The organism is Pseudomonas sp. SWRI99 (genome assembly GCF_014270125.1).
GTDB classification, from domain to species: Bacteria; Pseudomonadota; Gammaproteobacteria; order Pseudomonadales; family Pseudomonadaceae; genus Aquipseudomonas; species Aquipseudomonas hamedanensis.
This window is the reverse complement of the sequence record NZ_JABWQR010000013.1, coordinates 57,672-171,984: the sequence shown is the minus strand read 5'-3', so window position 1 is coordinate 171,984 and position 114,313 is coordinate 57,672. Positions and strand designations below refer to the sequence as shown.

Genomic DNA, 114,313 nt, shown 5'->3' with positions numbered 1-114,313 from the left:
GATACACCGCTTTCGCGAGCAGGCTCGCTCCCACACGGGTGTCGCGTTGGCAGGACTAGCGGGTTATTGGCCCGGCATATCCTTGCGCAGTTTCACCGGGTCCTGCTGCTTCTTTTTCCGGTCCATCGCGCCGCGCAACTTGATGTTGATCGCTTCCACCGCCAGCGAGAACGCCATGGCGAAGTAGACGTAGCCCTTCGGTACGTGCACGTCGAACGATTCGGCGATCAGCACGGTACCGACCACCAGCAGGAACGACAGCGCGAGCATTTTCAGCGACGGGTGCTTGTCGATGAATTCGCTGATCTTGCCCGACGCCAGCATCATCACCAGCACCGCAACGATAATCGCCGCAACCATGACCGGGACGTGGGACACCATGCCCACGGCGGTGATCACCGAGTCCAGCGAGAAGACGATGTCGATGATCGCGATCTGGATGATGGTGTAGAGGAAGTTGCCGCCCTTGCCCGAAGGCGCGTCGTCGCTTTCGTCTTCGCCTTCCAGCGCGTGGTACATCTCCTGCGAGCTTTTCCACAGCAGGAACAGGCCACCGAAGAACAGAATCAGGTCGCGGCCGGAGATGCCCTGGCCGAACACTTCGAACAGGTCGGCGGTGAGGCGCATGACCCACGTGATCGAGAGCAACAACAGGATCCGCGTGATCATTGCCAGGGCAAGACCGAAGATCCGGGTGCGCGCCTGCATGTGCTTGGGCATGCGGCTGACCAGGATCGAAATCATGATGATGTTATCGATACCGAGGACGATTTCCAGGGCGGTCAGGGTAAAGAAGGCAACCCAGATTTCGGGGTTGGTCAGCCATTCCATGTGTATTCCTTTGATGTGTTAAACCAAGACGCCAGCGGGCAGCTGGCGTGTTGGTGAGTTGATGCCGTTACAAAGTGCTGAACAGCGGGAAAGTTCCCAACAGCAGGGCGGCCACCAGTATGCACAGGCAGACCAGAACTGCCCACTTCAGGGTGAAACGTTGATGGTCACCGAACTCGATACCGGCCAGGGCCACCAGCAGGTACGTCGACGGAACCAGCGGGCTGAGCAAGTGGACGGGCTGACCGACGATCGAGGCACGTGCCATTTCCACAGCGGTGATGCCGTAGTGGCTGGCCGCTTCGGAAAGCACCGGCAACACGCCGTAGTAGAACGCGTCGTTCGACATGAAAAACGTGAACGGCATGCTCACCAGCGCCGTGATCACCGCCAGGTACGGGCCGAGGAAGTCCGGAATCACTGCCAGCAAACTTTTCGACATGGCGTCGACCATCCCGGTTCCCGACAGGATACCGGTGAAAATGCCCGCTGCGAAAATCAGACTGACCACCGACAGCACGCTGCCGGCGTGGGCCGCCACACGATCCTTCTGCATTTGCAGGCACGGGTAGTTGACGATCATCGCGATACTGAACGCCACCATGAACAGCACCGGCAACGGCAGCAGGCCGGCGATCAGGGTGCACATCAACACCAGGGTCAAGAGGCCGTTGAACCAGATCAACTTCGGACGGCGGGCGTCGGGAAACTGCGACACGCTGATTTCGCTGTGATCAAGGTCATCGCCGATCAGGTGCAGTTCGCCCAGGCGCGCACGTTCACGCTTGCCGTAGAAGTAGGCAATGATCAGGATCGCCACCACACCGGCGCACATTGCCGGAATCATCGGCACGAAAATATCCGAAGGGTCGACATGCAGCGCACTCGCCGCACGGGCAGTCGGGCCGCCCCATGGGGTCATGTTCATCACGCCGCCGGCGAGGATGATCAGACCGGCCATGATCCGCGGGCTCATGCCGATGCGGCTGTACAGCGGCAGCATGGCGGCCACGCAGATCATGTAAGTGGTCGCGCCGTCACCGTCCAGGGAAACGACGAGCGCCAGCACGGCGGTGCCGACCGACACTTTCAGCGGGTCGCCCTTGACCAGCTTGAGGATCTTGCGCACGGCCGGGTCGAACAGGCCGGAGTCGATCATCAGGGCGAAATAGAGGATGGCGAACATCAGCATCACGCCGGTCGGCGCGAGCTTGGTGATGCCTTCGAGCATCATCGGACCGATCTTCGGCGCGAAACCACCGAACAGGGCAAACAGGATCGGGATAATGATCAGAGCGATCAGCGCGGACAGGCGCTTGGTCATGATCAGGAACATGAACGTGATGACCATGGCAAAGCCAAGGAAAGTCAGCATGGGAATACTCCAGGCGTAGCGCGGCGAATGAAATGAGCGGATCGGGCGCGATCAGCGCAGAGCAGCAAGCACAAGGCGTACGGGCGGAGTGACAGCGAAGAGGCGGGTTGCAGAGAACATCAGAATCACCATTGTTGTTGTTAATTGGGCCGGGCGTGCAAGCCATCACACGCGTTGGGCCAACCGGTCTGTTGCCGGAGGTGGGGCGATCCTAATCGCGGAAGCTTTCAGCTACCTTTCGGTAGCTAAAGCGTCGAATGAATGGTCAACCGGCTGTCGGTTGCGGCCAAGGTCAATGAATACGGGAACGGGAGCTTTCGGGATGAGCCAATTGCACAGCGGTGGTTGCCATTGCGGACATATCCGCTATCAGTTCAGCGGGGCGTTGGAGGACATCGCTCATTGTCATTGCTCGATCTGCCGCAAGGTCAGTGGCGGGATCGTCACGACGTGGATCACCGTGCCCGCAGCAAATTTTCGTTGGCTGGCCGGTACGCCGGCGCGTTACGACTCGTCGTCCAGTTGCAGGCGGTTTTTCTGCCCGAACTGCGGCGCACATCTGGCGCTGGTGACATCGCTCAGCCCGGACAGCATTGATGTGACCATCGCCACCCTGGAACACGCGGAGCGGGCCGCCGCCGAGCGGCATATCTGGACCGACAGCCAATTGCCGTGGCTGCATCTGGATGAGCACCTGCCCGGCGAAGCCAAAGAAACGCTTGATTAGAAAACCGACAAATCCAACCGCCGGACCGCGCCCATCCAGATCGCATGCTCGGTGTGATCAAGCAAATCATTGCCCGTGTCCGGGTGCAGGAACACCACCAGGCCTTTGCGGTGGAGCGCAAGCCACGGCAATACCTCGCCAAGGAGCTCTGGACCGAAGGCCAGTTGGCAGCTCCAGTCGGGGTGCGGTCCCACCGGACGCTCATGCACACGGCCCATTTTAACGGCGAACAACTGCACAGCCTGTTCGCACAAGGCGCGCGCCTGCTCGATGGTTTGTGCATCGAAATAGACATGGGCGTGATAGCCCTTGATCGCTTGCATGTGTACCTCTTCTGAATCGGTTCGAACCCTTGGCGGTTTCCACCGTCACAGGCCATATAGGACAACGATAAGGAAAACAGCCATGAAAAATGCCGAAACCCCGGCGATGAAAGTGGCGCTCTATGGTGCCATGGCCAGCCTGGGCGGTGCGTTGATGGCTGAATTGCTGCGTCGCCAGCACGAAGTCATCGCCATTCTCGACGATCTCACCGCGCTCGCGCCGCGCCCTGGGCTGCGCACTAAAACCGGCGATCTGTTCAACGCCGAGCGGGTCAATCAGAGTGTCGCCGGCAGTTCGGCGGTGATCTGCCTGCTGGACGCGCCGGGTTTGCCCTTCAATAGCGACCACGTTGAGCGCTCGGTGACGCTCGGGCCGGTCGAACAAGTGCTGGCCGTCGACGCGTTGGTTGAAGGCTTGCAACTGGCCAGCGTGCCGCGCTTGTTTCTGGTCGGCAATTTCGGCGTACTCGACGAGCCGGACAGCGACGAGCGCCTGCAACGCCATGCTGCCGAAGAAATGCTCGAGGCCGTACAAAGCAGCTCACTGCGCTGGACTTTGGTCAATGCGCCGCATGGCGTGGCCGGATTGACGATTGAGCATTTCATCCAGGTCGGCGGCAATCTTGAGCCGGGTCTGGCCGAACCGCTGGAGCGCTTGAATCGCGTCGCGGTGGGTATCGCCGATGAGCTGCGGCTGAATCTGCATGTGGGGGAGCATGTGAATTTCGTGGCGGCTTCAGCGATTTGAAAGATCGTCCGAAGGCTCGGGCCGCGATCGGACGATCTTTTGCTCTTCACACCGCAATCGAGGGCAGGGCCAGACCGTTGAGCGATTCGGCGCTGCTGGCCTGCTCGGCCATCAACCAATCGACAAATTGCTGAATCAAAGCGCCCCGGCGTTTACGTTGCGGCAAAACCACGTAATACCCCAGGCGAGACAGGGTGGTTTCCGCCAAGGGACGGCACAGCAAACCCTGCGTCAGCAAGTTATCCACAAGGTGGCGCCAGCCGATCGCCACGCCCTGACCGCCAATCGCCGCTTGAATCAGCAAGGTGTAATTGTCGAAACGCAACTGCCCCGGTGCCGGCGGCGTGATGATGCCCAGTTCGCGAAACAGACCACTCCAGTCAAACCAGTTGCTGCTGTTTTCCCCGCGCAAGTGCAGCAGCGGAAACTCCAGCAGCGCCTGGGCGGGCAGGGGCAATGGACGATCCTTGAGCAACAGCGGACTGCACACCGGGAAGACCTCCTCGCTGAACAGCCAATGGCTTTCGCCCTGCTTGAATCGACCGTCGCCAAACAGGACGGCCACATCGATATCGGTGCGCAGCATGTTGTGGTTGCGCTCGCTGGTGACCAGGCTGACGTCGACCTGAGGATTGGCGGCATGGAAGCGGTGCAAACGCGGCATCAGCCAATACGCGGCGAAGGCAAAATCCGTGGCGACCTGCAGCACTTCATGCTGCTGCTGTGCGCTGATCGCGCTTAATCCGGCGTCGATATGGTGCAAACCGAGGACCACTTGCTCAAACAGCAGGGCGCCGACCTCGGTCACTTCGATCCCCCGATAAATCCGATCGAACAGCCGCGCGCCGAGCTGCTCTTCCAACCGCTTGATTTGCTGACTGATCGCCGGTTGCGTGGTGCCCAGCTCCACCGCTGCCGCCGTGAAGCTGCGATGGCGAGCAGCGGCCTCGAAGGCACGCAGCAGGTCGAGGGACAGGCTCCCCAAGGCTTCATACATAAGCTGTGCTTATCCTAGTCATTGCCCGGCGCGGGCTTTACCCGATCCAGCATGGACTCCATGCTGGATCGCAGCAATGTCGCATAAATATTCACTATGGAATGCCGCGATCAGATGAAGCGCAAGAATATCCTGTTCATCATGGCCGATCAGATGGCCGCGCCCCTGTTGCCTTTCTATGGCCCGTCGCCGATCAAATTGCCAAATCTTTCGCGCCTCGCTGCCCAAGGCGTGGTGTTCGACGCGGCGTATTGCAACAGCCCGTTGTGTGCGCCGTCGCGTTTCACCCTGGTCAGCGGCCAATTGCCGAGCAAAATCGGCGCCTATGACAACGCCGCCGATTTTCCCGCCGACATCCCGACCTATGCCCACTATCTGCGGCGTCTCGGCTATCGCACCGCGCTATCGGGCAAGATGCATTTCTGTGGCCCCGATCAACTGCACGGCTATGAAGAACGCCTGACCAGCGACATTTATCCGGCCGATTACGGTTGGGCTGTGAACTGGGACGAACCGGATGTGCGGCCGAGTTGGTATCACAACATGTCGTCGGTTTTGCAGGCAGGGCCGTGCGTGCGTACCAACCAGCTCGATTTCGATGAAGAGGTGGTGTTCAAGGCGCAGCAGTATCTGTTCGATCACATCCGCGAGGAGGGCGACCAGCCGTTCTGCCTGACCGTGTCGATGACGCACCCCCACGATCCGTACACGATTCCCAAGGCATTCTGGGATTTGTATGACGACAGCGATATTCCGCTGCCGACAACGCCGGATCAGCACGAACTCGATCCGCACTCGCAACGCCTGCTCAAGGTCTATGACCTGTGGGACAAGCCGCTGCCTGTGGATAAGATTCGCGACGCACGCCGGGCCTACTTCGGTGCCTGCAGCTACATCGACGCTAATGTCGGCAAACTTCTGCAGACCCTCGAAGAAACCGGGCTGATCAACGACACCATCATTGTTTTCTCCGGCGATCACGGCGACATGCTTGGCGAGAAAGGCCTCTGGTACAAAATGCACTGGTACGAAATGGCCGCGCGGGTACCGCTGCTGATCAGTGCGCCCGGGCAGTTTGGCGCCGGTCGCGTCAGCGCTGCGGTTTCCACCGCCGATTTGCTGCCGACCTTCGTCGAACTGGCCGGCGGCACGCTGCAGCCGGGCCTGCCACTGGACGGCCGTTCACTGGTGCCGCACCTGCGAGGGCAGGGCGGCCATGACGAGGTGTTCGGCGAATACATGGCCGAAGGCACCGTCAGTCCGCTGATGATGATCCGCCGCGGCGCCTACAAATTTATCTACAGCGAAAGCGACCCGTGCCTACTCTTCGATGTGCATAACGATCCGCACGAAAGGGAAGAGCTGAGCCAGTCGCCGCAACATCGTCAGCTGTTTGAAGACTTTCTCGCGCAAGCGCGGGCCAAATGGGACATCCCGGCGATCCATCGGGACGTACTTGCCAGCCAGCGCCGGCGCCGTTTCGTCGCCGACGCCTTGACCATCGGCAAGCTGAAGAGCTGGGACCACCAGCCGCTGGTCGACGCCAGTCAGCAATACATGCGCAACCACATCGACCTTGATGATCTGGAGCGCAAAGCCCGTTATCCACAACCCTGCCAAAACCAATAATCTCAAGGGGAAGTCATGCGCAAGTTATCCACAGCAGTGACCGTCGGCCTGATCGCGTTGAGCAGCGCCTCGGCCTTCGCCGAGCAAAGCTGCGAAACCGTGAAAATGGCCGATCCGGGCTGGAGCGACATCGCCGCGACCAATGCCATCACCGGGTTTCTGCTGGACGGCATGGGCTACAAGGCCAAGGTCGATACCCTCGCGGTGCCGATCACCTTCGGCGGCTTGAAGGACGGCCAGGTCGATGTGTTCCTCGGCAACTGGATGCCGGCGCAACAGGGTTTCTACGACAAATTCGTCGCCACCGGCGATGTCACGCAACTGGCGAAGAACCTCGAAGGCACCGAATTTACCCTCGCCGTACCCGATTATGTCTGGGAGGCGGGTGTGCATGATTTCGCCGATCTGAACAAGTTCGCCGACAAGTTCGACAAGAAGATCTATGGCATCGGTTCGGGCGCACCGGCGAACATCTCGTTGCAGGACATCATCAAGAAAAACGACTTCAACATGGGCCAGTGGAAACTGGTCGAATCCAGCGAGCAGGCGATGCTCGCCGAAGTATCGAGGGCGGTGAAAAAGCAGAAATTCGTCACCTTCCTCGGCTGGACGCCGCACCCGATGAACGTGCAACTGAAGATGCGTTACTTGAAGGGTGGCGAAAAGTACTTCGGTGACACCGGCAGCGTATTCACCCTGACCCGCAAGGGCTATGCGGAGGCTTGCCCGAATGTGGGTAAATTGCTGACCAATCTTTCGTTCACTCAGGAAATGGAGAACAGCATCATGGCCGAGGTGGTGAACAAGAAGATCAGCAATGCCGAAGCCGCCAAGGCGTGGATAAAGGCCAATCCCGCGGTGTTGGACAAGTGGCTGGATGGCGTGAAGACTGTGGATGGCAAGGATGCGTTGGCGGCGGTGAAAGCCAAACTGTAATTCACCACCTCACCCCTGTGGCGAGGGAGCTTGCTCCCGCTGGAGTGTGCAGCACTCCCGGTCTGGCCGAGGCGGTTTCGGCAGACAGACCGTGCTGTCTGCGTTTGCGACTGCTGCGCAGCCGAGCGGGAGCAAGCTCCCTCGCCACATACCGCGCTGTGTCCTGATAGGCTTGCCTGAAAACCCCAACCGCGAGGACCCATGGCCTTCCCCAGCCGTCACTCACTGTTCCCCTTCCTCGCCTGGCTGCCCCGGCAAACCCGTGCCAGCGTCGGACGGGATCTGGTCGTTGGCCTGAGCGGTGCGATTCTCGCCTTGCCCCAGTCGATCGCCTACGCGCTGATCGCCGGCCTGCCCCCCGAATACGGCCTGTACGCTGCGATTATTCCGGTACTGATCGCCTGCCTCTGGGGGTCGTCCTGGCACCTGATCTGTGGCCCGACGGCGGCCATTTCGATTGTGCTGTATGCCAGCATCAGTCCGCTTGCCATGCCGGCTTCCGAGGATTACACCACGCTGATTCTGCTGCTGACCTTGCTCGCCGGGGTTTTCCAGTGGCTGCTGGGTTTACTGCGCTTCGGCGCGCTGGTGAATTTCGTTTCGCATTCGGTGGTGCTCGGCTTCACCCTCGGCGCAGCAGTGGTGATTGCCATCGGGCAGTTGCCGAATCTGCTGGGACTTGAGTTGCCGGCCAGTGCCACGGCTCTTGCCAGTCTGATGGACCTGCTGCGCCACCTCGGCGCTGTGGATAACCCTTCGCTGATGCTTGGCGCGGCGACGGTGGTGCTCGGCGTGGTGTTGAAACGCCTGTTGCCACGCTGGCCGACCCTGCTGATCACCTTGGTGTTGGCCAGTCTGTGGGTGTGGTTGTGGCCGGCCATGTTCGCGCATGTGCATCTGGTCAGCGCCTTTGTCGGGCGCTTGCCGCCCTTCAGTGCGTTGCCGCTGGATCTGGATCTGGTCCTGCGGTTGCTGCCCAGCGCCGTGGCCGTCGGCATGCTCGGGCTGGTCACCAGTCTGTCGATTGCCCGTTCGATTTCGGCGCGCTCGCAGCAACTGCTCGATGCCAATCAGGAAGTGCGTGCCCAAGGCTTGTCGAATATGGTCGGTGCGTTTTTTTCCGGATCGTTGTCGGCGGGGTCATTTACCCGTTCCGGTCTGAGCTACGAAGCAGGCGCCTGCTCGCCGCTGGCCGGGGTGTTTTCAGCGCTCTGGGTGGCGCTGTTCGCGCTCTTCGGTGCAGGGTTGATCGCGCACATTCCGATCCCGGCCATGGCCGGCAGCATTTTGTTGATCGCCTGGGGCCTGGTGGACCATCGGGGCATTCGCGCCTTGTGGCGGGTCAGCCGCGCCGAATTCGTGGTGATGGGCCTGACGTGTCTGGCGACACTGCTGCTGGAATTGCAGACGGCCATTTACGCCGGGGTGCTGGCCTCGTTGTTCTTTTACCTCAAACGTACCTCGCAACCGCGGGTGCAGCATTGGCGCGACGGTGAAGACGATGTGCTGCGGGTCGGCGGTTCGATCTTTTTCGGCGCCAGCCATTACTTGCAGGTGCGCCTGCAACGCCTGCACGGCACGCGAGTAGTGATCGAGGCGCAGCAGATCAACTTCATCGACTATTCAGGGGTGGAAATGCTGCATCAGGAGGCACGGCGCCTGCTGCGCCAGAATCGCAGCCTGACCTTGCGCCGGGCGCGGCCGCAGGTGGTGGAGGAGTTGCGGAAACTGGAAGGGGCAGAGAAATGCCCGATCCGGTTTGAGGATTGAGCTGATATCGGTGGTGTCGCCATTCGCGAGCAGGCTCGCTCCCACATTGGAATGCATTTCAATGTGGGAGCGAGCCTGCTCGCGAAGCTTTTAAAGGGCCAACTGGCGGCGTAGCTCGGCCAGTACCGGCGCCGTATCCGGGCGCACCCCGCGCCACAGGAAAAACGCCTCGGCCGCCTGCTCCGCCAGCATTCCCAGGCCATCCATCGAGACCGCCGCGCCGTGCTCACTGGCCCAGCGGCAGAACGCGGTCGGCTCCTTGCCATACATCATGTCGTAGCACAGCGTCTGCCCCGGTTCGATCAGGCTCGCGACGATCGGCGGCACATCGCCGGTCAGGCTGGCGGACGTGGCGTTGATGATCACATCCACCGGCTCGCGCAGCCAGTCGAACCCACTGGCCGACACTGGCCCCAGATCGCCGAACAATTCGGCCAGCCGCTCAGCCTTGTCCACTGTACGGTTGGCGATGATCACCGAGGCCGGCCGTTCCGCCAGTAATGGCTCCAGCGCGCCCCGCACTGCGCCCCCGGCCCCGAGCAGCAGGATGCGTTTGCCCGTCAGGCTGAACCCGGCATTCACCGTCAGATCGCGCACCAGCCCGGCGCCGTCGGTGTTGTCGCCGAGCAATGAACCGTCGGCCAGTTTGCTCAATGTATTCACCGCTCCGGCCAGCCGAGCGCGGTCAGTCAGACGGTTGGCCAAACGATAGGCGTCTTCCTTGAAAGGCACGGTGACGTTGGCCCCACACCCCTCCTGGAAAAATACCGTGGCGCAGCCGACAAAATCATCCAGCGGCGCCAGCAGCGTGCTGTAGTCCAGCTGCTGGCCGGTCTGTTCGGCGAACAGCTTGTGAATCATCGGCGATTTGCTGTGGCCGATCGGGTTACCGAAAACGACGTAACGATCCATCGAAGGTCCTCAGGCCTGGGCCAGCCAATCGCGGTCTTGCAGGAAGTAGTCGGTCAGGCGCGCTTCTTCGCTGCCCGGTTCGGCCTTCCAGTCGTAGCCCCAGCGCACTTGGGGCGGCAGCGACATCAGGATCGACTCGGTACGCCCGCCCGATTGCAGGCCGAACAGCGTGCCACGGTCGTAAACCAGGTTGAATTCGACGTAACGGCCACGACGAAACTCCTGGAACTCGCGCTGCTGCGCAGTGAACGCAGCGTTCTTGCGGCGTTGCACGATGGGCAGATACGCCTCGATATAGGCGTCGCCGATGGCACGCATGAAGGCGAAGCTGGTGTCGAAGTCCCATTCGTTCAGGTCATCGAAAAACAGACCGCCGATACCACGCGGTTCATGCCGATGCTTGATGTGGAAGTAGGTATCGCACCAGGCCTTGTAGCGCGGATAGACGTCCGCGCCGAACGGTGCGCACGCTTGCGCGGCGACACGGTGCCAATGAATGCAGTCTTCTTCATTGCCATAGTAAGGGGTCAGGTCGAAGCCGCCGCCGAACCACCAGACCGGCTCTTCACCTTCTTTCTCGGCAATGAAAAAGCGCACGTTGGCGTGGGACGTCGGCACGTGCGGATTGTGCGGGTGAATCACCAGCGACACGCCGAGGGCTTCAAAACCGCGACCGGCCAATTCCGGGCGATGAGCGCTGGCCGAGGGCGGCAGACCGCTGCCGAAGACGTGAGAAAAGTTGACGCCGCCCTTTTCGATCAGCGTGCCGTTCTCGATCACGCGCGTGCGACCGCCACCACCGGCAGGCCGGGTCCAGGCGTCTTCGACGAAGCGCGTGCCGCCGTCCTCGGTTTCGAGCGCGGCGCAAATGCGGTCTTGCAGGTCGAGCAGATAGGCCTTTACGGCGTCGGTGCGGGTCGTCATGGCATCACCTTGGATCGAGCGGCGCCCCAGACAGGCGGGCAGCGCAAATGGGCGCGTAGCATACCATCGCAGACTGGCGCGCCGCAGTTGACGAAGATCAACCAGGGGAGTTGCATAGGGGCCTCGCAACAATCCCAAGGAGAGCAGGCAGATGGCAAAGCGTATCCAGTTCCGCGCCCATGGCGGTCCCGAAGTGCTCGAGTATGTTGACTACGAACCTGCCGCGCCCGGACCGAATCAGGTGCGCGTGGCCAACCAGGCGATTGGCCTGAATTTCATCGACACTTATTACCGCAGCGGGCTGTATGCGCCGCCCGCCTTGCCGTCCGGCCTGGGTGCCGAAGGCGCCGGTATTGTTGATGCGGTGGGCAGCGAGGTCACCCGGTTCAAGGTCGGTGACCGCGTGGCGTATGGCAGCGGCCCGTTGGGGGCTTACAGCACGCAACACGTTTTGCCCCAGGACAATCTGGTGCACCTGCCTGACGAAATCAGTTTCGAAACCGCTGCAGGGGTAATGCTCAAGGGCCTCACCGTGCAATACCTGCTGCGCCAGACCTACGAATTGAAGGGAGGCGAAACCATTCTGTTCCACGCCGCTGCCGGTGGCGTCGGGTCACTGGCCTGCCAATGGGCCAAGGCGCTGGGGGTGAAACTGATCGGCACGGTCAGTTCGAAAGAAAAGGCTGAACTGGCGAAGGCTAACGGCGCATGGGCAACCATCGATTACAGCCATGAAAACGTGGCCGAGCGCGTACTGGCGTTGACCGATGGCAAGAAAGTCCCGGTGGTGTACGACGGGGTCGGCAAGGATACCTGGCTGACGTCGCTGGACAGCGTCGCACCGCGCGGGCTGGTAGTGAGCTTCGGTAATGCGTCAGGTGCGGTGGACAGCGTGAACCTGGGCATTCTGGCGGCGAAAGGCTCGCTGTACGTCACCCGTCCGACCCTGGCGACGTACGCCAATAACGCCGACAACCTGCAACGCATGGCGGATGAGCTGTTCGAGATGATCATCAGCGGCAAACTCAAGGTGGACATCAGCCAGCGCTACTCGCTGGCTGATGCGGCAAAAGCACAAACCGAACTGTCGGCACGGCGCACCACCGGTTCCACCATTCTGCTGCCCTGAACCAGTTGCTGACCCGCCCCGTCACGCCAGGCGGGTCGGCGCCTGTTGCAACTCGACAAAGAACGGCGTCTTGCCGGCCGTGGTGGTCGCGAAGGCTCCACGGGGCAGCCGCCGCACCTGCAACCCAAGCACGCCGGGCAATTTGAGCAAGGCACTGGCCTGCGCCTCGGCGTGCAAAGCCTGCTCAAGGCCACCCTGCGCAGCAGCGGGCAGTCTGTCCTCGGCGATGACCAGACGCATGCACGCGCCGTTCACCTGTCGATCAATCTGCACTTGAATATCCGCCGCATGCAGATCAGGAATTGCTTGTGCGAGCACACTCAGAATCTGCCGCTGGGTAATGATCGCGCCGCCCAGCTTGATCGTCGTCTCTACTCGCCCCACAAGCTCCAGCACTGGCAGGGCACTGCCACAGGCGCACTGGGGCAAGTTGGGCACGATTCGCCCGCAGTCACCAATGCGGTAACGCAGCAATGGCACGTGGTCCGGCAGCAATGGCGTCAGCAGAAACTCGCCGCATTCGCCCTTGGGCAGCGCTTGCAGAGTCAACGGATTGACCACTTCGACCAGCATCGCGTCGGCATGCAGATGATAGAAACCCGGCTCCAGATGGGCGCACTGAAAACCGATCGGGCCGGTCTCCGTCGCGCTGTAGCCCAGTGATCGCAAGGTCAGGCCCGGCCAGTCTCGGGTCAGTTGCTCACGCAGCAGCGCGCTGCACGGTTCCCCAATGTAGTAGAGCCACTTCAGGCTACCCAACTGTCTTCTGTCGACAGCGACATCATTGAACAGCGCCGCCGCGAAGGAGGGCGTGCAGATCAGGGCATCGGCCTTTTGTGACTGGACCAATTCGGCAATGCGTTGAAGGCCCATCAGTGAGCCGGCGGGTAACAAGCGCGCGCCGAGGCGCTGAACGATGGCCGCCGCGTATTGAAACGCGCCCTGCATTTCGCCGGCAGTGAGGCAATTGACCACCACAGAGGGGGTCTGGCCCGTCGCAAACATCCGTACGCCCAAGCGCACGATGCTGTCGTTGAAGGCCCAGGAGTGGGTGATGTGTTTGCGGTTGCCGGTGCTACCGCCCGATGTCAGGGTCAACCCACCGCCCGGCGCCAGGTGCGATGCCTCGCCCAGCAGAGAACAGCAATCCGCCCTGTTCGTCCTCTACGGCCTGAACCGGCAGCAGGTGCAGATCCTCCGCGCTCTGCACGCGCCGTATCGGCGGACACACCGTACAGAACCAGGACAACGAACGCGCATGGGCGAACTTGCGCGCAAGGGCTTCGGTCGCTGCCGCGTAAACCGTGGCAGCGCTGGCAAACAGCAGCGGATCATCGGTCATGGGTGCGTTCTCCCTGACGGATGCACAACTCGTCGAAGCCAGTGCTCACGGCTGTCGCCAGGTGTTCGAGCTGGGCCTGGCTGTGATTCGCGCTGATTGCCAGACGCAGCATCGCCTCGCCTTTGGCCACCACCGGAAACAGCGCAGTGGTGACCGCAATGGCATGCCGGCGCAGATGCAGCGCCAGACTGACTGCATCACGCTCGGCGCCGACCCGGACGAAGCGTATGGGCGACGCGATCCGGTGATTGCCCAGTCGCGCCCCCAGCAAGTCATCGATCAGCGCGACATTGCGCCACAACGCGGCCTGAAGCAGACCCAACTGCGGTGAAAGATGAATATTTGCAGAGGCGACCGCGGCACCGACACCGCCCATGGACAGAGGGCCGCCGAAGGTATAGGTCGAGGCGTGGCGCCGTATCAGTTCGGCATCGGCCACCGTCCGCACGGTAATTGCCCCACCGGTTGCGCCAAACGCCTTGGACAGGGAAGACAGCACAATCATGCGATCGCGCAGTGACTCCGTGGCGGCGACAAGCGCATATCCGCCGCCTGCCAGCCCATGGATCGAGGTGCCATGGGCGTCATCTGCATACAGATAACCGTCAAAGCGCTCGGCCAGTTGCAGCAAGCGATTGACCGGATACACCCCGCGCATCGAACCGATGCTGTCGGTCAGGATGATTGGCGTATTGCCTGCCGCGACGGTTGTCGTACAGGCATCTTCGACTTGCTGCACTTCGCTGCAATCGCAGCGCAGCACGGGCCCGAACTGGCAAAGAATGCCTTGCAATACTTGCATTGAGGCATGGGCGGCCCGGTCGACGATCCAGCCGGGACCTCGACGCAAGGGATACGAGGGCAACTCGCCGGAGCCGAGCAGCGGCAGGCAACCGAGGTGTGCGCTGCCGACCGAGTTGAAGGTGACCGTATGCCCCTGGAAAATCCGGTTCAGCCGCTCATCAAGTTCGCGCATCGGCGGCAGCAGTGCCCGGGTGCGCGCGGCAGCGAACTGCACACCGAACATTTCCACGGCCTGCACCGCGCCTTCAATCAAGCGCGGATCGCATTCGAGTCCCAGATAAGAGCAGGAAAGAAATTCAGTCAGGCATTCGCCACTGTCCAACTCGATGTTCTTGCCGTCGCGCGTCATGACCTTGAGACCGTTAAGGCCAGCGTCGAACAGTTGCTGTTGGTCGTCACGGGCCTGGCGGACGCGATTGCTGACCCAGTTGACGGTCGGATGAGGTGTATTCATCGGGATACCTGCACAGGTGAGGTCTGGCGATAGACCTGTACGCGCCAGAGCTGGGTTTTTTCACGGGCAATCGCTTCGTGAAACTGCGAGCTGACATCACGAAAGCCTTCGCAATCGGGCCGGACCACGCGCAAATGGCCGCGCATCACCGTGAGGGCATGCTCGGCCAGGGCCGGCCGCAGCCGCTGCAGAACCATGGCGGCAGTAGCATCGGGCAAAAATGAAGGCACATCCGACAGCGAGACGAAATCCACGTCCGTGCACCCGGCCACGCAATCAACGATGTCGCCCTGCACCACGCTCACTCGGCACTGCTTCAACGCTTCACGAGCACTTTGAAAAATCTGCGGATCACACTCCAGCGGGTAGCCTTGCGGATACCGCAGCTCACCGAAGAACAGCATCTGCAGAAAGAAGCTTTCGCGCACGACCTGGGTCGTGAACAAGGCATGGAAAATGTCGAGGTAGACCTTGCGCGAACTGATTCCGAGGTTATTCGCCGGAAACGCACCGCGGTAAAGCAACGAATTGAGTACGGCGGCATTGCCCAGTAACCCGATGACGGCTTTCCAGCGCCGAAGTGGAAAATGGCGGCGGTAATAGTCCGATTGCTCGCCAAGGTCGCAACACTGGAAGATCCCACGGCCGGCCTTTCCGGTGACCAGACCGTTGATCCTCGCCAGGCGCCGCAAGGTCTGCTCGAACGCGCCCAGATAGATCGGCGCGTGCCAGTGACTGGACTGGAACAGGTCCGCCAGCCAGCGGCGATCCGCCAGAGGCAGGTCCAGTTGCCGAAAAACCGACTGGCGCCAAGTAGTCGATGTGTCTGGGCGATACCCCATGAAGTCCATGAACGACTCATGGTCGGTCTGCTCCAGCAAGGCCAGGCGCAACCGGGTGAACGCCAGTTGCGGTGCACTGATATCAGCACAGGTCAGGCGTGCCGGGCATCGGGCGAGCAAGGGCAAAAGCCGGCTGCCACATCCAGCGACGTCCACCACATGCCGGGCATGCTCGGGCACAATCCTGTGCTCGAGCGCGGCATCTTCATCACCCAGCGAATAATTCAGCCGCTCGAAGTAATCAGCCATGCCGGCCTCCCTGCGTCCGCTGCGAAAATGAACAGGCACGCGTCATGATTGATCCAGGGCATGCAGAAAGTCGTAGCGGGGCGCCTGGCCGCTTTGCCAGGCTTCGTACTGCTCATACACCGCTTCGAGCATGTTGCCGGTCAGGCGCAGACTGGTTTCCATCACCACCGTAATGGCGTCCCAGTCAGCCTGACTTTTGCAGGTTCGCTGCAGGATGAGTTTGATTTCGTTGAAGTGCTCGATATCGATATCGGAGTGCGCAATAAAAAATGTCAACTGGGCAGGTTTCAGCGCCAGAACTTCGCTTATCCGCGTGATCAATGGCGTGATGAACTGATAGGCGTTTTCTGCCCAATAACTGTAGCCAAGTCGCTGTAGGGATTCCCGGTGAAAGAGATCCAGTACAAATAAGCGATCAGCACTTCTGTGGCCGGAAGTGCAGGCGGCATATCGAAAACTTCGCTCTTGAGGCCCAGAGTCATGACATCGTGCAGGGCCATTTTTTCATGGCCGACTTCCTGGGCGGCATGTTCGAAGCAGAACTTTGCATAGACCGGATTATCGGCGTGACGCACGCCCACCAATCCCTGATTACGGGCATTGTGCGCGGTGTAGTGGAATGTTTCGATCATATAGAGGGCATATAACGCTTTGTTCACGCTTCCTTCGCGGATGGCCCTGACCAACCGTGAGTTGTCGAGAATACCGGCCCATGTTTTTTCGATTCGCTGGTCAAGCAGAATCAACTGCTGTTCAAAACTGACGGACAGGTTCATCGCAATTCTCCGAAGGGTTGGCATTGAGGGCGACGGGTTGCTGCAGGGCTGCAAGGATTTCCCGCCATTGCGCCGCGAGCAGCCAGTAATCGCCACGCGCGCGTTGCTCGATATGAAGTGCAAAGGAGGGAAGCGGGGTCAGGCCGAAACGCTGGAACATCCGCCGCTGTGGCGACCGGCACAAGGCGGTGATTCCTTGATAGCCACGGTTGATCGCCCACTCGGTAGCAACCGCCAGCAGGCCATTGATCGGTACGGACCGGTGCTGTTGCGATTGGGTGATCAGGCGACTGAACTCGACATGACGCGCCAGCGCCACCGTCGGTGAAAGATACTGTTGCGCCAGGGAGGCCCATTCGAAAGGCGAGGGCGTTACCCTCAATACGCCCACCAGTTGGTCACGCTGGTACATCAGAAAATGAGTACTGCGCGCCACAATCGCCAGGCTGGTTTCCAGCGCCCGGGCTCTGGAGGTCAGCATGTAATGTTGTAAGCGCAAACGAAACTGCCGCCCGACAAATCGCTCAAATTCGCGAGCATCCGAGCCGGCTTCAAGAATAACGACACGATAACCGCCTTGCTGATTAATCAATGCCACTTGCAGTCGTTGCAGATAGTCCCTGAGTTGTAAATCCGTAGTATCCATTCCTTCTCCGCAAACGTTAACTTATCGAAGTTTTCTGCGCGCATTTGAATGATGGATGCTTTTGGAAATATCGCCACTGCGCGACTTCTGATAATCACGTGGGAAAAATTACTGGATTTTTATAGTTATCGATTCGTCTGACACACAAAGAAACAGCACAACAAACAAGTTGTTTAAATTACGAGTGAGATTGAAAGACGAATAACCAACGGATGTAGTACTCCTCGTCTGGACGATCGAGGAGTACTCACGGATTGCGGGAAAAAATGCTGTCAGTCGGGACGAACGACATTGCCGGTGACCAGATCGCGGATGACGCTGGGGTTCTTGCGCCCTCCCAACTGCCCGCCCAGCACGCGGTCGATCTGTCCGCGAAAATATTGCTCGACACGCAGGCGGGTACGCGCCGCCGGGCGTCCCTGTGGGTTGGCCGAGGTGGAGATCAGCGGCCCGACCATCGAGCACAGATCGCGCACCTGCGGATGATCGCTGACGCGCAGCGCCACGGTGTCGTGCACCCCGGTCACCCATTCCGGCAACAGGTTCTGGTGCGGTACCAGCCAGGTGTTTGGCCCCGGCCAGGTGCTGGCCATGCGGTCGAGCCACTCTTGCGGGAAGTCTTCAAACAAAAAGTCGAACTGGCGGATGTTGTCTGCCACCAGAATCAGGCCTTTATTGACCGAGCGATTTTTGATCGCCAGCAGCCGATCCACCGCTTCCTCGTTCCACGGGTCGCATCCCAGACCCCAGACGGCTTCGGTTGGATAGGCAATCACCGCGCCGGCGCGAATATCTCGTGCGGCTTGCTGCACACGCCAACTGTTGACCATGAAAAAATCTCCGCAAACAGGTTTCGCGCAGTTTACCGATCTTCCCCGTAAAACCTAGCTTGTCCTGGCCAACCAGCGACCGTTTTCGCACACGGCGCGGCCGTCCATTTCCAGTTCGGTCAGCGCTGCCAACACTTTGGGCAAGGCCCAGCCACTGCTGTTGGCCAGCGCCTCGCTGGTATGAGGCGCCGCGTGGAGCAACATGAGCAGCGGATGATCGGCCTCAGCTATATCGGTGGATAAAGGCAGATGTTGCCAGCCACGCAAGGCTTCGAGGATATGTTCTATGGTTTCCACCAGGACCGCGCCGTCACGGATCAACTGGTGACAGCCACGCGCACCCGGATGGTGGATCGACCCCGGAATCGCATACACCTCGCGCCCCTGTTCCGCCGCCAGCCGGGCGGTGATCAGCGAACCGCTGGCGACACTCGCTTCGACCACCAGCACGCCGAGGGACAAGCCGCTGATAATCCGGTTGCGCCGGGGGAAGTTGCTGGCGCTCGGCCCGGCATCCAGCACCAGCTCCGACAGCACGGCACTGCCTGACTCGATCATGGCGTCGGCCAACCGCCGATTGCGCTGTGGATAAAATTTTTCAAGCCCGGTGCCAAGGACGCCAACGGTCTGCCCGCCGACGTCCAGTGCAGCTTGATGGGCCGCCGCATCAATGCCCAGCGCCAGACCACTGGTGATGACGAAACCGGCCCCGGCGAGACTGCGGGCGAACGCGGCCGCGGTGTCCATTCCCGGGCGCGATGCGCGACGGCTGCCAACCATGGCCAGTTGCGGCTTTTCCAGAATCAGCGGATCCCCGGCCACGAACAGCAGCGGCGGCGGGTCGGGAATCTGCGCCAGCAGCGCCGGGTAATCCGGCTGGTCCCACATCAACAGATGTTGGCCCGGACGCTCTAGCCAGCGCAGTGCATGGCTGGCGCCATCACGAACTTCAGGGCTGCGCCGGGCCTCGGCGCACGTTGCTGGCAACCCCAGCGAGCGCCAGGCGCTGGCCGGTGCGCTGAGGGCTTTCGACGCCGAGCCGAAGGCTTCGAACAATTTTGCAAAACGCTTGGGACCGATGTCCGGCAAGCGGTGCAAGCGCAGGCGCGCTTCCAGTTCTGCCGGCGAGACCGGCGTACAGACAGACGACATCATGGATCATCCTTGATCGTGGACAAGCCCCGAACCCTTCGGGACAAGTTGTGGATAACTCTGTTTATAACTTGTTGAGCAAGCTTACGGATTGCGTACCTTGTCGAGCACCGCCAGCGAGCGCGATGCGTTGAGGACGAGGCCATAGCTGAGCTTTTCGTACGTACGAAACACCATCAGCAAACCGGCGCGTTCGTCGGGAATTTTCACCGGCTGGCCGGTGATCCGGTCGCGCACGGTTTCACCGGTTTTCATCACCGCCAGCACGTTTCCTTCGGCCAGACCGTCGCGCCTGCCCTTGTTCAGGGTAACGACATCCATCACGCCGATCTGCGTGACGCCGCGTGGCACGTCGATGATCACGCCGTTAATGGCGGTAGTGGGCGCGCCGGGCATGAAGGTCGAGTTGATCGAGCGCTCCTCGCCGCTGAACAAGCGGTCACCCAAACGGACTTCCTGGGTGGTGCGTTGCAGCGCGAGCGTGGCGACGTCGCCTTCGGTGGCGATAATCTCGCCGCCGCCGATGTCGTCGGCATTGATGCCGAGGAATTCCTGGGTCTGCGGGTCGGTGTAGACCTTGCCTTGGCGGAAGATCCCGTAGACCGGCTGATCCGGGTCGAAGTGACCACGGGCAAAGATGCGATCGCCGGTGCCGCTGAGGACGCGTTCGGCATCACCGGCAACGATATAGGGCGCCTTGTCGAAATCTTCCGCCGTGTCGACGATACGGTTGCTCAGCAGAAAACTGTTGATTGACTTCAGTGGAATGCTCGGAATCGCCTCGGCCACCGGGCTGGTGCGGATCCGTGGCGACAGTTTGATGGTGCCGCGTGAGTCGCCGCGCTTGACCGTCAGTTGTGGCTGGCCGTTGACGTAGCTGAGCGTCAGCGTGTCGCCGGGGTAGATCAGGTTGGGGTTTTCGATCTGCGGGTTGGCCCGCCACAGTTGCGGCCACTGCCAGGGCTCGCGCAGGTATTTGCCGGAAATGTCCCAGAGGGTATCCCCTGTCACCACCGTGTATTGCTGCGGAAAACCATCCCTGAGTTGCACCTGCCCTTGTGCCACGCCGGCCGAAGCCAGCAACAGCAGGGCGAGTAGTGTTTTCCTCATGCAGTGAATCCCTTTATCATGTGCGTTCGCGTGAATCGTCAGAGCCCCCGTGGCTCGCTTCTGATTTTGTAGAAGCTACGCTTCACAACGGTAGCCTGCATCCTCGGACCTGCCAGGCCATCGACCCGACTTTACTCAACGTGTGCAGCAATCAAAGCCTATGGCCATTTTAAACATCCTCGAATTTCCGGACCCGCGTCTGCGCACTATCGCCAAACCAGTGGCTGTAGTGGACGACGAAGTGCGTCAGTTGGTCGACGACATGTTTGAAACAATGTATGAAGCGCCCGGCATCGGCCTCGCCGCGACCCAGGTCAACGTGCACAAACGTATCGTCGTGATGGACCTTTCCGAAGACCGTACCGAGCCACGGGTGTTCATCAACCCCGAGTTCGAACCGCTGACCGAAGAGATGGACCAGTATCAGGAAGGCTGCCTCTCGGTGCCGGGCTTCTACGAAAACGTCGACCGCCCGCAAAAGGTCCGAATCAAGGCGCTGGACCGCGACGGCAAGCCCTATGAACTGATCGCCGAGGGCCTGCTCGCGGTGTGCATCCAGCACGAATGCGACCACCTCAACGGCAAATTGTTCGTCGATTACCTGTCCACGCTCAAACGCGACCGGATCAAGAAGAAGCTGGAAAAGCTGCACCGCCAGAACGCTTGATGCCCCTCTTCAAAGGCTTGCTGCGGCAAGCCTTTTTCTTTTTGTGAGACGCCTTTCATGACTGAGCCATTGCGCATCGTATTTGCCGGCACCCCGGAATTCGCCGCCGAACACCTCAAGGCCCTGCTGAGCAGCCCTTACGAGATCGTTGCGGTCTACACCCAACCGGATCGCCCGGCCGGTCGTGGACAAAAACTGATGCCGAGCCCGGTCAAACAGCTGGCCCTGGAAAACCATATCCAGGTGTTGCAGCCACCGACGCTGCGCAACGCTGACGCTCAGGCTGAACTGGCCGCGCTGAAACCAGACCTTATGGTGGTGGTCGCCTACGGCCTGATCCTGCCGCAAGCGGTGCTGGATATTCCGCGTCTGGGCTGCATCAACAGCCATGCGTCCCTGCTGCCGCGCTGGCGCGGTGCGGCGCCGATCCAGCGCGCCGTCGAACACGGCGATGCCGAAAGCGGCGTGACCGTGATGCGCATGGAGGCCGGTCTCGATACCGGGCCGATGCTGCTAAAAGTCGTCACGCCGATCAGCGCCGAAGACACCGGCGGCACGTTGCATGATCGACTTGCCGAAATGGGGCCGCCCGCCGTGGTGCAAGCGATTGCCGGGCTGGCTGCCGGCACGCTGGAAGGCGAAGTGCAGAACGATGAGCTCGCCACCTATGCGCACAAATTGAACAAAGACGAAGCGCGTATTGACTGGAGCCGTCCGGCAGTTGAACTGGAACGTCTGGTGCGCGCCTTCAACCCTTGGCCAATCACCCACAGCACCCTCAACGGTGAAGCGTTGAAAGTGCTGGCAGCCACGCTCGCCGAGGGCAAAGGCGCACCGGGTGAAATACTCAGCGCCAGCAAGGATGGCCTGATCGTCGCTTGCGGCGAACAGGCGCTGTGCCTGACCCGCCTGCAACTGCCCGGCGGCAAGGCACTGAACTTCAGCGACCTGTTCAACAGCCGCCGCGAGAAATTTGCCGTCGGCACCGTGCTGGGTAAAGCGGTGGACGCACAATGAATCCGCGTCTGGCTGCCGCCAAGGCACTCGCCGCCGTGCTCAGTGGCAAAGCTTCGCTGAACAGCTCCCTGCCCACACAACTGGACAAGGTTGAAGATCGTGACCGTGGCTTCACCCAGGACCTGGCCTTCGGCACTGCGCGCTGGCAGCCACGGTTGTCGGCGCTGGCGGAAAAGCTTTTGCAAAAGCCGTTCAAAGCCGCCGACGCCGATGTCGAGGCGCTGCTGCTGGTCGGTCTCTACCAATTGCTATACACCCGCGTACCGGCCCACGCCGCCATCGGCGAAACCGTCGGTTGTGCCGACAAGCTGAAAAAGCCTTGGGCTAAAGGTCTGCTCAACGCGGTGCTGCGCAATGCCCAACGCGAAAGCGAGACCATCTTTGCCGAGCTGGAACGCGACCCGGTGGTGCGCACTGCCCATCCTCGTTGGCTGCAAAAATCCCTGAAAGCGTTCTGGCCGGAGCAGTGGGAAGCCATCTGCGAGGCCAACAATGCGCATCCGCCGATGATCCTGCGGGTCAACCGCCGTCATCACAGCCGCGACGCCTACCTCGCCCTGCTGGGCGAAGCCGGGATCGCCGCGACGCCGTGCGTCTACAGCCGCGACGGCATCGTACTTGAAGCCGCCGCCGACGTGCGCAGCCTGCCGGGTTTTGCCGAAGGCTGGCTCAGCGTGCAGGACGAAGCCGCGCAACTGGCCGCCGAGCTGCTCGACCTGGCGCCGGGCCAGCGGGTGCTCGACGCCTGCTGCGCGCCCGGCGGCAAGACTTGCCACATCCTCGAAGCCGAACCGGCGCTGGCCGGCGTAGTGGCGGTGGACCTGGAAGCCAAGCGCCTGGTGCGCGTGAAGGAAAACCTTGAACGCCTCGGCCTCAGCGCTGAACTGATCGCCGCCGACGGTCGTGATATCGATAAATGGTGGGACGGCAAACCGTTCCAGCGCATCCTGCTCGATGCGCCTTGCTCGGCCACCGGCGTGATCCGTCGGCATCCGGACATCAAGCTGACCCGTCAGCCCGACGACATCGTCGCGCTCGCGCAACTGCAAGGCGAACTGCTCGACACGATGTGGAAAACCCTTGAAGTCGGCGGCGTCCTGCTCTACGCCACTTGCTCGACGTTGCCGACCGAGAACACCGAAGTGATTGCCGCGTTCCTTGAACGCACGCCGGGCGCCCGCGAACTCGATCTGGCGACGGCGGCGGGCATCAAGCAGCCCCACGGTCGCCAGTTGCTGGCCCAGCAGGGTGGGCATGACGGGTTCTACTACGCCAAGCTGATCAAGATCGCTGCCGCGCGCGGCTAAACAGATTCGATGGAGTGACTGGATGAAAATCATCATCCTCGGTGCGGGACAGGTCGGCGGTTCGCTGGCCGAACATCTGGCCAGCGAGGCCAACGACATCACCGTGGTCGACACCGACGGCGAACGCCTGCGCGACCTTGGCGACCGTCTCGACATCCGCACGGTGCAGGGCCGCGGCTCACTGCCATCGGTGCTGCGCCAGGCCGGTGCCGACGACGCCGACATGCTGGTGGCCGTGACCAACAGCGACGAGACCAACATGGTCGCCTGCCAGGTCGCCCACACGCTCTTCCACACTCCGACCAAGATCGCCCGGGTGCGCGAGGCTTCCTACCTCAATCGCGAGGAACAACTGTTCCAGAACGAGGCGATTCCCGTCGATGTGCTGATCAGCCCCGAGCAGGTCGTGACCAATTACATCAAGCGCCTGATCCAGCATCCCGGCGCCTTGCAGGTGATCGACTTTGCTGAAGGCGCGGCGCAACTGGTGGCGGTGCGCGCCTATTACGGCGGGCCGCTGGTGGGTCAACAACTGCGCCAGTTGCGCGAACACATGCCGAACGTCGAAACCCGCGTGGCAGCGATTTTCCGTCGCGACCGGCCGATCCTGCCGCAGGGCGACACGGTGATCGAGGCCGACGACGAAGTGTTCTTCATCGCCGCCCGTGAGGACATTCGCGCGGTGATGAGCGAAATGCGCCGCCTCGATGAAACCTATAAACGCATTGTCATTGCCGGCGGTGGGCAGATCGGTGAGCGCTTGGCCGAAGCCATCGAAAGCCGCTATCAGGTAAAAATCATCGAGATGAGCCCGGCGCGCTGTCGCTACCTCTCCGACACCCTCGACAGCACCGTGGTGTTGCAGGGCAGCGCCTCGGACCGTGACTTGCTGCTGGAAGAAAACATCGCCGACGCCGATATTTTCCTCGCCCTGACCAACGATGACGAAGCCAACATCATGTCGTCGTTGCTGGCCAAACGGCTGGGGGCGAAGAAGGTCATGACGATCATCAACAACCCGGCCTATGTCGATCTGATCCAGGGCGGCGACATCGATATCGCCATCAGCCCGCAATTGGCGACCATCGGCACCTTGCTCGCCCACGTCCGTCGCGGCGACATCGTCAGCGTGCACTCATTGCGCCGCGGTGCGGCGGAAGCCATCGAGGCGATTGCCCACGGCGATTCGAAATCGAGCAAGGTCATCGGCAAACCGATCGAGAAGATCGGCCTGCCGCCAGGCACGACCATCGGCGCCGTGATCCGCAACGAACAAGTGATCATCGCCCACGACGACACGGTGATCGAAGCGGGCGACCATGTGATTTTGTTCCTTGTGGATAAAAAGCATATCCGCGATGTGGAGAAGCTGTTTCATGTGGGGTTGAGCTTTTTCTGAGGGTGAATGAGCGGTGCCTTCATTGGCCCCATCGCTGGCAAGCCAGCTCCCACAGGTTTTTCGGTTGTTTACAAATGTGATGTGCACCGGAGATCCTTGTGGGAGCTGGCTTGCCAGCGATGGCGTCACCGCAGATCTTTCTGACGCACTAGAAAAGGGATCCGCTGATGCTCGAATCTTTGGAAAAAATGCTCGCCAAGGGTGTGGATAACTCACTGCTGCGCTTCGGCCTGGGCAAGGGCTATCTGGATCAGGGCGAGCACGCCAAGGCTGCCGAACATTTCCAGCGCTGCGTCACGTTCGATCCGAAATATTCGGCGGCGTGGAAATTGTTGGGCAAGGCGCACTTGGCGCTGGGTGACCACGCGGCGGCGCGTCAGGCCTGGGAGCACGGAATGGAAGCGGCCCGCGCCCATGGCGACAAGCAGGCAGAGAAAGAAATGACGGTGTTTCTGAAGAAGCTCGAGCGTCAGGCGCCTTGATCTACAAATAGCGCAGGCCGATGCCCTCGGCGTCTACGCTGATCACTTCCATGCGCACGCTCGGCGCGCCTGAGGGTAAGTCCTGAACCTGACCATAGACCACCGCGCCTTTGGGCAATGACGCCAGTTTCGGATGCTGAACGTAGACCCCGGTCGGTGACAGGTTGCGCGTCTGCCCCAGGCATTCGCCGAAGCTGTCGTGGGTGATCTTGATGCGAAACGACTTGCGGTGTTCGGACATCTGCTGCGCCCTTGAATGAACGATTGTGGATAACCTCGCCAATGAGGTTATCCACAGACCATGCCAATCCCGTCGAATCTGTTCAGTACCAGCGCGCCTCACCCGGCGGACGTTTCTTGAAGCGTTTCATGCTCCACATGTACTGGCTCGGGTACGCCGCCACGTAACGCTCCACGACCTTACTCATGGCCGCGCAGGATTCAGCGGTATCCGTGCTGTACATGGCTTCAGGTGCGGCTTCGAGAATCACTTTGTAGCCTGAACCGTCCGGCAGGCGCAGGGCATGCAGAAACACACCGACCGCTTTGCCGCCGGCCAACATGTTCGGGACGAATTTGCTGGTCAGCGCTTGCGTGGCAAAGAACGGCACGAAGATCCCGGCGGATTCGGCCGGTTCCGGGTCGGCGGGAATACCCACTGCACCACCTTTGCGCACTTCCTTGATGACGCTGAGAATGCCTTCCTTGGTGGAGGCGGCGACCTTGTTGCCCAGTTGCACGCGCTGCTTGCGCAGCAATTCATCCACAGCCTTGAGCTTGGGCGGGCGATAGAAAATGATCGGTTTGCACTGGCTGCAATAGAAGTGGTTGAGCACTTCCCAGTTGCCCAGATGGCTGGTGATGCCAACCACGCCTTTGCCCGAAGCCAGCGCATCCTTGAGGATGTCGAGGCCTTCGACTTCGCGCACCAGATCGATCGAACGCTGCGCCGGCCAGATCCATGCGCAGGCGCTTTCGGTCAACGACTTGCCGATGTCCTTCAGGCTCTGACCGACCAGACGCTCGCGTTCGGCCGGGTCCATCTGGGGAAAACATTTGGCGAGGTTGATCCGCACCACGTCGCGGGAACGGTTGGGGGTTTTCCACATGATCCAGCCGATCGCCGAACCCACGGCTTGCACGGCCCGCCATGGCAGCAGGGCAAACAGCCGCAGAGCGCCTACCAGCAAGGCGCCTTTAAACTTTTCCACAGGTCACTCCTGATCTTGTGCGGTGCGCGAGGCGGCCATTCTAACCGCCGTTGGCGAGCTGCGCGTAGCGGTCGCAGTCTTGCGTGTGGTCCATGACCATGCCCGAGGCCTGCATCAGCGCGTAGCAAATGGTCGGGCCGACGAAGGTGAAACCGGCTTTTTTCAGCGCTTTGCTCATTGCCAGCGCTTCAGCGGTAATCGCCGGGACTTCGCTGCGATCCTTGAAATGATTGATGATCGGTCGGTCGCCAACGAACGACCAGAGCAACCCCACCGGGTCCTCCAGCGCCAGCCACGCCTGGGCATTGCGCCGGGCGGCGTTGAGTTTCAGGCGATTGCGGATGATGCCCGGATCTAGCATGAGTTCGTCGATCTCGGCGTCGCTCATCTGCGCCACGCGCTGCACGTCGAAGCCGAACAGCACTTCACGATAACGCTCGCGTTTGCGCAGCACCGTGATCCACGACAGCCCGGCCTGGAACCCTTCGAGCAAAAGCAACTCGAACAAACCCTGCGCATCGCGTAGCGGCGTGCCCCACTCCTGATCGTGATAAGCCATGTACAGCGGATCTTCGGTACACCAAAAGCAGCGTGGCATAAGGCTCCAGGGGGCGTGCGCAGCAACGAATCGGGTATACTCCCGCTCTTTAAATCGCAGCCCAAGAAACAGGTGAATTTCGTGAGCCAGCCTACGCCAGCCGTGCGTACCTTCCAAGACTTGATCCTCGCGCTCCAGCAATACTGGGCCGAGCAAGGTTGTGTGGTACTTCAGCCCTACGATATGGAAGTAGGCGCCGGCACTTTCCACACCGCGACCTTCCTGCGCGCCATCGGCCCGGAAACCTGGAACGCCGCCTACGTGCAGCCAAGCCGCCGTCCGACTGACGGCCGTTATGGTGAAAACCCGAACCGTCTGCAGCACTACTATCAGTTTCAGGTCGTGCTCAAGCCCAACCCGGACAACTTCCAGGAACTGTACCTGGGCTCGCTCAAGCATGTCGGCCTCGACCCGCTGGTCCACGACATCCGCTTCGTTGAAGACAACTGGGAATCGCCGACCCTCGGCGCCTGGGGTCTGGGCTGGGAAGTCTGGCTCAATGGCATGGAAGTCACTCAGTTCACTTACTTCCAGCAGGCCGGCGGCATCGAGTGCTACCCGGTAACCGGCGAGATCACCTACGGTCTCGAGCGTCTGGCCATGTACCTGCAAGGCGTGGACTCGGTCTACGACCTGGTCTGGGCTGACGGTCCGTTTGGCAAGGTCACCTACGGCGACGTGTTCCACCAGAACGAAGTGGAGCAGTCCACTTACAACTTCGAACACGCCAACGTCGATAAACTGTTCGAACTGTTCGACTTCTATGAAAGCGAAGCCAAGCGCCTGATCGAACTCGACCAGCCGCTGCCGTTGCCGAGCTATGAAATGGTTCTGAAGGCCTCGCACACCTTCAATCTGCTGGATGCGCGCCGGGCGATCTCGGTGACCGCGCGTCAGCAATACATTCTGCGCGTGCGCACCCTGGCGCGTTCCGTTGCGCAAGCCTACCTGCTGGCGCGCGCCAAGCTGGGCTTCCCGATGGCGACCCCGGACCTGCGTGACGAAGTACTGGCCAAGCTGGAGGCTGCACAATGAGTGCGCAAGATTTTCTGGTTGAACTGGGCACCGAAGAACTGCCACCCAAAGCCCTGAACACTTTGGCTGAAGCGTTCCTCGCCGGTATCGACAAGGGCCTGCAAGCCGCCGGCCTGAGCTACGAAAGCAAAACCGTCTACGCCGCGCCGCGTCGTCTGGCCGTGCTGATCACAGCGCTGGCCACCCAGCAGCCGGATCGCAGCATCAACCTCGACGGCCCGCCACGTCAGGCCGCGTTCGACGCCGAAGGCAATCCGACCCAGGCCGCCCTGGGCTTTGCCAAGAAGTGCGGCGTCGAGCTGAGCGAAATCGACCAGAGCGGGCCAAAACTGCGCTACAGCCAGAACATCGCCGGCAAGCCGACCGCGAGCCTGCTGCCGACCATCGTCGAAGATTCGCTGAACGACCTGCCGATCCCGAAACGCATGCGTTGGGGTGCGCGCAAGGAAGAGTTCGTGCGTCCGACCCAGTGGCTGGTAATGCTGCTTGGCGACCAGGTCATCGACTGCACGATCCTCGCGCAGAAGGCTGGTCGTGATTCCCGGGGCCACCGCTTCCACCATCCGGAATCCGTGCGCATCGGTTCGCCGTCGAGCTACCTCGCCGACCTGCGTGCCGCCTACGTGCTGGCCGACGCCAACGAGCGTCGCGAGATCATCAGCAAGCGCACCGAAGAACTGGCCACGCGCCAGGAAGGCACCGCGATCGTGCCGCCGGCGCTGCTCGACGAAGTGACCGCACTGGTTGAATGGCCGGTACCGCTGGTGTGCTCGTTTGAGGAACGCTTCCTCGACGTGCCGCAGGAAGCGCTGATCACCACCATGCAGGACAACCAGAAGTATTTCTGCCTGCTGGATGCCGACGGCAAGTTGCTGCCACGTTTCATCACTGTGGCCAACATCGAAAGCAAAGACCCGCTGCAGATCATCGCCGGTAACGAGAAAGTGGTGCGCCCACGCCTGACCGACGCTGAGTTCTTCTTCAAGCAAGACAAGAAGCAGAAGCTCGAAGATTTCAACCTGCGCCTGCAGAATGTGGTGTTCCAGGAAAAACTCGGCAGCGTCTACGACAAGGCCGAGCGCGTGTCGAAACTGGCGGCGTACATTGCCGCACGCATTGGCGGCAACGCTTCCTGGGCCGCCCGCGCGGGCCTGCTGTCGAAGTGCGACCTGGCCACCGAAATGGTCGGCGAGTTCCCGGAGATGCAAGGTGTCGCCGGCTACTACTACGCGCTGAATGACAACGAGCCGCAAGACGTTGCGCTGGCGCTGAACGAGCAGTACATGCCACGTGGCGCGGGTGCTGAACTGCCGGCAACGCTGACCGGTGCGGCCGTCGCGATCGCCGACAAGCTCGATACCCTGGTCGGCATCTTCGGTATCGGCATGTTGCCAACCGGCAGCAAAGACCCGTATGCCCTGCGCCGTGCCGCCCTCGGCGTGCTGCGCATCCTGATCGAGAAACAACTGGATCTGGACCTGAACGACGCCGTCGCCTTTGCCGTGAATGCGTTCGGCAGCAAGGTCAAGGCTGCCGGCCTCAACGAGTCCGTGCTGGAATTCATCTTCGACCGTCTGCGTGCGCGTTACGAAGACGAAGGCGTCGATGTTGCCACCTACCTGTCGGTACGTGCCCTGAAGCCGGGCTCGGCGCTGGACTTCGACCAGCGCGTGCAAGCGGTGCAGGCGTTCCGCAAACTGCCGGAAGCGGCAGCGCTGGCGGCGGTGAACAAGCGCGTGTCGAACCTGTTGAGCAAAGTCGAAGGCTCGGTACCGACCGTGGTCGAGGCCAAGTATTTCGACAACGCCAACGAGTTCTCGCTGTACTCGGCGATCCAGCAGGCTGATCAGGCGGTGCAGCCGATGGCCGCGGCGCGTCAGTACAACGAATCGCTGGCGCGCCTGGCGGCGCTGCGTGAGCCGGTGGACGCGTTCTTCGACGCGGTGATGGTCAATGCTGACGACGCCAAAGTGCGGGCCAACCGTTACGCGCTGCTGGCGCGTCTGCGCGGTCTGTTCCTCGGCGTTGCCGACATCTCGCTGCTGGGTTGAGGGATTGCTGGTGAAACTGCTGATTCTCGATCGGGACGGAGTCATCAATTTCGACTCCGACGCTTACATCAAGTCGGTAGAGGAGTGGATTCCGCTGCCCGGCTCGATCGAAGCGATTGCGCAGTTGAGCAAGGCCGGCTGGACGGTGGCGGTGGCCACCAACCAGTCGGGCATTGCTCGCGGCTATTACGACCTCGCCACCCTCGAGGCCATGCACGCGCGCTTGCGCGAACTGGTCGCGGAACAGGGCGGCGAAGTCGGGCTGATCGTGTATTGCCCGCATGGTCCGGACGAGGGTTGCGATTGCCGCAAGCCGAAACCTGGGATGCTGAAAACTATCGCCGAGCATTACACCGTGCCATTGACCAACGTCTGGTTCGTCGGTGACAGCCTTGGTGACCTGGAGGCTGCCAAAGCCGTCGATTCACAGCCAGTTCTGGTGAAGACCGGAAAAGGCGCAAAGACTCAGGGCAAACCCCTGCCGGTTGGCACTCTGATTTTTGACGATCTGGCGGCGGTTGCCGCAGAACTTATCCACAAATAGAGTATTTCCGATTTCCTGACCAGGGATTGATCGGGAGTGCGCTTGAACAGTCGGGCATTGCCCCGTAACGGTAAACGTCACTATGTCGATACTGCGGGCCATCAGGATTTTTCTCTTTTACCTGCTGCTGGGCACCACTTCCCTGCTGTGGTGCACTTTGAGTTTTTTTATCGCGCCTTTTCTTTCGTTCAAGGCGCGTTATCGTTTTATCAATGTGTACTGGTGCCGCTGCGCCTTATGGTTGACCAAGGTATTTCTCGGTATCCGCTACGAAATCAAAGGCGCGGAAAACGTGCCAGACCGGCCCTGCGTGATTCAATCGAACCACCAGAGCACCTGGGAGACTTTTTTTCTCTCCGCTTATTTCTCGCCATTGAGCCAGGTGCTCAAGCGGGAACTGCTTTACGTGCCGTTCTTCGGCTGGGCCATGGCCATGCTGCGACCGATTGCGATCGACCGGGACAACCCGAAAGCCGCGCTCAAGCAAGTGGCGGCCAAGGGTGACGAGCTGCTCAAGGACAATGTCTGGGTGTTGATCTTCCCTGAAGGCACGCGCGTTCCTTTTGGCACTGTCGGCAAATTCTCACGCAGTGGCAGCGCATTGGCGGTGAATGCGGCGCTTCCGGTACTGCCGATTGCACACAATGCCGGCAAGTTCTGGCCGAAAATCGGTTGGGGCAAGAAGTCCGGCGTGATTACCGTGGTCATCGGTGAGCCGATGTACGCCGAAGGCACGGGTCCTCGTGCCATCGCCGAGTTGAACGACCGTGTGCAAGCGTGGAACGAAAAAACCCAGCGCGAAATGGGCTCGTTGCCAGCGGCCCCACAAGCCCCGGCTGCAACCGACCAGTTGGCTGTCTGAGATTTGTGGATAACCTGTGTACGGTTTCCTCGATAACGTCCTTGATACAGGCTTAACTAATTGATTTTCCTGTATATTTCTTGAACGACTAAACCACCGTAAAAGGTGCATAAGTTTTTTTCGGAAGTAAAAAAACCGGCTGATATAGCCGGTTTTTTTGCGCTCGTCATTCGGCGACCAATGGCAGGCCGAGTCGAAACGTCGTCCCATGATTAACCATGCTATGGCATTCAATCGTGCCGCCATGGTGATCGACCACAGCCTTGACCATCGACAGGCCCAAGCCGACGCCGTCGATGCCCTGCGCGGAAGAGAAACGCCGATACTGGCTGAACAGATCCGGCAACTCGTCGGCGGCGATGCCTTTGCCCTGATCCGTCAATTCGCAACACAGCCAGTCCTTTTCGCAACTGACGCGCAATTCAATCGATGTATCTGCCGGACTGTACTTGATCGCGTTTTCCAGCAGGTTAAACAACGCCCGGGTCAATAAGCCTTGATCCGCCATGATCAGCCGCTCCTGGCAGGCCTCATCAAGATCATGAAGCAGTTCGATGCGTTTCTGCCGAGCGATGGGCATCGCCTGGTCGAATACATCCAGCACCAGCATGGCGAACAGACTTGGCTGGAATTGATAGGCCTCGGACTCGGCCCTCGCCAGCAAGACAAAGCCATCGGTGAGTTCCAGCGCCCGGCGCACTTGACGCTCAATCTGCTCGAACAGCGGGGCGTCGGTGCCGGCCTCATGCCGATGCACATCCAGCAGCGCAAGAATCGCTGAATGCGGGGCACGCAAATCATGGGAAAGAAAGCGCAACAAAACCCCACGCTGCTCTTCGGCTGCGCGCTCGGCGCTCAGGTCGGTGAGGCTGAGCAACCAGCCGATCGGGGTGTCGCCGTCCACTGGCAGCAATGCTGCACGTTCCAGGCGCAGGCTTCGTTCGCGCAGGTCACGAAATTCAAGCAGGGGCAGGGCGGACAAGGCAGGGCGCGCACCTGTGGACAAGTCGGGATAGCCGAGCCGCGCCAGTTGTTCGAGAATGCCATCGCCCACCAATTCGCTGTCGAAGAGCTGCCGGGCCTTGCGATTGCCCAAAAGGATCTGCCCCTTCGGGTCACTGATCAGCGTCGCCACGGGCAAGTACTCCAGACCATCGGCGATGAAGCGACGCGTATCGCGCGTGCGGCTCATGGCTTGTTCAAGGGCCATGATTTGTCCTTGCAACCGATCAGCGCCGGTAAATTGTGTGCGTCGGCGTTCGGGGAACACTTTGGGTTCGCTGTCCAGCCGCGCCAGTTCCCAACCAAAATAGGTCAGTACCACGCTCAGGCGCCGCCAGTTCCAGATCAGATAACCGAACAACATGCCCAGCACAGCCGGTGTCGGCGACCACCAGCGCTGTATTTCGGCCAGACCGGCGCTGGCCGCCAGCGCACCGGCCATGCCGGTCAGCGTGATCCACAACGCCAATCGTGGACGCCACAGCAACAGCCCAAGCACACAGGCGACCAGCCCTGCCGAGAACAACGCTCCGATGATGGGCGCTATATCCCGCAGGTTGACCTGTGTGCGATACGACAACAGTGCAGTCAGCGGCAACAGCACTAGACTTATCCACAACCACTCGCGCACCAATTGCCGAAACAATCGCTGCACTTGGCTGGGCTCGCGGCTTTCACGTCGGCGCGGGTTAGACATGGCAAACAGGGCAGGGCAGTGGGAATGGTTTCATGGGCCACAGGTCAGAGACGTAGACCCAGGAATCATAGCGGACGTCGACCAATGTCGGGCTGCGGACTTTCATCGCGTTGATCGAAGCACTATCGTGCGAGACTCACCGCCCAAGCAACAAGGAATCGTCACCCATGCGCGTTGCCATTCTGGACGACGAGCCCGCCGAGTTACGGCGGGTCGAGCAAACCCTGCAGCAAATTGCCGATGCCGACGGACAGGTCTGGTCGCTGCACAGTTTCGAACGCGGCGAAGACCTGCTGCGTCAGCTGCGCAGGGAGACCTTCGACTTGCTGATCCTCGACTGGCAACTGCCCGACCTCACCGGCCTTGCGCTGCTGCGCTGGACTCGCGAACACATGGAAGCGCCCCCGGCGGCGATCATGCTCACCAGTCGCGATGGCGAAAACGATATCGTTCAGGCGTTGAATGCGGGTGCCGATGATTACGTCAGCAAGCCGTTTCGACCCAATGAACTGAAGGCCCGGGTGGCTGCCGTTTTGCGTCGGCACAGCCAGCAACGCACCGCCAGCGCCGAAGTGCTGAGCATTAATGACCTGACGTTTGACGATGCCGAGCTGACCGTAACCCGCGAGGGCAAGCCGATCGTCATGACCGAACGCGAGTACCGACTGGCCCGCTGCCTGTTCAGTAATCTGGGGCGGCCGTTGTCGCGGGATTATCTGTATGAGCGGTTCTGGCCGCACGAAGAAATGGCGTCGTCGAGACCGCTGGATACGCATATCTACCGCTTGCGCAACAAACTGGGGTTGACGGCTGATCGCGGTTGGCAGTTATTGACGATCTATGGGTATGGGTATCGATTGGAGAGTGTGGCGGGAGCTGCCGAATAACGCGACAGGACGCAGGCTGGGCAACGCTGGCACAACTGCGATCTTTTGATCCGCCAACAAAAAGGCCAACGCAATGCGTTGGCCTTTTTTTATGCAACCCTGATCAGAAATCCAGGTTGGAAACCGCCAGCGCATTGCTCTCGATGAAGTCCCGGCGAGGTTCGACCGCATCACCCATCAGGGTGTTGAAGATCTGGTCTGCGCCGATGGCGTCTTCGATGGTGACCTTCAGCATGCGACGCACGCTTGGGTCCATGGTGGTTTCCCACAGCTGATCCGGGTTCATTTCGCCCAGACCTTTGTATCGCTGGATAGTGTGGCGCTTGGTGCTTTCGGCCATCAGCCAGTCCAGGGCTTCCTTGAACTCGGTGACGGCTTTCTTGCGCTCGCCACGCTGGATGTACGCGCCTTCGTCGAGCAGGGTGCTCAGTTGCGCGCCAAGCGTAACAACGGTTTTGTAGTCGTTGCTGCCGAAGAAGTCGCGGTTGAAGGTGACGTAGTTCGACAGGCCGTGGGAGATCAGTTCGACCTCTGGCAGCCATACGCCACGTTCACGGTCCTCGCGCAGGCTGGCCTTGTAGACCAGACCCGACTTCTCGTTGGTGCGCAGGCGTACTTCGTACTGGGCCAGCCACTCTTGCATCGCCGCGTGGTCGCCAAGCTTTTCAAGGCTGACGGCCGGCAGGTAGATGAAGTGTTCGGTCAGTTCCTGCGGGTACAGGCGCGACAGACGCTTGAGGGTCTTCATCACCATGCGGAAATCGTTCACCAGACGTTCCAGCGCTTCACCGGAAATGCCCGGAGCGTCTTCGTTCAGGTGCAGGCTCGCATCTTCCAGGGCCGACTGCGTCATGTACTCTTCCATGGCGTCGTCGTCTTTGATGTATTGCTCTTGCTTGCCTTTCTTGACCTTGTACAGCGGCGGCTGGGCGATGTAGATGTAGCCGCGCTCGATCAACTCCGGCAACTGACGGAAGAAGAAGGTCAGCAGCAGGGTACGGATGTGCGAACCGTCGACGTCAGCATCGGTCATGATGATGATGTTGTGATAACGCAGCTTGTCGATGTTGTATTCTTCGCGGCCGATGCCGCAGCCCAGCGCGGTGATCAGCGTGCCCACTTCCTGGGACGAGATCATCTTGTCGAAACGGGCTTTCTCGACGTTGAGGATCTTGCCCTTCAACGGCAGGATCGCCTGGGTCTTGCGGTTACGTCCCTGCTTGGCAGAGCCGCCCGCGGAGTCACCTTCCACCAGGTACAGTTCGGACAGCGCCGGGTCTTTTTCCTGGCAGTCAGCGAGCTTGCCCGGCAGGCCGGCGATGTCCAGCGCGCCTTTGCGGCGGGTCATCTCACGGGCCTTGCGCGCGGCTTCACGGGCACGGGCGGCGTCGATCATCTTGCCGACGACCAGCTTGGCTTCGTTGGGGTTTTCCAGGAGGAAGTCGGAGAAGTACTTGCCCATTTCCTGTTCCACTGCGGTCTTCACTTCGGAAGACACCAGCTTGTCTTTAGTCTGGGAGCTGAACTTCGGATCCGGCACCTTCACCGAAATGATCGCGGTCAGGCCTTCGCGGGCATCGTCACCGGTGGTGGCGACCTTGTGCTTCTTCGCCAGACCTTCCTGCTCGATGTAGTTATTCAGGTTACGCGTCAGCGCCGAACGGAAGCCCACCAGGTGGGTGCCGCCGTCGCGCTGCGGAATGTTGTTGGTGAAGCACAACAGGTTCTCGTTGAAGCTGTCGTTCCACTGCAGGGCGATTTCCACGCCGATGCCGTCTTCGCGCTGGATGTTGAAGTGGAACACCTGATTGACCGCAGTCTTGTTGGTGTTCAGGTATTCAACGAACGCACGCAGGCCGCCTTCGTATTTGAACAGCTCTTCCTTGCCGCTGCGTTCGTCCTTGAGGACGATGCCGACACCGGAATTGAGGAAGGACAGTTCACGAATGCGCTTGGCGAGGATGTCCCAGCTGAAGTGAATGTTCTTGAAGGTCTCGCTGGAAGCCTTGAAGTGAATCTGCGTACCGGTGGTCTCGCTGTCGCCAACGATGGCCATCGGTGCCTGAGGCACGCCGTGGACGTAGGTCTGTTCCCAGATCTTGCCGCTGCGGCGAACGGTCAGTACCAGCTGTTCCGACAATGCGTTCACTACCGACACACCTACACCGTGCAGACCGCCGGAGACCTTGTAGGAGTTGTCGTCGAACTTACCGCCCGCGTGGAGGACAGTCATGATGACCTCGGCGGCAGAAACGCCTTCCTCTTTGTGCACGTCTACCGGGATGCCACGACCGTTGTCTTTAACGGTGATGGACTCGTCCGGATGGATGATGATGCTGATGTCGTCGCAATGGCCGGCGAGGGCTTCGTCGATCGAGTTGTCGACCACCTCGAACACCATATGGTGCAGACCGCTGCCATCATCGGTGTCACCAATGTACATACCGGGACGTTTGCGTACGGCATCCAGGCCTTTCAGCACTTTAATGCTCGTTGAGTCGTACGTATTTTCTTCGCTCAATGCCTTCACTCCCGATGGTCGTGGGTCTGGGTGATACGGCCCTGTTCCACGTGGAACAGAGCGACTGGCGTTTCCGTCTGCCAGCCTTCCCTCAATAATTCGTGATCTACACAGGTGATGAAAACCTGGCAGCGTAAGTCTTCCAGCAAGCGGCACAGCGCACGGCGGTGACTCTCGTCCAACTCGGACGGCAAGTCATCCACCAGATAAATACACTGACCGCGGCGGGCCTGGCTGACCAGATGCCCTTGGGCAATCCGCAGTGCACAGACCACCAACTTTTGCTGACCCCGCGACAAGATGTCCGCGGCGTTGTGTGCGCCCAATCTGAGACGCAAATCAGCCCGTTGCGGTCCGGCCTGGGTATGGCCCATTTGCTGATCCCGTTGCACGGAACCGGCGAGTACGGCGCTCAATTCCCGGTCTTTGTCCCAGCCTCGGTAATAGCTGAGCGTCAAACCCTCGAGCTCAACCAGTTCGCTCAAGGTCTGTTCGAAGACCGGTTTCAAGGCTGTGATGTAAGCGCGGCGGTATTCATCGATTTCAGCGCTGGCCTGGCACAGTTCCCTGTCCCAAACCGCTTGCGAAACGGCGTCAAGTGTACCATGCCGCAGCCAGGAGTTTCTCTGGCGCAAGGCCTTCTGCAAACGCTGCCAGGTTGCCATGAAACGCGGTTCGACGTGGAACACGCCCCAGTCGAGAAACTGCCGGCGAATCTTCGGCGCACCTTCCAGCAGACGAAAGCTGTCCGGGTTGATCAACTGCAGCGGCAGGATCTCCGCCAGTTGCGCAGCGCTACGGGCATTCTGGCCGTCGATGCGGATCTGGAATTCGCCCTGACGGTCGCGGGAAATCCCCAACGCGCTATGCCCGCCCTCAGCCAGTTCAACCTGGCCGAATACGGTGCAGGCCAATTGTTCGTACTGGATGACCGGCAACAGCCGCGTGCTACGAAACGAACGGGCAAGCCCCAGCAGGTGTATGGCTTCCAGAACACTGGTTTTGCCGCTGCCGTTGGCGCCGTAAAGAATATTGATGCGGGGAGAGGGGGAGAAGGTCACCGGGTGCAGATTGCGCACCGCGGTGACCGAAACACGACTTAAGGACATCCAGATTCAGCTGATTACAGACGCATCGGCATGACAACGTAAGCCGAATCGTCATTGTCGGACTCTTGCACCAGCGCACTGCTGTTGGAGTCGGACAGGATCAGGCGAACCTGCTCGGTGGTCATCACGCCCAGCACGTCGAGCAGGTAGCTGACGTTGAAGCCGATTTCCAGGGAGCCGCCGTTGTATTCAACGCCCACTTCTTCTTCCGCTTCTTCCTGCTCCGGGTTGTTGGCCTGGATCTTCAACTGACCGCTGGCCAATTGCAGACGGATGCCGCGGTACTTCTCGTTGGACAGGATCGCGGTGCGGCTGAACGCTTCGCGCAGCGCCTGACGATCGCCCAGCACCAGCTTGTCGCCGCCCTTCGGCAGTACGCGCTCGTAGTCCGGGAATTTGCCGTCGACCAGTTTCGAGGTGAAGGTGAATTCACCCGTGGTCGCGCGGATGTGGTGCTGACCCAGGACAATGCTGACATTGCCGTCCGGTTCGGTGAGCAGACGCGCCAGTTCGAGGATACCCTTGCGTGGCACGATGACCTGGTGGCGATCCGGCTGACCGATATCGGCCTGCATCGAGCACATGGCGAGACGGTGACCGTCGGTGGCCACAGCGCGGATGATGCCGGCGGAAACCTCCAGCAACATGCCGTTGAGGTAATAACGCACGTCCTGCTGGGCCATGGCGAAGCTGGTGCGCTCGATCAACCGGCGCAGCTTGCTCTGCTCCAGGCTGCAGGTCAGCGAACCCGGACCTTCTTCGACAGTCGGGAAATCGTTGGCCGGCAAGGTCGACAGAGTGAAACGACTGCGACCGGCCTTCACCACCAGCTTCTGCTCGTCGACCTTGATGTCGATCAGCGCATCGTTGGGCAGGCTTTTGCAGATGTCCATCAGCTTGCGAGCAGGCACGGTGATGGAGCCTGTTTCAGCCGGCTCTTCAAGTTGCACACGACCGACCAGTTCGACTTCAAGGTCGGTACCGGTCAGCGACAGTTGCTGGCCTTCGACAACCAGCAGCACGTTGGAGAGTACCGGCAAGGTCTGTCGGCGCTCGACAACGCCTGCGACCAGTTGCAGGGGTTTCAACAGGGCTTCGCGTTGAATGGTGAAATGCATGGTCTAGTCCCTTGCCTTAATAAGCTGCGCTGGTGTTCATCAAGTGGTCAGTGTACGCAGCAGGTTCTTGTAGTCCTCGCGGATGTCCGCGTCGGATTCCTTAAGTTCGTTGATCTTGCGGCAGGCGTGCAACACGGTGGTGTGATCGCGGCCGCCAAACACATCGCCGATTTCCGGCAGGCTGTGGTTGGTCAGCTCCTTGGACAAGGCCATGGCCACCTGACGCGGACGAGCCACCGAGCGCGAACGGCGCTTGGACAGCAGGTCGGAGATCTTGATTTTGTAGTATTCGGCGACCGTGCGCTGAATGTTATCCACAGAGACCAGCTTGTCTTGCAACGCCAGCAGGTCTTTCAGCGATTCGCGAATCAACTCGATGGTGATGTCGCGCCCCATGAAGTGCGAGTGGGCAATCACGCGTTTCAGCGCGCCTTCCAGTTCACGGACATTGGAACGGATACGCTGGGCAATGAAGAACGCAGCGTCATGGGGCAGCTCGACTTTGGCCTGGTCGGCCTTTTTCATCAGGATCGCCACACGGGTTTCCAGCTCTGGTGGCTCGACGGCCACCGTCAGCCCCCAGCCGAACCGGGACTTGAGGCGCTCTTCAAGGCCTTCGATTTCTTTCGGGTAGCGGTCACTGGTAAGAATGACTTGCTGACCGCCTTCAAGCAAAGCGTTGAAGGTGTGGAAAAACTCTTCCTGCGAGCGCTCTTTGCGGGCGAAGAACTGAATATCGTCGATCAGCAAGGCGTCCACCGATCGGTAGAAGCGCTTGAACTCGTTGATCGCATTCAGTTGCAGCGCCTTGACCATGTCAGCGACGAAACGCTCGGAATGCAGGTACACGACCTTGGCATTCGGGTTCTTCTTTAATAGATGGTTACCCACCGCATGCATCAAGTGGGTCTTACCCAGGCCGACGCCACCATAAAGGAAGAGTGGGTTGTAGCCGTGCTTGGGGTTGTCCGCCACTTGCCAGGCCGCCGCACGGGCGAGCTGGTTGGATTTACCCTCGACGAAATTTTCAAAGGTAAACGTGCGGTTCAGGTAGCTGGTGTGCTTGAGCGCGCCTTCCACCTGGACCGTGCGCTGTTCAGCGCGGACCGGGGCCTGTTGCGAAGCGGCGCCGGACATGGGGTCGAAACTGTCGCGAGACGGTTCATCGCTGACTTCGGGGCTTTTCTGCGTCGAGCGCTTGGCGGCCGGGGCTGGCGTCTGAGCTGGCGCCGGCGCGCTTAACGGCGCGGCATTGGCCTGAGCCTGGGACACCTGCGCGGCAGCCAGCGGCGCATTCGGCGCGGCACGCGGAGCGGAACTGCGTTTGCTGCCTATTAATAAGGAGAGCGCCGGCGCCATGCCGTTGCCATGCTCATCCAGCAGTTCAAGGACGCGCCCCAGGTACTTTTCATTGACCCAGTCGAGCACAAAACGGTTCGGTGCGTAGACGCGCAACTCGTCGCCTTCGGCTTCGACCTGTAGTGGACGGATCCAGGTGTTGAATTGTTGGGCAGGCAGCTCCTCGCGCAAAAGCTCCACGCACTGCTGCCAAAGTTCCACTGACACGGATATCCCCTAAGTTGAAAGCCGGTGAGGCAAAAACAAGCGGCCATTGTAGCGGCGAGCGGTTCACTTATCCACATGCAGGTTGCCCGCCGACCATGATTTATCAATGCCTTAAGTGATGAAAAAGCGACCAACGGCGTGTGCATAAGGTCTGTGGATAACCCCGACTGAGCTCACTGGACAACTGGGGGTTGAACTCGGTGGATAACCTGCCTGTGGATAAACAGCCATTCCACGCACAGCTTATCCGACAGCGCAGCACAGGCTTGTCACCGCTTACCACGGTAGTTGTCATTCTCTGTACACCTTGTATTCAAAGGCCTGATGGTACTTATCCACAGATGAAGGCAGGTCTAGCTTTTATAAGCTTTACAGAAAAGCTTTAAATAATTCCCTTCTTTATTTTTATGTATACCGGGCAGGTGTTCTGGCAAAGACGAGCCCCGGATCTATTTATAAGGAAACGCTGGTTGGAAATTGACCTGAAGGCTTGCTTTCTCTAGAATCCCCGGTCTCTTAAAACGGGGGCCATTCCGGCCCGTTGTGGACGAACCAGGTAACACGACATGAAACGTACTTTCCAACCAAGCACTATCAAACGCGCTCGTACCCACGGTTTCCGTGCTCGCATGGCTACCAAGAACGGCCGCGCAGTCCTGTCGCGTCGTCGCGCCAAAGGTCGTGCGCGTCTGGCAGTTTGATAATCCGGTACTGGAGGTGAGTCAGGACTTCAGTCGGGAAAAGCGTCTGCTTACTCCCCGGCATTTCAAGGCAGTCTTTGACTCCCCTACCGGCAAGGTTCCGGGGAAAAATCTCCTGCTCCTTGCACGCAACAACGATCTCGATCACCCCCGTCTCGGGCTGGTTATCGGGAAAAAGAGCGTAAAGCTCTCCGTTGAGCGCAATCGCCTCAAACGTCTGATGCGCGAATCGTTCCGTCTGCACCAGGATTCACTGGTCGGCTGGGATATCGTTATCGTCGCGCGCAAAGGTTTGGGTGATGTAGAAAACCCCGAATTGATTCAGCATTTCGGCAAACTCTGGAAGCGTCTGGCACGCAGCAAGCCCGTTCCGGCAGTCAAAACCGAAACTGTAGGGGTAGACAGTACCGATGCGTAAACTGGCCCTCGTTCCGATCCAGTTTTATCGCTATGCCATTAGTCCTTTAATGGCCAGCCACTGTCGTTTCTACCCCAGCTGTTCCTGCTACGCGTATGAAGCCATTGAAAATCATGGCCTTCTGCGCGGTGGCTGGCTGACCTTTCGTCGTTTAGGTCGCTGTCATCCGTGGAATCCCGGTGGTTATGACCCGGTTCCACCTATCCCTACCTCCCGTTCTTCTTCGATGGCCGAGTAATCATGGATATCAAACGCACGATCCTGATCGTCGCCCTGGCAATCGTGTCCTACGTCATGGTTCTTAAATGGAACCAGGACTATGGCCAGGCTGCCCTGCCGACTCAGAATGTTGCTTCCAGTACGACTACATCCGGTTTGCCGGACACCGCCACAGGCACTAATGCTGCTGCCAGTGACGATATTCCGCGTGCCGCCAGCGATACCAGCGCACCTGCCGAAACGCCGGTCGCCGCCAGCAAGGATCTGATCCAGATCAAGACCGACGTGCTCGATCTGGCGATCGATCCACAAGGTGGCGACGTTGCCCAACTGACTCTGCCGCTGTATCCGCGTCGTCAGGATCGTCCTGATGTGCCGTTCCAGCTGTTCGATAACGGTGGCGAGCGTGTTTATCTGGCACAAAGCGGTCTGATCGGCACCAACGGCCCGGATGCAAACCCGGCCGGTCGTCCGGTTTACTCCTCGGAGAAGAAGACTTATCAACTGGCTGACGGTCAGGACCAACTGGTCGTTGACCTGAAATTCAGCAAGGACGGCGTCAACTACATCAAGCGTTTCACGCTGAAACGCGGCCTGTACGACGTAGCCGTTTCCTACATTGTGGATAACCAGAGCGCTCAGCCCTGGAACGGCGCAATGTTTGCCCAGTTGAAGCGCGACGCCAGCGCTGATCCTTCGTCGACTACGGCCACCGGTACCGCGACTTATCTGGGCGCTGCCCTGTGGACAATTTCGGAGCCGTACAAGAAAGTCTCCATGAAGGACATGGACAAGGCGCAGCTCAAGGAAACCGTCACCGGTGGTTGGGTGGCCTGGCTGCAACACTACTTCGTGACCGCGTGGATTCCGGCGAAGGGCGAGAACAATATCGTCCAGACCCGTAAAGACAGCAAAGGCAACTACATCATCGGTTACACCGGTCCGACGTTGACCGCTGCTCCGGGTGCCAAGGTTGAAACCAGCGCTGTGCTGTACGCCGGCCCGAAAAGCCAGGCCGTGCTGAAAGAGTTGTCCCCAGGTCTGGAACTGACCGTCGACTACGGCATTCTGTGGTTCATTGCCCAGCCGATCTTCTGGCTGCTGCAACATATCCACGCCATTGTCGGTAACTGGGGCTGGTCGATCATCTTCCTGACCATGCTGATCAAAGGGATCTTCTTCCCGCTGTCGGCCGCCAGCTACAAATCGATGGCGCGCATGCGTGCCGTGGCGCCGAAACTGGCTGCACTGAAAGAGCAACATGGCGATGACCGGCAGAAAATGTCGCAAGCCATGATGGAGCTGTACAAGAAAGAGAAGATCAACCCGCTGGGCGGCTGCTTGCCGATCCTGGTGCAGATGCCGGTTTTCCTTTCGCTGTACTGGGTGCTGCTGGAAAGCGTGGAAATGCGCCAGGCGCCGTTCATGCTGTGGATCACTGACCTGTCGATCAAGGATCCGTTCTTCATTCTGCCGATCATCATGGGCGCAACCATGTTTATCCAGCAGCAGCTGAACCCGACACCTCCGGATCCGATGCAGGCGAAGGTCATGAAAATGATGCCAATCATCTTCACCTTCTTCTTCCTGTGGTTCCCGGCCGGTCTGGTGCTGTACTGGGTGGTGAACAACTGCCTGTCGATTGCACAGCAGTGGTACATCACGCGTAAGATCGAAGCGGCGACGAAGAAAGCCGAGGCGTAACTTGCACTGTGGATAACACCACTCAAAACGCCCCCTAGTGGGGCGTTTTGCTATCTGCCACTTTTGTCTGGATTCCGGTTTATGAGCACACCTCGTGAAACCATTGCCGCTGTCGCCACCGCCCAAGGTCGCGGCGGTGTGGGCATCGTCCGTATTTCCGGGCCGTTGGCCAGCGTGGCGGCGAAAGCCATCAGCGGCCGCGAACTTAAACCGCGTTACGCACATTACGGTCCATTTTTCAGTGATGGTCAGCAGGTGCTTGATGAAGGTCTGGCCCTATATTTCCCCGGGCCGAACTCGTTCACCGGCGAAGACGTGCTGGAACTGCAGGGCCATGGCGGTCCGATCGTTCTGGACATGCTGCTCAAGCGCTGCCTGGAACTGGGCTGTCGTTTGGCGCGGCCGGGGGAATTCAGCGAGCGGGCGTTCCTCAATGACAAACTCGATCTGGCTCAGGCCGAGGCGATTGCCGATTTGATCGAGGCCAGTTCTGCCCAGGCTGCGCGTAACGCTTTGCGTTCATTGCAGGGCGCGTTTTCCCAGCGTGTGCATAACCTGACCGAACAGCTGATCGGCCTGCGTATTTACGTCGAGGCCGCCATCGACTTCCCGGAAGAGGAAATCGACTTTCTCGCCGATGGCCATGTTCTGAGCATGCTCGACAAGGTGCGTGACGAGTTATCCACAGTCCTCCGCGAAGCCGGGCAGGGTGCCTTGTTGCGCGACGGCATGACCGTGGTCATTGCCGGCCGGCCGAACGCCGGCAAATCGAGTCTGCTCAATGCCCTGGCGGGTCGCGAAGCAGCGATCGTGACCGAAATCGCCGGCACGACCCGGGATATCCTGCGCGAACATATCCACATCGATGGTATGCCGCTGCACGTTGTCGACACCGCAGGCCTTCGTGATACCGACGATCATGTGGAAAAGATCGGCGTCGAGCGCGCATTGAAGGCTATCGGTGAAGCGGACCGCGTTTTGTTGGTCGTCGATGCAACCGCACCGGAAGCGCTGGATCCGTTTGCACTTTGGCCAGAATTCCTGGAAACCCGACCAGATCCGGCAAAAGTTACCCTGATCCGCAACAAAGCGGACCTGACGGGTGAAGCAATTACCCTGGAAACCAGTGAGGATGGCCATGTGACGATCAGTCTCAGCGCCAAGTCCGCCGAAGGACTGGATCTGCTGCGCGACCATCTCAAGGCCTGCATGGGTTACGAGCAGACTTCAGAGAGCAGCTTCAGCGCACGCCGTCGGCACCTCGAAGCGTTGCGTCACGCCAGTACGGCGCTGGAACACGGCCGTGCGCAGTTGACCCTGGCAGGCGCGGGAGAACTGCTGGCCGAGGACTTGCGCCAGGCTCAGCATTCCCTGGGGGAAATCACTGGCGCGTTTAGCTCTGATGATCTGTTGGGAAGGATCTTTTCCAGCTTCTGCATCGGCAAATAGTCCCTTCGCTACTCCCGGCAGGTCCGCTCGCGACCTGCCATCTCCCTTCTCAGCATTATTTTCGCTCGCTGTTTGTCTGACTTTTCGGTCCCGACAAGGATTTTCTGCGTCTGCGATTCCCCTTTTCAGTCAATATCTGTGGATTAAGCCCTGTGAATAACTGCCGCTAAGGTCGGTTGATAACAGGGCCTGAAAACTGGACATAACCCCGCCTGTGGATAACAACCTCTTTCATCCACAGGCTTACACCGGTTATCCAAGCCCCTCACTGGCACATGGTCACAGGGTTTTGAAACTCTGTACATATTGAATAATAAGGCCTACAGCGATCTATCCACAGAATTTCTGCCCAGTAAGAATAAACATAAAAACAAAGGTTTTATAAATTTCTCTCTTTTTTATTCTATTAATCTCGAGTTCTCCACAGCTGGTTAAATTTTGTGCAAAGGGTTCTTTAGGAAGGGCGAAGTCCCTATACTTGTCGACCAGGTCCAGAAACCTGATCTCAAACTAATTCCTGAATGACCTACATAAGCAGGCACGAGGTGCGTGGTGGATTTCCCTTCCCGTTTTGAAGTGATCGTCATCGGCGGCGGTCATGCCGGTACCGAGGCAGCACTGGCCTCAGCACGTATGGGAGCAAAAACCCTGTTGCTGACGCATAACGTGGAAACCCTCGGTGCAATGAGTTGCAACCCGGCCATTGGTGGCATTGGCAAAAGCCATCTGGTCAAGGAAATCGATGCCCTCGGCGGCGCGATGGCCATGGCCACCGATAAGGGCGGTATCCAGTTTCGCGTGTTGAACAGCCGCAAAGGCCCCGCCGTACGGGCGACCCGTGCGCAAGCCGACCGGATTTTGTACAAAGCCGCTGTCCGCGAAATCCTCGAAAACCAGCCGAACCTGTGGATATTTCAACAGGCTGCTGATGACTTGATCGTTGAGCAGGACCAGGTGCGCGGCGTTGTCACTCAAATGGGTCTGCGTTTCTTGGCCGATTCCGTGGTGTTGACCACCGGCACGTTCCTCGGTGGACTTATCCACATCGGTTTGCAGAATTTTTCCGGCGGCCGTGCTGGTGATCCGCCATCCATCGCTCTGGCCCACCGTCTGCGTGAGTTGCCATTGCGGGTAGGCCGCTTGAAAACCGGTACGCCGCCGCGCATTGACGGCAAGTCTGTGGATTTCTCGGTGATGACCGAGCAACCTGGCGATACGCCGATCCCGGTGATGTCGTTCATGGGCAACAAGGAGCAGCATCCGCGGCAAGTCAGTTGCTGGATCACGCATACCAACGCCCGCACCCACGAAATCATCGCGGCGAACCTCGACCGTTCGCCGATGTACTCGGCTGCCGGTGAAATCGAAGGCGTCGGCCCGCGTTATTGCCCGTCGATCGAAGACAAGATCCACCGCTTTGCCGACAAGGAAAGCCATCAGGTATTCATCGAACCGGAAGGTCTGACTACCCATGAGTTGTATCCGAACGGGATATCCACAAGCTTGCCGTTCGACGTGCAATTGCAGATCGTGCAATCGATCCGCGGCATGGAAAACGCGCACATCGTGCGTCCGGGTTATGCGATCGAGTACGACTATTTCGATCCGCGCGATCTGAAGTACAGCCTCGAAACCAAAGTCATCGCCGGTCTGTTCTTCGCCGGGCAGATCAACGGCACCACCGGTTACGAAGAAGCCGGCGCCCAGGGTTTGCTCGCGGGGGCCAATGCCGCGTTGCGCGCCAAAGGCAAGGAAGCCTGGTGCCCGCGCCGCGATGAGGCGTACATCGGTGTGTTGGTCGACGACCTGATCACCCTCGGTACCCAAGAGCCGTACCGCATGTTCACGTCCCGTGCCGAGTACCGCCTGATCCTGCGTGAGGACAACGCCGACCTGCGTCTGACCGAAAAAGGTCGCGAGCTCGGCCTGGTCGATGACGCGCGTTGGGCGGCCTTCTGCAAAAAACGCGAGAGCATCGAGCTCGAAGAACAGCGTCTGAAAAGCACTTGGGTGCGTCCGGGCACGCCGCAGGGCGAAGCGATTGCGGCAAAATTCGGCACACCGCTGACCCACGAATACAACCTGCTCAATCTCTTGAGTCGTCCGGAAATCGACTACGCTGGTCTGGTCGAAGTGACCGGGCAGGGCGCAGAGGATCCACAGGTCGCCGAGCAGGTCGAGATCAAGACCAAATACGCCGGTTACATCGACCGTCAGCAGGACGAAATCGCCCGTCTGCGCGCCAGTGAAGACACGAAACTGCCTGTGGATATCGATTACACCAACATTTCCGGTCTCTCCAAGGAGATCCAGAGCAAGCTCGGTGCAACGCGTCCAGAGACGCTGGGCCAGGCTTCGCGGATTCCGGGTGTAACCCCGGCGGCGATTTCGCTGCTGATGATTCATTTGAAAAAACGCGGCGCGGGCCGTCAGTTGGAGCAAAGCGCTTGAGTTCTAAGGTCACTTCGCAGCACGCCGAAGAGTTATCCACAGGAGCCCGCGCGCTCGGTGTCCATCTGACGGAAACCCAGCATGAATTGCTGCTGGGTTACCTGGCCCTGTTGATCAAATGGAACCAGGCCTACAACCTGACCGCTGTGCGCGATCCGGATGAAATGGTTTCTCGTCACTTGCTCGACAGCCTCAGCGTGATGTCGTTTATCGAAAACGGCCGTTGGCTCGATGTCGGCAGTGGCGGCGGCATGCCCGGTATCCCGCTGGCGATCCTGTATCCGGACTCGCAAGTGACCTGTCTGGACAGTAACGGCAAGAAAACCCGCTTCCTGACTCAGGTCAAACTCGAACTGAAACTGGATAACCTGCAAGTTATCCACAGTCGTGTCGAAGCGTTCCAGCCTGATCAGCCGTTCAACGGGATCATTTCCCGGGCGTTCAGCAGCATGGAAAACTTCACCCACTGGACGCGTCACTTGGGCGATGCCAATACACGCTGGCTGGCAATGAAGGGCGTTCATCCGGCCGATGAGCTGGTAGCATTGCCGGCAGACTTCAAACTCGATAGCGAACACGCCCTGGCCGTACCCGGTTGCCAAGGCCAACGCCATCTGCTGATACTGCGCCGCACGGCATGATTGGGAACACAAGCAAGAATGGCTAAGGTATTCGCGATAGCGAACCAGAAGGGTGGTGTGGGCAAGACCACCACCTGCATCAACCTCGCAGCATCCCTGGTCGCGACCAAGCGCCGGGTGCTGTTGATCGATCTCGATCCACAGGGCAACGCCACCATGGGTAGCGGTGTGGATAAACACGGCCTGGAAAACTCGGTCTACGACCTGCTGATCGGCGAATGCGATCTGGCCCAGGCCATGCACTACTCCGAGCATGGCGGTTATCAGTTGCTGCCGGCCAACCGCGACCTGACGGCGGCCGAAGTGGTGCTGCTGGAAATGCAGATGAAGGAAAGCCGCCTGCGCAGTGCGCTGGCGCCGATCCGCGATAATTACGATTACATCCTGATCGACTGCCCGCCGTCGCTGTCGATGCTCACGCTCAACGCACTGGTTGCCGCTGACGGGGTGATTATCCCCATGCAGTGCGAATACTTTGCGCTCGAGGGGTTGAGCGACCTTGTGGATAACATCAAACGCATCGCCGAGCTGCTGAACCCGAACCTGAAGGTCGAAGGTTTGCTGCGTACCATGTACGACCCGCGCCTGAGCCTGATGAACGATGTCTCGGCACAGCTCAAGGAGCACTTCGGCGAGCAGCTCTACGACACGGTAATCCCGCGCAACATCCGCCTGGCCGAAGCGCCAAGCTACGGCATGCCGGCGCTGGCCTACGACAAGCAATCGCGCGGCGCGCTGGCCTATCTGGCGTTAGCGGGTGAGATGGTTCGCCGTCAGCGCAAAAATTCACGCACCGCCGCCGCTCAGGCAATTTAAGGAATCCCCATGGCCGTCAAGAAACGAGGTCTCGGACGTGGACTGGATGCACTGCTGAGTGGTCCGACGGTCAGCGCGCTGGAAGAACAAGCTGCGCAGGCCGACACCCGCGAACTGCAACACCTGCCGCTGGATCTGCTGCAGCGTGGCAAATATCAGCCACGCCGCGACATGGACCCGCAGGCGCTGGAAGAGCTGGCGTCGTCGATCAAGGCCCAAGGCGTCATGCAGCCCATAGTGGTGCGCCCGATTGGCGGCGGACGGTTTGAGATCATCGCCGGTGAGCGACGCTGGCGAGCCAGCCAGCAGGCCGGGCAGGAAACGATCCCGGCCATGGTTCGCGATGTACCGGACGAGACCGCTATTGCCATCGCGCTGATCGAGAACATCCAGCGCGAAGACCTCAATCCGATCGAAGAAGCGGTTGCCCTGCAGCGCTTGCAGCAGGAGTTCCAGCTGACCCAGCAACAAGTGGCTGACGCTGTGGGTAAGTCGCGGGTGACTGTGGCTAACCTGTTGCGGCTTATTGCACTGCCGGAAGTCATCAAGACCATGCTGTCCCACGGCGACCTGGAAATGGGCCATGCCCGTGCTTTGCTCGGTCTGCCGGACAATCAGCAGGTTGAAGGGGCGCGACATGTTGTCGCACGAGGACTGACCGTGCGCCAAACCGAGGCACTGGTTCGTCAGTGGTTGAGTGGCAAACCGGAGCCTGTTGAAGCAAGCAAACCCGACCCGGACATCGCTCGCCTCGAGCAGCGCCTGGCCGAGCGCCTAGGCTCTGCGGTGCAGATTCGCCATGGCAAGAAGGGCAAAGGGCAACTGGTGATTGGTTATAACTCGCTCGATGAGCTGCAAGGCGTGCTCGCACACATTCGCTGAAACAATTCCTCATGTAGCGCGCAGTCGGAAATCACTACCTGACAGTTGAATAGGGGCAGAACCGCCCCTATACTCTGCGCGCATTTTGTCGGCACAAATTATGCCAAGTTATTGAATTCTGGCAGCCGACCATTGGAGAGCAAACGTGATGGAAACCCGCAAGCCAAACCGCCTGCCCTTCCATCGCCTGGCAGTTTTTCCGGTGCTGATGGCTCAATTTGTCATTTTGCTCATTGCCGCTTTGGCGCTCTGGCAATGGCATGGAGTCGTTGCCGGATACTCGGGACTTTGCGGAGGCCTGATAGCCTTGCTGCCCAATGTTTATTTCGCTCACAAGGCATTTCGGTTTTCCGGCGCCCGAGCAGCCCAGTCCATCGTCCGGTCTTTTTATGCCGGCGAGGCAGGCAAACTGATTTTGACGGCAGTGCTGTTTGCACTGGTGTTTGCAGGTGTGAAGCCACTGGCGCCGATAGCAGTATTCGGCGTGTTCGTGCTGACTCAGTCGGTCAGCTGGTTCGCTCCCCTGCTGATGAGAACAAGACTTTCGAGACCTTAGGGCGTTTGAGGCAACCATGGCAGAAACAACCGCTTCGGGCTATATCCAGCACCACTTGCAGAACCTGACTTTCGGTCAGCTACCCAACGGCGGCTGGGGCTTTGCCCACACCGCAGCAGAAGCCAAGGAAATGGGCTTCTGGGCTTTCCACGTCGATACTCTCGGCTGGTCGGTCGCGCTGGGTCTGATCTTCGTTCTTCTTTTCCGCATGGCGGCAAAGAAAGCGACTTCGGGTCAGCCGGGTGCCTTGCAGAACTTCGTTGAAGTATTGGTCGAATTCGTCGATGGCAGCGTGAAAGACAGCTTCCATGGCCGTAGCCCGGTGATTGCGCCGCTGGCACTGACCATCTTCGTCTGGGTGTTCCTGATGAACGCTGTCGACCTGGTACCGGTCGACTGGATTCCTCAGCTGGCCATCCTGATCTCCGGTGATGCGCACATCCCGTTCCGCGCCGTGTCGACGACCGACCCGAACGCGACCCTGGGCATGGCCTTCTCGGTGTTCGCACTGATCATCTTCTACAGCATCAAGGTCAAGGGCTTCGGCGGCTTCATCGGCGAACTGACCCTGCACCCGTTCGGCAGCAAGAACATTTTCGTTCAGGCCCTGCTGATCCCGGTGAACTTCCTGCTGGAGTTCGTGACCCTGATCGCCAAGCCGATCTCTCTGGCTCTGCGTCTGTTCGGCAACATGTATGCCGGCGAGCTGGTGTTCATTCTGATCGCTGTGATGTTCGGCAGCGGCCTGCTCTGGCTGAGTGGCCTGGGCGTTGTTCTGCAGTGGGCGTGGGCTGTGTTCCACATCCTGATCATCACCCTGCAGGCGTTCATCTTCATGATGCTGACCATCGTCTACCTGTCGATGGCGCACGAAGAAAACCATTAAGACCAGTCTCGACTAGTCTGATGTCCTTCCCGGTAAAACGGGAAGGGGCTCCTGACGGGGCATCTGAAACGATTTGTTTTACCGCTTTAATCTAAAAAACCTAAACCATACGACGTAAAAGTCGGGAGGAAAGATGGAAACTGTAGTTGGTCTAACCGCTATCGCTGTTGCACTGTTGATCGGCCTGGGCGCACTGGGTACCGCAATTGGTTTCGGCCTGCTGGGCGGCAAGTTCCTGGAAGGCGCCGCGCGTCAGCCAGAAATGGTGCCAATGCTGCAAGTTAAAATGTTCATCGTTGCCGGTCTGCTCGACGCCGTAACCATGATCGGTGTTGGTATCGCTCTGTTCTTCACCTTTGCGAACCCGTTCGTTGGTCAGATCGCTGGCTGATTACTCGGATATTCCGGGTAATTTGGTGTGATGGACAACGTAACTGCGAGGTGTTGGCGTGAACATTAATGCGACCCTGATTGGCCAGTCCGTTGCGTTCCTGATTTTTGTACTGTTCTGCATGAAGTATGTATGGCCTCCGGTCATCGCTGCTCTGCACGAACGTCAAAAGAAGATCGCTGATGGTCTGGACGCTGCCAGCCGTGCAGCTCGCGACCTGGAGTTGGCCCAAGAAAAAGCGGGTCAGCAACTGCGCGAAGCGAAAGCTCAGGCAGCTGAAATCATCGAGCAAGCCAAGAAACGCGGTAACCAGATCGTCGAAGAGGCTGTTGAAAAAGCCCGTATCGACGCTGACCGTGTGAAGGTTCAGGCTCAAGCCGAGATCGAACAGGAACTGAACAGCGTCAAAGACAAGCTGCGTGCCCAAGTGGGCTTGCTGGCTGTTGGCGGCGCCGAGAAGATCCTGGGTGCCACAATCGATCAAAACGCGCACGCAGAGCTGGTTAACCAACTGGCTGCTGAAATCTAAGCGAGGGCGATCATGGCAGAACTGACCACGTTGGCCCGACCTTACGCTAAGGCGGCCTTCGAGCACGCTCAGGCCCACCAGCAACTGGCCAATTGGTCAGCCATGCTCGGCCTGGCAGCGGCGGTGTCGCAAGACGACACCCTGCAGCGCGTGCTCAAGGCCCCGCGACTGACGAGCGCAGAAAAGGCCGCCACGTTCATTGACGTGTGCGGCGACAAGTTTGATGAAAAGGCACGCAATTTCATCAACGTCGTTGCCGAAAACGACCGTCTCCTGCTTCTGCCGGAGATCGCCGCTCTGTTCGACCTGTACAAGGCCGAACAAGAGAAATCGGTAGACGTTGAAGTAACCAGTGCTTTCGCATTGAACCAAGAACAGCAAGACAAACTCGCCAAGGTTCTCAGTGCACGACTCAACCGGGAAGTGCGCCTGCAAGTTGCGGAGGATGCTGCCCTTATAGGTGGTGTCGTTATCCGCGCCGGCGACCTGGTTATCGATGGCTCGATTCGCGGCAAAATCGCGAAACTTGCCGAAGCATTGAAATCTTGAGTTTGAAGGGGCAGCAGAGCAATGCAGCAACTCAATCCTTCCGAAATAAGTGAAATTATCAAGGGCCGCATCGACAAGCTCGATGTGACCTCCCAAGCCCGTAACGAAGGCACTGTCGTCAGCGTATCTGACGGCATCGTGCGGATTCACGGTCTGGCCGACGTCATGTACGGCGAGATGATCGAGTTTCCGGGCGGCGTCTACGGTATGGCCCTCAACCTGGAGCAGGACTCCGTAGGTGCCGTGGTATTGGGCTCCTACCAGTCGCTGGCTGAAGGCATGAGCGCCAAGTGCACCGGCCGCATCCTTGAAGTTCCTGTTGGTAAGGAATTGCTGGGCCGCGTAGTCGATGCACTGGGTAACCCTGTTGACGGCAAAGGTCCACTGGGCAACACCGAGACCGACGCGGTCGAGAAAGTTGCTCCAGGCGTGATCTGGCGTAAGTCGGTAGACCAGCCTGTACAGACTGGCTACAAGGCTGTCGATGCCATGATCCCTGTCGGCCGTGGCCAGCGTGAGCTGATCATCGGTGACCGTCAGATCGGTAAGACCGCTCTGGCGATCGACGCGATCATCAACCAGAAAGACAGCGGCATTTTCTGCGTCTACGTAGCTATCGGTCAGAAACAATCGACCATCGCCAACGTGGTTCGCAAGCTGGAAGAAAACGGCGCCCTGGCCAACACGATCATCGTGGCTGCCAGTGCTTCGGAATCTCCTGCGCTGCAATTCCTGGCACCGTACTCCGGTTGCACCATGGGTGAATTCTTCCGCGACCGCGGTGAAGACGCGCTGATCGTTTATGACGATCTGTCCAAGCAAGCAGTGGCTTACCGCCAGATTTCCCTGCTGCTGCGCCGTCCACCAGGCCGTGAAGCTTACCCAGGCGACGTGTTCTATCTCCACTCCCGTCTGCTGGAGCGCGCATCCCGCGTTTCGGAAGAATACGTAGAGAAGTTCACCAACGGCGCAGTGACCGGCAAAACCGGTTCCCTGACCGCACTGCCGATCATCGAAACCCAGGCTGGCGACGTTTCCGCGTTCGTTCCGACCAACGTGATTTCCATCACCGACGGTCAGATCTTCCTGGAATCGGCCATGTTCAACTCGGGCATCCGCCCTGCAGTGAACGCCGGTGTTTCGGTATCCCGTGTGGGTGGTGCCGCTCAGACCAAGATCATCAAGAAGCTCTCCGGTGGTATCCGTACCGCTCTGGCTCAGTACCGTGAACTGGCGGCATTCGCCCAGTTCGCTTCTGACCTGGACGAAGCGACCCGTAAGCAACTTGAGCATGGTCAGCGCGTTACCGAGCTGATGAAGCAGAAGCAATACGCACCAATGTCGATCGCTGACATGGCGCTGTCGCTGTATGCCGCTGAGCGTGGGTTCCTGACTGACATTGAAATCGCCAAGATCGGCAGCTTCGAACAAGCGCTGATTGCTTTCTTCAACCGCGATCACGCCGATTTGATGGCCAAGATCAACGTTAAAGGTGACTTCAATGACGAAATCGACGCTGGCATGAAAGCCGGTATCGAGAAGTTCAAGGCCACCCAAACCTGGTAAGCCGCAGCGGGAGCCGCGAGGCTCCCGCTTGCTAACCTGATAGGTGTTACATGGCAGGCGCAAAAGAGATTCGCAGTAAGATTGCGAGCATCAAAAGCACGCAAAAGATTACCAGCGCCATGGAAAAAGTGGCGGTCAGCAAAATGCGCAAGGCACAAATGCGCATGGCTGCTAGCCGTCCTTATGCGGAGCGTATCCGCCAGGTAATTGGGCATCTGGCCAACGCCAACCCGGAATACCGCCACCCGTTCATGATCGACCGCGAAATCAAGCGCGTCGGTTATGTCGTCGTGAGCAGTGACCGTGGTTTGTGCGGCGGCTTGAACACCAACCTGTTCAAGGCCCTGGTCAAGGACATGGCGGTAAACCGCGAAAACGGCGTCGAGATTGATCTGTGTGTAGTCGGTAGCAAGGGTGCGGCCTTTTTCCGCAACTTCGGCGGTAACGTCGTTGCAGCTATCAGCCACCTGGGTGAAGAGCCGTCGATCAATGATCTGATCGGCAGCGTCAAGGTGATGCTGGATGCCTACCTGGACGGCCGTATTGACCGCCTGTCCGTGGTGTCCAACAAGTTCATCAACACCATGACGCAACAGCCTACCGTGGAGCAGTTGATTCCACTGGTGGCGACCCCGGATCAGGATCTCAAGCACCACTGGGACTATCTCTACGAACCGGACGCCAAAGAGCTGCTTGACGGCTTGATGGTCCGTTACGTCGAGTCGCAGGTCTACCAGGCGGTGGTCGAGAACAACGCGGCTGAACAGGCTGCGCGGATGATCGCGATGAAGAACGCTACCGACAACGCCGGTGATTTGATCAGCGATTTGCAGCTGATCTACAACAAGGCGCGTCAGGCTGCGATCACCCAAGAGATCTCGGAAATCGTCGGCGGCGCTGCCGCGGTTTAACGGTTCAAATATTCAGAGGATCCAGCTATGAGTAGCGGACGTATCGTTCAAATCATCGGCGCCGTTATCGACGTGGAATTTCCACGCGACAGCGTACCGAGCATCTACAACGCGCTGAAAGTAGTGAGCGCGGCTGAAACCACCCTGGAAGTTCAGCAACAGCTGGGCGACGGCGTGGTTCGCACCATTGCGATGGGTTCCACCGAAGGCTTGAAGCGCGGTCTGGAAGTCACCGACTCTGGCGCAGCCATCTCCGTACCGGTCGGTAAAGCGACCCTGGGCCGGATCATGGACGTCCTCGGCAACCCGATCGACGAAGCTGGCCCGATCGACACCGAAGAGCGTTGGGGCATTCACCGTCCTGCGCCATCCTTCGCTGAACAAGCGGGCGGCAACGACCTGCTGGAAACCGGCATCAAGGTTATCGACCTGGTTTGCCCGTTCGCCAAGGGCGGTAAAGTCGGTCTGTTCGGTGGTGCCGGTGTAGGCAAAACCGTAAACATGATGGAACTGATCCGTAACATCGCCATCGAGCACAGCGGTTATTCCGTGTTCGCCGGTGTGGGTGAGCGTACTCGTGAGGGTAACGACTTCTACCACGAGATGAAGGACTCCAACGTTCTGGACAAAGTGGCACTGGTTTACGGTCAGATGAACGAGCCGCCGGGAAACCGTCTGCGCGTAGCCCTGACTGGCCTGACCATGGCCGAGAAGTTCCGTGACGAAGGTAACGACGTTCTGCTGTTCGTCGACAACATCTATCGTTACACCCTGGCCGGTACCGAAGTATCCGCACTGCTGGGCCGTATGCCTTCGGCAGTAGGTTACCAGCCGACCCTGGCTGAAGAGATGGGCGTTCTGCAGGAACGTATCACTTCGACCAAGGAAGGTTCGATCACCTCGATCCAGGCGGTATACGTACCGGCGGACGACTTGACCGACCCGTCGCCAGCGACCACCTTCGCCCACTTGGACGCCACCGTCGTTCTGTCCCGTGACATCGCTTCCCTGGGTATCTACCCGGCGGTAGATCCACTGGATTCGACTTCGCGCCAGCTGGACCCGAACGTGATCGGCCAGGACCACTACGACACCGCTCGCGGCGTCCAGTACGTTCTGCAGCGTTACAAAGAGCTGAAAGACATCATCGCGATCCTGGGTATGGACGAGCTGTCGGAAGCCGACAAACAGTTGGTAAACCGTGCTCGTAAGATCCAGCGCTTCTTGTCGCAGCCGTTCTTCGTGGCTGAAGTCTTCACCGGTGCCTCGGGTAAATACGTTTCCCTGAAAGACACCATTGCTGGCTTCAAAGGCATCCTCAACGGTGACTACGACCACCTGCCAGAACAAGCGTTCTACATGGTTGGCGGCATCGAAGAAGCGATCGAGAAAGCCAAGAAACTGTAATCCCGGCGCCCGGCAACGGGCGCTAATTTAGGTTGAGGCAATCAGATGGCTATGACAGTCCATTGCGATATCGTCAGCGCGGAAGGGGAAATCTTTTCCGGCCTGGTCGAGATGGTGATTGCGCACGGTGCACTGGGTGATCTTGGTATCGCTCTGGGTCACGCGCCGCTGATCACTAATCTCAAGCCGGGTCCGATCCGCCTGATCAAGCAAGGCGGGGAAGCCGAGGTGTTCTACATCTCCGGTGGTTTCCTCGAGGTTCAGCCGAACATGGTCAAGGTGCTTGCCGATACTGTGCAACGTGCCGCCGATCTGGATGAAGCTCAGGCTCAGGCAGCGCTCAAGGCTGCCGAGAATGCGCTGAACGAAAAAGGCGCGGACTTCGACTACGGTGCCGCTGCCACACGTCTGGCCGAGGCTGCAGCCCAGCTGCGCACCGTCCAGCAGATCCGCAAGAAGTTTGGCGGTTAATCCGTCAGCCGCTTGTTGTGCGATTGATAAAAAAGGGTAGCCTCGGCTACCCTTTTTTCTTTTCCGAATTTCAAACCCCGGTCGCAGTTGCTGACCACCCAGGATTGGTAGCCAGTCATGTCTCTCGAAATCGTTATCCTCGCGGCCGGTCAAGGCACTCGTATGCGCTCGGCACTGCCGAAGGTATTGCACCCGATTGCCGGCAACTCCATGCTAGGTCATGTTATCCACAGCGCGCGGCAACTTGATCCGCAGCGCATTCATGTGGTCATTGGCCATGGTGCCGATGCGGTGCGCGAGCGTCTGGCCGCCGACGATCTGAACTTCGTTCTGCAGGACCAGCAACTGGGTACGGGTCACGCCACGGCTCAAGCAGTGCCATTCATCAGCGCCGACACGGTATTGATCCTCTATGGTGACGTGCCTTTGATCGAAGTCGAGACCCTGCAGCGCCTGCTCAAGCATGTCGTGCCCGGGCAGATGGGTTTGCTCACTGTTGAGCTGGACGATCCGACCGGTTATGGCCGCATCGTGCGCGACGCTGATGGCAAAGTTGCGGCGATCGTAGAACACAAAGATGCCAGCGAAGCACAACGGGCAATTACTGAAGGCAACACCGGAATCCTCGCCGTGCCGGCCAATCGCCTGGCCGACTGGATGAGCCGCCTGTCGAACAACAATGCCCAGGGCGAGTATTACCTGACCGACGTGATCGAGATGGCGGTCAGCGACGGTCTGGTGGTGGCCACCGAACAGCCGCACGATCCGATGGAAGTGCAGGGTGCCAACGATCGCAAACAGCTGGCCGAGCTGGAGCGTCATTACCAGTTGCGTGCCGGTCGCCGTTTGATGGCGCAAGGCGTGACCCTGCGTGACCCGGCGCGCTTCGATGTGCGCGGTGAAGTCACTGTGGGCCGCGACGTACTGATCGATATCAACGTGATCCTCGAAGGTCATGTGGTGATCGAAGACGACGTCGTCATCGGCCCGAATTGCGTAATCAAGGACAGCACCCTGCGTAAAGGCGTAGTGGTCAAGGCCAACAGCCACATCGAAGGCGCTGTGCTGGGCGAGGGCAGCGATGCCGGTCCGTTCGCGCGGCTGCGTCCTGGCACGGTGCTCGAAGCGCGCGCGCATGTGGGTAACTTTGTCGAGTTGAAAAACGCTCATATGGGTGAGGGCGCCAAGGCCGGGCACCTGACCTACCTGGGCGATGCCGAAATCGGCGCGCGCACCAACATCGGGGCGGGCACCATCACTTGCAACTACGACGGCGCCAACAAGTGGAAAACCGTATTGGGTGCCGACGTGTTCATCGGGTCGAACAATTCGCTGGTCGCGCCTGTGGATATCTCTAACGGCGCAACCACCGCGGCCGGTTCGACCATTACGCAGAATGTGGATAACGCGCAATTGGCCGTTGGCCGTGCACGGCAAAAGAACATTGACGGCTGGAAGCGGCCGGAGAAGATCAAGAAAGACTGAGTTATCCACAGCGGAAAACATGTGGGAGCGGGCTTGCTCGCGAATGCGGAGTGTCAGTGCCGAAATGTGCACCTGACACTCCGCATTCGCGAGCAAGCCCGCTCCCACATTCGTTTATTGCGTCTGTAAAAAATCAATCAGCGACTTGACGATTTTCCTCTAATAGGTTTTGATTGCTTTCGTTATCTTTCGAATCGAAACTTAAGCCGCCATGTCGAAACGCAATACGCCCCAGCGCCGTCACAATATTCTCGCCTTGCTCAACGAGCAGGGCGAGGTCAGTGTCGACGAGCTGGCCAGACGCTTCGAAACTTCCGAAGTTACGATTCGCAAGGACTTGGCGGCTCTGGAAACCCATGGCCTGTTGCTGCGTCGCTACGGCGGGGCGATCACCATGCCCCAAGAGTTGGTCGCGGAACCTGCCCAGAGCGTTTCCAGCTACAAGCAGGCGATCGCTCGTGCGGCGGTCAAACGCATCCGTGAACACGCGCGCATCATCATCGACAGCGGCAGCACCACCGCGGCGATGATTCCCGAACTCGGCCAGCAGCCGGGTCTGGTGGTGATGACCAATTCCCTTCACGTCGCCAACGCCCTGAGCGAACTTGAGCACGAGCCGGTGCTGTTGATGACCGGCGGCACCTGGGATCCACATTCGGAGTCCTTTCAGGGCCAGGTCGCCGAGCAAGTACTACGCTCGTATGACTTCGACCAGTTGTTCATCGGTGCCGATGGCATCGACCTGGTGCGTGGCACCACCACCTTCAATGAGTTGCTGGGTCTCAGCCGCGTGATGGCCGAAGTCGCGCGCGAAGTCATTGTCATGGTCGAAGCCGACAAGATCGGTCGCAAGATTCCCAATCTGGAGTTGCCCTGGAGCAGCGTCCATACCCTCATTACCGATGATCGCCTGCCCGATGCTGCACGCGATCAGCTCCAATCCCGCGGTATCAACGTGATTTGCGCGGCTGTCAGTCAGGAGAATTAAACATGTGTGGAATTGTTGGCGCAGTGGCCGAACGTAATATCACTGCCATCCTTCTCGAAGGCCTCAAGCGCCTCGAATACCGCGGCTATGACAGTGCCGGTGTAGCTGTTTTTACCAACGACGCAACCCTTGAGCGCATGCGCCGCCCGGGTAAAGTCAGCGAACTTGACGCCGCGCTGGCCGAGCATCCGCTGGTGGGTCGTCTTGGCATTGCCCACACCCGTTGGGCCACCCACGGCGCCCCGTGCGAGCGCAACGCTCACCCGCATTTCTCCGGCGATATCGCGGTGGTGCACAACGGCATCATTGAAAACCACGAAGCGCTGCGTGAACAGCTCAAGGCGCTGGGTTACGTGTTTACCTCTGACACCGACACCGAGGTGATCGCGCACTTGCTGACGCACAAGCTCAAGGACCAGCCTGACCTGACCGTTGCGCTCAAGGCTACGGTCAAGCAATTGCACGGTGCGTACGGTCTGGCGGTGATCAATGCCAGGCAGCCGGATCGTCTGGTCGCCGCGCGCAGTGGCAGCCCGCTGGTGATCGGCCTCGGCCTGGGTGAGAACTTCCTCGCGTCCGACCAACTGGCCCTGCGTCAGGTTACCGACCGTTTCATGTACCTGGAAGAAGGCGATATCGCCGAAATCCGTCGCGATAACGTGCAAATCTGGGACGTCACCGGCAAAGCGGTCGAGCGTCAGACTGTGCAATACAGCGATGGTGCCGAAGCAGCCGACAAAGGCGAATTCCGCCACTACATGCTCAAGGAAATCCACGAACAACCGGCGGTGGTACAACGCACGCTCGAAGGTCGTCTGAGCGACCACCAAGTGCTGGTACAGGCCTTCGGACCGCAGGCACCCGAGCTGTTCGCCAAGGTCCGCAACGTGCAAATCGTCGCCTGCGGCACCAGTTACCATGCCGGCATGGTTGCCCGTTACTGGCTTGAAGAACTGGCCGGCATCCCCTGCCAGGTCGAAGTCGCCAGCGAGTTCCGCTACCGCAAAGTCGTGGTGCAGCCGGACACCTTGTTCGTGACCATCTCGCAGTCCGGCGAAACCGCCGACACCCTGGCGGCCCTGCGCAATGCCAAAGAGCTGGGCTTCCTCGCCAGCCTGGCCATCTGCAATGTCGGCATCAGCTCGCTGGTGCGCGAATCCGACCTGACGCTGCTGACCCAGGCCGGTCGCGAAATCGGTGTGGCCTCCACCAAAGCCTTCACCACGCAACTGGTCGGCCTGCTGCTGTTGACCCTGTCGCTGGGTCAGGTTCGCGGTACGTTGGGCCAAGGCGTCGAAGCCACACTGGTCGAAGAACTGCGCCGCCTGCCAACCCGTCTGGGCGAAGCGCTGGCGATGGACAGCACCGTGGAGAAAATCGCCGAGCTGTTTGCCGAAAAAAACCACACCCTGTTCCTTGGCCGTGGTGCGCAATTCCCGGTGGCGATGGAAGGCGCCCTGAAACTCAAGGAAATCTCCTATATCCACGCCGAAGCCTACCCGGCCGGCGAACTGAAACACGGCCCGCTGGCGCTGGTGGATAACGACATGCCGGTGGTCACCGTCGCGCCCAACAACGAGCTGCTGGAAAAGCTCAAGTCCAACCTGCAGGAAGTCCGCGCCCGTGGCGGCGAACTGGTGGTGTTCGCCGACGAGAAAGCCGGGATGACCAACGGCGAAGGCACCCACGTCGTACAGATGCCGCACATCCACGACATCCTCTCGCCGATTCTCTACACGATTCCGCTGCAGTTGCTGTCGTACTACGTCGCGGTGCTCAAGGGCACGGATGTTGACCAGCCGCGTAACCTGGCGAAGTCGGTGACGGTGGAGTAAGTTATCCACCGCTAAAGAATAGATTTTCGAGCAATGCCAAAGCCCCTGATTTCAGGGGCTTTTTCTATTTAAGGGCTTCTACCGAATGTACGAATGGGCGTTGCGGGATTATCGATGTCGAAGAGCGGGTTGCGGTGAGCCCTGCTCACCACAGTCGGCAATAAATTTCTCGCCCCTGTGCAGGTGACGAGAATACGCCGTTAAACCACCGCGGCAGCCGCGCCGGGTTCACCGTCGACCACTACGTTGTACGGTGCCTGTTCGCGATCACGCAGACCGTAATCACGAATCACCGATGTCACACGCACGCGATAGTCATCGAAGATTTTGTCGCGTCCGGCGCGCTGTGCCGACAGGTGGGCTGTCACGTTGCGCCATTGCACCACGGCCTCCTCATCGCGCCAGGTAGTGACCGACATCACCTTCTTGGGGTTGAGCGTGCTTTGAAAGCACTCGACGGAGATAAACCCGTCCATGGGTTCAAGCAGCGGGGTCAGCTTGTTGACCAGGTCAACATAGGTCTCGCCCTGGCCTGGCAGTGCCTGTAACTCAAACAAAACGACGATCATTTTTGATTCCTCATCCTTGATATTTTTCAGGTGGTTTTACACGGTGCAAATGCGCTGGGCGGGTGCCCGACCGCTATCAGTGTTTTATCGGGGTGCCCAGGTTGTTCAGCCAGGCCCGCATGACTTGGCTCGCGGCGCGGGTGAGGCGGTCGCCGAGGTGAATGGCCTCGCTGCGCAGCGCAACAGGGTCGATGCCGGTTTGTGCCAGTTCGCTGGCATGGCCAACCAGCCATTGCTCGATGTTGGCGGTATCGGCTTCGAGGTGAAATTGCAGGCCGAGAATCGTGTTGCCCACGGCGAACGCCTGATGAGCACCCACCGGGGTACTGGCCAGCAGCACAGCGCCTTCTGGCACATCGAACTGATCGCCGTGCCAGTGCAGCACGGGGGTGTCCATCAGTGCGGCGAGCGGCGAGTCTTGACCGGCCGCGGTCAGGGTCAGCGGTGAAAAACCGATCTCCTTGACCCCCATCGGGTAGACGTCGGCCTGCATGGCCCGGGCGATCAGTTGCGCACCGAGGCAGATGCCCAGCAGGGGATTTCCCGACGCAACGCGCTGGCGCACCAGTTTCAACTCGTCGTGCAAAAACGGATACAACTGCTCGTCATAGGCTCCAATCGGGCCGCCGAGCACGATCAACAAGTCGGCCTGCAGCACCGGCTCGCTGTAGATGGCGTCGACCGTGGGGTCCAGGTAAATCAGCGTATAGCCTGCTTCGGCGAGAACGGCATCCAGGGTGCCAACGTCTTCGAAGTGAATGTGGCGCAATGCAATGGCAGTTTTCATGGAAAAAACCAGTTGTTGAAGTAAGGGCGGTAAGTGTTCATACCGTGGTGGAGAGGTCGACTTTGATCGTCCCGGATTGCGGGAAGGTGCAGCAGGCGAGGGCGTAGCCGTCGTCCTTGTCCTTGTCGGTCAGGCAAAAGTCGGGTTCAAGGGTGTAGTGACCCTCCGATACCTTCAGCCGGCAGTGACCGCAGATGCCGGCGCGGCAAAGGCTGCGCACCGCGATGCCGCTGGTTTCAAGCATCTCCAGCAAACTCTTGCCGGCGGGCGGCTCCAGCACCTGATCGTTGTGGTTCAAGTGCAGGCGCAGCGTCGCGTCGGCTTGAGCCTGCGGCTGAGCGGCGCAGGCCGGCGCGGCCGGTGGTGTGAATGACTCGATGAGCAAGCGGCTCGCGGGGAACATGGCAAGGGTGTGTTCGCGCATGCCCTGGGCGAAGCCATGGCTGCCGCAGATCACCACGCGGTCGGGATTACCCAGCCGGCTCAGGTCCTGGATCTGGGGACGACCGGCGCTGAAGTGTCCGTTGTTGTTGACCGCTTCGCGGGTTACGAACACCTGCAAGGAGAACCACGATGTGGTCAGCTCAAGCTCCAGCAACTCCTGTAGAAACGCAATCTCGGCGATGGACGGCACACACAGCAGCAGGCTCACATCGGGCACCGCCAATCCGCGTCGCGCACGCTCGGCCAGGCCACGCAACAATGCAATCGGCAAGGTGATGCCGATGCCGCCGGCGAGCATGCCGACCTGGCGGCAACCCAGAACCGACTCCAGCGAAATATCACCTGCGACAAACTGCATCGCGATGCTTGAGCCGGCTTGCAGCGTAGTGTGCAACTGGTCCGAAACTCCGCCATGGCCTTCACGCTTGATCGCAATGTCGAACCGGTCGACGCCATGCTTGCGCGTGATCGAATACAACCGTTGGTGATAGGTGCCCGCCATGTCAGCGGCGTGCAGGGCCACGTGTCTGCCAGCCTCCAGGCTGTCGAGAAATTCGACGGGGGCGTCCACCGCGCGCAGGGTGAAGACTTTTACGTTGGCCGTTTCAGTGCTTACGTGTTCGCACAGGGCCGTGAGGAATGCCATGCCGTTCATGCGCGGGCCTTCTCGCCTAAGGTTTCAATGGCATGCTCGGCACTGCTGAGGCCGTTGCCGGTCAAGCCGATCCGGTCTATCAGGGCTTCGAGCGAGTCGGTGTAGACGCTGATTTCGTTGTTGTCGCCCACGTCACGCACGATCTCGTCGGCGTGGGGGAAATCCAGCATCGAAAACACGCTGGACCATGCGCCCATTTCGTTATTGGCGAACATCTGCACCGTGCGCAGGATGATCGCGCGCAGGTACTCGCGTTCCTTGCGGCTCAGGTCATTGACGATGTCGGAAGCGACGAAGCTGAAGACGCTGGAATGGCTCCACTCGTCCATGGCATGGGTGCGCGTGACCTCATGGCACACCGCCTGAATGCTGGCGTCCTCGGCCATGGTCTTGAGGTAGTCGGTGATGAGCGTTTCGCTGGCACACGCGACGCCGAAGCGGGTCAGGCGTCGCTCCCATTCGGCAGTGCAGTTGGCCAAGAGGGCCTCGCGCCAGGTCACCAGGTTGAACGCGCTGAAGTCCAGAGGGGGGAGTTTGCGCATGTCATAGATATAGTTGCAGGCCATGATGGACATGCGCGTGTGCAGGGCTTCGTCGAGCAGTGCCTGAGACATCACGTCTTGCAGCAGGGCGCGGTTGTTGCTCGGCGGCGGGGTCTTGATAATGTCCTCGCAGGCCGGCACGACCACATTGCATTCGATGTAGATGGTCTTTAGGTTGTAGATGCCCCACGCATAGGACAGACATTTGGATTGCACGTCCTGAGGGGCTTCGAGCCAGGCCTGGTGATGACGAAACGGTAACAGCGACAGACTGAAGTCGTGCTTGTCGGCATCGAAGGCGAGGCCCCAGTAGTTCGGTTGCGGGTTGTTGACGGCCGCGCGGGTTTTCCAGAGCGTGGAGAGTTTGGCCAGCATGTTTTTTACTACGTCATCGGTACCACAATTCAAACGTTCCATGTTTTAACTCCAAGGGAATCGGCTATTGGTGTTGGGGTTTACCGTGCAGTCCTTGCAAAAATAACGAGTGCGCACAAGCGAGGGGTGCAGCGCAATAAATGCGGGACGGCGCCCTTCAAGTCTGCGGCAAAAACACGTGGCGGCTATTGATTCAGGTCACTTGAAAGCCACTTGGAGTGCTGCCATTTTTCGGACCCTTGCCATGGACCGCTCCTGTATCAGGGTCAGTACAACGGTCAGGCTCATGAAGGCGGCGCTGGCCCAGAAAATGGCGTTGGGCTGACCTTGGTCGAGCAGCCAGCCGAACCCGACTGGCCCGATGGCGCCACCGATGTTGAAGCCGGTAGAGACGATGCCGAAGGTTTTGCCTTCAGCACCCTTCGGGGCAGCCGCCCGTACCAGCATGTCGCGGGACGGGGCGATCACTCCAGTCAGAAAGCCCGCAGCCCCCAGCACGATCAGCAGTGCGGGCTCGCTCAAGCGTGCCGTGGCGACCAGCAGCATCAGCACGGTGGCCAAGGCGAACGCGCTGGCCGCGACTACGCCATGGCGGCGAGTCCGGTCGGCCAAGGCTCCCCCCGCCAGCACGCCGAAAGCGCTGGCAAAGAGGAAGGCGGTCAACGCCGAGTTGGCCCAAGTCAAGGCCACGCCCTGACCTTGCATCAGGGCGGCCACCGAGAACTTCTCAATCGCGCCGGTGCTCAGGTTCAGCAGCACGAACAACAGGGTCAGGCTGAGCACCATAGGCGAGAGCAGCGACAGGCGACTGGCGCCGATGGGTGTCGGCTCTGCGGCGGGATACACGTGAGTGACTCGGGCCAGTGCGGAGCCAGGGAGCAACAATAGCGCCAGCACGAAAAAGCCCACCAGGGCCGCCGCCGCGAAGGCCATGGGCAGGTTGCTCGCCATCGCGATACTCAGCAAAAACACCGGGGCCACGGCCGCGCCAAGGAACCCGGCAAAGGTATGCACGGAGAACGCCTTACCGATGTGGGCGGGGTCAATGTGGCGCGACAGCAGGGCGTAGTCGGCCGGGTGATAAATGGCGTTGGCGACACCGGCCAGCACCATGCCGATCAACAAACAGGTGTAGCCGGGCATGAGTGCAATCAGCAGGAAACTGCTGCTGCCCAGTGCCAGCGCGACCGAGAGCAAACGCCTGGCACCGTAGCGGTCCACGGCAAACCCCATGGGTGCCTGCACCAGCGCCGTAACGATATTGAACAGACTCAACGCCAGGCCCAGCTCCACATATTCCACGTTGAAAAAAGCCGGAAGCAGGGGGAATAGCGCCGCCAGCACCATGATGTGCAAATGACTGACAAAGTGTGCGGCGGCGACCTGAGGCAGCAACCCGATACGAATCGTCATGGCGAAACCCGTGTAGTGAGCATGGCAAATCCGGCGCAGAGCTTAATAAGGCGCCGGTCTTGCGCGATAGTCCATTACCGATGCGGCCACCAGACCACTTTTAATGGCGGCGATTTCACCACGCCTGCCCCCGCTTAGACGCGTGGCAAGGACTTTGGGTGCGGTGGTCTGCAACAACCGAGCGAACTGGTATGGTTGGCCGGCCCTTGGGCGGCTAGGGTAGTGCGGCGTGTTATCGGGCGTTTACAAAGGAGTGACCATGCCGCATTTCGCTTATCAGGAGGGCCACGCGCTGCCTGGGGTCAGTGGCGTTGCGCTACCCCAGGTGGACGGGCAGGTGTGGCGCGCCATTGACGCCGAGCGCCAGCGCCAAGTGCAGTCAATCGAGCTGATCGCCGCTGAGAATGTGGTCAGTCGTGCGGTGCTCGAGGCCCAAGGGTCGGTACTGACCAACAAATATGCCGAGGGCTACGCAGGGCGTCGCTATTACGCCAGTTGCTGCAATGTCGATGCAATTGAAGAGCTCGCCATCGAACGGGCCAGGCAGCTGTTCAGCTGTGCCTATGCCAACCTGCAGCCTCATTCGGGCAGCCAGGCCAACCAGGCGGTGTTTCTGGCTCTGCTGGCGCCGGGGGACAAGATCCTCGGCCTTGACCTCAAGTCCGGTGGGCACCTGTCCCATGGTGCTGCGTTCAACTTGTCCGGGCGCTGGTTTCAGGCCCTCAGCTATGGCGTGCACCCGGTGACCCACAGGGTCGACATGGATCAGGTCGAGCAGATCGCCCGACAAGAACGTCCACGCCTGATCATCGCAGGGGCCTCGGCGTATTCACGAGCGCTGGATTTCGCCAGGTTTCGTGCGATTGCCGACGAGGTGGGTGCGTACCTGATGGCCGACATTGCCCACGTTGCAGGGCTGGTCGCGGGTGGTGCGTATCCGTCTCCTGTGCCGTTCGCCCATGTCACTACCCTCAGTACCCATGCCACATTGCGCGGCCCGCGTGGCGGGATGATCCTGTGTAATGAGCAGGCCATTGCGCAGAAGATCAATGCAGCGGTGTACCCCGGCCTGCAGGGCGCAGCACTGATGCATATCGTTGCAGCCAAGGCCGTGGCGCTGGGTGAGGCATTGCAACCGGCGTTCGGCGCTTACGCCCATGCCGTGGTCGCCAACGCCCAGGCCTTGTGCGGCCGATTGGCTGAAGGTGGGTTGTTGGTCGTGTCGGGAGGGACCGACTGTCACTTGGGGGTGATTGACCTGCGGCCGTGGGGCCTGGCAGGGAATGTCGCCGAACGAGCGCTGGAGGCAATCGGTATTACCGTGAACAAAAATGTGGTGCCCGGCGATGAGGTCAAGCCCACCGTGACGTCCGGGATTCGTCTCGGCAGTGCGGCGTGCACTTCGCGTGGCATGGGGGTCGATGAATTCAGAGAGATCGGCGACATGATTCTGGCCATGCTCGGTGGCGTACGCAGCGGTGCCCTTGACGGCCGCACTGAACGCTCGATTCGTGAAGGTATCAGCGACCTGACCAAGCGTTTCAGGCTGCCGTATTAACCGTCTGCGCTTTTTTGCAAAGGAAATCCGATGCCCGACATCATCCCCACCGGCCGCCTGGCGGCTACCCGCACGTCACGTTTCAGGTTGTTCACCCCCGCCAAGCCGCAACCCGTCAGCACGGTTGAACACTCCATGCTGCCCCGGCGTGCGCGGATGGCCGTCCAGGCCCAGCAGTTGCTGATGAACTATGCGCTGGGCCATTAGATTTTCAGGGCGTTGGCCAGACGCAACATGGCGGCTTCTATTTCATACGCGGTCAGTGAGGAGTAACCCAGCAGCCAGCCCTGTTGCTTCGGTTCGCCCGCGTACAAGCCGCTGAGGCCGGACAGTTGCACGCCGGCAGTGGCGGCCTGGCGGATGGTTTTTTCCTCGGACCATCCGGCTTTCAACAAGCAGGGGATTTGCAACCCGCCCGGCGGCAGTTCGGCGCTGACCACCGTGCTCAAGTACTTGCCGATGGCGTCGTGCATGATCGATCGGCGTCCGGCATATAGCTTGCGCATGGCCCGGACATGCGCGTTGTAATGGCCGTCCTCCATAAAGCGCGCCAGCGTCAGTTGCAGCGTTTGCGGAGTGTGGCCGTCCATCATGCTGCGCGCATAGGCAAAGGGCTTGACCAGTTCGCAGGGCAGCACCATGTATCCCATGCGCAGTCCGGGGTAGAGGGTTTTGCTGAACGTGCCGATGTAGAGCGTGCGCTGATACTTGTCCAGGCCTTGCACGCACGCCGTGGGTTGCCCGTCGTAATGGAACTCGCTGTCGTAGTCGTCCTCGATGATCCACTTGCCTTTTTGCGCCGCCCAATTGATCAACTCAAGACGCCGCTCCAGCGGCAATGTCGCGCCGGTGGGGTATTGGTGAGAGGGCGTGACATACACGCAATTGGCGCCGCTGCGGTCGGCGTACAACAGGTCGGTACGGATGCCCTGTTCATCGACATCAATGGGCATCACCTTGGTTTCGGCGATCTGGAAGGCCTTGCGGGCGCCATAGTAGCCGGGGTTTTCCATCAGGATCGGCTTGCCGGCGTCTACCAGCAATTGCGCGCACAGATACAACGCCTGACGCGTACTGCTCAAGACCAGTATCTGGTCGGGGGAGCATTTGGCGCCGCGTTCGAGGTTCAGGTAGGTGGCGATCGCTTTGCGCAGGGGCTCAGCCCCTTGTGGATCGCCATGCAGCAGCACGCTTGCGCGATAGTCCTTCATGACCTGGCGTTGCAAACGCTCCCAGACATCCGTCGGGAAACTGCGGGTTTCCGGCAGGCCGGTAGCGAATGCCTTGATGACTTGCTGATCGCGCACGCCGCCGGTGTCGAAGATCATGCGTCCGCGTTGGCTGAGTGCTGCGCCCGGTGCGGCGACGCTGCTCCTGATCTCCTGAGCCCTGAGGCGTCGGCGTCCAGCACCGCGCAATTCGACGCCCACCGTGTCGCAGACGTAACTGCCGGCGCCTTCGCGGCGCACGATAAACCCGTCCCGATGCAACTGCACATAGGCGTTCTCAACGGTATCGCGGGCGCACCCCAGTGACTTGGACAGCACCCGCGTGGCGGGCAGTTTCAAGCCGGGGCCGAGGGCGCCGTCGAGAATCAGCGCACGCAATGCACGCTGGATCCGCTGATGCAGATCCAGCAGCTGAAATTCAGCGTCGTTGAGGCGCATCTTCAGGGTTTCCAGCTCGAAGGTCTTGGCCATGTGGTCTGCTCTCTTTCCATGAACTGGCAGGTAAAGGCAGGCCAGTTTATCCGTAGACTCTGGCCCTCGCTACTGCACCTTTACCTCGATTGATGACGCGAGGGCGAGCGTTCTCGAACAGGAGTTACTCAACCATGGCTCGGTCACACAACTTCAGTGCAGGCCCCACCGCGGTGCCGTTGGACGTCCTCACTCAGGCGCACGAGGAGTTTTTCGATTTTGCCGGCACCGGCATGTCGGTGATGGAAATCAGCCATCGTTCGCAGGTATTCATGGCGGTGGCCCGTGATGCCGAACGGGACCTGCGCGATATTCTCGGGGTGCCGCCCGCCTACAAAGTGCTGTTCCTGCAAGGCGGCGCCTCGTTGCAGTTCGCACAAGTGCCGATGAACCTGATCGGCGATAAAGGCACGGCGGATTACCTGCACACCGGCCTCTGGTCGGGCAAGGCGATCGAGGCCGCCCGGCGCTACTGCGATGTGCGCGTGGTTGCCAGCGCCCACGCGTCCGGTTTCGACCATGTCCCCCACGCCTCGGACTGGCGCCTTAACGCCGACGCCGCCTACCTGCACTACACCGAGAATGAGACGGTGCACGGCGTGCAGTTCATCGACACGCCCTCGAGCGACGCGCCGCTGGTATGCGATGCCTGTTCAAGCCTGCTGTCCAAGCCGATCGACATCGCCAGGCATGGGCTGGTGTATGCCGCCGCGCAGAAAAACATGGGCGTGGCCGGGTTGACGGTGGTCATCGTGGACCCGGCGTTGCTGGAGCGTTCCCATGCCTTTACCCCGGACATCCTCAACTACGCGCGCATCAGCGACGCGCAGTCGATGCTCAATACCCCTGCGACCTTCCCCTGGTACCTCACAGGCCTGACGCTCAAGTGGATCAAGCGCAGTGGCGGTCTGCAGGCCCTGCATCAGCGCAACCAGGCCAAGGCGCGAATGCTTTACCGCGCCATCGATGAAAGTGACGGGTTTTATCGCAACTCGGTGCAGGCACCCAATCGCTCCATCAATAACGTGCCCTTCCGCTTGGCCGAAGTGACGCTGGAGAAGACCTTTTTGCGGCAAGCGGAGCAGGCCGGCCTCAACGGCCTCAAAGGCCACGTCAGCGTCGGCGGCCTGCGCGCCAGCCTCTACAACGCCGTTTCAGTGACGGCGGTCGAAGCGCTGTGCGATTTCATGAGCGCCTTTGCACGTGAGCACGGCTGAGCCGACCACAAAAAGTGGTCTGGTCTGCTGCGTTAAAGCGTAGGGGTAAAACCCGCCATTCAACCGCTATAAATGACCGCCTACCAGCGGCCGGATGCATCGTCCAGCAAGGAGCCAAGACCTATGTCATCTACTCAATCCCTCTCGTCCCTGCGTCTGCGGGACCTGCTGCACCCGGTGGTTGCCGGGTTGATTTCGGTGATCGTCAATTACGGCGGCACCTTCATCCTGGTGTTTCAGGCCGCCAAGGTCGCAGGGCTCAGCCCCGAGCTGACGGCTTCGTGGGTCTGGTCTGTGTCGATCGGGGTAGGGGTGACCGGGCTGTTCCTCAGTTGGATGAGCCGCGAGCCGATCATCACCGCATGGTCGACCCCGGCGGCGGCATTTTTGATCGTCGCCCTGGCGACCACACCCTACGCCGAAGCCATTGGGGCTTACATGATTTCGGCTGCAGCGTTCGTGCTGCTGGGCGTATCCGGTTACTTTGAAAAAGCCGTCCGCCTGATCCCGCCGGGTGTAGCAGCGGGCTTGTTGGGCGGCATCTTGTTGCAGTTCGGCATCGGTGCGTTTGCCAGCATGAGCGTCGACCCGTTATTGGTCGGGGTGTTGATCGGCGCCTACATTCTGTTCAAGCGTTTAAGTGCGCGCTACGCGGTCGTCGGCATTCTGCTGCTGGGGCTTGGCTTTCTGCTGATGCAGGCACGCGTGGATTTCACGGGGCTGGCGCTGGAGTTTGCGACACCGGTGTTCACCCGCCCGGAGTTCTCGATCAATGCGTTGTTGAGCGTGGCGTTGCCGCTGTTTCTGATCACCCTTACCGGGCAGTACATGCCGGGCATGCTGGTGCTGCGCAGTGACGGCTTCAACACCAGTGCCAACCCGATCCTCAGCGTGACCGGGCTGGGTTCTCTGCTGATGGCGCCGTTCGGTTCTCATGCCTTCAACATCGCGGCCATTACCGCCGCTATCTGCACGGGCAAGGAAGCGTCGGAAGACCCGTCCCAACGCTGGATCGCAGGCGTGGCCGCGGGCATCTTCTACATTCTGGTGGGGATCTTCGGCGTAACCCTGGCGGCGGTGTTCATGGCCTTCCCGGCGACCTTCATCACCACCCTGGCCGGGCTGGCTCTGCTGGGCACACTCGGCGCGAGCCTGGCCAATGCCATGGCGGACGTGAAATCGAGGGAAGCGTCGCTGATCACGTTCCTGGCCTGCGCGGCCAATATCACCTTGCTGGGCATCGGTGGCGCGTTCTGGGGTCTGGTCATCGGCCTGGCCGCCTATGTCGTACTCAATGGGCAGTTGCCGCGTCGTGAAAAGACTGCAGGCCCACAGGCCGAACCGGTTGCAGTGTCTACCAAGGGAGCAGCCAACTGATGCCTGATCAAACCGAAGACCTCAACATCCTGCATGCGCGCCATGGTCGTTACCCACAGGCCGACAGTGTCGAAGACTTTCGCCGCAACCTGGCCGCCGTGCAGCAACGCATTGTCCAAGCGTGCCATCGGGTAGGGCGGGATCCGGCCGGTGTGCGCTTGCTGCCGGTCAGTAAAACCTTTGATGAAGCTCATCTGCGTCTGGCCTATGCCGCCGGTTGCCGCCTGTTGGGCGAGAACAAGGTGCAGGAAGCACAGCGCAAGTGGGAAGCCATGACCGACCTGCAAGACTTGCAATGGTCGGTGATCGGCCACTTGCAGACCAACAAGGCCAAGCAGGTCGCGCGCTTCGCCAGTGAATTCCAGGCCCTGGACAGCCTGCGGGTGGCCGAGGCGCTGGACCGTCGCCTGCGCATTCTGGATCGGCAGATGGACGTGTTCGTTCAGGTCAATACCTCCGGCGAAGCCAGCAAGTACGGGCTGGCGCCCGATGACGTGGCGGCTTTCCTTGAGGCAATGCCAGCGTTCCCGACGCTGCGGGTTCGCGGGTTGATGACGCTGGCGCTGTTCTCGGCCGACGCGCTGCGGGTACGCCCTTGCTTCGTCCGGCTGCGTGAATTGCGCGACCGGTTGCGTCATTGCGCCCCTGACGGGGTGTCGCTGCAAGAGTTGTCGATGGGCATGTCGGGTGATTTTGAAGTCGCCATTGAAGAGGGCTCGACCGTGGTGCGCGTCGGGCAGGCGATCTTCGGTGCCCGAGCCATGCCGGATGCGTATTACTGGCCGACCGCTGATGCCCGCCCTCCCATTGAAGACACGTTGTTATCGATCACACCCAGCCGTTGATCCCCCTCTACAGGAGGCCCGCAATGTCCGCTGTACCCGCTTACCTCATGCACACCTCAGCCCGACAACCGGTTTCGTTCAGCCGAGGCCAGGGCGCCTCGTTGTGGGACACCGAGGGTGTTGAATACCTGGATGCCATCGCCGGCGTGGCGGTGACGAGCCTGGGGCATGCCAACCCCGAAATTGCCGCGGCCATCGCCGAACAGGCCTCGGTGTTACTGCACACGACCAACATGTTTCGCATCCCATGGCAGGAGCAATTGGGCGAACGACTGTGCCTGTTATCGGGCATGCAACGGGCGTTTTTCTGCAACTCCGGAGCGGAGGCCAACGAGGCGGCGCTCAAACTGGCCCGCCTGCATGCCAACGCGCGGCAGGTGGCCCAGCCGCAGGTATTGGTGATGGAAAACAGTTTTCACGGGCGAACCCTGGCCACTCTCGCCGCCACCGGCAACCCCGCCGTGCATCGCGGCTTCGAGCCCCTGACGCCGGGCTTTGTGCGGGTGCCTTTCGACAACATCGAGGCGATTCGCCAGATCGCGGCGCAGTCTCCCGATATCGTCGCGGTGCTCGTCGAGCCGGTGCAGGGTGAGGGGGGCGTGCACGCCGCCTCTGCCGGCTACCTGCAGGCCCTGCGCCAAGTGTGTGATGAACACGACTGGCTGATGATGATCGATGAAGTGCAGACCGGGCTGGGCCGCACCGGTACCTGGTTTGGCTTTGAGCATGCGGACATCAAGCCGGACGTCATTACCCTGGCCAAAGCGCTGGGCAACGGTTTCCCCATCGGCGCATGCCTGGCGCGGGGCAAGGCCGCCCAGCTGTTTTCCCCCGGCCACCATGCGTCCACGTTCGGCGGTAACCCGCTGGCGTGCCGCGTGGGCTGCACAGTGCTGGACATCATGCAGCGCGATCACATCCCGCAACGCGCCGCAGCCTCGGGCCGCCGCTTGTTGGCGGCCTTGAAGCTCGCGCTGGGCAACCATCCTCAGGTGGTGTCCATTCGCGGCATCGGCTTGATGATCGGCATTGAACTCAATGGCCCGTGCGCCGAACTGGTCGGCCGGGCCCGTGAAGAACAACGTCTGCTGATCACCGTCACACGCGGCAACACCGTGCGCCTGTTGCCGCCGCTGATCTGCGATGACGCACAGATCGACGACATCGCCGCGCGCATCACCCGCCTGCTGTCACCCGCCGCTTGAATTCTTGACCAAGGACACTTTGCCCATGTACGACTCGACGCTGACCCTCCACGCTTTCGATCCTGAGCTGTATGAATCGATTCACAACGAAGAGCATCGCCAGGAAGACCATATCGAGCTGATCGCCTCGGAAAACTATGCCAGCCCGCTGGTCATGAAAACCCAGAGCACGGTGCTCACCAACAAGTACGCCGAAGGCTACCCCGGCAAGCGCTATTACAGCGGTTGCGAGTACGTCGATGTAGCCGAGCGGCTGGCCATCAAGCGGGTCAAGGCCCTGTTCGACTGCGACTACGCCAACGTACAACCCCATGCGGGCGCCCAGGCCAACGCGGCGGTCTTCCTGGCGCTGATCAACCCCGGTGATACGGTGATGGGTATGAACCTGGCCCAGGGCGGTCACTTGACCCACGGCAACCCGGCCAATTTTTCGGGGCGTCACTACACCATCGTGCCTTACGGACTGGACCCGAAAACCGGCTTTCTCGACTATGACGAGATGGAGCGAATCGCACTGCAGACACGCCCAAAAATGCTGATCGGTGGTTTTTCTGCGTATTCGCGGTACAAGGACTGGGCACGCATGCGCAGCATTGCCGACAAGGTCGGGGCTATTTTCTGGGTCGATATGGCCCACGTCGCCGGGCTGGTCGCCGCGGGCGAATACCCAGACCCGCTGCCCCATGCGCATGTGGTCACCAGCACCACACACAAAACCCTGCGTGGGCCACGCGGCGGTTTGATTTTGTCCAAGGGACAGGATGAAGCTTTCTACAAAAAGCTTGATTCCGCTGTGTTTCCCGGCGTTCAGGGCGGGCCGCTGATGCACCAGATCGCAGCCAAGGCCGTGGCGTTCAAGGAAGCGCTTGCGCCTGAGTTCAGCATCTATCAGACCCAAGTGGTCATCAACGCCCGGGCCATGGCCGGGGTGTTGCAGAAGCGCGGGTACAAGATCGTCTCGGGCGGCACCGACAACCACATGATGCTGATCGACCTGTCCGACAAGCCCTACACCGGCAAGGAGGCAGACGCGGCCCTGAGCAATGCCTATATCACCGCCAACAAAAACTCGGTACCGAATGACCCGCGCTCACCGTTTGTGACATCCGGCCTTCGTATCGGTACCCCGGCGGTGACCACCCGCGGGTTTGGCGTGGAAGCCTGCGAGCAAGTGGCCGGCTGGTTATGCGACATACTGGACGCCCTGGAAAACGGAAGCAGTGACAAGGTCGGGCACCACGTGCGCGAACAGGTTGTCGCGCTGTGCCGTCGTTTTCCGGTCTATCGCTGAGTCTGGCCCGGCCATTGCCTGATCGGGTGGTGGCCTGGTATTAACTGTTTTATCAGGCGATCCCTTTGGCCACGCCCACGCACCATTGACCTGGCAATTGCCCACAATCCTCTAAAGCCGCATCCAGATGCCAGGACAACAGGCGCTTGCGACTCTGATAAATTGATCATTGTGATCAATTCGCTTTACGCCCAATGTACCGGGACGGCAATGTTGATGTTTCACTGCTCGCATGACTGGCTGTCAGGGCGGCATCAAGCCCAGTGCGACAGTTCTGATTCACAAAATTCAACACTCCAACAATCGCAGCTTCGGCTGCGATTGTTGTGTCCGACCCGGGGGAATTTCATGGACCGCTTCCAGGAAATGCACATCTTCATCACCATCGCTCAAGAGCAGGGTTTCTCTGCCGCTGCGCGGCGGCTGGGGTTGTCGGCGGCGAGTGTGACGCGGGCGGTGGCGGCGCTGGAGCTGCGGATCGGTACGCAGTTGTTGGTGCGGACCACGCGCAGCGTGCATCTGACCGAAGCCGGTCAGCGTTATCTGGACGACTGTCGGCGGATTCTGCTGGAAGTGCAGGAAGCTGAGAATTCGGCGGCGGGCAGCCATGCGCAGCCGCGCGGGCAATTGACGGTGACGGCGCCGGTGTTGTTTGGCGAGCTGTTCGTGACGCCGCTGATGGCGGCGTATCTGACGCAGTATCCGGACGTTTCGATCAATGCGCTGTTGCTCGATCGGGTGGTGAGCATGGTCGAGGAGGGCATTGATGTGGCGGTGCGCATCGGTGAACTGCCGGACAGCAGTCAGCATGCGATTCGCGTCGGCGAGGTGCGGCGCGTGGTGTGTGGTTCGCCGCTATACCTGGCGCAACATGGTCGGCCGCAACATCCGCAGGCGCTGTCCGCAATGCCGGTGGTGGCGACTTCTGCTGCCTGGCAGCCACGCAACTGGCCGTTTCTGGAACACGGCGAACCGTTGCTCGTGCGCCCTGAGCCACGGCTGGTGGTAACTGCTAACCAGGCGGCTATCACGGCGGCCTGTCTCGGCCTGGGGTTGACGCGGGTGCTGTCGTATCAAGTGGCAAGCAAGGTGGCGGCCGGCGAACTGGAGATCGTCCTCGCCGAGTTCGAGCTGCCGGCATTGCCCATTCATGTTGTCTATCAGGGCGGACGCAAGGCTGCAGCACGGGTGCGCAGTTTCGTCGACTTCACCGTGCAGGCCTTGCGCGAGCACCCGGCCCTGCAGAACGCAGCGTTATTACACCCAGTGAAATAATCGATTGCGGTTGCTGGTTATTCTGTTGTTTTGAACAAACGTGGAAGATTGCTGCCATCGGTGACGTCAACTCGGACGCCACCCTCACCCAGCGGAGTCGACCATGCAAGCGATCAAACTCTACAACTTCCCGCGTTCCGGCCATGCCCACCGCGTCGAGCTGATGTTGTCCCTGTTGCAGTTGCCGACCGAGCTGATTTTCGTCGATCTGGCGAAAGGCGAGCACAAGCAGCCTGCCTATCTGGCGATCAACAGTTTTGGCCAGGTGCCGGCCATCGATGACGGCGGCGTGGTGCTCGCCGACTCCAACGCGATTCTGGTGTACCTGGCGCAAAAATACGGCAACGGGCGTTGGTTGCCGGCCGACCCTGTCGGTGCGGCGCGGGTGCAGCGCTGGTTGTCCGCCGCGGCCGGCCCGATTGCCTTTGGCCCCGCGGCCGCGCGTTTGGTGACAGTGTTTGGTGCCCAGTTGAACGCTGAAGAAGCGATCGCCCGTGCGCACAATCTGCTCAAGGTAATGGATGTCGAGTTGGGCAAAACTGCGTTCCTGGCCGGCGCCGAACCGAGCATTGCCGACGTTTCCGCCTACAGCTATATCGCCCACGCGCCGGAGGGCAATGTCTCGCTGGACGACTATGGCAACGTTCGCGCCTGGCTGGCCCGGGTCGAAGCCTTGCCCGGTTTCGTCGGCATGCCGCGCACGATCGCCGGTCTGCAAACTTCAGCCTGACAGGCGCAGGGGGGGAATCGTGATGGAACGTTCACCTTGGCACGCCGGCGAGCAGCAGTTGCAGTCCCATGCAGGAGTGGCTGAACGCATGGAAGCGTTCGGACGCAAAGTCATTCGCAGCTGGATGCCGGATCAGCACCGCGAATTCTACCGGTAATTGCCATTCATGCTGCTCGGGTGTCGGCATCACGCCGTTGCTGTCGATGTTGCGCGAGGTGGTTTATCAAGGGCTGCGCACGCGCGGGATCCGCCCGACATTGTTGCTGCAAAGTTCGCGCAGCCTCGCCGATCAGCCGTTTCGTCAGGAACTGGACCGCTTGCTCGAGCGCTCCGGTGAGGCCGTGCGGGTCCTGCGCTTGCTCAGCCAACCGGAGGCCGATGCGCACGAGGGCGAAGATTTCGATCTGACTGGGCGTATCGATGGCCCCGTGTTGCGTAATCTGCTCGACGTCGACGATTTCGACCAGATCGACTTCGTGCTCTGTGGTCCCGGCGGTTTCACTCAGGGGCTGTACGACAGCCTGCGTGAACTGGATGTGCGGGACGCACATATTCATGCGGAAACCTTCGGCCCGTCGACCTTGAAACGCCAAGCGGATGCGGATGCGATCGTCATCGAACAACCGCCAGCAGCGACCACTTCGGTGCCGGTGGTGTTCGAGCGCTCGGCGAAAGAGGCGCGTTGGCAGCCAGAGGGCGGCAGCCTGTTGGAACTGGCGGAAAGCCGCGGATTGCGCCCGGAATTCAGTTGCCGCGGCGGTTCGTGTGGCACCTGCAAGACCCGCCTGGTCAGTGGTGCGGTAAATTATCCACAGGTGCCGGCGGAGATTCCCGAAGCGGGGCATGTGCTTATTTGCTGTGCGGTGCCGGCGCAGAGTGCACAGCCGCTGGTGCTGGATCTCTAAAGCGCACCCATCGGAACCTTGTGGGAGTGAGCCCGCTCGCGAATGCGGACTGCCAGTAAAGACTTCAGCGGTTGACTTGACGCTTTCGCGAGCAGGCTCGCTCCCACAGGGTGAATGTGTTTCGAACTGAATCAAGCGTAGGACAGGGCCTTTTCTTCCAGCAGTTCCTGATACAGCGCTGTCCACTTGCGACCCATGTCATCGGCGGTGAATAGCTGCCGGTATCGCGCCTCGGCCTTGAGACCCATGGCCGCGGCACGATCCGGGTTGTCCCAGAGCGTGCGCATCGCCTCGCGAAATGCCTGTGGATGACTGGGTGGCACCACCAGTCCGGTTTCGTTGTGGATATTGATGTAGCTGGTGCCGGTGCCGATCTCGCTGGAGATCATCGGTTTGCCGTACATCGCCCCTTCCAGCAGCGAAATACCAAACGCTTCCGAGCGCAGATGAGACGGGAAGACGATGGCGTAGCTCAATTGCAGCAGCGCCACCTTGTCCTCATCACCCAGGCGTCCGAGAAAGTGAACGTTGCGCAGGCCCAATGCCTGCGCCTGGGCATGCAGTTCCAGCTCCAGCGGACCGGCGCCGACAATCACCACCGGATAGTCGACGTCTTTCATGGCGTCGAGCAGGATGTGCAAGCCTTTGTAATAACGCATCACGCCGACGAACAGAAAAAACTTATCCCCAAGCTGCTGGCGCCAGCGATTCATGCGCTCGCTGTCAGCCTGTGGATAACCGGCCTTGTTCAAGCCGTAGGGGATGACCCGGGTCTTGTCTTGAAATTGCTGCAGCACATCGCTGGTGTGCAGGTAGTTCGGCGAGGCCGCGACGATGCGATCGGCGCTGGCGAGAAAGCGGTTCATCAGCGGTCGGTAGAGTTTGAGCAGGTGTTTCTGGCGGATGATGTCCGAGTGGTAGGTGACCACGCTCGGTTTGTTCAGGGCACTGGCGAAATGCACCAGGTCCATGAACGGCCACGGGAAGTGGTAATTGACCACGTCGGCTTCAGCGGCCAATTCGCGAAACTGTTTGAACACGCTCCAGGAAAAACCGGTGGAGGCGAACTGAATATCCAGGCGCGCCCGGTGGACTTCATGCTGACCCAATTGCACCACCGCCGGCGTCGGATCGGCGCTGAGCGTCAGGACCTGGCCGTCAATGCCATGCTGGGCACCGCTCTCGCAGAGCTGGAAGATGACTTGCTCGATGCCACCGACCGAGTCCGGCAGGTACGTCTTGAAAAAATGAAGAACTCGCATTCAACCTCCCATGGCCTGGCGGTACGCACCGGCCGTGGCCTGTGCACAACGTTCCCAGGAAAACAGCCGTGCCTGCTGCAATCCGGCGTGTCGGCATGCCTGCCAATGCGCGTGATCGTCGATCAGCCGGCTCAGCGCATCACGCAAGCCTTCTGCATCGTCAGCTTCAATGTAGTTGCCCGCCGGACCCGCGACTTCGGGCATGGCCGAAGCGTCAGTGAGCACCACCGGTGTACCGCTGGCCATGGCCTCCAGTACCGGCAAACCAAATCCCTCATACCGCGACGGAAAAATCAGCGCCCTGGCGCCGGCCAGCAATTGCGCTACCTGTTCATCGGGCAAATAACCGAGCAGGCACACATGTCCGCTGGCCAGCGCCTGACGCAAGGGCTCGTTGAACTGCTCGCGTTGCCACCCGGCCATGCCCACGATCAGCAGCGGAAAGCGCTGGCGCACGGCTTCGGGTAACAGCGCGTGAGCGCGCAAGGCCAGGCCGAGGTTTTTGCGCGGCTCCAGCGTGCCCACACAGAGGAAATATTCGCGCGCCGTCACCGCATGGGCCTTGAGCACCGCATCAATGGCGCTCGCTTCGCGCGGATGAAAGCGTTCGGCGACCCCCAGCGGCGCCACCACAAAACGTTCGGCAGGCAGGGCGAAATAGTCTTGGGCTTCGTCGGCAATGGCTTGCGAGTCGGTGAGAATCACTTGTGCCTGCTGCACACCCAGAGCCAGTCGCCGCTCGATCTCCTTGAGCCGTGCCGGTGGCTGGGTCTGCGGGAAATGCAGATGAGTCAGGTCATGCAGGGTAATCACCGTCGGGCCGTCGAAGGCCAGCGGCCACAGGCTCGGCTCGTGATAAAGGTCGATGCCTTGCGCGCGGCCCTGATCGAAGCGTCGCTGTTCCAGCCAGCGGCGCGCCTGATACGCCCCGGGAATTTGCCGCAGCAATGGTGTCAGCCGCGAGTAGCCGGGCATGGCCGCTTGCGGCAGCGCCGAGCTCCAGCCCCAGCCATGGAACAGCGTCACCTCAACGTCGGGCTCGTTGCGCAAGGCGTTGACCAGTTCAGCCACGTAATGGCCGATGCCGGTGCGCGGCGCCTGCAGAATCCGCGCGTTAAGAGCAATGCGCATGCTGACCTTCAAGCGCTGGCAGGGCAGGGTTGAGGTGACGTTCGATACGCTCGACCAATTGTCCGCTTGCCTCGCGCCAGCTCAGCCAGCGCCAGTGTTCCAGGCTCAATGGCGCCGGGAAGACTCGGGTGCGCTCCATGTCGATCAGCAGATCGGTCAGGCTCTGCGGGTCGGCGAGGTTGAAATAGGCCATGTAATCGCCACCGATTTCGCGAAACACCGGAATATCGCTACCCATCGCCGGCAAGCCGCGTTGCATGGCTTCTACCAGCGGCAGGCCGAAGCCTTCGACGTGGGACGGGAACACCAGTGCCGTAGCGTGGGAGTAGGCGTGCTCCAGGCTTTTGTCCGAGAGTTCGTTAAACATGAACAAGCGTCGGTTCAATTCGGGGTGCTGGCGGATGCGCTCGATCAGCGCCTCGCATTTCCAGCCGATCTTGCCGACGATGCATAACCTGGCGTTGCCGCCCGCAGCCCAGGCACGTTCGAACGCATCGAGCAGATAAGCATGGTTTTTGCGCGGTTCGATGGTGCTGACCATGAGAAACACCGGCTGCGGTTTTTCAAACATCTTCAGCAAGTTCCGGTCGACCGCAACATCGGCTGCACTCAAATCCAGTTCCGAGCCCAGGTGGAAATAATCGAACCAGCGGTGTGCCACCTGTTGTGCGCCGATCCTGCGCAGCATTTCCTCGCGAACCTGATCGCGAATGGTGGTCGAGATCGCCACATAGCCGTCGGCGGTGCGGGCGATCCAGTCGAACCAGTCGTTGAAGACCTTGACCAGTCCGGCGTCGCAAAACTGTGGGTGAGTCAATGGAATCAGGTCATAAATGACCGACACGATGCCCACGCCGTCACGTTTGAGTTGTTCGGCCAACGGGAAAAAATTCGCGTGCCAGGACGAGTCGAGCAGCACCAGTTGATCGCCGGCCCGGTGCGCCAGTGGCACGCAGCGTTGCGGAATCTGCTGGCCCCTGAGCACCTGATCGAGCAAACGCATCGGCACACTGAAACAGGCGAGTGCCGTGAGCCGGCAGCCGACGTAAAGCACCCGGCGGGCAAAGTGGGACTGACTGAAGGGATGTCGCCGTTCCACGGCGCGATGGCGTAGCCAGAAGCCGTTTCTCCATTGCTCCAGCTTCACCCGCAGGCCGGTCAAATCGAGTTTCAACGACTTCAACGGCGCCAGGCTTTTCACCTCATAGAGGGCGCCGTCGATCATCACCACAGGAATACATTGGGTTTTTTCGTCAGGCGGCGGCAGCTGCTGAATGACGTTACGCACCACCCGCTGAATGCCCGAGTTGGCGGTGGGGTGTTCGAAGACGTAAGTGCATTCCACCAACAATCGCGTCATCGCAGCATCTCCGTATCCGGCGCTTGTTCAAGGTGGTCACTGCTTCGGCTGATGGCGGTCTGCGCCTGGAGCCACGAGCAGCCGACAAAATCTTCCTGGCGGTTGTTGATCACGTGGAAGACCAGCCCGTAGTCGCGCCATTCGTAATTGCGATCCAGGTGCGAGTCCAGGCGCGAGAGGCTCAGGGCCACCGAATAATTGCCCTTGCCCAGGCGCATGTCGAAGTCGAAACGGAAGGTCACGCGCTCGCCAGCGGTCAGGTCGGTGACGGCCTTGTCCAGACGGTGGGTGTTGATCCCATAGATCGCCTGGCCCAGGCGATCCTTGATCATGAAGCCCAGCACCAGGCGCTCGATGTCCTGACGGACTTCGGTCTGGACTTCCAGCACCACGGGCTGGCCGACCTCGGCCACTTCCAGGCTGCGGCCCTGCGCATCGAGCAAGCGCACACTGACGATGCCAGCTTCTCCCGTGCCGGAAATGGTTTGCACCTGTCCGTTGGCGAGCATTTCCTGGCGCACGGTCTGGCCTTCGCGCTGGGCGAGCATGGCGTTGTAGTAGTCCATGACTTCTTCCGGCTTGCCGCGCATGGCCAGACGACCGTTTTCCAGGAGGATCGCCGTGTCGCAGATCGACTGAATGGCGGAACGGTCATGGGAGACGATCAACAGGGTCGTGCCGGCCTTGCGAAAGCTGCGGATGCGGTCGAAGCTTTTGTGTTGAAAATAGGCATCGCCCACCGACAACGCCTCGTCGACGATCAGGATGTCCGGACGTCGCGCGGTCGCGACGCTGAACGCCAGGCGCATCTGCATCCCGCTGGAATAGGTGCGTACGGGGTGATCGATGGCCTCGCCGATTTCGGCAAAGTGCTCGATCTGCGGCATCAACGCTTCGATCTCTTCAACCTGCATGCCCAGCAACTGCCCGGCCATGAACGCGTTCTGGCGCCCGGTGAAGTCTGGGTGAAAGCCCATGCCCAGTTCGAGCAAGGCGGCCACGCGGCCTTGCAGTTGAATCTGTCCACGGGTCGGTTGCGTGGTACCGGTGATCATTTTCAGCAGGGTGCTTTTACCCGCGCCGTTGACACCGACGATGCCCACGGCTTCACCAGGTTTGATCTCGAAATCGACGTCTTGCAGGATCCAGTGCAAGTGATGGCGGGGCCGGGAGAACGGCACCAGCCACTCCAGCAGGCGGCTCCAGCGATTGGGGTATTGCTTGTAGGCCTTGGCCAGGCCAGTGACGCGTATATGTCCCATCAGAGTTCGTCCACCATTTCACCGACACGCTGACGAAACAGGCGCAGGGCCATGGCACAGCACAGCAGGCCGAGGATCAGCAGCGGCAACAGGGAATGCCAGTCGGGCCATTGGTTGTAGAGGAAAACGTTCTGGTAGCTGGTCATCAGCGCCGTCATCGGGTTCAGCCCGATAAGGTGCTGGATGCCGGGGGGGAGAATCGACAGCGGATAAACGATCGGTGTCAGCCAGAACCAGAATTGCAGGCAGATGCCGAACATCTGCCCGACATCACGAAAGAACACGTTGAGGACGCCGAGCAACATGCCCAGTCCGGCGGCAAACAGTACTTGCAACATCAGCAACGGTATCAGCGCCAGCAACGCCATGCCGGGCAGGCGCCCGCTGATCAACAGGAAACCGAAAAACAGGCCCAGGATGATCGCGAAGTTGACCCCGGCATTGAGCAGCGTAATGACCGGCAGGCAAATGCGCGGGAAGCTGATTTTCTTCAACAGGTTGGCATTTTCCAGAAACATGCTCTGGCTGCGCGTGGTGATCTCGGCGAACAGGCCCCAGGTCAACAGGCCTGCGCACAGGTACACGCTGTAGGCCAGGCCATCCTCTACGCCGGGCAGGCGGGCGCGCATGATCTGCGAAAAAATCACCGTGTACACCACGATCATCGATAACGGATTGAGTACCGTCCACAGCGCACCGAACAGCGAATTGCGATAGCGCGTCTGGAATTCTCGCTTGACGCTGCCGAAGATGAATCCGCGGTAGCTGCGCAGCGAGCGGTATAGGGAAAGCAGCATTCAGACCGTCCTGCCGTACTGATCTTCGAAGCGGACGATATCGTCCTCTCCCAGGTATTCGCCGCTCTGCACTTCGATGATCACCAGATCGATCACGCCGGGGTTTTCCAGACGATGCTTGTGACCGGCGGCGATGAAGGTCGATTCGTTCTTGGCGACCAGCGTCGTGCCGGAGCCGTTGTTAGTGACCTTGGCCATGCCTTCGACGACGACCCAATGTTCATTGCGATGGTGGTGCATCTGCAGCGACAGCTTGCCGCCGGGCTTGACCACGATGCGCTTGATCTTGAAGCGCGGACCTTCCTCAAGCACGGTGTAGGTGCCCCACGGGCGGCTGACTGTGCGATGCAGGCGATAGGCCTCGTGGGATTTGTCCTTGAGTTGCCTGGCGACGCGGCGCACGTCCTGCGCGCGGTCGGCATGCGCTACCAGCACCGCATCGGCGGTGTCGACGATGATCAGGTTGTCCACACCGACGGTGGCCACCAGGCGCCCGTCGCTCTGGACGAAATTGTTATGACTGTCGATGAAAATCGCTTCGCCGTTGGCGCGATTGTTGTCGGCATCGGCCGGTATCAGTGCCGCGACGGCGCCCCACGAACCGATATCGCTCCAGTCGAAACCGGCGGGCACCACGACGACTTTGTCTGAGCGTTCCATCAACGCGTAGTCGATGGAAATATCAGTGATTTCAGCGAACAGCGCCGGCGCCAGTTCCTGTTGCAGACAACCGGCGTTTTCCACCGGAGCGCTGGCGGCCATGCATGCTCGGGTCTGCTCCAGCAGCGCTGGCGCATGCACTTGCAGCTCGGCAATCAGCGTCGCGGTGGTAAAGCAGAACATGCCTGAGTTCCACAGAAAGTCGCCGCTTTCCAGGTAGTGCGTGGCGGTTTGCAGGTCGGGCTTCTCTACGAAGCGCTGGACCTTCGCCGCACCTTTGGCGTCCAGTGGCGCGCCGGTCTCGATGTAGCCGAAGCCGGTTTCCGGTGCGGTCGGGATCACGCCGAAGGTCACCAGATAACCGTCCTTGGCCAGATTCGCGGCATGCTCGACGGCGCTTTTCAGCGCGTCCTGATTGACGATCAGATGGTCGGCGGGCATCACCACCATAATCGCGTCGTCACCGTGCAAGGCTTGCAATGAGAGCGCTGCCGCGGCGATGGCGGGGGCTGTGTTGCGCCCGCTCGGCTCCAGCAGGAAGTGGCCGCGATGGCGTGATACCTGAGCCGCGCAATAGTGATCCTTGCTCTGGAAGTAGTACTCGCGGTTGGTCACCGTGACAATGTCGCCCCAGCCGTCGAGCAGCGCGGCGGCCCGCTGGTAGGTCTTGCCCAGCAGCGACTGGCCGTCGGGCAGAATCATGAACGGCTTGGGATGGCCCTCGCGGGACACCGGCCATAAACGGGTGCCGGCACCGCCGGACAGAATCACGGGAATCAGCATGGCCTACTCCTTGGCAACGCGTTGCATGTCCGCATCCATCATCATGCGGATCAAGGTGTCCAGGTCGGTTTTCGGCTTCCAGCCCAGCACGCGCTGGGCCTTGGCCGGGTTGCCGAGCAGCACTTCGACTTCCGCCGGCCGGAAGAACGCCGGGTCGATCTTGACGTAGTCGCGGTAATCGAGGCCGACGTGATCGAAAGCGATGCGGCACATCTCGCGTACCGTGGTGGTGACGCCGGTGGCGACCACATAATCGTCAGGCTTGTCCTGTTGCAGCATCAGCCACATGGCTTCGACGTAATCGCCGGCAAAACCCCAGTCGCGTTTTGCGTCGATGTTGCCCAGGGCCAGCGCCTGCTGTTTGCCCTGCTTGATGCGTGCGGCGGCATCGGTGACTTTGCGGGTAACGAATTCGATGCCGCGCAGTGGCGATTCATGGTTGAAGAGGATGCCGCTGCTGGCGTGCAGGTTGAAGCTTTCGCGGTAGTTGACGGTGATCCAGTGACCATACAACTTGGCCACGCCGTAAGGGCTGCGCGGGTAGAACGGGGTGTTCTCGTCCTGCTGCTCAGCCTGGATCAGGCCGAACATTTCGCTGGTCGAAGCCTGATAAAAGCGTGTGTGCGGGCTGAACTGGCGAATCGCTTCGAGCAAGTGGGTGACGCCCAAACCATCGACGATGCCGGTGGTCACCGGTTGATCCCAGGATGCGGCGACAAAACTCTGCGCGGCGAGGTTATAGACCTCGTCCGGCGCCGACTTGATGACCGCACGCTGGACCGAGCAGGCATCGGCCATGTCGCCGTCCAGATAGACGATGTCGGCTTCGACCCCCATCTCGCGCAGGCGCCAGCGCGAATCACTGCTGCGTCGTGCCACCAGGCCGTGGACCTTGTAGCCCTTGTCCAGCAGCAGTTTGGCCAGATACGCGCCGTCCTGACCGGTGATCCCTGTGATCAATGCACTTTTTGTCATTCTTGTCGTACTCGCGTCTCCCAGTCGGACAGAATCGCCCGCAGGGATTGTTGTGTGGTGATGGCCGGCGACCATCCGGTGGTTTTCGCCAGTCTGGCGTGGCTGCCGCAAACGCGGCGCTGCTCGGCACGGCGCATGCGCGCCGGGTCCTGAACCAGTTGCACTTCGACTCCGGCCAGATCAGCCAATTGCTCGATCAGGCTGCGGATGCTTTGCTCACGGCCCGAGCAGATGTTGTAGACCTGCCCCGGCGTGGCGTTTTCCAAGAGTGCGAGGTAGGCCGAAACCACGTCGCTGACATCAAGAAAATCGCGGGTCACGTCGATATCGCCGACTTCCAGTTGTGGCGCCTGCAGACCCTGTTTGATGCGGCAGATCTGCCGGGCGGCACTGGCGATGACGAAGCTGTCCTTCTGCGCGGTGCCGATGTGGTTGAACGGCCGCGCGACCAACACCGGCCAGGCTTCGCTCAGGCCCCATTGCAGCGTGAGAAATTCCGCTGCGAGTTTGCTCACCGCATAGGGATTGCGCGGCAGGGGCGCTTGTTGCTCGGTGATCGGCAGGGCGCTGGTTTCGACCTGACCGTAAACATCGCCCGAGCTGACATACAGGAAGGTGCCGCAAAAGCCGCGTGCCTTGAGCGCCTGTAACAGATTGAGGGTACCGAACAGATTGATGTCGAGGGTGCGGGCCGGGTCGCGAAAGGCTTCCGGCACGAATGTCTGGCCGGCCAGATGTATGACCGCGTCCGGCATCTGCGGCCATAGCCCGGTGAGGCTATCGGTGTCCGTCAGGTCGTAAGGGGTGGCGGCAGGCAGCAGCTCCCACGACGAGTCGGGCAAGGCCAGACGTGATTGAAGATGTTGCCCCACGAAGCCACTGAGGCCCGTGACGAACAGACGCTTTTTCAAACAGCGACCCCTTGGTCTTTGACTTTTGCCCATTTCCCACAGGCTTTGTGGGAAACGTCTGTCTGACCGATAGAAAGGTCCGACAGGAAAACAGGCGAAGTCGTTGTTGTAGTTGTTTGGTTGCCAATCTGTGCCAATTGCTCGGCAATTTCAACAGGGCAAACCGTGACCGGTCAGTTCTCGTCAGCGTAGTCCGATTTATTCTTGCCGGGCGGTTCCCGGATCGTTGATGGATGTGTTTAGAATGGCCCTCGTCGCCGCTTCCCCGGTCCACCGCGGGCGCAGCGCAACAGGGTGAAACTGACCACTAAAACAAGAACGAAGACGTACCTGTAGATGATGGACAAGCAACGGCGCTGCCGGCTTGCTCCAGCGCCCGGTCGTCATAGCATGAGGTTGCCGGGACGGCTGCTTCATCGTGGGATGCCATGAATTTCATTCTTTACTCGGACGTCAACGACCGCACCATCAGCCACAGTCTCGGGCGTCCCGAATACAGTTATTACTTCGTGCTCAAGGCCTATCGCCCGGTGCTGGAAAGCCTTGGACAAGTGCACGTCGTGTCCTCGGTGGCCGAGGTCGATGCGCTGTATCGACAACTGCAACAGGCCGGTGAGGACAGCCTCTTTCTTTCGTTTGCGCCGCCGCACAAGACCCCGATCGACCTGGACTGCCCGATGGTCTGCGTGATCGCCTGGGAGTATGACTCGATTCCGTCCGAGGTCAGCGATGACGATCCTCGCCACGACTGGCGCCAGACACTGGCGCGCCATGGCCGGGTGATTACGCTGTCGACCCACACGGCACAGGCCATCCGTCGCAGCCTGGGTGAAGATTTCCCGGTACTGGTATTGCCTACACCGCTGTGGGAACGCTTCGCCGAGGTACGGCGCGACTATCCCAGTGTCCCGGTAAACCCCGGCAGCACATTGCAGATCAAGGGCTGCATCATCGACAGCCACGCGCTGGGACTGTCGGCGGATGGCTTGATCGCACCGATACTCGATGAGCAGCAAATCCCCGAGCCGGAAGCGATCGAGCCAGTGCCGGAGCCGACTCCGGAACCGCCACCCGAACTGACCCTGCGACGGCGGGCTTTCATCACCCGGCATTATTTGTACGAAGGCTACAAGGCCCTCGCGAGGCCCTCCGAGCACACACCGCTGTTTTTGCTCAAGCACAACCTGCGGCAGTGGTATCGCGAAGCGGTCAGTGATCTGCTGCCAGGTGCCGTCCGCGAGGAACGCCCTGAGCCAGCGCCGCCGGTGCCTGCGGTGGTTGAAGCGCCGGCGCAGCCTGAGCATCCGCAAGCCTTGCTGCCCGATACCCGTCAACACGTGCAGATCGACGTCAGCGGCGTGGTGTATGTCAGCGTGTTCAACCCCGAGGACGGGCGCAAGAACTGGCATCACTTGATCACCGCGTTCTGCTGGGCCATGCGCGATGCCGACGACGCGACACTGGTGCTGAAAATCACCCAGAACGACCTGTCGAGCTATTACGTTCACCTCATTACCTTGCTCTCGCAGCTCTCGCCATTCGCCTGTCGCGTGGTGGTCATGCATGGCTATCTGGAAGACGAGGAGTTCGCCCGGCTGTATGGCGCTGCCAGTTTCTACGTCAATGCATCACGCTGCGAAGGACTGTGTCTGCCGCTGATGGAGTTCATGTCATGCGCACGCCCGGTGATCGCGCCGAATCACACGGCGATGGGCGATTACATCGACGAACGCGTGGCATTCATCGTCAAGTCCGGCCGCGAGCCGGCCATCTGGCCGGAAGACGCGCGCATCCTCTATCGGACCCTGCGTCATCGCCCCGACTGGGGCTCCTTGAAAGCCGCTTATGAGGACAGCTACGCCATGGCCAAGAACCATCCAGAGGCCTATCTGGCAATGGCCGCTGCCGCTAATGAACGCATGCGTGAATACTGCGGTTTTGCCCCGGTGCAGCAGCGCGTAGAGGCGTTTTTTGGTCTGAAGGCTACTAGCGAAAGCAGCGCCATGGCACTTGCGACCGGAGCGGCGTCATGCTGATCATCATTCATTCGGAAACCAACAAGAGCAACATCCAGCAGAACCTCGGTCGGCCTGAGTACAGCTATTACTTCGTGCTCAAGGAGTTTCGCCCGGTTCTGGAACGCATCGGCCAGGTACTTGAAGTCAGCCACCCTGACGAGTTGGTGGATCGTTTGTATTTCGACTGTTTGAGCCGGGGCGAAGACTGCGTCTTTCTGTCGTTCTCGCCGCCGCACCGCACGCCCGTTCATTACGCTTGCCCGACCATCCCGGTGTTCGCCTGGGAATTCAGCACGATCCCCACTGAAAGCTGGCAAGGCGAGCCGCGTCACGACTGGCGTACGGTGCTTCAGGCCTGTGGCCGGGCGATTACCCATTCAACGTTCACGGTGAATGCGGTGCGTGACGTGATGGGGCCGGACTATCCGATCTGCGCGATCCCGGCACCGGTATGGGACCGCTTTGCCGCGCGTGGCGCGTCCTTGGCCAAGCGTCCGGTGATTGACCCGGTCACGCTGAATTTGCGTGGATTGCTGATCGACAGCCGGCGCACGGATTTGCGTCCCTACGGTCCTCCGGGATTGCGTGACGGATCGCCGTTAGACTTGTCCGCACCGGCAGCGGATTGCCAGTTGCAGCTTGAAGGCGTGGTCTACACCTCGGTATTCAACCCTTACGACGGTCGCAAGAACTGGCAGGACATGATCAGCGCGTTCTGCACGGCGTTTCGCGACATCAGTGATGCGACGCTGGTGCTCAAGCTGACCCACCATGACATCGCCGATGCGCTGACCGACATGCTGCATCACCTGTACAAGAACCAGTCGTACCAATGCCGCATCGTGCTGATCCACGGCTATCTGGCCGATGCCGATTACGAAGCGCTGGTGCAGGCCACCAGCTATGTGGTCAACAGTTCCTACGGAGAAGGACAGTGCCTGCCGCTGATGGAGTTCATGTCCTGCGGCAAGCCGGCGATTGCGCCGTTGAACACGGCGATGGCCGATTATGTGAGCAACGACAACGCCTTTATCGTCGACTTCACCGAAGAACTCACCGCCTGGCCGCACGACCCGCGCGCGGCCTATCGCACGCTGCGCTACATCACCGATTGGGATTCGTTGTGTCTGGCGTACCGCGCCAGCTATGACGTGGCAAAAGCTGATGAGCCGCGTTACGCCGCCATGTCCGGCGCGGCGATTGGCAGTCTGCAGCGCTTCTGCAGCCAGGCCAGTACCGAGCAGCGACTGCGCGCGTTTTTCGCCCGGCCGCTGCACGCCGTCGGATCGTTGCCTGCGCAAGTCACGCTCGCATGATCCGCCGTTTGCTCGGCCGATGGTGTCCAGCGCGTGCCGTGCAAGCGGTGCCGGCACCGTCGGCCAAAGTGTCGCCTCGGGATGTCGGTCTGCATGACGCAGTGCTCGACGGCTGGTTCCTGAACGACAGCGGCGAGTTGCTCAAGGGCTTTGCGATAACGGCGCAAGACACGTTGCTCGATGTCGGTTGCGGCGAAGGCGTGGCGACGCTGTTTGCCGTGCGTCAGGGCGCTTCGGTGATTTTCACCGACAGCGAACATGCCAAGGTGCGCGACCTTGCGCGGCAGGTCGAAGCGCAAAGCGACAACGCCAGTCTGGGACTGGTCAGCAACAGCCTGCCGTTGCCACTGGCTGACGGCTGCGCCAGCAAAGTGGTGTGCATGGAAGTGCTGGAACACATCGACCAGCCCGAGCCGTTCATGGCCGAACTGGTGCGCATGGGCCGCCCCGGTGCGCAGTATCTGCTCAGCGTGCCGGCACCGCTGGGCGAGCACCTGCAAAAAGGCATCGCCCCTGACAGCTACTATCAGTCACCCAATCACGTACAGATTTTCACCCCCGAACGCTTCGCTGCGCTGGTAGAGGAGGCCGGGCTGGTAATCGAGCACCGTCAGGCCAGCGGATTCTTCTGGGTGATGGGCATGATTTTTTTCTGGGCCGGCGAACGGGCCGCCGGGCGTGATCCGGGCGGGGCGGTGCGTGACCGCATTCAGGCGCCGTTCATGCCCTTGATGGAAAGCTGGGCGAGGACCTGGCAGGACCTGCTCGCGCAGCCGGACGGACTGGCGATCAAGCAGACGCTCGACCGCTTCATGCCCAAGAGCCAAGTGATCATTGCGCGCAAGCCAATGACTGCGAGAGAGGCGCCATGAACGGCAAGCGCATCATGGACATCGAAGTGCTGCGCGCCATTGCCGTGCTGGGCGTGTTGTTCCATCACTTGCAGGGAAGCCTGTTTACCGATGTCGTGCCGACACTGGAAAAAATTCATGCCTGGGCGCAACCGTGGTGGGGCGTTGATCTGTTTTTTGCGATCTCCGGTTTTGTCATTGCCCGTAGCCTGATTCCGGCGCTGCGAGGTTGCACAAGCGGCCAGGAACGCTGGCAACAGATGCGCAACTTCTGGCTGCGTCGGGCTTTCCGCTTGTTGCCGTCGGCCTGGTTATGGCTGGCGCTGATGTTGTTGGCGTGCGTGTTCGTCAATCGCTCGGGGGCGTTCGGCACGTTGCCCGCCAACCTGCAGGCGACGCTGGCCGGGGTGCTGCAATACGCCAACTTCCGTTTTGCCGACAGCTTCTTTCGCTACGAGTACGGCAGCAGTTTCGTCTACTGGAGCCTGTCACTGGAGGAGCAGTTCTATCTGCTGTTTCCGCTGCTGATCCTGTTCTGTCGCAAGCATCTGGTCTGGGCACTGCTGGCGCTGATCGTGGTACAGATTTTCAGCGTGCGCACGCCGTTGCTGATGGTGGTGCGCACCGATGCCCTGGCCCTCGGTGTGCTGCTGGCGATGTGGAGTGCGCAGCCGGGTTATCAACGGTGGCGGCCGGCGTTTCTCGCGCGGCCTTGGCTCGGGATTTCGGCGTTGATCATGATCGGCGCGCTGCTGAGTTTCATGGCCACTGACCGCTTCACGCTCGCCTGGTATCGCATCGGTTCAATCGCCGTGCTGAGCGCGATACTGGTGTGGATTGCCTCGTATAACCGCGATTACCTGATGCCCGCTGGCGCCGTGCAGCGGCTGCTGGGCTGGATCGGCAGCCGCTCCTACGGCATCTACCTGATTCACATACCCGCCTATCAACTGGTACGTGAACTGATCTTCCGCTTGCAGAGCGCCGGTCTGCCCAGTCCCGCTGGCCACCCTGTGCTGACGGTGCTGATCGCTTTCTGTCTGATCGTGCTGCTCAGCGAACTCAATTACCGCCTGGTCGAAATGCCCATGCGCAACCGCGGTGCTGCACTTGTGCGGCGCCTCGGCACGTCCCGATCCGTAGTCCCAACCTCTGGAGCCACCCCATGCTGAGCCTATTGAAGAAACTCACAGCGGCGACGCCAGCGCCGGCCCCGACTACGCCCGCGGAACCGCCCGCCGGCAAGGTCGATCCGTACATGCTCGGGCTGTACGATGCCAAGCTCAGCGGCTGGTTCAACCAGGAGACCAACGAGCTGTTCAAAGGCTTTGTGGTGTCTGCCGATGACACCCTGCTGGATGTCGGCTGCGGCGACGGCGGCAACGTGCATTTCTGCGGCATGCGCGGGGCGAAGATCATCATTGCCGACATCGATGCCGCCAAGGTCGAAGCGACGCGCCAGCGCTTGAGCGATACCCCGGCGCGTGACGTCGAGTGTCACGTCACCGATTGCAATCCGCTGCCGATTGCCGACGCCACCGCGTCGCGCGTGGTGTCCACGGAAGTGCTTGAACACGTCGACGATCCTGCGCAGTTTCTTGCCGAGCTGGTACGGGTCGGCAAACCGGGCGCGTTGTACCTGTTGAGCGTGCCGCACCCGAGTTCCGAGGACCTGCAAAAAGACCTCGCCGCGCCCGAGTATTTTCAGAAGCCCAACCACATTCGCATTCTCAGCGAGGCGCAGTTCAAGGCGCTGGTCAGTGAGGCTGGGTTGGAGATTGTCAGCCACAGCCAGTACGGTTTTTACTGGTCGATGTGGATGCTGCTGTTCTGGGAAGCCAAGGTCGATTTCAGCGACCCGGATCATCCGCTGCTCAATCACTGGGCCGAGACCTGGCAGGCCGTGCTCGATTCACCGCGCGGCGCGCAGATCAAACAGGCGCTGGATGCGGTGGTCGCGAAAAGCCAGGTGATTATTGCCCGTAAGCCCTGAGCGTGGATTTGTGTAACCTTACAGCCTCGTAGTGTCAGGGATCTGCAAGGTATGCGCTTTTTCGTCGGTCTGTTTGCGTTGATGGTGCTTTCTGCTTGCCGACAGCAGGACGCGCCCGCTCTCGACCAACAACTCTACATCTGGCAACGCCAATGGACGCCGGCCCATGAACAGGCGTTGCGTGACAGCCGCGCTGACTTCTCGACCCTACGTGTGCTGGCGCTGCAGGCCTTCCCCAATACGGGACTGAGCCGGGCGCGGATCGACGCGCGCTTATTGAAAGCCGATGGCCGTCCCTTGATCGCGGTGATTCGTCTCGACGGACAGCTCAAGTCGCTGGATCGGGATCAAGTCACCGCGCAGATTCTGCAGGTGCTGAGCGACTGGCGGGCGCAGGGGCTGGTGCCGAGCGGTGTCGAGATCGACCACGACGCGGGCACTGCGCGGTTGTCGGCGTATGCCGAATTCCTCAGCCATCTGCGCTCGGCATTGCCGACCTCCCTGCCGTTGAGCATCACCGCGCTGCCAGCCTGGCTCAACAGTGCGCAACTGCCGGCGTTGCTGCAAACCGTCGACAGCAGCGTGCTGCAAGTCCACGCGGTCAGCGATCCGCGCCGTGGTCTGTTCGATGCCAAGCAAGCGTTGAAATGGGCAAAGGCCTGGGCGCGCAGTACGGACAAGCCTTTTTATCTGGCGCTGCCGGCTTACGGCGTGGCGCTATTGCCGGATGACGGCGGTGCGCCACAGATAGAGAGCGAAGTGCAGGTTGAGCGGGGCGGGCAGCGTCGGGAATTGCTTGCCGATCCGCTGCAACTGAGCCAATTGGGCAAAACCCTGCGCGACGATCCGCCGCCACACCTGGCCGGGCTGATCTGGTTTCGTCTGCCCTTGGCCAATGATCGTCGTGCCTGGAGCCTGACCACGCTGCGCGCCGTCGCCCGGGGGGATGCGTTGGGCAGCCGCCTCGGCGTGACAGTCAGCGCACAGGACGGCCTTTACGATATACAGCTCGACAACCCGGGCAATCTCGACAGCGCCTGGCCAGCGCGCATCACCTTAACGGGCCGGGGCTGTGAAAGCGCCGATGCGCTTGCCGGTTACTCGTTGCAACAGCGTCCGGATCTGCTTACCTTCACCCGCCTGCACGACGGCCGCTTGCCGGCGGGCGGGCAGCGCGCCATCGGTTGGGCGCGTTGCGCAATCATTGATCAAGGAGGTTCGCATGTTGACCCGTAACTGGCCTCGCCATCTGCTCTGTCTGAGCCTCAGCCTGCCGCTGGGTTCGGCGCTGGCCTGTGGTCCGGACTTCCCGATGCGGCTGCTCGACAATCGCGCGCAGACGTTGGCCGATCTGCCGGAGGGCAGCTTCAGCTTCGAAGTCAGTCGCCTTGGCAAAACCATCGCCGGACTGAAAAACGTCACGGCAGCGACCCATAACCCCAACGATTACGCCGAAGACAATGCTTCTGAAATGGCCCGCGAACAGGCTGAGCAGGTGGGCCTGAGCGCCGAGCAACAAGGCGTGGTCAAACGCTTGCGCGGGTTGAGCGATGCCCGTCAGGTTGAAGAGCAGGGCGCCAGTCTGCCCGCGGAAATTCGTTTGTACGTGGCCGGTGCGGTGGCCTTTGCCACCGGCGATCATCAAATGGCAGCCGACTACTTCAACAAGGTCTTGGCATTGCCGGCAGACCAGCGTCCATTGCGCAGCACCTGGGCGGCCTATTCCCTGGGGCGTCTCGCCTTCGCCACGAGCAGTGCGGCGCAGAACCGCATCGAGGCGCTGGAGCAGGCGCGGGATGCCTTTCGCCAGACCCGCCAGTTGAGCATCGAAGGCTTCAGCGATCCGCTGGAACTGGGTGTCGCCAGCCTGGGCGAGGAGGCGCGGGTGTTGCGCACCGCTGGCGAGTGGAGCGGCGCCATCCAGTTGTATGAAGCGCAGAACCTGCACGGTTCCGCCGTCGGCTATACCTCGCTCAAACAGGTGATGAACGAACTGGCCGAGTTGCCCGAGGCGCAGCTGGCGCGGTTGCTGGAGCACAAAGCAGTGCAGCAACTGGTCACCGCATCGCTGGTCAGCCGCCAGGGCTGGTCGTTTGGCGATGAGCCGCCGCACCAGAAGAAACTGGTGACGCTACTGCAGGACAGCACCCGTGGCAGCCTCGAAAACGCCGATCGGCTGGCCGCGATGAGTTATCAACAAGGCGACTACGCCGGTGCCAGGGCCTTTCTGGAAAACGCCGGCGACGGCGGACTGGCCTGGTGGCTGCGGGCCAAACTGGCGGTGCGTGACGGCGACAGAAGCGCGGCAGCTGCCGCCTATGCCAAAGCCGCGCAGGCCTTCCCGCAGAACGAAGACTGGGGCGACCGGCGTACGCCGGACTGGGCGTTTGAAACCGTGCAGCCCAAGTGCCGGGTCGAGGGCGAAAGCGCGATTCTCGCGTTGCAGCGCGGCGAGTACCTGCAAGCTTTCGTGCAGTTGTACCGCAGCAACAGCGTTTATTGGTTCGATGCCGCAACCGTCGCCGAACGGGTGCTGACGGTTGCCGAGCTCAAGCAGTACGTCGACGAAAACGTCCCCGCACCGCCAGCGTTGACCCAGCAGGAGCGCGACAACTACGTGCCCCTGCCGGTCGCTGCCAGCCTGCGCAACTTGCTCGGCCGGCGATTGCTGCGCGAGGGCCGCTACGCGGAAGCTGTGGCCTATTTCGACAATCGCGACCTGCAAAAAAAAGCGCAGCTCTACGGCGAACAACGGCTGAAGGCTGACGCCGCGTGGTGGCCGACCAAACGCGCCAGTGCGTTGTACAACGCTGCCTGGACGGCGCGTGAATGGGGTATGGATATTCTCGGTTACGAGATGGCGCCCGACTACGCCACATTCGGCGGCAACTACGCGCTGGAGAGCGCCGAGCTGCAAGTCGGTCCGCTGGTGAGCGAGGCCGAAGTGCAGCGTCAGGTCGCCAGTGCAGCGAAACCGGATCAGCGCTACCACTACCGTTTCGTCGCCACTGCGCTGGCAGCCCGCGCTGCTGATAACTTGCCGCACACCAGCCAGGCGTTTGCCGCTGTGCTGTGTAACGCGGCCGGCTGGAACAGCAGCCTGGAAGATCAGAGCGCGCTGTATCAGCGTTATGTGAAGGAAGGTCCTTACGTATTGTGGGCGGTAGATTTTGGCAACCAGTGTCCGTACCCGGATTTTGAAAACGCCGATAAACGTTACGTCACCCAGGTCACCGATGCCGTGCGCGCCACGTTGCGCCCTTACAAGTGGCCAGTGCAGGTTGGGGCGATTGTGCTGATCACGGCCGCCGCGTTACTGCTGATTACCCGTCGCCAACGCAAGGCCCGTCGGGACTAAGCCTGCTGGACGAAGGTCAGGCGCACGGCGAAACCGATCAGCAGGCTGCCGAACAGCCATTGTTGGACGCGTTGCGCCGTTGGGCTGTGTTGCAACCAACGGCCCAGCGCGGCGCCGGCGAGGGCGTAGGCACTGTCGAACAGCAGGCCGACGCCGACCAGCAACAGACCGAGCACGGCGAATTGGCTGAGCACGGAGGCGCCGTCATTGACGATGAATTGCGGCAGCAACACCGAGCAGAACAACAGTGCCTTGGGGTTGAGCAGGTTGGTCAGCAATCCCCGACGGATCGCTTCGCGCCATGGGCTGTGGGTATCGCCAGCCTCGTCAGTATTAAGGCTCGGCAGCAATGTGCTGCGCAGGCACTGAATGCCGAGCCATAGCAGATACGCCGCCCCCGCCAAGCGCACCACCTCGAATGTCCATGGCGCCGCTTGGAACAGTGCTGCCATGCCCAGCGCCGCCAGCGCCACATGACAAGCTCGGGCGACAGCAAGGCCGACCGCGGTGGCCAACGCCGCGCCGCGTCCCTGGCGCGCACCGGTTTGCAGCAGCAGGAGCATGTCCGGGCCGGGCAATAAAAAGACCACGGCCAATGCCAGGAAAAACAGCCAGAGATTCGCCATGTCGCAGCCCTTTCGTTGTCGATTCGGTCCGCCAAGTCTAGGGCTGAAGGGTGGGGCAGGTGCTTGCGTAGTCAGCTTCAAATCCACGTTGGATTGGCATAGTCTGCCGCTCTAGGTGCAGCAACTATCGGAATCTGCCAAACATGAAACTTGATGCCTTCGACCGCAAGATTCTCGCGGCCCTGCAACGCAACGGTCGTCTGAGCAACGTCGAGCTGGCCGACGAAATCGGTTTGTCCGCTTCGCCGTGCCTGCGCCGCGTGCGGATTCTGGAAGAGGCCGGGGTGATTCGCGGTTATCAGGCCAATCTCGATCGCGACGAAGTCGGGCTGGGCCTGACGGTATTTGTCGGGGTCAAGGTCGAGCGCCACAACGATCAACAGGCGGAGGCGTTTTATGCAGCGGTGACGGCACTGCCGGAAGTGATTTCCGCGTTTCTGGTGTCCGGTGAATCGGATTTTCTCTTGCAAGTGGTGGTACCGGATCTGCGCGCTTATGACCGGTTTCTCAGCGGCTGTCTGCTGAAACTGCCGGGGGTGAGCGACATTCGCAGTAACTTTGCGATTCACACGGTGAAGGCGCCGGGGCCGTTGCCGTTGGGGCATCTGCCGCCGTGAACCGGGGCGCGATCCCGCATTCGAGCGCATTTCTCCTGAAGGAATACGCTCGAATGTGGGAGCGAGCCTGCTCGCGAAAGCGCCGGTTCAGCCAATAAAATTGGCGAAACCTACATCTGCGTCGCCATCCCCTCGACATTCATCGCCGCCTGGCGCAACGCCTCGGAGCGGGTCGGATGTGGGTGGCAGGTCAGGGCGATGTCCTCGGCCGATGCACTGAATTCCATCGCCACACAAAACTCGCCAATCATTTCACTGACACTCGGGCCGACCAGGTGCACGCCGAGCACTTCGTCAGTGCGCTCGTCAGCCAGGACTTTGGCAAAGCCCTCGGTCTCATGGTTGATTTTTGCCCGGCTGTTGGCAGTGAACGGAAACTTGCCGACCTTGTAGGCGCGTCCTTCGGCCTTGAGCTGTTCTTCGGTCTTGCCGACGCTGGCCAGTTCCGGTTTGGTGTAGATCACGTTGGGGATCAGCGCGTAATTGACCTCGCCGGCCTTGCCGTGAATCTGCTCGACGCAGGCCATCGCCTCGTCTTCGGCCTTGTGCGCGAGCATCGGCCCGGAGGTCACGTCGCCGATGACCCAGACGCCCGGGGCTTCGGTGCGGTGTTGTTGGTTGGCGAGCATGCCGCGCTTGTCGGTGCTCAGTCCGACGTTTTCCAGGCCCAGCCCTTGGGTGTAAGGGCGCCGACCGATGGCCACCAGCACGTAGTCGGCTTCGAGCAACTCAGCGCTGCCGCCCGCCGCTGGCTCAACACTGAGCTGTACGCCAGTGGCTGACGTCGTCGCGCCAGTAACCTTCGAACTCAACTTGAACGCGATGCCCTGTTTGCTCAACGCGCGCTGCAAGGTTTTTCCGGCTTCGCCGTCGACGCCGGGGCAGATCCGGTCAAGGTACTCGATCACTGTCACCTGCGCGCCCAGACGACGCCATACTGAGCCCAGTTCGAGGCCGATGACCCCGGCGCCAATCACCACCAGATGTTTCGGCACCTCGCTCAGGGACAACGCGCCGGTGGAGTCCAGAATACGTTGGTTGTCGATCTCGACGCCCGGCAGGGGAGTGGGTTCGGAGCCGGTGGCGATGATGATGTCTTTGGCGGTCAGCCCGATTTTGCCGCCCTGATCATCGGTGACCGTGACCTTGCCCGGTCCGTCGATGTGGCCCCAGCCCTTGATCCAGTCGACTTTGTTTTTGCGAAAAAGGAATTCGATGCCTTTGGTCAGACCGGCCACGCTCTGGTCTTTTTGTTTCATCATTTGCGCAAGGTTCAGCGTCGGTTTGACCTCGATGCCGAGGTTGGCAAACTCCGCGCCCATTGCCGCGTCGTACAACTCCGAAGCATGCAGCAAGGCCTTGGATGGCATGCAACCGACATTCAGGCAGGTGCCGCCCAAGGTCGCACGGCCTTCGACACACGCGGCCTTGAGGCCAAGCTGTTCTGCACGGATAGCGGCGTTATAGCCGCCGGGGCCACCGCCGAGAATCACTACGTCATAGTTGCTCATGCGCCTTGCTCCTGATTGAGGGATGCGGATCGCTACACGTGGTTGGCAAAGATTATGTACGTAATATGTTGCTTTCGAGAGCTTTCGGTCAAGGCTTCAGCCAAGCGACAGGTGGCAGCCTTTTAATAAACCTGATTGTGTACGAATATTTCACGTTTTTCGTTATATCGTAACGCTATGAATGGCGAGCCAAAGAGTTTGGGGTGATATGCAAGTCGATCTGCAGGTTGATGGCACGTCGGTCAGCGCATTGCCGCGCTTTCAGCAGGCGGCGGTGCAGGGGCGACGATTGCGCAGGCTGGCCTTCGGTCTCGGCACACTGGCCGGTGGTTCATGGGCACTGGCATTGTTGGTTGCGCTGTTTGCGGCGCAATCGCTGTGGATCCCGTGGCTGGTTAATCAGGGTGCGGCGCTATGGCTGCTGGTCGCCGGGCTGCAATCGGCCTGGCGGGTGACGCAATGGCGCGCGCGGGTGATCACCCCCGTGGAGGCGCCGCCCTCGCAGGATGCGCCCGCGCCGCCTGAGGGTTGGTATGAACGGCTGCTGGACCGGCTGAGTCAGCGCGGTGCGCAGGCGCTCGACCAAATCGGCCCGGCGACGCTGTGGCTGGGTGGATGGGCGCTGCTGTTGTTGCTCGGCATCGAACAGGCGTGGGACCTGACGTTGCCGAGCGCAGCGTTGGGTGTGTCTGCTTCCGTCGGCGCGGCATTGGCGTTGTCGCTGGCGTTCGGTCTGTTGGTCGTGGAACGGCAACTGGCTCAGGAGCACCCGGCGCAATGGCCTGAGGCGGCAGCGCTTGCCCGGTTGGTCCGGGTGCCGATTACCAGTTTGGTGTTGGGCGGGCTGTGTTTGTTGTTTGCCAGCGAGGGCGCGATATGGCCGGTGCGCCTGGCCGTGTTGATCGGGCTCTTGCCAGGCCTGGTCGCGATCGAGCTGCTGCTGCGCGCGGTTCTGTCGCTGTTCACGCCTCGCCGCGAACAGCTTGAACCGACGTTGCTGTCGCGCAGTTTTGTCGCCGATCTGCTGCGCTGGCCGCCACAACCGTTGCTTGCCTTGCAGGATGAATTGCACAACCGTTTCGGCATCGATCTACGGCAGATCTGGGCGTTCAGCTACATGCGCCGCGCGTTGCTGCCGGTGCTGGCGCTGGTCGCTGTGGTGGCTTGGCTGCTGACCGGCATTCATGAAATTCCGCTGCAAGGTCGGGGCATTTATGAGCGGTTCGGCAAACCGGTGCAGGTGTTCGGCCCAGGTTTGCACGCCGGCTGGCCCTGGCCGTTAGGGCGGGTGTTGAGCGTTGAGAATGGCGTGGTGCATGAGCTGGCCACCAGCGTCGGCGCCAATCCTGCGCCGGCCGCACTCGATCCCGCTGAAGGCCCGGCACCGCTTGCGGCCAACCGGTTGTGGGACGCCAGTCATGTCAACGATAAGTCACAGGTGATTGCCAGCAGCCGGGGCGGGCAGCAGAGCTTCCAGATCGTCAACATGGACGTGCGCTTCGTTTACCGGATCGGTCTGGACGATCAAGCGGCCCTGGCCGCTACCTACAATCACGCCGATGTACCGACGCTGATTCGCAGCACCGCCAGTCGAATTCTGGTGCACGACTTTGCCTCGCGCACGCTGGACGGTTTGCTCGGACAGGACCGGGTCGGTCTGGCCGAGGAAATCGGTCGCGCGGTGCAAAGCGACCTGAAGACACTCGACAGCGGTGTGGAAATACTCGCCACGGTCGTCGAAGCCATTCATCCACCCGCCGGCGCGGCGAATGCTTACCACGGCGTGCAAGCGGCGCAGATTGGCGCGCAGGCGCTGATCGCCCGGGAACGCGGCGCCGCCGCGCAAGCCAGCAATCAGGCGCAGTTGCAAGCCACGCTTGCGCGCGACAAAGCCAGCGCCAGCGCCCGCGAGAATCAGGCCACCGCGCAAGCGGCGGACCTTAAATTCAGCGCCGAGCAAAAAGCCTACGCCAGTGCCGGTCAGGCTTTTGTGCTGGAACAATACTTCGCGCAACTCAGCCAGGGCCTGGGCAAGGCCAAACTGTTGCTGCTCGACCACCGTCTGGGCGGCAGCAGCAATGCGCCGACCATCGACCTGCGTACGTTTACGCTGCCGGCTGATCCGACGCCCGCGCGCACCACCGTTCAACCAGGAGTCGCCCCTTGAGCCAGTCGCCCACTCTCGACCATCACGATCACAGCGGCCACGCCCATCACCATGGCGGCCACCACCATCATGGGCATCATCACCACGGTGCAGGGGAGGAAGCGGCGGGACCGTTTCCCTGGCGGCGCATGGCTTGGGCGGCGCTGTTGGTCGCGTTTGCGCTGGCGGCCGCAAGCCTGGTGCAAGTGCGTTCCGGCGAAGCGACTGTGATTACCCGTTTCGGCAATCCCGCGCGGGTCCTGCTTGATCCGGGCCTGAGCTGGCGTTGGCCAGCACCGTTCGAAGCGGCAATTCCCGTTGACCTGCGCCTGCGGACCACCTCAAGTGGCTTGCAGGATGTCGGCACGCGTGATGGCTTGCGCATCATCGTGCAGGCTTACGTGGCGTGGCAGGTGCAGGGCGATCCGGACAACGTACAGCGCTTTATGCGTGCGGTGCAGAACCAGCCGGACGAAGCCGCGCGGCAGATTCGTACCTTCATTGGTTCGGCCCTGGAGACCACTGCCAGCAGTTTTGATCTGGCCAGTCTGGTCAACACTGATGCCAGTCAGGTGCGCATCGGCGATTTCGAGGCGCAGTTGCGCCAGCAGATTGATCAGCAGTTGCTCGCCACTTATGGCGTGCGTGTATTGCAGGTCGGTGTTGAGCGGCTGACATTGCCGTCCGTAACGCTCACGGCCACGGTCGACCGGATGCGCGCCGAGCGTGAAACCATCGCCACGGAGCGCACCGCGATCGGCAAACGCGAAGCGGCGCAGATTCGCTCTGCTGCCGAGCGCGACGCACGCATCGTCCAAGCGGACGCGACGGTGCAGGCCGCCGAGATCGAAGCGCAGTCGCGCGTCGAAGCCGCGCAGATTTACGGCCGCGCCTACGCCAGTTCACCGCAGCTCTATAACTTGCTGCGCTCGCTGGATACCCTCGGCACCATCGTTACCCCAGACACCAAATTGATTTTGCGTACCGACGCCGCGCCTTTCCGCGTACTGGTAGACGGCCCGCCGACACTGGACAGCAAAGCCGGGTCGCAGCCATGAATGATGAAGTTCCACGTGGAACACCCCTATTGCAAAGTCCGTGGATTCAGGCCGGACGTTTGGCTTTTTTAGCCCTGTATGCGGTGACGGTGCTGGCCGCGCTGGCTTGGGCATTCTCCAACGTCCGGCAGATCGATCCACAGAATCGCGCCGTGGTTTTGCACTTCGGCGTCCTCGACCGGGTGCAAAATGCCGGTCTGTTGCTGGCGTGGCCACAGCCGTTCGAACAGGTGGTTTTGCTGCCAGCAGCGGATCGGGTGATCGAGCGTCGAGTCGAGAATCTGCTGCGCAGCGATGAAGCCCTAAAGGCCGATCGAGTCGCGTCCTTTGCCACACCGTTGAGCGATGCGTTGGCCGGCTCCGGTTATCTGTTGACCGGTGATGCCGGGGTGGTGCAACTGGATGTGCGGGTGTTCTACAAAGTCACCGACCCCTACGATTTCGTCCTGCAGGCCGATCACGTGCTGCCGGCACTCGACCGACTGGTGACGCGCAGTGCGGTGGCGCTCACTGCTGCCCGTGACCTGGATACCATTCTGGTCGCTCGCCCGGAATTGCTCGGATCTGACAATCAGGCCGCCGAGCGCCGCGAACGCCTGCGTGGCGATCTGGTCCACGGCATCAACCAACGCTTGGCCGAACTGAAGGCGGCGGGGCAGGGTATCGGTATTGAAGTGGCGCGGGTCGATGTGCAATCGAGCTTGCCGGATCCCGCCGTCAGCGCGTTCAACGCGGTTTTGACGGCCAGTCAGCAAGCTGACAAGGCAGTCGCCAATGCGCGCACCGACGCCGAAAAAGTCACCCAGATGGCCAACGAACAGGCCGATCGAACCCGCCAAGTGGCCCACGCGCAAGCCGGCGAACGTTTGGCCAAGGCCAGCGCTGACACGGCCACCGTGTTGAGCCTGGGCAATACCCGCGATCCCCAATTGCTCCTGCGTTTCTACCGTGAGCGCATGCCGAAAATTCTTGGTCAGGCCGGTTCCGTGACCACAGTCGACCCGAAAGACGATTCCCGCCTGATCATTCAGGGAGCCAGCCAATGACTGCATCCACCGCTGCACCGAGTCTGTTGTCCTCGGCCGAGCAACGCCGCGCCGCCCGTCAACTGACCCTGGCGATGCTGGCGCTCGGTCTGTTGGGCCTCGGTCTTGTCTGGCGCTGGCTGTTGCCGGAGCAGACCGGCGTCAGTCAGTTGCTGCTCGGCGTCGCTTCGTTGTTGGTGGCCGTCCCGGTGATGCGTTCGGCCTGGTACAGCCTGCGGTATCCGAGTCTGCACGGCATCACCGATCAATTAATCGCCCTGGCGATGCTGGGCGCGTGGGCGACCGGCGATCTGCTGACCGCTGCGTTGCTGCCGATCATCATGATTTTCGGCCATGTGCTGGAGGAGCGGAGCGTCATCGGCTCCCAGGAAGCCATTCATGCGCTCGGCCAATTGACCCGCAGCCACGCTCGCAAGGTTCTGGCCGATGGCACGATCGTCGAGGTGGACAACGGCACACTCCGATCCGGTGACACCGTTGAGGTGCGTGCCGGTGATCGGGTGCCCGCGGACGGGCGAGTGTTGGCCGGCCAGGCGAGCCTCGACACCGCGTCGATTACCGGTGAATCGGTGCCGGTGGAAGCAGGTATCGGCATGTCGGTGTTTGGCGGCGCGATCAACCTCGATGGGCTGCTGCGCATCGAAGTCACGCGCACCGGGGATGAATCGACGCTCGGCAAAGTCATCGCACTGATGCAAAACGCCGAGCGCTCGAAACCACCAATCACCCGTTTGCTCGAACGGTATGCCGGCAGCTACATGGTGTTGGTGCTGATGCTGGCGGCGGTGACCTGGTTCATTACCCACGACGCGCAAGCGATGCTCGCGGTGCTGGTGGCGGCGTGTCCCTGCGCGTTGGTTCTGTCGGCGCCAGCCACCGCGATTGCCGGGGTTGCCGTCGCTGCGCGGCACGGGATTCTGATCCGCAGCTCGGCGTTTCTCGAGGAGCTGGCCGACCTCACCTCGTTGGTGGTCGACAAGACCGGCACCCTCACCTTCGGCACTTTGCGTTTGCACTCGATCAACACGCTGCACGCGGACACCTCGACGCTCCTGGCGCTGGCCGCCAGTTTGGGCGCGGCAAGCAGTCATCCGGTGAGCCGGGCGCTCGCCGGACTGGGCCAGCAAAAGGATGCGCTGCCACTGAGCGACATCCACGAACGGCAGGGCCTTGGTGTGGTTGCCATGACCGCGCAGGGCCAGGCCGCGCTAGGCCGGCCAGAGCTGTTTGCGCAACTGGGCGTAGTCACCACACCTGTCCCGGCCCACGACGGGCCGATTGCCGGCCTGGCGTTGAACGGTGAATTTCTCGCCTGGCTGTTGCTCGCCGACACGGTCAAACCGGAAGCGCGATCTGCCCTCGGCGAATTGCGCGAACTGGGCCTCGGCCGCCAATTGCTGCTGACCGGTGACCGTCAGAGCGTGGCGCAGTCGCTGGCAGAGGAGGTCGGCTTGCACGAGATCGAAGCCCAGGCCTTGCCCGAGGACAAACTGAATCGGGTGCTCAGGGAAATCGACAGCGGCTTCCGCCCGATGGTGGTGGGCGATGGCATCAACGATTCGCTGGCTCTGAAGGCCGGCGTAGTCGGTGTGGCGATGGGCGCGGGAGGCGCGGATATCGCGCTGGCCTCGGCGGACATCGTGCTGATCGGCAGCGATCTGCGCAGGCTGGGTACTTGTGTACGGCTCAGCCGCCAATGCCGGCGGACATTGCAGGTCAACGTCATCATTGGGCTGGGCTGGACGCTGGCGATCGTGGTGTTCGCCGCGTTCGGCTGGCTGGGCGCCGCCGGGGCGATGATTGCCGCGTTGTTGCATAACCTCAGCACGTTGCTGGTGTTGGGCAATGCTGGTCGCTTGTTACGCTTTCAAGAGCCGCTGCTCAAGCTCGAGGCCGATACATGACAAGAATTTCATCGAACTGCGCCTGACGTTGGCAGTCCTTTATTCTGAGGGCGTTTGCCAATGACTGCCTGGCTGAAGCGTCCGTAGCGATAGATACGGCTAATCATATCGATAGCCTGCTATTTTTCCGCAATGGGCTACCCTCAGATCTGACGTCTGAAACAAGGGGGGATTTCCATGCTCGCGCAACTTCCACCGGCCTTACAGAATCTGCAGCTTCCGCTTCGCCTGCGTCTCTGGGATGGCCATGAGTTCAATCTGGGGCCAACGCCCAGCGTTACCATCGTGGTCAAGGACCCACAGATGGTCAGTCAGTTTACCCATCCAAGCCTGGACGCCCTCGGGGCCGCCTTTGTCGAAGGCAAACTCGAACTGGAGGGGTCAATCAGCGAGGTGATTCGGGTTTGCGACGAATTGAGCAGTGCTCTGCTCGATGAAAACGAAGGCAGTCATCCCGAGCGCAAACTGCACGACAAGGAAACCGACGCCAAAGCCATTTCCTACCACTACGACCTGTCGAACGCGTTCTACCAGCTCTGGCTGGACAGCGACATGGCGTATTCCTGCGCGTACTTCGAAACCGGCAGCGAGACGCTTGAGCAAGCGCAACAAGCCAAATTCCGTCATTTATGCCGCAAGTTGCGTTTGCAACCGGGCGAATACCTGCTGGATGTCGGTTGCGGCTGGGGTGGTCTTGCCCGCTTTGCTGCCCGCGAGTTCGGCGCCAAGGTGTTCGGTATCACCTTGAGCCAGGCGCAACTGGAACTGGCCCGCGAACGGGTCAAGGCCGAGGCCCTGGACGACCAGATCGAACTGCAATTGCTCGATTATCGCGATCTGCCCCAGGATGGTCGCTTCGACAAAGTCGTCAGCGTGGGCATGTTCGAGCACGTCGGCCACGCCAATCTCGCGCAGTACTGCAAAGCCCTGTTTGGCGCGGTGAAAGAGGGCGGGCTGGTGATGAACCACGGCATCACGGCCAAGCACACCGATGGCCGCCCGGTCGGGCGAGGCGCCGGGGATTTTATCGAGAAATACGTGTTCCCCAACGGCGAACTGCCGCACCTGTCGATGATCAGCGCCGAGATCAGCGAAGCGGGGCTGGAAATCGTCGACGTCGAGAGCCTGCGGCTGCACTACGCGCGCACGCTGGATCACTGGAGTGAGCGACTGGAGGACAACCTCGAAGCCGCCGCGAAACTGGTGCCAGAGCAAGCCCTGCGTATCTGGCGCCTTTACCTGGCCGGTTGCGCTTACGCTTTCGCACGCGGCTGGATCAATCTGCACCAGATTCTGGCGGTGAAAGCGCGCCCCGACGGTAGCCATGAACTGCCGTGGACGCGCGACGACCTCTACCACCCGTGACGCTCAACTGGCTGAGACGCTTAGGCTGTTCAGAGGATCGGTGAAATCAGCCGGGCGATTCGCATGCCGACCTGTTGCAGGCGGTGGATCTCCCGGCTTTCCTCTTTGGCAATTTCACTGGCCTGGGCGAAGTCATCGATCAGCATCTGTTCCACGGACGTGGCGAACTCGCTGTCGACGGTCAACAACATCACTTCGAAATTCAGCCGGAACGAACGGTTATCGAGATTGGCGCTGCCGATGGCGCTGATCTCGCGGTCGATCAATACCACTTTCTGATGGAGAAACCCGGGCTGATAGCGGAACACCCGCACCCCGGCTCGTACCGCTTCGAAGGCATACAGACTGGAAGCTGCATAAACGATGCGGTGATCGGGCCGCGACGGCAGCAACAGACGGACGTCCACGCCGCGTAAAACCGCCAGGCGCAGCGCGGCGAACACGGCTTCATCGGGGATGAAATAAGGGCTGGTGATCCACACCCGTTCGGTTGCCGCATGGATTGCTTCGACGAAAAACAGTGAGCAGGTTTCGTAGGCGTCCGCCGGACCGCTGGCGAGCAGTTGGCAGAGCACGCCGTCTTCGGGGTACGCGTCCGGAAGGATCAACGGCGGCAAGGTCCGAGCGGCCCAGAACCAGTCTTCGGCAAACGACTCCTGCATGCACGCGACCACCGGGCCACGGACCTGCACATGGGTATCGCGCCACGGTGCCAGCGGCGGTTTTTCACCCATGTATTCATCGCCAACGTTATGCCCGCCGACAAACCCGAGCACACCATCGACCACGACAATTTTGCGGTGGTTGCGGAAGTTGACCTGGAACCGATTGAGCCAGCCACTGCGCGTAGCGAAGGCTTTGACCTCGACGCCGGCATCGCGCAAGGCCTGCACATAGCGGTGGGGCAGGGCGTGGCTGCCGATGCGATCGTAGAGCAGATGAATAATTACGCCTTCAGCGGCCTTCTTGAGCAGCAAATCCTGCAAGCGCTGGCCGAGCCGGTCGTCGTGAATGATGAAAAACTGGATCAGAATCGCTTCCTTCGCGTGTTCGATCGCTTGGAAGATTGCGTTGAAGGTTGCGTTGCCATTGATCAGCAATTGCACTTCGTTGTTGGCCAGGCAGGGCATGCGGCCCAGCTTGGGCATGGCCCGCAAGGAACCATAGGCATTCGATGCGCGAGCGGCGAGGGCTTCTTCCACCCACGGCCGCCAGTTCAACTCGGAAATCGCCAGGCGCATCTGTTCGTTGGCCTGGCGCCGCGCCTTGATATAGCCATCGAAAGTACTGCGGCCGAACACCAGGTAAGGAATCAGCGTGAGGTAAGGAATGAAGATCAGCGACAATGCCCAGGCGATCGAGCCTTGCGCGGTGCGCACGGTGAGCACCGCATGGAGGGCAGCGATGAGGCCGAGGGTGTGTAGCAGGGCAATCAGATAACCGAAAAGGTGCGGTCCGAAGTAATCCATGGGGCAGCCTTGCTCCGCGAGAATCAATGCTTAACAGACCATGTTCTACCGCGAATGTCGCTATTTAATTGGGGCATGAACCGAAGCGATTGGCCGACGTCTAACGGCCACTACTGATCAGGAGTTTTTCGATGAACGTTCGTCTGCTGGGTTTGGCGCTGGGCCTGGGTTTGGCATTGCCGGTGGTTGCGCAAGCGCAGATGCTGCAGCCAGGGCTGTGGGAGATGTCTTCGAGCAATCTTAAGGTCGATGACCAAGCGATGGATGTGCAATCGATTCTTGGCCAGATTCAAGGCCAGATCACGCCGCAACAGCGCGCTGCGCTGGAGAAGAACGGCATCAATATCGGCGGCAAGGGGATCCGTGCCTGCCTGACACCTGAGCAAGTAGCGACCAACGATATCCCTTTGGCCGACCCGCAATCGGGCTGCAAACAGCAGATCACCGAGCGTAACGGCAACCAGTGGAAATTCCGCTTCAGTTGCCCGAAAGCCCAGGGGACGGGTGTAGCGACATTCCTCAGCGATCGAGAATTCACCACGGTGGCCAACGGCACGTTCAATGCCATCGGCATCAACCAGAAAGGCAGCCTGGAAACCCGCGCCGTGTGGCTGGGGCAGGACTGCGGCACCGTCAAACCGCGCGCCTGAACCCTGTCGCCAGCCAGCTCGCTCCCCTGTTTTTTGCGGAAGCGAGCCTGCTCGCGAAAACGTCAGCCAAGTCAGCGCATGAACCTTAACGCCAACCCCCGACACTGCTCATTTATCCGGCCCTCGTGCCAGGCGATTTGCCCCGACACCATGGTCAGGCTCACCCGGTGCCGAAAGCTGCGCCCGGCAAATGGCGTCCATCCGCACTGCGACAGAATCGGTTGCTGATTCACTTCAAGTGCCTGCGCAGCGATCAGCACCAGATCCGCCCAGTAGCCCTCGCGCAAATACCCACGATCCGGAATGGCAAACAGATCTGCCACGCGATGGCTGGTCTTCGCCACCAGCGTGGTGATCGGTAGCACGCCCTCTTCGACCAGCTCCAGTAACGCCGGCAAGGCGTGTTGCACCAATGGCAGACCGGCAGGCGCCTGGGCATAGGGCCGTTGTTTTTCTTCCCAGGTATGCGGCGCGTGGTCACTGCCGATGACATCCAGGCGATTGCTGTTTAACGCCGCGCGCAGGGCGTCGCGGTCAGTCTGGGTCTTGATCGCCGGATTGCATTTGATCAGGTTGCCGAGGTCGGCATAGTCGCGATCGTCAAACAGCAGATGGTGCAGGCAGACTTCCGCGGTGATGCGTTTGTGCGCCAGTGGTTTATCTTCGAACAGCGCCAGTTCACGCGCGGTCGTCAGGTGCAGGACATGCAAGCGGGTGCCGTGACGTCGGGCCAGTTCCACCGCCAGACTTGAAGACCGATAGCAGCTTTCGGCGTTGCGGATCAGTGCGTGCGCTGTCGGCGGCAGACGTTCACCGAACTGCTCATGCAGGTTGGCTGCATTGGCGTCGATGCTCGGCGTGTGTTCGCAGTGGGCCAACAGAATCGTCGGCACTTCGGCAAACAGCCGCTCAAGCGTCGCCGGGTCATCCACCAGCAGATTGCCGGTCGACGCCCCCATGAACACTTTCACACCGGCCACTTCACAGGGATTGAGCGCGGCCACTGTATCGAGATTGTCGTGACTGACACCGAAGTGAAAGCCGTAATTGGCCACCGAAGTGGTTGCCGCCCGGTGCCTCTTGTCTGCCAGCGCTTCGAGGGTCAGCGTCGCCGGTTGGGTGTTGGGCATGTCCATGAAACTGGTGATGCCGCCTGCCACCGCTGCGCGCGACTCGGTGTAAAGGCTGCCCTTGGCCGGCGCCCCGGGCTCACGGAAATGCACCTGATCGTCGATCATGCCCGGCATGAGCCATTGGCCGTTTGCATCGATCTCCAGCGTCGCCCGTTCGCCTTCAATGCTGCGGGCGATTTTGACGATGCGGCCATGGCTGACCAACAGATCGCTTTCCACTTCGCGCCCTTCGTTGACCAGCCTTGCGTTGCGAATCAGCACGCTGTTCATGGCTCAGAACTCGTTCTGCAAGGCTTTGTAGCCACGTACCAGATCGACATTGGTGCGTGCCACGTCTTCGGAAAACTCCGATGCGCTGACGCTTACCGGCGGGAATTGTGTGAGGTCGGTGGTCGGGCCGATGCGCGTGGTCGACGGTACGTAAAACGCATCGGGCAAGTCTCGTCCGTCGACCACCGAGTTGTGCCGCACCACGCAGCCGTTGCCGACGACGCAGTTGAACAGCACGCTGTTGAACCCGATGAACACCCGGTCGCCGACCACGCAGGGACCATGCACGATCGAGCGATGGGCAATCGAACTGAACTCGCCGATGGTCACCGCCGCGCCGGATTTCGAGTGGATCACCACGCCATCCTGGATGTTCGAATTGGCGCCAATGGTGATTGCCTCCATCTCGCCTGACGCATCTACTTCATCGGCGCGGATGACCGCGTAGGGACCGACGAAGACGTTTTCGCCAATCACCACTTTGCCGCAGATGATTGCGGTTTTATCGACGTAGGCCGACTCAGCGATGGTCGGCAGATCGCCCGAAGGATTCTTGCGGATCATGGTTGGCTCAGCGCGTTGTAAAGGGTGTTGAGGTTGTATTCGAACAGTCCGGTGAACGTGCTCGCCGGTCCGCTGGCAGCGAGGGCATCGGAGTACAGCGTGCCGCCGATGTGCGCACCGCTTTCATCGGCGATCTGCTTGAGCAGGCGTGCGTCCTTGATGTTTTCCATGAACACCGCTTTGACCTTGGCCTGACGGATCTGGGTAATGAGCGCAGCCACTTCGGCGGCCGACGGTTCGCGCTCGGTGGACAGTCCCTGTGGCGCCATGAAGTCGATACCGTAGGCCTGTCCGAGATAGCCGAAGGCGTCATGGCTGGTGACGATCTTGCGGTTGCCCGCTGGCAGCGCACCGAGTTTGGTTTTTGCTTGGGCGAGCAAGGCGTAGATCTGCTTGAGGTAGGTCTGGCTGTTGCGCTCATAGTCCGCCTTGTTCGCCGGATCGGCAGCGGTCAGCGCCTTGGTGATGTTGCCAACGTACAACTCGGCGTTAGCCAGATTATGCCAGGCGTGCGGGTCGGGAACGGTTTCGCCATCTTCATCCAGCGCGCGCGGAATCACGCCGCGACTGGCACTGATGACTGTGGCCTGGGTGCCGGTACTGGCCACGAGGCGATCCAGCCAGGGCTCGAAACCGAGGCCGTTTTTAATAATCACGCGTGCCTTGAGCAAGGCTTTGGCGTCGTCCGGGGTCGGCTCGTAAGTGTGCGCATCGGCGTCCGGGCCGACCATGCTGGTGATCTGCACATGATCACCGCCAACTTGATGAACCATGTCGGCGAGGATGCTGAAGCTGGTGACCACCGGCAATTTCTCCGCCGCCGACAATGACATCGACAGCAACAGACTGAACAGCACGAACAAGACGCGCATCGGGAAACACCTCATAGGGATGTGAGCAAAGGAGGGCGGCGCAACAAACCGTGAACCGGCCCGAACACTACGGACAGCAGATAACCCGCCCCGGCAACCAGCACGATGGCCGGGCCGCTGGGCAGCGAGTAATAGAACGACATCAACAATCCGAGCCATACCGACAGGCAGCCGATCAGCGCGGCGATCGCAATCAGCATCGGCAGGCGGCGGCTCCAGAATCGAGACGCGGCGGCGGGGAGCATCATCAGTCCGACGACCATCAGCGCGCCGATGGCCTGAAACCCGATCACCAGATTGAGCACGACCAAGGTCAGGAATACGCCATGGGCGAGGGGGCCGAGGCGGCTGACGGTGCGCAGAAATAACGGGTCCAGTGTGTCGAGCAGCAGCGGTTTGTAGATCAGCAGCAAGGTAATCAGGCTGATCGCCGAGACCCACAGCATGCCGTGGAGTGTCGGGCCGTCGACGGCCAGTGCCGAGCCGAATAGCAGATGCAACAGGTCCAGACGTTTACCGGCAATGCCCAGTATCAGTACGCCACTCGCCAAGGAAATTGGATAGATCGCGGCAAGGCTGGCGTCTTCGCGCAGGCCGGTGCGGCGAGTGATCCAGGCCGCGAGCCCTGCCATGCTCATGCCCGCACCGAGACCGCCGAGCGTTAGCGCTGGCAGGCTCAGGCCGGCGAACCAGAAGCCCAATGCCGCACCGGGGAGAATGCCGTGCGCGACGGCGTCACCGATCAGGCTCATGCGCCGCAGAATCAGAAACACGCCCAGTGGCGCCGTGCTGCAAGCCAGAACCAATCCGCCCAGCAAGGCGCGACGCATGAACATGAACTCACTGAACGGTTGCCAGAAGTGAGCGAGGGTGAGCATCAGGCCACCTGCGCATGCGGTGTCTGTTGAATCAGTTCGGTGCTGGGACCGTAGACACAACGGCTGTTCTTGATCAGCAATGTCTGGGGGATGTGTTGGCGCACAGCGCTGAGATCGTGGCAGACCACAACGATCGTTCGGCCTTCGGCGTGCCAAGCGTGGATGTGTTGCCAAAGCAGCGCCTGGCCCAGTTCATCGAGGGCAGCATGAGGCTCGTCCAGCAATAATATCGGGGCGTCGGCGAGGCTCAGCCGCGCGAGCAGGGCACGTTGCAGTTCGCCACCGGAGAGGGCCATCAACGGGCGATGGCCGAGGCCGCTCAGATGCCAGTTTTCCAATGCGGCATTAAGGCGTTGCGTGCGCAGCTGCGTCGAGAGCCTGCGTCCCCAGAATCCGGCGGCGACCAACTCTTCCAGGCTGATCGGGAATTGTCGATCCAAGTGCTGCTGCTGGGGCAGGAACGAGAGCCCGCTCTGGCGTGGAACACTCAGCGCCACGTGCCCCTCCAAGGGTTTTTGCAGCCCGGCGATGACCTTGAGCAGGCTGCTTTTTCCACAGCCATTAGCGCCAATAATGGCGGTCAGGCTCGCGCTTTCCAGTTCAAGATCCAGCGGTGTCGTCAGTGGCTGGCCGGGTGCACCCCAACTCAGGGAATGGCAGCGAATCATGCTTGCTCCCGACGCCAACTGCTTTCAGCCACCGCATCATGGGCGTGCAGGCTTTCAGCGTGGATGACTTTCAAGTGGAACTGGCTGACGCCTTGGGTGCGGCGCAGCGCCAGATTCAAGCGCCTCGCCGCGTCTTCGCAGAACATCAAGTTCTGGCCATTGGCGAGCGCGAACGCTTGTTCATCGGCGCGTTTCACTGCGGTTTGTACGGCGGTGCCGAGCGCTGCTTCGACGTCATCAATAACCTTGATCAGCGGCAACTCGCTGAGGGACTCGTTCAGGTGCAGGCGTAACTGCGCGGTGCTGCGTTGGCTATGCGGTGTCGCGACGATGCCTTTGGTCGAACCCAGCCAGGCCAAAACATCCGCGTGCTCAAGTGATTGGTTGGCGAAGTCGTCGATAAATTGCTGCTGAATCAGCTGGCGGGCTAATGCTGCAGAACATGGGCAAGTGGAGGAATAGGGCACTTCGATTTCTAGTTCCACGTGGAACATCTGGTTCTTCAAGCGCGCGGAAACGCTCACCGGATAGGATTTC

The 114,313-nt window shown here is 60.5% G+C and carries 108 protein-coding genes and 1 pseudogene (1 of these 109 running past the window's edge); 62 read left to right on the top strand and 47 right to left on the bottom strand.

The features are described 5' to 3' along the window. Positions 1–63: 63 nt before the first annotated feature. A complete protein-coding gene (locus HU743_RS13235; protein WP_186546257.1) occupies positions 64–831 on the bottom strand; it encodes a TerC family protein in 768 nt (255 codons plus the stop codon). A gap of 67 nt (positions 832–898) precedes the next feature. Continuing rightward, positions 899–2,206, bottom strand: a complete 1,308-nt coding sequence (locus HU743_RS13230) for a CitMHS family transporter (RefSeq protein ID WP_186546256.1) — start codon at positions 2,204–2,206, stop codon at positions 899–901. Positions 2,207–2,528: 322 nt separating this feature from the next. Here HU743_RS13230 and HU743_RS13225 point away from each other — a divergent pair, with 322 nt between their 5' ends. After that, positions 2,529–2,933 carry a GFA family protein gene (locus tag HU743_RS13225; RefSeq protein WP_186649048.1) on the top strand — a complete coding sequence of 135 codons (405 nt, stop codon included), beginning with the start codon at positions 2,529–2,531 and terminating at the stop codon, positions 2,931–2,933. On the opposite strand, the gene HU743_RS13220 is transcribed toward HU743_RS13225, so the two are convergent. After that, the gene (locus HU743_RS13220; RefSeq protein ID WP_186546254.1) at positions 2,930–3,256 is read right to left on the bottom strand and encodes a DOPA 4,5-dioxygenase family protein; all 327 of its coding nucleotides are present in this window, start codon (positions 3,254–3,256) and stop codon (positions 2,930–2,932) included. The two genes, HU743_RS13225 and HU743_RS13220, sit on opposite strands and share 4 nt — an antisense overlap. Before the next feature lie 82 nt (positions 3,257–3,338). Here HU743_RS13220 and HU743_RS13215 point away from each other — a divergent pair, with 82 nt between their 5' ends. Next, entirely contained in the window at positions 3,339–4,004 is a 666-nt protein-coding gene (locus HU743_RS13215) for an NAD(P)H-binding protein (RefSeq protein ID WP_186649046.1), read from the top strand. Between the two features lie 46 nt (positions 4,005–4,050). On the opposite strand, the gene HU743_RS13210 is transcribed toward HU743_RS13215, so the two are convergent. Further along, entirely contained in the window at positions 4,051–5,001 is a 951-nt protein-coding gene (locus HU743_RS13210) for a LysR family transcriptional regulator (RefSeq protein WP_186649045.1), read from the bottom strand. 114 nt (positions 5,002–5,115) lie between these two features. On the opposite strand from HU743_RS13210, the gene betC reads away from it, so the two are divergent. From betC to HU743_RS13195, 3 genes are all read left to right on the top strand, one after another. Continuing rightward, a complete protein-coding gene (betC, locus tag HU743_RS13205) occupies positions 5,116–6,630 on the top strand; it encodes a choline-sulfatase (RefSeq protein ID WP_186649044.1) in 1,515 nt (504 codons plus the stop codon). A 15-nt stretch (positions 6,631–6,645) separates the two neighbouring features. Then, on the top strand, positions 6,646–7,566 hold the full coding sequence (choX, locus tag HU743_RS13200; RefSeq protein WP_186649043.1) for a choline ABC transporter substrate-binding protein: 921 nt from the start codon (positions 6,646–6,648) through the stop codon (positions 7,564–7,566). Positions 7,567–7,767: 201 nt separating this feature from the next. Further along, a complete protein-coding gene (locus HU743_RS13195; RefSeq protein ID WP_186649042.1) occupies positions 7,768–9,336 on the top strand; it encodes a SulP family inorganic anion transporter in 1,569 nt (522 codons plus the stop codon). A gap of 90 nt (positions 9,337–9,426) precedes the next feature. Here HU743_RS13195 and aroE read toward each other — a convergent pair whose 3' ends face one another. Continuing rightward, entirely contained in the window at positions 9,427–10,248 is an 822-nt protein-coding gene (aroE, locus tag HU743_RS13190) for a shikimate dehydrogenase (RefSeq protein ID WP_186649041.1), read from the bottom strand. Positions 10,249–10,257: 9 nt separating this feature from the next. Then, positions 10,258–11,172: an oxygen-dependent coproporphyrinogen oxidase gene (gene hemF / locus HU743_RS13185; protein ID WP_186546247.1), complete on the bottom strand. Its 915-nt coding sequence runs from the start codon at positions 11,170–11,172 to the stop codon at positions 10,258–10,260. Positions 11,173–11,323: 151 nt separating this feature from the next. On the opposite strand from hemF, the gene HU743_RS13180 reads away from it, so the two are divergent. Further along, positions 11,324–12,301: a quinone oxidoreductase gene (locus HU743_RS13180; protein ID WP_186649040.1), complete on the top strand. Its 978-nt coding sequence runs from the start codon at positions 11,324–11,326 to the stop codon at positions 12,299–12,301. A gap of 21 nt (positions 12,302–12,322) precedes the next feature. Here HU743_RS13180 and HU743_RS13175 read toward each other — a convergent pair whose 3' ends face one another. From HU743_RS13175 to HU743_RS13140, 10 genes are all read right to left on the bottom strand, one after another. Next, positions 12,323–13,399 (bottom strand): AMP-binding protein, encoded by a 1,077-nt coding sequence (locus tag HU743_RS13175; protein ID WP_238351739.1) that lies wholly within the window; start codon positions 13,397–13,399, stop codon positions 12,323–12,325. Further along, positions 13,377–13,643, bottom strand: coding sequence for a hypothetical protein (locus HU743_RS27200; protein WP_238351738.1), 267 nt, complete (start codon positions 13,641–13,643; stop codon positions 13,377–13,379). Before HU743_RS27200 ends, HU743_RS13175 begins: the two co-directional genes overlap by 23 nt. Next, positions 13,633–14,901, bottom strand: a complete 1,269-nt coding sequence (locus HU743_RS13170; RefSeq protein WP_186649039.1) for an aminotransferase class I/II-fold pyridoxal phosphate-dependent enzyme — start codon at positions 14,899–14,901, stop codon at positions 13,633–13,635. Before HU743_RS13170 ends, HU743_RS27200 begins: the two co-directional genes overlap by 11 nt. After that, positions 14,898–15,992 carry a DUF3419 family protein gene (locus tag HU743_RS13165; protein WP_186649037.1) on the bottom strand — a complete coding sequence of 365 codons (1,095 nt, stop codon included), beginning with the start codon at positions 15,990–15,992 and terminating at the stop codon, positions 14,898–14,900. Before HU743_RS13165 ends, HU743_RS13170 begins: the two co-directional genes overlap by 4 nt. A 42-nt stretch (positions 15,993–16,034) precedes the next feature. After that, on the bottom strand, positions 16,035–16,394 hold the full coding sequence (locus HU743_RS27195; protein ID WP_238351740.1) for an iron-containing redox enzyme family protein: 360 nt from the start codon (positions 16,392–16,394) through the stop codon (positions 16,035–16,037). After that, positions 16,310–16,768: a hypothetical protein gene (locus tag HU743_RS27190; protein ID WP_238351737.1), complete on the bottom strand. Its 459-nt coding sequence runs from the start codon at positions 16,766–16,768 to the stop codon at positions 16,310–16,312. The genes HU743_RS27195 and HU743_RS27190 overlap by 85 nt, the downstream gene beginning before the upstream one ends. Further along, positions 16,746–17,414 carry a hypothetical protein gene (locus HU743_RS13155; protein WP_186618860.1) on the bottom strand — a complete coding sequence of 223 codons (669 nt, stop codon included), beginning with the start codon at positions 17,412–17,414 and terminating at the stop codon, positions 16,746–16,748. The genes HU743_RS27190 and HU743_RS13155 overlap by 23 nt, the downstream gene beginning before the upstream one ends. 272 nt (positions 17,415–17,686) lie before the next feature. Further along, the gene (locus HU743_RS13150) at positions 17,687–18,244 is read right to left on the bottom strand and encodes an L-threonylcarbamoyladenylate synthase (protein WP_186618859.1); all 558 of its coding nucleotides are present in this window, start codon (positions 18,242–18,244) and stop codon (positions 17,687–17,689) included. A gap of 54 nt (positions 18,245–18,298) precedes the next feature. After that, entirely contained in the window at positions 18,299–19,399 is a 1,101-nt protein-coding gene (gene dprA / locus HU743_RS13145; RefSeq protein ID WP_186618858.1) for a DNA-processing protein DprA, read from the bottom strand. Between the two features lie 81 nt (positions 19,400–19,480). Next, positions 19,481–20,506 (bottom strand): LysM domain-containing protein, encoded by a 1,026-nt coding sequence (locus HU743_RS13140; RefSeq protein WP_186618857.1) that lies wholly within the window; start codon positions 20,504–20,506, stop codon positions 19,481–19,483. A 160-nt stretch (positions 20,507–20,666) separates the two neighbouring features. Between HU743_RS13140 and def the strand changes: the two genes are divergently transcribed. The 5 genes from def (at position 20,667) to HU743_RS13115 (ending at position 25,378) form a co-directional block, all read left to right on the top strand. Next, positions 20,667–21,173 carry a peptide deformylase gene (gene def / locus HU743_RS13135; protein ID WP_186546237.1) on the top strand — a complete coding sequence of 169 codons (507 nt, stop codon included), beginning with the start codon at positions 20,667–20,669 and terminating at the stop codon, positions 21,171–21,173. Between the two features lie 57 nt (positions 21,174–21,230). Further along, on the top strand, positions 21,231–22,190 hold the full coding sequence (gene fmt / locus HU743_RS13130) for a methionyl-tRNA formyltransferase (protein WP_186630802.1): 960 nt from the start codon (positions 21,231–21,233) through the stop codon (positions 22,188–22,190). After that, the gene (gene rsmB, locus HU743_RS13125) at positions 22,187–23,497 is read left to right on the top strand and encodes a 16S rRNA (cytosine(967)-C(5))-methyltransferase RsmB (RefSeq protein ID WP_186649035.1); all 1,311 of its coding nucleotides are present in this window, start codon (positions 22,187–22,189) and stop codon (positions 23,495–23,497) included. Before fmt ends, rsmB begins: the two co-directional genes overlap by 4 nt. 22 nt (positions 23,498–23,519) lie before the next feature. Beyond that, positions 23,520–24,896: a Trk system potassium transporter TrkA gene (trkA, locus tag HU743_RS13120; RefSeq protein ID WP_186546234.1), complete on the top strand. Its 1,377-nt coding sequence runs from the start codon at positions 23,520–23,522 to the stop codon at positions 24,894–24,896. A 167-nt stretch (positions 24,897–25,063) separates the two neighbouring features. Further along, positions 25,064–25,378, top strand: coding sequence for a tetratricopeptide repeat protein (locus HU743_RS13115; RefSeq protein WP_186649034.1), 315 nt, complete (start codon positions 25,064–25,066; stop codon positions 25,376–25,378). A 1-nt stretch (position 25,379) separates the two neighbouring features. Here the strand turns inward: HU743_RS13115 and HU743_RS13110 are convergent, their stop codons facing one another. The 3 genes from HU743_RS13110 to tag form a co-directional block, all read right to left on the bottom strand. Beyond that, positions 25,380–25,619, bottom strand: coding sequence for a PilZ domain-containing protein (locus HU743_RS13110; RefSeq protein WP_186630799.1), 240 nt, complete (start codon positions 25,617–25,619; stop codon positions 25,380–25,382). A gap of 82 nt (positions 25,620–25,701) precedes the next feature. Beyond that, the gene (locus tag HU743_RS13105; RefSeq protein ID WP_083367454.1) at positions 25,702–26,589 is read right to left on the bottom strand and encodes a lysophospholipid acyltransferase; all 888 of its coding nucleotides are present in this window, start codon (positions 26,587–26,589) and stop codon (positions 25,702–25,704) included. 40 nt (positions 26,590–26,629) lie between these two features. Next, the gene (gene tag / locus HU743_RS13100) at positions 26,630–27,187 is read right to left on the bottom strand and encodes a DNA-3-methyladenine glycosylase I (RefSeq protein ID WP_186649032.1); all 558 of its coding nucleotides are present in this window, start codon (positions 27,185–27,187) and stop codon (positions 26,630–26,632) included. 81 nt (positions 27,188–27,268) lie between these two features. Between tag and glyQ the strand changes: the two genes are divergently transcribed. The 4 genes from glyQ (at position 27,269) to HU743_RS13080 (ending at position 31,679) form a co-directional block, all read left to right on the top strand. After that, complete coding sequence (gene glyQ, locus HU743_RS13095) at positions 27,269–28,222, top strand: glycine--tRNA ligase subunit alpha (protein ID WP_003187265.1); 954 nt, start codon at positions 27,269–27,271, stop codon at positions 28,220–28,222. Next, positions 28,219–30,273 (top strand): glycine--tRNA ligase subunit beta, encoded by a 2,055-nt coding sequence (gene glyS, locus HU743_RS13090; RefSeq protein WP_186649031.1) that lies wholly within the window; start codon positions 28,219–28,221, stop codon positions 30,271–30,273. Before glyQ ends, glyS begins: the two co-directional genes overlap by 4 nt. Positions 30,274–30,277: 4 nt before the next feature. Beyond that, on the top strand, positions 30,278–30,817 hold the full coding sequence (gene gmhB, locus HU743_RS13085) for a D-glycero-beta-D-manno-heptose 1,7-bisphosphate 7-phosphatase (RefSeq protein WP_186649029.1): 540 nt from the start codon (positions 30,278–30,280) through the stop codon (positions 30,815–30,817). 82 nt (positions 30,818–30,899) lie between these two features. Beyond that, positions 30,900–31,679 (top strand): lysophospholipid acyltransferase family protein, encoded by a 780-nt coding sequence (locus tag HU743_RS13080; protein WP_186546228.1) that lies wholly within the window; start codon positions 30,900–30,902, stop codon positions 31,677–31,679. A 166-nt stretch (positions 31,680–31,845) separates the two neighbouring features. On the opposite strand, the gene HU743_RS13075 is transcribed toward HU743_RS13080, so the two are convergent. Further along, positions 31,846–33,378, bottom strand: a complete 1,533-nt coding sequence (locus HU743_RS13075) for a HAMP domain-containing sensor histidine kinase (protein WP_186649027.1) — start codon at positions 33,376–33,378, stop codon at positions 31,846–31,848. Positions 33,379–33,545: 167 nt separating this feature from the next. Here HU743_RS13075 and HU743_RS13070 point away from each other — a divergent pair, with 167 nt between their 5' ends. Next, a complete protein-coding gene (locus HU743_RS13070) occupies positions 33,546–34,265 on the top strand; it encodes a response regulator transcription factor (protein ID WP_186630795.1) in 720 nt (239 codons plus the stop codon). 103 nt (positions 34,266–34,368) lie between these two features. Here the strand turns inward: HU743_RS13070 and gyrB are convergent, their stop codons facing one another. From gyrB to dnaA, 4 genes are read right to left on the bottom strand one after another with little or no spacing between them, the layout of a single operon-like run. Further along, positions 34,369–36,786: a DNA topoisomerase (ATP-hydrolyzing) subunit B gene (gene gyrB, locus HU743_RS13065; protein WP_186618848.1), complete on the bottom strand. Its 2,418-nt coding sequence runs from the start codon at positions 36,784–36,786 to the stop codon at positions 34,369–34,371. A gap of 5 nt (positions 36,787–36,791) precedes the next feature. Then, a complete protein-coding gene (gene recF, locus HU743_RS13060) occupies positions 36,792–37,895 on the bottom strand; it encodes a DNA replication/repair protein RecF (protein WP_016772389.1) in 1,104 nt (367 codons plus the stop codon). 14 nt (positions 37,896–37,909) lie between these two features. Beyond that, complete coding sequence (gene dnaN, locus HU743_RS13055) at positions 37,910–39,013, bottom strand: DNA polymerase III subunit beta (RefSeq protein ID WP_186546224.1); 1,104 nt, start codon at positions 39,011–39,013, stop codon at positions 37,910–37,912. 39 nt (positions 39,014–39,052) lie between these two features. Then, positions 39,053–40,579 carry a chromosomal replication initiator protein DnaA gene (dnaA, locus tag HU743_RS13050; protein ID WP_186649025.1) on the bottom strand — a complete coding sequence of 509 codons (1,527 nt, stop codon included), beginning with the start codon at positions 40,577–40,579 and terminating at the stop codon, positions 39,053–39,055. Between the two features lie 566 nt (positions 40,580–41,145). On the opposite strand from dnaA, the gene rpmH reads away from it, so the two are divergent. The 21 genes from rpmH to glmS all read left to right on the top strand — a co-directional run bounded on the left by rpmH (position 41,146) and on the right by glmS (position 61,434). Then, positions 41,146–41,280, top strand: coding sequence for a 50S ribosomal protein L34 (gene rpmH / locus HU743_RS13045; protein ID WP_003213577.1), 135 nt, complete (start codon positions 41,146–41,148; stop codon positions 41,278–41,280). A 16-nt stretch (positions 41,281–41,296) separates the two neighbouring features. Then, positions 41,297–41,698: a ribonuclease P protein component gene (gene rnpA, locus HU743_RS13040; RefSeq protein ID WP_217844315.1), complete on the top strand. Its 402-nt coding sequence runs from the start codon at positions 41,297–41,299 to the stop codon at positions 41,696–41,698. Next, positions 41,691–41,936, top strand: a complete 246-nt coding sequence (gene yidD / locus HU743_RS13035) for a membrane protein insertion efficiency factor YidD (protein WP_010465488.1) — start codon at positions 41,691–41,693, stop codon at positions 41,934–41,936. Before rnpA ends, yidD begins: the two co-directional genes overlap by 8 nt. Before the next feature lie 2 nt (positions 41,937–41,938). Next, positions 41,939–43,621, top strand: coding sequence for a membrane protein insertase YidC (gene yidC / locus HU743_RS13030; RefSeq protein WP_186649023.1), 1,683 nt, complete (start codon positions 41,939–41,941; stop codon positions 43,619–43,621). A gap of 81 nt (positions 43,622–43,702) precedes the next feature. Continuing rightward, a complete protein-coding gene (mnmE, locus tag HU743_RS13025) occupies positions 43,703–45,070 on the top strand; it encodes a tRNA uridine-5-carboxymethylaminomethyl(34) synthesis GTPase MnmE (protein ID WP_186649022.1) in 1,368 nt (455 codons plus the stop codon). A 552-nt stretch (positions 45,071–45,622) separates the two neighbouring features. After that, a complete protein-coding gene (gene mnmG / locus HU743_RS13020) occupies positions 45,623–47,521 on the top strand; it encodes a tRNA uridine-5-carboxymethylaminomethyl(34) synthesis enzyme MnmG (RefSeq protein ID WP_186649020.1) in 1,899 nt (632 codons plus the stop codon). Further along, positions 47,518–48,162, top strand: a complete 645-nt coding sequence (gene rsmG / locus HU743_RS13015) for a 16S rRNA (guanine(527)-N(7))-methyltransferase RsmG (RefSeq protein ID WP_186546220.1) — start codon at positions 47,518–47,520, stop codon at positions 48,160–48,162. The genes mnmG and rsmG overlap by 4 nt, the downstream gene beginning before the upstream one ends. An 18-nt stretch (positions 48,163–48,180) precedes the next feature. Then, entirely contained in the window at positions 48,181–48,978 is a 798-nt protein-coding gene (locus HU743_RS13010) for a ParA family protein (protein ID WP_186546219.1), read from the top strand. A 9-nt stretch (positions 48,979–48,987) separates the two neighbouring features. After that, complete coding sequence (locus HU743_RS13005; RefSeq protein ID WP_186546218.1) at positions 48,988–49,860, top strand: ParB/RepB/Spo0J family partition protein; 873 nt, start codon at positions 48,988–48,990, stop codon at positions 49,858–49,860. A gap of 148 nt (positions 49,861–50,008) precedes the next feature. Beyond that, positions 50,009–50,416: a F0F1 ATP synthase subunit I gene (locus HU743_RS13000; protein ID WP_008084411.1), complete on the top strand. Its 408-nt coding sequence runs from the start codon at positions 50,009–50,011 to the stop codon at positions 50,414–50,416. Positions 50,417–50,432: 16 nt separating this feature from the next. Continuing rightward, the gene (atpB, locus tag HU743_RS12995) at positions 50,433–51,302 is read left to right on the top strand and encodes a F0F1 ATP synthase subunit A (RefSeq protein WP_186649019.1); all 870 of its coding nucleotides are present in this window, start codon (positions 50,433–50,435) and stop codon (positions 51,300–51,302) included. A 133-nt stretch (positions 51,303–51,435) separates the two neighbouring features. Beyond that, positions 51,436–51,693, top strand: a complete 258-nt coding sequence (gene atpE / locus HU743_RS12990; protein ID WP_003097235.1) for a F0F1 ATP synthase subunit C — start codon at positions 51,436–51,438, stop codon at positions 51,691–51,693. A 58-nt stretch (positions 51,694–51,751) separates the two neighbouring features. Continuing rightward, the gene (locus tag HU743_RS12985; protein ID WP_016772403.1) at positions 51,752–52,222 is read left to right on the top strand and encodes a F0F1 ATP synthase subunit B; all 471 of its coding nucleotides are present in this window, start codon (positions 51,752–51,754) and stop codon (positions 52,220–52,222) included. Positions 52,223–52,234: 12 nt separating this feature from the next. Further along, complete coding sequence (locus tag HU743_RS12980; protein WP_016772404.1) at positions 52,235–52,771, top strand: F0F1 ATP synthase subunit delta; 537 nt, start codon at positions 52,235–52,237, stop codon at positions 52,769–52,771. A 21-nt stretch (positions 52,772–52,792) separates the two neighbouring features. Continuing rightward, positions 52,793–54,337 carry a F0F1 ATP synthase subunit alpha gene (atpA, locus tag HU743_RS12975; RefSeq protein WP_103302851.1) on the top strand — a complete coding sequence of 515 codons (1,545 nt, stop codon included), beginning with the start codon at positions 52,793–52,795 and terminating at the stop codon, positions 54,335–54,337. A gap of 50 nt (positions 54,338–54,387) precedes the next feature. Further along, on the top strand, positions 54,388–55,248 hold the full coding sequence (gene atpG, locus HU743_RS12970) for a F0F1 ATP synthase subunit gamma (protein ID WP_007911960.1): 861 nt from the start codon (positions 54,388–54,390) through the stop codon (positions 55,246–55,248). Between the two features lie 27 nt (positions 55,249–55,275). Next, positions 55,276–56,655 carry a F0F1 ATP synthase subunit beta gene (atpD, locus tag HU743_RS12965; protein WP_007911961.1) on the top strand — a complete coding sequence of 460 codons (1,380 nt, stop codon included), beginning with the start codon at positions 55,276–55,278 and terminating at the stop codon, positions 56,653–56,655. Between the two features lie 45 nt (positions 56,656–56,700). Beyond that, positions 56,701–57,126, top strand: coding sequence for a F0F1 ATP synthase subunit epsilon (locus HU743_RS12960; RefSeq protein WP_016772407.1), 426 nt, complete (start codon positions 56,701–56,703; stop codon positions 57,124–57,126). Positions 57,127–57,243: 117 nt separating this feature from the next. Next, positions 57,244–58,611, top strand: coding sequence for a bifunctional UDP-N-acetylglucosamine diphosphorylase/glucosamine-1-phosphate N-acetyltransferase GlmU (glmU, locus tag HU743_RS12955; protein WP_186649018.1), 1,368 nt, complete (start codon positions 57,244–57,246; stop codon positions 58,609–58,611). Positions 58,612–58,822: 211 nt separating this feature from the next. Continuing rightward, positions 58,823–59,599: a DeoR family transcriptional regulator gene (locus tag HU743_RS12950; protein ID WP_186618839.1), complete on the top strand. Its 777-nt coding sequence runs from the start codon at positions 58,823–58,825 to the stop codon at positions 59,597–59,599. Positions 59,600–59,601: 2 nt separating this feature from the next. Then, complete coding sequence (gene glmS / locus HU743_RS12945) at positions 59,602–61,434, top strand: glutamine--fructose-6-phosphate transaminase (isomerizing) (RefSeq protein ID WP_186649017.1); 1,833 nt, start codon at positions 59,602–59,604, stop codon at positions 61,432–61,434. 200 nt (positions 61,435–61,634) lie between these two features. On the opposite strand, the gene HU743_RS12940 is transcribed toward glmS, so the two are convergent. The 5 genes from HU743_RS12940 to HU743_RS12920 all read right to left on the bottom strand — a co-directional run bounded on the left by HU743_RS12940 (position 61,635) and on the right by HU743_RS12920 (position 66,219). Then, positions 61,635–62,003 carry an antibiotic biosynthesis monooxygenase gene (locus tag HU743_RS12940; RefSeq protein ID WP_186546214.1) on the bottom strand — a complete coding sequence of 123 codons (369 nt, stop codon included), beginning with the start codon at positions 62,001–62,003 and terminating at the stop codon, positions 61,635–61,637. Between the two features lie 76 nt (positions 62,004–62,079). Next, on the bottom strand, positions 62,080–62,790 hold the full coding sequence (locus tag HU743_RS12935) for a glutamine amidotransferase (RefSeq protein WP_186546213.1): 711 nt from the start codon (positions 62,788–62,790) through the stop codon (positions 62,080–62,082). 37 nt (positions 62,791–62,827) lie between these two features. Then, positions 62,828–63,889: a 2Fe-2S iron-sulfur cluster-binding protein gene (locus HU743_RS12930; protein ID WP_186618836.1), complete on the bottom strand. Its 1,062-nt coding sequence runs from the start codon at positions 63,887–63,889 to the stop codon at positions 62,828–62,830. Continuing rightward, on the bottom strand, positions 63,886–64,848 hold the full coding sequence (locus HU743_RS12925; RefSeq protein ID WP_186649016.1) for a diiron oxygenase: 963 nt from the start codon (positions 64,846–64,848) through the stop codon (positions 63,886–63,888). Before HU743_RS12925 ends, HU743_RS12930 begins: the two co-directional genes overlap by 4 nt. 156 nt (positions 64,849–65,004) lie before the next feature. Continuing rightward, complete coding sequence (locus HU743_RS12920; protein ID WP_186546210.1) at positions 65,005–66,219, bottom strand: MFS transporter; 1,215 nt, start codon at positions 66,217–66,219, stop codon at positions 65,005–65,007. 259 nt (positions 66,220–66,478) lie between these two features. Here HU743_RS12920 and HU743_RS12915 point away from each other — a divergent pair, with 259 nt between their 5' ends. Together HU743_RS12915 and HU743_RS12910 are read left to right on the top strand one after the other, a co-directional pair. Then, positions 66,479–67,777, top strand: a complete 1,299-nt coding sequence (locus tag HU743_RS12915) for a serine hydroxymethyltransferase (protein WP_186546209.1) — start codon at positions 66,479–66,481, stop codon at positions 67,775–67,777. 30 nt (positions 67,778–67,807) lie between these two features. Then, the gene (locus tag HU743_RS12910) at positions 67,808–67,984 is read left to right on the top strand and encodes a hypothetical protein (protein ID WP_186649015.1); all 177 of its coding nucleotides are present in this window, start codon (positions 67,808–67,810) and stop codon (positions 67,982–67,984) included. Here the strand turns inward: HU743_RS12910 and HU743_RS12905 are convergent. Further along, entirely contained in the window at positions 67,981–69,477 is a 1,497-nt protein-coding gene (locus HU743_RS12905) for a PLP-dependent aminotransferase family protein (protein WP_186630780.1), read from the bottom strand. The two genes, HU743_RS12910 and HU743_RS12905, sit on opposite strands and share 4 nt — an antisense overlap. Positions 69,478–69,611: 134 nt before the next feature. On the opposite strand from HU743_RS12905, the gene serC reads away from it, so the two are divergent. From serC to HU743_RS12865, 9 genes and pseudogenes are all read left to right on the top strand, one after another. After that, the gene (gene serC / locus HU743_RS12900) at positions 69,612–70,694 is read left to right on the top strand and encodes a 3-phosphoserine/phosphohydroxythreonine transaminase (protein ID WP_186649014.1); all 1,083 of its coding nucleotides are present in this window, start codon (positions 69,612–69,614) and stop codon (positions 70,692–70,694) included. Positions 70,695–70,817: 123 nt separating this feature from the next. After that, entirely contained in the window at positions 70,818–72,071 is a 1,254-nt protein-coding gene (locus HU743_RS12895; RefSeq protein WP_186546205.1) for a benzoate/H(+) symporter BenE family transporter, read from the top strand. After that, positions 72,071–72,916, top strand: coding sequence for a YggS family pyridoxal phosphate-dependent enzyme (locus HU743_RS12890; protein ID WP_186546204.1), 846 nt, complete (start codon positions 72,071–72,073; stop codon positions 72,914–72,916). Before HU743_RS12895 ends, HU743_RS12890 begins: the two co-directional genes overlap by 1 nt. A 23-nt stretch (positions 72,917–72,939) precedes the next feature. Next, complete coding sequence (locus HU743_RS12885) at positions 72,940–74,121, top strand: aspartate aminotransferase family protein (protein ID WP_186649013.1); 1,182 nt, start codon at positions 72,940–72,942, stop codon at positions 74,119–74,121. Between the two features lie 25 nt (positions 74,122–74,146). Continuing rightward, complete coding sequence (gene glyA / locus HU743_RS12880) at positions 74,147–75,412, top strand: serine hydroxymethyltransferase (protein WP_186630777.1); 1,266 nt, start codon at positions 74,147–74,149, stop codon at positions 75,410–75,412. Between the two features lie 348 nt (positions 75,413–75,760). Next, on the top strand, positions 75,761–76,687 hold the full coding sequence (locus tag HU743_RS12875; RefSeq protein WP_186618832.1) for a LysR family transcriptional regulator: 927 nt from the start codon (positions 75,761–75,763) through the stop codon (positions 76,685–76,687). A gap of 103 nt (positions 76,688–76,790) precedes the next feature. Next, complete coding sequence (locus tag HU743_RS12870) at positions 76,791–77,417, top strand: glutathione S-transferase (RefSeq protein WP_186618831.1); 627 nt, start codon at positions 76,791–76,793, stop codon at positions 77,415–77,417. Between the two features lie 22 nt (positions 77,418–77,439). Further along, complete coding sequence (locus HU743_RS27365) at positions 77,440–77,574, top strand: hypothetical protein (protein WP_264082155.1); 135 nt, start codon at positions 77,440–77,442, stop codon at positions 77,572–77,574. A 16-nt stretch (positions 77,575–77,590) separates the two neighbouring features. Continuing rightward, positions 77,591–78,322 (top strand): annotated as a pseudogene (locus HU743_RS12865) (iron-sulfur cluster-binding domain-containing protein); the annotation flags it as partial. Positions 78,323–78,453: 131 nt separating this feature from the next. Here the strand turns inward: HU743_RS12865 and HU743_RS12860 are convergent. Genes HU743_RS12860 through HU743_RS12825 form a run of 8 tightly spaced genes read right to left on the bottom strand, consistent with a single transcriptional unit; the run spans position 78,454 to position 87,463 of the window. After that, on the bottom strand, positions 78,454–79,584 hold the full coding sequence (locus HU743_RS12860; protein ID WP_186649012.1) for a glycosyltransferase family 4 protein: 1,131 nt from the start codon (positions 79,582–79,584) through the stop codon (positions 78,454–78,456). Continuing rightward, entirely contained in the window at positions 79,585–80,715 is a 1,131-nt protein-coding gene (locus tag HU743_RS12855; RefSeq protein ID WP_186649010.1) for a glycosyltransferase family 1 protein, read from the bottom strand. Then, positions 80,699–82,075, bottom strand: coding sequence for a glycosyltransferase family 1 protein (locus HU743_RS12850; RefSeq protein ID WP_186649008.1), 1,377 nt, complete (start codon positions 82,073–82,075; stop codon positions 80,699–80,701). The genes HU743_RS12855 and HU743_RS12850 overlap by 17 nt, the downstream gene beginning before the upstream one ends. Continuing rightward, the gene (locus HU743_RS12845) at positions 82,072–83,337 is read right to left on the bottom strand and encodes an ABC transporter ATP-binding protein (protein WP_186649006.1); all 1,266 of its coding nucleotides are present in this window, start codon (positions 83,335–83,337) and stop codon (positions 82,072–82,074) included. The genes HU743_RS12850 and HU743_RS12845 overlap by 4 nt, the downstream gene beginning before the upstream one ends. Further along, complete coding sequence (locus HU743_RS12840; protein WP_186546195.1) at positions 83,337–84,134, bottom strand: ABC transporter permease; 798 nt, start codon at positions 84,132–84,134, stop codon at positions 83,337–83,339. Before HU743_RS12840 ends, HU743_RS12845 begins: the two co-directional genes overlap by 1 nt. Next, complete coding sequence (locus HU743_RS12835) at positions 84,135–85,577, bottom strand: mannose-1-phosphate guanylyltransferase/mannose-6-phosphate isomerase (protein WP_186649004.1); 1,443 nt, start codon at positions 85,575–85,577, stop codon at positions 84,135–84,137. A gap of 3 nt (positions 85,578–85,580) precedes the next feature. Next, on the bottom strand, positions 85,581–86,552 hold the full coding sequence (gmd, locus tag HU743_RS12830; protein WP_186649002.1) for a GDP-mannose 4,6-dehydratase: 972 nt from the start codon (positions 86,550–86,552) through the stop codon (positions 85,581–85,583). Next, on the bottom strand, positions 86,549–87,463 hold the full coding sequence (locus tag HU743_RS12825; RefSeq protein WP_186649000.1) for a GDP-mannose 4,6-dehydratase: 915 nt from the start codon (positions 87,461–87,463) through the stop codon (positions 86,549–86,551). Before HU743_RS12825 ends, gmd begins: the two co-directional genes overlap by 4 nt. Before the next feature lie 428 nt (positions 87,464–87,891). On the opposite strand from HU743_RS12825, the gene HU743_RS12820 reads away from it, so the two are divergent. The 7 genes from HU743_RS12820 to HU743_RS12790 are packed head-to-tail and all read left to right on the top strand — an operon-like array spanning position 87,892 to position 96,999. After that, the gene (locus tag HU743_RS12820) at positions 87,892–89,499 is read left to right on the top strand and encodes a glycosyltransferase (protein ID WP_186648998.1); all 1,608 of its coding nucleotides are present in this window, start codon (positions 87,892–87,894) and stop codon (positions 89,497–89,499) included. After that, positions 89,493–90,797, top strand: coding sequence for a glycosyltransferase (locus tag HU743_RS12815; protein ID WP_186648996.1), 1,305 nt, complete (start codon positions 89,493–89,495; stop codon positions 90,795–90,797). Before HU743_RS12820 ends, HU743_RS12815 begins: the two co-directional genes overlap by 7 nt. Beyond that, entirely contained in the window at positions 90,794–91,669 is an 876-nt protein-coding gene (locus HU743_RS12810) for a class I SAM-dependent methyltransferase (protein ID WP_186648995.1), read from the top strand. The genes HU743_RS12815 and HU743_RS12810 overlap by 4 nt, the downstream gene beginning before the upstream one ends. Beyond that, on the top strand, positions 91,666–92,820 hold the full coding sequence (locus HU743_RS12805; protein ID WP_186648993.1) for an acyltransferase: 1,155 nt from the start codon (positions 91,666–91,668) through the stop codon (positions 92,818–92,820). The genes HU743_RS12810 and HU743_RS12805 overlap by 4 nt, the downstream gene beginning before the upstream one ends. After that, complete coding sequence (locus HU743_RS12800) at positions 92,814–93,641, top strand: class I SAM-dependent methyltransferase (RefSeq protein ID WP_186648991.1); 828 nt, start codon at positions 92,814–92,816, stop codon at positions 93,639–93,641. The genes HU743_RS12805 and HU743_RS12800 overlap by 7 nt, the downstream gene beginning before the upstream one ends. 51 nt (positions 93,642–93,692) lie before the next feature. Next, the gene (locus HU743_RS12795; protein ID WP_186648989.1) at positions 93,693–94,877 is read left to right on the top strand and encodes a DUF3142 domain-containing protein; all 1,185 of its coding nucleotides are present in this window, start codon (positions 93,693–93,695) and stop codon (positions 94,875–94,877) included. Beyond that, entirely contained in the window at positions 94,864–96,999 is a 2,136-nt protein-coding gene (locus tag HU743_RS12790; RefSeq protein WP_186648987.1) for a hypothetical protein, read from the top strand. The genes HU743_RS12795 and HU743_RS12790 overlap by 14 nt, the downstream gene beginning before the upstream one ends. Here HU743_RS12790 and HU743_RS12785 read toward each other — a convergent pair. Continuing rightward, positions 96,996–97,625, bottom strand: a complete 630-nt coding sequence (locus HU743_RS12785; RefSeq protein ID WP_186648985.1) for a LysE family translocator — start codon at positions 97,623–97,625, stop codon at positions 96,996–96,998. The two genes, HU743_RS12790 and HU743_RS12785, sit on opposite strands and share 4 nt — an antisense overlap. 143 nt (positions 97,626–97,768) lie before the next feature. Here HU743_RS12785 and HU743_RS12780 point away from each other — a divergent pair, with 143 nt between their 5' ends. Next, positions 97,769–98,242 carry an Lrp/AsnC family transcriptional regulator gene (locus tag HU743_RS12780; RefSeq protein WP_186648983.1) on the top strand — a complete coding sequence of 158 codons (474 nt, stop codon included), beginning with the start codon at positions 97,769–97,771 and terminating at the stop codon, positions 98,240–98,242. 110 nt (positions 98,243–98,352) lie between these two features. Here HU743_RS12780 and lpdA read toward each other — a convergent pair whose 3' ends face one another. Then, the gene (lpdA, locus tag HU743_RS12775) at positions 98,353–99,753 is read right to left on the bottom strand and encodes a dihydrolipoyl dehydrogenase (protein ID WP_186648982.1); all 1,401 of its coding nucleotides are present in this window, start codon (positions 99,751–99,753) and stop codon (positions 98,353–98,355) included. A 208-nt stretch (positions 99,754–99,961) separates the two neighbouring features. Here lpdA and HU743_RS12770 point away from each other — a divergent pair, with 208 nt between their 5' ends. The 5 genes from HU743_RS12770 to cfaB all read left to right on the top strand — a co-directional run bounded on the left by HU743_RS12770 (position 99,962) and on the right by cfaB (position 107,272). After that, positions 99,962–101,920, top strand: a complete 1,959-nt coding sequence (locus HU743_RS12770) for a protease modulator HflK (protein ID WP_186648981.1) — start codon at positions 99,962–99,964, stop codon at positions 101,918–101,920. Then, entirely contained in the window at positions 101,917–102,957 is a 1,041-nt protein-coding gene (locus HU743_RS12765) for a protease modulator HflC (RefSeq protein WP_186648980.1), read from the top strand. The genes HU743_RS12770 and HU743_RS12765 overlap by 4 nt, the downstream gene beginning before the upstream one ends. Then, positions 102,954–104,003 carry a protease modulator HflK gene (locus tag HU743_RS12760; protein WP_186648979.1) on the top strand — a complete coding sequence of 350 codons (1,050 nt, stop codon included), beginning with the start codon at positions 102,954–102,956 and terminating at the stop codon, positions 104,001–104,003. The genes HU743_RS12765 and HU743_RS12760 overlap by 4 nt, the downstream gene beginning before the upstream one ends. Then, positions 104,000–105,907 (top strand): heavy metal translocating P-type ATPase, encoded by a 1,908-nt coding sequence (locus HU743_RS12755; RefSeq protein ID WP_186648978.1) that lies wholly within the window; start codon positions 104,000–104,002, stop codon positions 105,905–105,907. Before HU743_RS12760 ends, HU743_RS12755 begins: the two co-directional genes overlap by 4 nt. Positions 105,908–106,084: 177 nt before the next feature. Continuing rightward, positions 106,085–107,272, top strand: coding sequence for a C17 cyclopropane fatty acid synthase CfaB (gene cfaB, locus HU743_RS12750; protein WP_186648977.1), 1,188 nt, complete (start codon positions 106,085–106,087; stop codon positions 107,270–107,272). A 29-nt stretch (positions 107,273–107,301) separates the two neighbouring features. Here cfaB and cls read toward each other — a convergent pair whose 3' ends face one another. Continuing rightward, a complete protein-coding gene (cls, locus tag HU743_RS12745) occupies positions 107,302–108,741 on the bottom strand; it encodes a cardiolipin synthase (protein ID WP_186546176.1) in 1,440 nt (479 codons plus the stop codon). A 131-nt stretch (positions 108,742–108,872) separates the two neighbouring features. Between cls and HU743_RS12740 the strand changes: the two genes are divergently transcribed. Then, complete coding sequence (locus HU743_RS12740; protein ID WP_186546175.1) at positions 108,873–109,391, top strand: DUF3617 domain-containing protein; 519 nt, start codon at positions 108,873–108,875, stop codon at positions 109,389–109,391. A 71-nt stretch (positions 109,392–109,462) separates the two neighbouring features. Here the strand turns inward: HU743_RS12740 and HU743_RS12735 are convergent, their stop codons facing one another. The 6 genes in view from HU743_RS12735 to folE2 are tightly spaced (at most 11 nt apart) and all read right to left on the bottom strand, a layout consistent with a single transcriptional unit that may run on beyond the window. Continuing rightward, positions 109,463–110,794 carry a dihydroorotase gene (locus tag HU743_RS12735; RefSeq protein ID WP_186648976.1) on the bottom strand — a complete coding sequence of 444 codons (1,332 nt, stop codon included), beginning with the start codon at positions 110,792–110,794 and terminating at the stop codon, positions 109,463–109,465. A gap of 3 nt (positions 110,795–110,797) precedes the next feature. Next, positions 110,798–111,358 carry a carbonate dehydratase gene (locus HU743_RS12730; protein WP_186546173.1) on the bottom strand — a complete coding sequence of 187 codons (561 nt, stop codon included), beginning with the start codon at positions 111,356–111,358 and terminating at the stop codon, positions 110,798–110,800. Next, on the bottom strand, positions 111,355–112,230 hold the full coding sequence (locus HU743_RS12725) for a metal ABC transporter substrate-binding protein (protein WP_186648974.1): 876 nt from the start codon (positions 112,228–112,230) through the stop codon (positions 111,355–111,357). The genes HU743_RS12730 and HU743_RS12725 overlap by 4 nt, the downstream gene beginning before the upstream one ends. An 11-nt stretch (positions 112,231–112,241) precedes the next feature. Then, positions 112,242–113,108, bottom strand: coding sequence for a metal ABC transporter permease (locus HU743_RS12720; protein WP_186648973.1), 867 nt, complete (start codon positions 113,106–113,108; stop codon positions 112,242–112,244). Further along, positions 113,108–113,776 (bottom strand): ATP-binding cassette domain-containing protein, encoded by a 669-nt coding sequence (locus HU743_RS12715; protein WP_186648971.1) that lies wholly within the window; start codon positions 113,774–113,776, stop codon positions 113,108–113,110. Before HU743_RS12715 ends, HU743_RS12720 begins: the two co-directional genes overlap by 1 nt. Then, a protein-coding gene (gene folE2, locus HU743_RS12710) for a GTP cyclohydrolase FolE2 (RefSeq protein WP_186648969.1) crosses the window boundary here: on the bottom strand, positions 113,773–114,313 show its 3' portion. The gene runs 356 nt beyond the window's last position; the window shows 541 of its 897 coding nt (coding positions 357–897); the start codon falls outside the window, past its right edge; the stop codon is at positions 113,773–113,775. The genes HU743_RS12715 and folE2 overlap by 4 nt, the downstream gene beginning before the upstream one ends.

Bases quoted from the DNA above. Each gene is read 5' to 3' on its own strand.
- HU743_RS13000 (WP_008084411.1), top strand. From the start codon at position 50,009: ATGGAAACCCGCAAGCCAAACCGCCTGCCCTTCCATCGCCTGGCAGTT.
- HU743_RS12785 (WP_186648985.1), bottom strand. From the start codon at position 97,625: ATGGCGAATCTCTGGCTGTTTTTCCTGGCATTGGCCGTGGTCTTTTTA.
- HU743_RS13220 (WP_186546254.1), bottom strand. From the start codon at position 3,256: ATGCAAGCGATCAAGGGCTATCACGCCCATGTCTATTTCGATGCACAA.
- HU743_RS12980 (WP_016772404.1), top strand. From the start codon at position 52,235: ATGGCAGAACTGACCACGTTGGCCCGACCTTACGCTAAGGCGGCCTTC.
- HU743_RS12940 (WP_186546214.1), bottom strand. From the start codon at position 62,003: ATGATCGTCGTTTTGTTTGAGTTACAGGCACTGCCAGGCCAGGGCGAG.
- tag (WP_186649032.1), bottom strand. From the start codon at position 27,187: ATGCCACGCTGCTTTTGGTGTACCGAAGATCCGCTGTACATGGCTTAT.
- HU743_RS13010 (WP_186546219.1), top strand. From the start codon at position 48,181: ATGGCTAAGGTATTCGCGATAGCGAACCAGAAGGGTGGTGTGGGCAAG.
- serC (WP_186649014.1), top strand. From the start codon at position 69,612: ATGGCTCGGTCACACAACTTCAGTGCAGGCCCCACCGCGGTGCCGTTG.
- HU743_RS12755 (WP_186648978.1), top strand. From the start codon at position 104,000: ATGACTGCATCCACCGCTGCACCGAGTCTGTTGTCCTCGGCCGAGCAA.
- HU743_RS12740 (WP_186546175.1), top strand. From the start codon at position 108,873: ATGAACGTTCGTCTGCTGGGTTTGGCGCTGGGCCTGGGTTTGGCATTG.
- rsmB (WP_186649035.1), top strand. From the start codon at position 22,187: ATGAATCCGCGTCTGGCTGCCGCCAAGGCACTCGCCGCCGTGCTCAGT.
- HU743_RS12850 (WP_186649008.1), bottom strand. From the start codon at position 82,075: ATGACGCGATTGTTGGTGGAATGCACTTACGTCTTCGAACACCCCACC.
- HU743_RS12860 (WP_186649012.1), bottom strand. From the start codon at position 79,584: ATGCGAGTTCTTCATTTTTTCAAGACGTACCTGCCGGACTCGGTCGGT.
- HU743_RS13225 (WP_186649048.1), top strand. From the start codon at position 2,529: ATGAGCCAATTGCACAGCGGTGGTTGCCATTGCGGACATATCCGCTAT.
- HU743_RS12890 (WP_186546204.1), top strand. From the start codon at position 72,071: ATGCCTGATCAAACCGAAGACCTCAACATCCTGCATGCGCGCCATGGT.
- glmS (WP_186649017.1), top strand. From the start codon at position 59,602: ATGTGTGGAATTGTTGGCGCAGTGGCCGAACGTAATATCACTGCCATC.
- HU743_RS13110 (WP_186630799.1), bottom strand. From the start codon at position 25,619: ATGTCCGAACACCGCAAGTCGTTTCGCATCAAGATCACCCACGACAGC.
- HU743_RS12810 (WP_186648995.1), top strand. From the start codon at position 90,794: ATGATCCGCCGTTTGCTCGGCCGATGGTGTCCAGCGCGTGCCGTGCAA.
- HU743_RS12760 (WP_186648979.1), top strand. From the start codon at position 102,954: ATGAATGATGAAGTTCCACGTGGAACACCCCTATTGCAAAGTCCGTGG.
- dprA (WP_186618858.1), bottom strand. From the start codon at position 19,399: ATGATGTCGTCTGTCTGTACGCCGGTCTCGCCGGCAGAACTGGAAGCG.
- atpG (WP_007911960.1), top strand. From the start codon at position 54,388: ATGGCAGGCGCAAAAGAGATTCGCAGTAAGATTGCGAGCATCAAAAGC.
- HU743_RS12930 (WP_186618836.1), bottom strand. From the start codon at position 63,889: ATGAACGGCATGGCATTCCTCACGGCCCTGTGCGAACACGTAAGCACT.
- HU743_RS13075 (WP_186649027.1), bottom strand. From the start codon at position 33,378: ATGTCTAACCCGCGCCGACGTGAAAGCCGCGAGCCCAGCCAAGTGCAG.
- HU743_RS12855 (WP_186649010.1), bottom strand. From the start codon at position 80,715: ATGCGCATTGCTCTTAACGCGCGGATTCTGCAGGCGCCGCGCACCGGC.
- HU743_RS12735 (WP_186648976.1), bottom strand. From the start codon at position 110,794: ATGAACAGCGTGCTGATTCGCAACGCAAGGCTGGTCAACGAAGGGCGC.
- HU743_RS27365 (WP_264082155.1), top strand. From the start codon at position 77,440: ATGGAACGTTCACCTTGGCACGCCGGCGAGCAGCAGTTGCAGTCCCAT.
- choX (WP_186649043.1), top strand. From the start codon at position 6,646: ATGCGCAAGTTATCCACAGCAGTGACCGTCGGCCTGATCGCGTTGAGC.
- HU743_RS12835 (WP_186649004.1), bottom strand. From the start codon at position 85,577: ATGCTGATTCCCGTGATTCTGTCCGGCGGTGCCGGCACCCGTTTATGG.
- mnmE (WP_186649022.1), top strand. From the start codon at position 43,703: ATGAGCACACCTCGTGAAACCATTGCCGCTGTCGCCACCGCCCAAGGT.
- glmU (WP_186649018.1), top strand. From the start codon at position 57,244: ATGTCTCTCGAAATCGTTATCCTCGCGGCCGGTCAAGGCACTCGTATG.
- HU743_RS12895 (WP_186546205.1), top strand. From the start codon at position 70,818: ATGTCATCTACTCAATCCCTCTCGTCCCTGCGTCTGCGGGACCTGCTG.
- HU743_RS12915 (WP_186546209.1), top strand. From the start codon at position 66,479: ATGCCGCATTTCGCTTATCAGGAGGGCCACGCGCTGCCTGGGGTCAGT.
- HU743_RS13140 (WP_186618857.1), bottom strand. From the start codon at position 20,506: ATGAGGAAAACACTACTCGCCCTGCTGTTGCTGGCTTCGGCCGGCGTG.
- trkA (WP_186546234.1), top strand. From the start codon at position 23,520: ATGAAAATCATCATCCTCGGTGCGGGACAGGTCGGCGGTTCGCTGGCC.
- HU743_RS13005 (WP_186546218.1), top strand. From the start codon at position 48,988: ATGGCCGTCAAGAAACGAGGTCTCGGACGTGGACTGGATGCACTGCTG.
- betC (WP_186649044.1), top strand. From the start codon at position 5,116: ATGAAGCGCAAGAATATCCTGTTCATCATGGCCGATCAGATGGCCGCG.
- hemF (WP_186546247.1), bottom strand. From the start codon at position 11,172: ATGACGACCCGCACCGACGCCGTAAAGGCCTATCTGCTCGACCTGCAA.
- HU743_RS12885 (WP_186649013.1), top strand. From the start codon at position 72,940: ATGTCCGCTGTACCCGCTTACCTCATGCACACCTCAGCCCGACAACCG.
- yidD (WP_010465488.1), top strand. From the start codon at position 41,691: ATGCGTAAACTGGCCCTCGTTCCGATCCAGTTTTATCGCTATGCCATT.
- HU743_RS13170 (WP_186649039.1), bottom strand. From the start codon at position 14,901: ATGAATACACCTCATCCGACCGTCAACTGGGTCAGCAATCGCGTCCGC.
- lpdA (WP_186648982.1), bottom strand. From the start codon at position 99,753: ATGAGCAACTATGACGTAGTGATTCTCGGCGGTGGCCCCGGCGGCTAT.
- HU743_RS13210 (WP_186649045.1), bottom strand. From the start codon at position 5,001: ATGTATGAAGCCTTGGGGAGCCTGTCCCTCGACCTGCTGCGTGCCTTC.
- HU743_RS12780 (WP_186648983.1), top strand. From the start codon at position 97,769: ATGAAACTTGATGCCTTCGACCGCAAGATTCTCGCGGCCCTGCAACGC.
- HU743_RS12905 (WP_186630780.1), bottom strand. From the start codon at position 69,477: ATGGCCAAGACCTTCGAGCTGGAAACCCTGAAGATGCGCCTCAACGAC.
- HU743_RS13180 (WP_186649040.1), top strand. From the start codon at position 11,324: ATGGCAAAGCGTATCCAGTTCCGCGCCCATGGCGGTCCCGAAGTGCTC.
- aroE (WP_186649041.1), bottom strand. From the start codon at position 10,248: ATGGATCGTTACGTCGTTTTCGGTAACCCGATCGGCCACAGCAAATCG.
- HU743_RS13235 (WP_186546257.1), bottom strand. From the start codon at position 831: ATGGAATGGCTGACCAACCCCGAAATCTGGGTTGCCTTCTTTACCCTG.
- HU743_RS13195 (WP_186649042.1), top strand. From the start codon at position 7,768: ATGGCCTTCCCCAGCCGTCACTCACTGTTCCCCTTCCTCGCCTGGCTG.
- cls (WP_186546176.1), bottom strand. From the start codon at position 108,741: ATGGATTACTTCGGACCGCACCTTTTCGGTTATCTGATTGCCCTGCTA.
- HU743_RS13155 (WP_186618860.1), bottom strand. From the start codon at position 17,414: ATGGATACTACGGATTTACAACTCAGGGACTATCTGCAACGACTGCAA.
- HU743_RS13080 (WP_186546228.1), top strand. From the start codon at position 30,900: ATGTCGATACTGCGGGCCATCAGGATTTTTCTCTTTTACCTGCTGCTG.
- HU743_RS13150 (WP_186618859.1), bottom strand. From the start codon at position 18,244: ATGGTCAACAGTTGGCGTGTGCAGCAAGCCGCACGAGATATTCGCGCC.
- yidC (WP_186649023.1), top strand. From the start codon at position 41,939: ATGGATATCAAACGCACGATCCTGATCGTCGCCCTGGCAATCGTGTCC.
- HU743_RS12820 (WP_186648998.1), top strand. From the start codon at position 87,892: ATGAATTTCATTCTTTACTCGGACGTCAACGACCGCACCATCAGCCAC.
- recF (WP_016772389.1), bottom strand. From the start codon at position 37,895: ATGTCCTTAAGTCGTGTTTCGGTCACCGCGGTGCGCAATCTGCACCCG.
- HU743_RS13115 (WP_186649034.1), top strand. From the start codon at position 25,064: ATGCTCGAATCTTTGGAAAAAATGCTCGCCAAGGGTGTGGATAACTCA.
- HU743_RS12960 (WP_016772407.1), top strand. From the start codon at position 56,701: ATGGCTATGACAGTCCATTGCGATATCGTCAGCGCGGAAGGGGAAATC.
- dnaN (WP_186546224.1), bottom strand. From the start codon at position 39,013: ATGCATTTCACCATTCAACGCGAAGCCCTGTTGAAACCCCTGCAACTG.
- HU743_RS12770 (WP_186648981.1), top strand. From the start codon at position 99,962: ATGCAAGTCGATCTGCAGGTTGATGGCACGTCGGTCAGCGCATTGCCG.
- HU743_RS12920 (WP_186546210.1), bottom strand. From the start codon at position 66,219: ATGACGATTCGTATCGGGTTGCTGCCTCAGGTCGCCGCCGCACACTTT.
- fmt (WP_186630802.1), top strand. From the start codon at position 21,231: ATGACTGAGCCATTGCGCATCGTATTTGCCGGCACCCCGGAATTCGCC.
- HU743_RS12910 (WP_186649015.1), top strand. From the start codon at position 67,808: ATGCCCGACATCATCCCCACCGGCCGCCTGGCGGCTACCCGCACGTCA.
- HU743_RS27200 (WP_238351738.1), bottom strand. From the start codon at position 13,643: ATGACCGATGATCCGCTGCTGTTTGCCAGCGCTGCCACGGTTTACGCG.
- HU743_RS12805 (WP_186648993.1), top strand. From the start codon at position 91,666: ATGAACGGCAAGCGCATCATGGACATCGAAGTGCTGCGCGCCATTGCC.
- HU743_RS12870 (WP_186618831.1), top strand. From the start codon at position 76,791: ATGCAAGCGATCAAACTCTACAACTTCCCGCGTTCCGGCCATGCCCAC.
- HU743_RS12845 (WP_186649006.1), bottom strand. From the start codon at position 83,337: ATGGGACATATACGCGTCACTGGCCTGGCCAAGGCCTACAAGCAATAC.
- HU743_RS12795 (WP_186648989.1), top strand. From the start codon at position 93,693: ATGCGCTTTTTCGTCGGTCTGTTTGCGTTGATGGTGCTTTCTGCTTGC.
- HU743_RS12840 (WP_186546195.1), bottom strand. From the start codon at position 84,134: ATGCTGCTTTCCCTATACCGCTCGCTGCGCAGCTACCGCGGATTCATC.
- HU743_RS12790 (WP_186648987.1), top strand. From the start codon at position 94,864: ATGTTGACCCGTAACTGGCCTCGCCATCTGCTCTGTCTGAGCCTCAGC.
- HU743_RS12935 (WP_186546213.1), bottom strand. From the start codon at position 62,790: ATGAAAACTGCCATTGCATTGCGCCACATTCACTTCGAAGACGTTGGC.
- gmd (WP_186649002.1), bottom strand. From the start codon at position 86,552: ATGACAAAAAGTGCATTGATCACAGGGATCACCGGTCAGGACGGCGCG.
- glyA (WP_186630777.1), top strand. From the start codon at position 74,147: ATGTACGACTCGACGCTGACCCTCCACGCTTTCGATCCTGAGCTGTAT.
- glyS (WP_186649031.1), top strand. From the start codon at position 28,219: ATGAGTGCGCAAGATTTTCTGGTTGAACTGGGCACCGAAGAACTGCCA.
- HU743_RS12815 (WP_186648996.1), top strand. From the start codon at position 89,493: ATGCTGATCATCATTCATTCGGAAACCAACAAGAGCAACATCCAGCAG.
- HU743_RS13215 (WP_186649046.1), top strand. From the start codon at position 3,339: ATGAAAAATGCCGAAACCCCGGCGATGAAAGTGGCGCTCTATGGTGCC.
- HU743_RS12730 (WP_186546173.1), bottom strand. From the start codon at position 111,358: ATGATCCGCAAGAATCCTTCGGGCGATCTGCCGACCATCGCTGAGTCG.
- HU743_RS13070 (WP_186630795.1), top strand. From the start codon at position 33,546: ATGCGCGTTGCCATTCTGGACGACGAGCCCGCCGAGTTACGGCGGGTC.
- HU743_RS13165 (WP_186649037.1), bottom strand. From the start codon at position 15,992: ATGGCTGATTACTTCGAGCGGCTGAATTATTCGCTGGGTGATGAAGAT.
- HU743_RS27190 (WP_238351737.1), bottom strand. From the start codon at position 16,768: ATGAACCTGTCCGTCAGTTTTGAACAGCAGTTGATTCTGCTTGACCAG.
- def (WP_186546237.1), top strand. From the start codon at position 20,667: ATGGCCATTTTAAACATCCTCGAATTTCCGGACCCGCGTCTGCGCACT.
- HU743_RS12925 (WP_186649016.1), bottom strand. From the start codon at position 64,848: ATGGAACGTTTGAATTGTGGTACCGATGACGTAGTAAAAAACATGCTG.
- HU743_RS13230 (WP_186546256.1), bottom strand. From the start codon at position 2,206: ATGCTGACTTTCCTTGGCTTTGCCATGGTCATCACGTTCATGTTCCTG.
- HU743_RS12715 (WP_186648971.1), bottom strand. From the start codon at position 113,776: ATGATTCGCTGCCATTCCCTGAGTTGGGGTGCACCCGGCCAGCCACTG.
- HU743_RS12875 (WP_186618832.1), top strand. From the start codon at position 75,761: ATGGACCGCTTCCAGGAAATGCACATCTTCATCACCATCGCTCAAGAG.
- atpD (WP_007911961.1), top strand. From the start codon at position 55,276: ATGAGTAGCGGACGTATCGTTCAAATCATCGGCGCCGTTATCGACGTG.
- rpmH (WP_003213577.1), top strand. From the start codon at position 41,146: ATGAAACGTACTTTCCAACCAAGCACTATCAAACGCGCTCGTACCCAC.
- atpE (WP_003097235.1), top strand. From the start codon at position 51,436: ATGGAAACTGTAGTTGGTCTAACCGCTATCGCTGTTGCACTGTTGATC.
- atpB (WP_186649019.1), top strand. From the start codon at position 50,433: ATGGCAGAAACAACCGCTTCGGGCTATATCCAGCACCACTTGCAGAAC.
- HU743_RS12720 (WP_186648973.1), bottom strand. From the start codon at position 113,108: ATGCTCACCCTCGCTCACTTCTGGCAACCGTTCAGTGAGTTCATGTTC.
- atpA (WP_103302851.1), top strand. From the start codon at position 52,793: ATGCAGCAACTCAATCCTTCCGAAATAAGTGAAATTATCAAGGGCCGC.
- HU743_RS12725 (WP_186648974.1), bottom strand. From the start codon at position 112,230: ATGCGCGTCTTGTTCGTGCTGTTCAGTCTGTTGCTGTCGATGTCATTG.
- cfaB (WP_186648977.1), top strand. From the start codon at position 106,085: ATGCTCGCGCAACTTCCACCGGCCTTACAGAATCTGCAGCTTCCGCTT.
- HU743_RS12800 (WP_186648991.1), top strand. From the start codon at position 92,814: ATGCTGAGCCTATTGAAGAAACTCACAGCGGCGACGCCAGCGCCGGCC.
- HU743_RS12950 (WP_186618839.1), top strand. From the start codon at position 58,823: ATGTCGAAACGCAATACGCCCCAGCGCCGTCACAATATTCTCGCCTTG.